Below are 110,636 nucleotides of genomic sequence, written 5' to 3'. Positions count from 1 at the left end.
CAACTCAACCGTGAAGAAGCGGAAGTTGGACAGACGCTGTGGCTAACAACAGACGTCGCCCGTCAGTTTATTTCTATTTTAGAGGCAGGTATTGCAAAAATAGAATCTGGCGACTATCAGGAAAATGAGTATAAACGGCACTAAGCTTATGCCCACTTTTCTCTCTACAGGCACCCACGCGGTGCCTTATTTATTTCTCCCTTGTCTAACCCCGCGTTGTTAATTACTCTGCTAACAAAACATCAGTTTATGAGATGCATATGAGATACGACTTAATCATTATTGGTAGCGGCTCCGTGGGTTCCGCCGCCGGTTATTACGCAACACAGGCAGGTCTGAAGGTCCTGATGATCGATGCCCACCTTCCTCCTCATTCGGAGGGCAGCCATCATGGCGATACCCGTCTCATGCGCCATGCGTATGGAGAAGGCGAGCGCTATGTGCCGCTGGTGCTTCGCGCCCAGACGCTGTGGGATGAACTGGCGACACAGACCGAAGAGCGTATTTTCGAGCGTACCGGCGTCGTCAACCTTGGCCCTGCTCATTCTGATTTTCTCGCCGGCGTCGAGCGCAGCGCAAAAGCCTTTAATCTTGATGTCGAGAAGCTGGACGCAACGGGCATTACCGCGCGCTGGCCTGAAATTACCGTCCCGGACGATTACATCGGCCTCTTTGAAGCCCACTCCGGCGTGCTGCATTGTGAAACGGCAATCAAAACCTGGATCGATCTTGCCGCTAAGGCCGGCTGTGCGCAGCTGTTTAACTGTCCGGTGGAGGCCATCACCCATGACGAGAATGGCGTCACGGTAACGACTCTTGACGGCGACTATTCAGCGTCCCACCTGCTCGTCAGCGCAGGAACCTGGGTCACTCGCCTGCTGCCGGAACTGCCAATCCAGCCGGTGCGCAAGGTCTTCTCCTGGTTCCAGTCGGATGGTCGCTACAGCGCGCAGAATAAATTCCCGGCCTTCACCGGCGAATTGCCGAATGGCGATCAGTTCTACGGTTTCCCTTCCGAGAAAGACGCGCTGAAAATCGGTAAACACAACGGTGGCCAGGCTATCGCCTCTCCTGACGAACGCAAGCCTTTTGGCGCTTTCCCACAGGATGGTTCGGAAGCCTTCTCGTTCCTGCGCACTATTCTTCCGGGCGTCGGTGGCTTGCTGTATGGCGCGGCCTGTACCTACGACAACACGCCGGATGAAGACTTCATCATTGATACCCTGCCAGGGCATGACAACGTCCTGCTGATTACCGGGCTGAGCGGCCACGGCTTTAAATTCGCTTCCGTGCTGGGCGAGATCGCCGCGCAGTTCGCCCAGGGTATCAAACCGCAGTTTGATCTGACGCCCTTCTCGCTCTCGCGTTTTAACGGATAATCCGCACGGGCTCTGGAGGTACCGGGGCCCGTTTTATTCACACTGCATTACGGGGCATTATGCGCAGGATCGTTAGCTTTCTGATGAATAATATTCGCGAGCATTTCATGCTCTATATCTTATTGTGGGCGCTGCTGGCTATTATTGATTTTGTTTACATTGTATTTTATTGAAAACCCTGACTGACAATAATTGACATTAATTTAGCTTTATTGAAACTCTCAATTCCTCTTGCACGAAGACATTGAATTATCTTCGCCCTTTCCTTTCAAAATTGCTGAAATAAATAAAATACAAATCAATAGACAATTATTTCAGTTGCAATGTCACATCTTCCCGTTCATTTTTACTCTTCGGTTAATACGAAAATGGACATTCTGATGCAACTGCGTAACACCTCCCGGCGCTACGGAATAATATCCATAGGTTTGCACTGGATATTTGCTATTGCCGTCTACGGTATGTTTGGCCTTGGACTCTGGATGGTCACGCTCAGCTATTACGACGGCTGGTATCACCAGGCACCGGAGTTACATAAAAGCATTGGCGTTCTCCTGATGCTGGGTCTGGTTTTTCGCGTGATCTGGCGACATATTTCCCCGCCGCCCGCCGCGCCGAAGACCCACGGAAAAATGACCCGCCTGAGTGCCGTTGCCGCGCATATCGCGCTCTATGCGCTGCTCTTCGCCATTCTGATCAGCGGCTACCTTATCTCAACGGCGGACGGTAAGCCGATTAGCGTCTTTGGCCTTTTTGACGTCCCGGCAACGCTCAGCGATGCGGGCGCTCAGGCTGACACCGCCGGGGTCGTTCACCTCTGGCTTGCGTGGAGCGTCGTGATCCTGTCCGTGCTGCACGGGCTTGCCGCCCTCAAACACCATTTTATTGATAAAGACGATACGCTAAAGCGCATGCTTGGCCGCTCGTCAGTTGACTCTGGAGCATAAAATGAAAAAACACCTGCTGGGTATCGCCCTGGGTTCTCTGTTATTCACCGCCGGTTCCGCCGTGGCGGCTGATTATAAAATTGATAAGGAGGGCCAGCACGCTTTCGTCAATTTCCGTATTCAGCACCTGGGATACAGCTGGCTGTACGGTACCTTTAAAGATTTTGACGGCACATTCACCTTTGACGAGAAGAATCCTGCCGCCGATAAGGTCAACGTAACCATTAATACCAACAGCGTGGATACTAATCATGCTGAACGTGATAAACATCTGCGCAGTGGGGAATTCCTCAATGTCGGGAAATACCCGCAGGCGACCTTCACCTCCACGGAAGTGAAAAAAGAGGGTGATAAGCTGAATATTACCGGCAACCTGACGCTTAACGGCGTAACAAAACCGGTCACGCTTGATGCTAAATTACTGGGTCAGGGTGACGATCCGTGGGGGGGTAAACGCGCAGGTTTTGAAGCGGCGGGTAAAATTCACCTGAAAGATTTTAATATCACAACGGATTTAGGCCCGGCGTCTCAGGACGTTGAGCTGATTATTTCCGTTGAAGGCGTACAGCAGAAATCATAATAGATGCGCCCGGCAGGCTTTCGCCGTGCCGGGCGTTATTATCATTCCGGGTCAGGGATACCCAGTTTGGTATTCAGACGGCCGCGTGATTTATTAAAAATCTTGTTGCCGTTTTCACGTCCTGCGCGACGGCGACGCTGCTCTTCTTCCGGCAGGATGCTCTCTTCGCTGCACAGTTCGCTACAGCAGCCGTTAAACTTCTCGGCACAGGCCGGGCACTGAATGAACAGCAGATGACACCCGTCGTTTTTGCAGTTGGTGTGGGTATCGCACGGTGCGCCGCACTGGTGGCACTGGGCGATAACGTCTTCAGAAATACGCTCACCCATACGCTCGTCAAAGACAAAGTTTTTCCCGATAAAGCGTACCGGTAAACCCTGCTCGCGGGCGCGGCGGGCGTACTCGATAATGCCGCCTTCAATATGCCAGACCTTATTAAAGCCGTTGTGCTTCATCCACGCGCTGGCTTTCTCACAGCGGATACCGCCGGTGCAGTACATAACGATCTTTTTATCTTTATGTTCCTGCATCATCTCAACCGCTTTGGGCAGCTGCTCGCGGAAGGTATCGGCCGGGATTTCCATCGCGTTCTCGAAATGCCCCACTTCGTATTCATAGTGGTTACGCATATCAATGAACACGGCATCCGGATCGTCCAGCATCGCATTCACTTCCGCTGCCTTGAGATATTCACCGACATCCGCCGCGTTAAACGCAGGATCGTCGATACCGTCCGCCACGATGCGTTCACGCACCTTCATGCGCAGCACCCAGAAGGATTTCCCGTCATCGTCCAGGGCAATGTTCAGGCGTAAGCCGTCGAGGGCCGGATCGAACTGATAAAGACACTCGCGGAAAGCGCTGACTTTGCTTTCCGGTACGCTAATTTGCGCGTTGATGCCTTCACGGGCAAGGTAGACGCGGCCGAAGACGTTCAGGGCCGTGAACGCCTGATAAAGCGCATCGCGGGTCGCCTGCGGATCGTCGATCGTGAAGTATTTATAGAAAGAGATGGTTGTGCGCGGTTCGGTTTCAGCCAACATACGCGCTTTCAACATCTCATTCGACACGCGGTTGTGTAACACTGGCATGGTGTACAGTCCTGGAATCGTTAGAGAGAATGAAAAATCGGTCGGCATCATATAGCAAACAAAACCAATTTACATCCCCACAATTTACGCTACATTTCACACACCCTGATTAATCAGGCTTAACAATTGCTGTATTCGTGTACGCTTCGAAAGCAGATATTTTGGCTATGTCTCAAAAAATGAGACACTAGCAAAACAGGACGTTTGAACACAGGAAAGACATGACCCAGTTACCAAAATTTACTGCCGCCCTTTTGCATCCCCGCTATTGGTTGACCTGGCTTGGCATCGGCTTTTTATGGCTTCTGGTACAGCTTCCCTACCCTGTTATTTTTCGGTTGGGTAAATTTCTGGGCCGCTTCGCGCAACTGTTTATGAAGCGTCGCGCCAGAATCGCGTACCGCAATCTTGAGCTGTGTTTTCCGCAGATGAGCGAGCCAGAGCGTCACGATATGGTCGCGAATAATTTCGAATCCGTCGGGATGGGGCTCATGGAAACCGGTATGGCGTGGTTCTGGCCGGACAAACGCATGGCCCGCTGGAGCGAGGTGACGGGAACCGGCATGAAGCCTGTGCATACGCTTCAGGCCAACCAGACGGGCGTTTTGCTGATCGGCGTTCATTTCCTGACGCTGGAAATCGGGGCGCGCATGTTCGGCATGCAGGCGCCGGGCATTGGCGTTTATCGTCCTAACGATAACCCTGTCATCGATTTAATCCAGACCAACGGCCGCATGCGCTCCAACAAAAGCATGATCGACCGTAAGGATCTGAAGGGGATGATCCGCGCGCTGAAATCCGGTGAAGTGGTCTGGTATGCCCCCGACCACGACTACGGCCCACAGGCCAGCGTATTTGTCCCCTTCTTCGCCGTTGAAGAGGCCGCCACAACGACCGGTACCTGGATGCTGGCGCGCATGTCCAAAGCCGCCATCGTGCCTTTTGTCCCCCGCCGTAAGCCGGATGGTTCAGGTTACGAGCTGATGATGCTGGAGCCGGAACTCGCGCCACCGCTTGACGATGCGGAAACCACTGCGCGCTGGATGAACAGCGTTGTGGAGAAGTGCATCATGCTGGCGCCCGAGCAGTACATGTGGCTGCACCGCCGTTTTAAAACGCGTCCACAAGGCACGCCGTCCCGCTATTAATCCCCATGCGGTCTTCAGGGCCGCATGCCGTTTTAGCTTTAAAAGCTCCTCGTCATTGCGGCAATCATAACCCAGGCGCATAATTAGCAGGCTTATTACTTTATGCTTCAGGTGCTCTGCACCTCATTATGCGGATAGTTATGTCACCCTCAGATGCCCCCATAAACTGGAAGCGTAACCTCGCGGTTGCGTGGCTTGGCTGTTTTCTTACCGGCGCGGCCTTTAGCCTGGTCATGCCCTTCCTGCCGCTCTACGTCGAACAGCTTGGCGTAACGGGCCACAGCGCGCTCAATATGTGGTCCGGTCTGGTATTCAGCATCACGTTTCTCTTTTCCGCGATGGCCTCGCCCTTCTGGGGCGGCCTTGCCGATCGCAAGGGACGTAAAATCATGCTGCTGCGTTCGGCGCTGGGGATGGCCATTATCATGGCGCTGATGGGCGTGGCGCAGAACGTCTGGCAGTTTCTGATCCTGCGCGCGCTGCTGGGCCTGCTGGGGGGATTTATTCCCAACGCGAATGCCCTAATAGCCACGCAAATCCCCCGCCATAAGAGCGGCTGGGCGCTCGGGACGCTCTCCACCGGCGGCGTGAGCGGTGCTCTGCTGGGACCGCTGGCCGGCGGATTACTGGCGGATAACTACGGCCTGCGGCCGGTCTTCTTTATCACCGCCAGCGTGTTGTTCCTGTGCTTTATCGTCACCCTGCTCTGTATCCGGGAAAACTTCACGCCTGTCGCCAAAAAAGAGATGCTCCACGCCAGAGAGGTGCTGACCTCGCTCAAAAATCCCAGACTGGTGCTGAGCCTGTTCGTGACAACCCTGATTATTCAGGTGGCTACCGGGTCGATTGCCCCTATTCTGACGCTGTACGTTCGCGACCTGGCGGGTAACGTCAGCAATGTTGCGTTCATTAGCGGGCTGATTGCCTCCGTACCCGGCGTGGCGGCGCTGCTGAGCGCCCCGAGACTGGGTAAACTGGGTGACCGCGTTGGTCCCGAGAAAATCCTGATCTGCGCGCTGGTGATCTCCGTCCTGCTGCTTATTCCGATGTCGATGGTGCAAACGCCATGGCAGCTGGGCGTCCTGCGCTTTTTGCTGGGAGCCGCCGACGGCGCATTGCTTCCCGCCGTACAGACCCTGCTGGTCTACAACTCCACGAACCAGATCGCCGGGCGTATTTTCAGCTATAACCAGTCATTTCGCGACATCGGTAACGTCACAGGACCGCTGCTCGGGGCCGGGATCTCCGCCAGCTTCGGTTTTCGCGCCGTCTTTATCGTGACGGCGGGCGTCGTATTGTTCAATGCCATTTATTCATGGTTCAGTTTATCCCGCGCGCTGCGGCCCGTGACGGAATAAGACGAACGCCTGATAGCTTATTTTCGCATTCATACTTGCAGAATCTTATATTCAGCTATTCTTTCCCTGAAACCTTCTGGAAAACAGGGAGACACCAATGACCATGTACGCCACGCTGGAAGAAGCTATTGATGCCGCTCGTGAAGAGTTCCTCGCCGACAACCCCGGCGTTGAAGAAGAAGATGCTGACGTGCAACAGCTTAATATCCAAAAATACGTTCTGCAGGATGGGGATATTATGTGGCAGGCCGAATTCTTTGCCGATGAAGGTGAAGAAGGGGAATGTTTGCCGATATTAAGTGGTGAAGGTGCGCAGGCCGTCTTTGATGGCGATTATGACGAAATCGAACTTCGGCAGGAATGGCTGGAAGAGAACACCCTGCACGAGTGGGATGAGGGTGAGTTTCAGCTCGAGCCGCCGCTGGATACGGAAGAAGGTCAAACCGCAGCCGACGAGTGGGACGAGCGTTAATTTACGCTATTCGTAAGGGCCGTGGCTGGCATCGATCGGCAGCAAAAGCGTGTCGAAAATCAGCGAGAACGGCAGATCGAGCACGGTCAGGTAGCGCCACGCGGAATCACGAAGATCCCATTTCACGCCCGGGTAATACTGATTTCCGTGGCCCTGCCCTGGAATGGTGCGACTGATGATACTGCCGCAGCCGCTGAGCAGGCATGCCACCATAACGACGATGATTATTCTCATCTTTAACCTCTAAAAAAATACCGGCGATTAAGCCGGTATTTTATCTGGCGGGTGGCGCTTCGCTTACCCGCCTTACTTAACTGCTTACTTCGCCTTCAGGGCGAGCGGATTCAGCTTCACGTCCTTATAGTAGTTCACCCACGAAGAGTATTTCTCCGGAGCGGACCACACGCGGTAGTGAAGACGCGCCATTGTCACCGGGTCGCTCAACAGCACCAGACGACGGTCGCGGTTGAGTTTTTCCGGGGTCTCGTTAAGCGCCTGCTCAACGTGACGATCGCGGGCAATCTCCAGCACCTGGCTGGCACGGTGACGCGCGGTCGCCATTGCCGTCGCCAGGGCGTTGAATGACGGGTTAAACACGGCGTGCATGAAGCCGTCATCCAGCGAGCGACTGCGGTTCTGTTCCAGGTAACGATCGGTATCCACCAGCACCTGCGGCGGGGAATACTCTTCCGGGATCAGGAACAGCTTCCAGCGTTTGGTCCGCAGCCCCACCGTTGAACGGCTGGAAATCACGGACACAAACGGCGACAGGATCAGCGAGAAGACAATCGGCGCCAGCCAGAACAGGAAGCGCAGATCCAGCCACGCCATCCCGGCAGCCCACACCAGACCCAGCAGAAGCTGAGAACCGTGGCGCATAAAGGCTTCACCCCACGGCGTGGAGTCGTCGTCACGCTGCGGTGAGTTCCAGACCACTTCCCAGCCCAGGAACGCACTGACCACAAACACGGTGTGGAACAGCATACGTACCGGCGCCAACAGGACGGAGAACAGCACTTCCAGCAGCAGTGAAAGGGTCACGCGGAAGAAACCGCCGTACTCTTTCGAGCCTTTGCACCAGATCAGGATGATGCTGAGCAGCTTAGGCAGGAACAGCAGCACCATGGTGGAGGCAAACAGCGCAATCGCCAGCTCCGGACGCCACTGCGGCCACACCGGGAACAGCTGCCGCGGTTGCAGGAAGTATTGCGGCTCCGTCAGGGCATGGACAACCTGCAGCGCAGTGGAGAGCGCGAGGAACATAAACCACAGCGGTGCAGAGAGATAGGACATCACGCCCGTCAGGAACACCGCGCGGTGAACCGGGTGCATCCCTTTTACCAGGAACAGGCGGAAGTTCATCAGGTTACCGTGACACCAGCGGCGGTCACGCTTGAGCTCGTCCAGCAGGTTCGGCGGCAGCTCTTCGTACGATCCCGGCAGGTCGTAGGCAATCCAGACGCCCCAGCCAGCACGACGCATCAGCGCCGCTTCTACGAAGTCATGCGACAGAATAGAACCGGCAAACGAACCCTCACCCGGCAGCGGCGCCAGCGCACAGTGTTCAATGAACGGCTTCACGCGGATAATGGCGTTATGGCCCCAGTAGTGCGACTCACCCAGCTGCCAGAAGTGCAGACCGGCCGTAAACAGCGGCCCGTAAACACGGGTGGCGAACTGCTGGCAGCGCGCATAAAGGGTGTCCATTCCGGACGCTTTTGGCGAGGACTGAATGATACCGGCGTTAGGGTTGGCTTCCATCAGACGCACCAGACCGCTCAGGCAGTCTCCGCTCATGACGGAGTCAGCATCCAGCACCACCATGTAGCTGTACTGGTTACCCCAGCGACGGCAGAAGTCATCGATGTTGCCGCTTTTACGCTTAACGCGACGGCGGCGGCGGCGGTAGAAGATCTGGCCTTCGCCCTGCACTTCTGCAATCAGCTCCATCCACGCTTTTTGTTCCGCAACGCAGATATCAGGGTTGTAGCTGTCGCTCAGGATGTAAACGTCGAAATGCTCCGCGTTGCCGGTCGCCTTCACGGACTCCCAGGTCGCACGCAGGCCCGCAAATACGCGGTCAACGTCTTCGTTACAGATAGGCATAATCAGCGCGGTACGGTGGTCGGGATTAAGGGGTTCATCCCCGACCGTTGACGCTGAAATGCTGTATTTGTCACGCCCCATCAGCAATTGCAGGAAGCCCATCAGCGCGGTCCAGAAACCGGCCGAGACCCAGCAGAAGAGGACCGCGAACAGCAGGAGAATGCCGCTCTGCAGGATATACGGCAGCAGCTGCATGAAGGAGACCCAGAGATCCTGGCCCATCATGTCCGTTGGGTTGATAAACGCCCAGCCCTGGTAAGGCAGGATAGTTTTCATGTACCAGGTCGCGACGACCGTCTGCGCCAGCGTCAGAAGCAGCAGGATATAGCGACGGATTGTCCCCACGGTACGCCATTTCTGTTCGGACGCCTGCTCTTCTTTCGTCAGGCGCGACAGATAGCGCGGCGTCACATCACGCCCGCGCAGGCGATCCCAGAAGCGACCCACCGGGTTGGTGCGCCATGGATCGGGGAACATAGAGGAACGCGTGGCCTTCGGCATCGCCTGAAGCTGAGCGCGTCCTTCGTCGTCTTTAATCAACTGCCCTTCCGCCAGCGAGTCCGGCCAGGCCTGCTCCAGACGCGCCTTGACTGACCCGAGCGGCGTATCATCATCACGGGAAAACGTATGATGTTCACCATCCAGCGCGGTGTGAACCGCGCGGATGTCGCTCTTTGGCAGTGCCGCTTTTTCGATATCCGTCAGCGGCATGGCATCAATATATTCAGATGTATTATTCATTGGCAGGTAGCTGATAGCTCCAGGTTTCACTCAGCGGCTGATCGTTACTGACCAGCGCAGCACGCATTTCAGTGGTCTGTTTCGGATCTTTCACTTTCACGCGCAGGGTCAGACGCCAGCCTTTGGTTACCGGGTTGTAACGCACGGTATTCTCAACGATTTCACCGTTATCACCGATGCTGGCCTGAGCGACAACGGCGGTGTCCGGTGACAGTTTCTTCATATCCTGGCCTGTGAAGTCCACGACAAACGCCACGGTACCGTCAGGCTGACGAATAAGATTAGACTGCTTCACATCACCCGTTGAGCGGCGAGTCTGCATTACATACGCGTTATCCGGCGCATGCAGCTTATCTTCGTCGCGGCTGAAGGTAATGGTGTACTTGAAGTTCATCTCTTTACCGGCTTCCGGCAGTTGATCCGGCGTCCAGTAAGCGACGATGTTATCGTTGGTTTCGTCGTTGGTTGGAATCTCTACCAGCTCGACCTTGCCTTTACCCCAGTCACCGTTTGGCGTGACCCAGGCGCTTGGACGCTGGTCATAGCGATCGTCCAAATCTTCAAAGCGGGAGAACTGACGACCACGCTGCAGCAGGCCAAAACCTTGCGGGTTTTCCATTGCGAAGCTGCTAACCGCCAGATGTTTCGGGTTATTCAGCGGACGCCAGATCCACTCACCGTTGCCGGCATGAATAGACAGACCGTTGGAGTCATGCAGTTCCGGACGGAAGTTGGTAGCCGGTGACGGCTGGTTCGGCCCAAACAGGAACATACTGGTCAGTGGCGCAACGCCCAGTTTGCCCACTTTATCACGCAGGTAAACCTTGGACTGCACGTCAACTACCGTGTCACGACCCGGCATAATTACAAAGCGATAGGCACCGGTTGCACGCGGGGAATCCAGCAGCGCATAAATGGTCAGACGCTTATCCGTTGGCTTTGGACGTTCAATCCAGAACTCACGGAAACGCGGGAACTCTTCACCTGATGGCAGCGCGGTATCAATGGCCAGACCACGCGCAGAAAGCCCGTACACCTGCCCCGCGCCGATAACGCGGAAATAGCTGGCGCCAAGCATGCTGACGATTTCGTCGTTTTTATCTTTGCTGTTGATCGGGTAAAGCACCTTAAAGCCTGCGAAGCCCAGGTCTTTCACCGTATCTTTGTCGTGTTGCACATTGCCAAAATTGAAGTAATCCGGGCTGTACTTGATCTTACGTACCGCGGTTGCCGTCACTTCATTGATGGCAACAGGCGTGTCGAAGTACATACCCTGATGATAAAATTCAAGCTTGAACGGGGTTTTAATATTGCTCCAGTACGCTTTGTCGTGATTGAACTGGATCTGCTGATAGTCCGCATACTTCATGTCGCGGAAAACGGAGGGCAAGTTACTTTTCGGCGCTTCGTAGCTCTTGCCTGCCATCGATTTTGCCTGTTTTGCGACATCGTCGATGTTAAAGGCCAGTGCCGATGAGGTATACAGTGATAACACCACTGCAGCACCCAACCAACGCATTTTCATCATCTGTGGTTTATGTTTCATAATAAGTAAGCACTTCCCCCTTTGTGTGCTTATATCGATCCGATCCATTTTAATGGAAACTCAGGCAATCCGACAACATTATCACTGCTTTGTTCAGCTGCTGGCTCATGGAATAAGCAAATGAAAGAACCCGCTATTCACTTTGCGTGCTTATCCTGGAGACAGGGTGTCGGTCTTGGTGTAGGGTTGGCTTCGAATGTAACCATTATGAGTCTTAGGGATAAGACGAAAAGTCTGAGAATGCACAACGTTATATGAGCACAACACCAACAGAACGTGAATATTTCCTCGACTCGATCAGGGCCTGGCTGATGCTACTGGGGATCCCCTTTCACATTTCGCTGATTTACTCAAGCCACACCTGGCATGTGAATAGCCAGATGCCCTCCTGGTGGCTGACGCTGTTTAATGACTTTATTCACGCCTTCCGTATGCAGGTGTTCTTCGTCATATCCGGCTATTTTTCTTACATGCTGTTTCTGCGATACCCGCTCAAGCGCTGGTGGAAAGTGCGCGTAGAGCGCGTGGGGATCCCCATGCTGACCGCAATTCCACTGCTGACGCTGCCTCAGTTCATTATGTTGCAATACGTCAAAGGCAAAGCGGAGAACTGGCCGAACCTTACGCTGTATGAAAAGTACAATACGCTGGTCTGGGAGCTGGTGTCTCACCTGTGGTTCCTGCTGGTGCTGGTGGTGCTCACAACGGTGAGCCTGTTGATTTTCAGCCGCCTGCGCCACCGTCTGAGTACAAAAGCCGACACCTTCTTCGCCAACGTTACGATGGGCAAACTGTCTGTGCTCTTCTTGCTGTTGGGGATTGCCTATGCCGCCGTGCGACGGACGCTGCTTATCGTCTATCCGCCGATTTTGAGCGACGGGTTATTTAATTTTGTGGTGATGCAGTCCCTGTTCTACATTCCGTTCTTTTTAATCGGCGCGCTGGCCTTTATTCATCCGAAGCTTAAATCGCTGTTTGTCACCCCGTCACCGTGGTGCGCGCTGGGGGCAAGCCTCGCGTTCGCGGCCTATCTGCTGAATCAGCGCTACGGCAGCGGCGACGCCTGGATGTATGAAACGGAAAGCGTGATCACTATGCTGCTGGGGCTGTGGATGGTGAACGTCGTATTCGCGCTGGGACACCGCTTGCTGAACTTTAAGTCCAGCCGCGTGACCTACTTCGTTAATGCGTCACTGTTTATCTATCTGGTGCATCACCCGTTGACGCTTTTCTTCGGGGCTTACATCACACCGCACATCGCCTCCAACACGCTGGGCTTCTTTACCGGGCTGGTGTTTGTTGTAGGGGTGGCAATCGTACTCTACGAAATCCATCTGCGGATCCCGCTCCTGCGCTTCCTCTTTTCAGGAAAACCACAGGCAAAAGCCTCATAAATCACGCGGCGCATCAGATGCGCCGCGTTTGCATCAGCTCTCCAGCTCTTGTCTGCGCTGAGTCAGAAGCCGCTGATAAAGATGCGTGGTGTCGTCGTCGAAACAGACAAAAATCACCTTCTCTGGCAGCGGTTTTAGCGACAAATAGCGGTAAACCGTTTCAACGGCGATCGTTGCGGCAGCGGCCTTAGGGTAACCATACACGCCGGTGCTGATCGCCGGAAACGCCATCGTTTTATAACCGTTGTCGGCGGCCAGTCGCAGACAGTTCCGGTAAGCCTCTTCCAGAATACTCGCTTCGTGCTGATCACCGCCATGCCAGACCGGCCCTACCGCGTGAATTACCGCTCTCGCAGGCAGATTGCCCGCCAGCGTAATCACCGCGTGACCGGGAGGACATTCGCCCTGCTGTTGCCGCACGGTTTTACAGGCTTCCAGCAGCTGCGGTCCGGCAGCCCGGTGGATAGCCCCGTCCACGCCGCCTCCCCCCATCAGGGAGGGATTGGCCGCATTGACGATAACGTCGACGTGCACTGTCGTAATATCGCCATGAATAATTTCAATTTGCGGTTTCATAAAGCCCCTCTGCAACCCGCCATTTTCTTAAGTGTATCGCAGAGGAGACCGGGAGAAAAAACTATCAGAAAAAATCCTCATCCATCGCAGGGCGGGAGAGCGCGCATTAGCGATACTGGATTTCGACAACCGCGAGCGTTTTTTCAGGATTAAGGTATTTCATATTGAGCGTTGCCACGTTTGAGTCGCTCACTTTCCCGTTAAGCGCCTCTTCATAGCTGACCATACGCGTTTGCATACGGTTATTATCTGGACATGACATGGCAAACTGTTGCTTCTGGGGAGTGACTTCACAGGGGTCGGCGACAATGGCACCGCGAAAATGAATGACACCGCCGTCAACAACCGTGGCCGAATAAGCCGGGATACTCAAAGCAGAAACGACCAGACCCAGACCTGCCATGAGTCGAGCAAAATAGTTGTTCATTATAGGTACTCCTCAATGAAAATCGTCCATGAGGGGTAAACGCGCTTCATTTATTATGACAAACGAAGTTTCACGTTACGGAACATAACGACCTGGTCCCTGATATCAGCATAGCTCAACGGCCCAGACCCGCCACATTCCCAACCTATTGATTTCATGAACGTTTAGAGCGAGCGTTCCGCTGGCGACCACTGTTGTGATAAATGCAGCGATTTACCGTCTGAAACGGTGACAACGATTTTTACCGTGTCTCCCGCATTAATATTTAAACTCAGGCGCATTAAATCAATCGTCTGATTAGCGGGTATAAAAAGTGTGTTTTGCTGCCGGGAAGAACTTTGTCCCCCCTGCCCTTCTCGCACAGAAACAATCTGAACCTGACAATCACACGACTGCGCCAGAGTGACCTGAGGAACAATGGTGGTCATATTTTCCTGCTGTGACGTTTTGAAGGTTATCTGGCTGGAAAGCGCGGCGAGTAGAATTAAGGTATTCATGATGAACTCCCGAAAAAAAACAGGGCTGATGCCCTGTTTTTTTGTAGCACAGATTTCAGTATCAGTACTGATGAGCTGACGCGTGGTTACCAAAACCGATCTGGGTAACGTTAACAGTCGAGTTGGACGCAGTCTGGTCTACGAGTGCACCGTTAAAGCCGCCGGACTGGCTAACGTTCATAACGGATTTTTTACTGTTCCACTGATCAAGTGTCGCACTGTTGCCAAAACCTTTCTGGGTCAGGTTGATTTTACTGTCATCAGAGCCCTGACCAACGTCAGCACCGTTAAAGCCGCCGGTCTGGCTAATATTCAGGACGGAATTTCTGGCGTCTGTCTGCAGGGCAACCGCGGAGTTACCGCCACCGTTCTGATAAATATTCAGAGTTGAATTTGGGCCACTGTTTCCACCATGACCATGTCCATGACCCCATCCGCCCTGATTAATAGAACCCGCCATAGCACTACCAGAAACTACGATTGCTGCAAGTGCTGCCACTTTGATAAATTTCATGGTAAACCCCCATCGGATTGATTAAAGTCGTCGCGAACGCGCTAATGTTGAATAACGTTAATCGCCATTTGCGACTGTTTCTGCACTACAACTGCGGTTTTCTGCGTACCGTACTGCGTAATATTTGCTCTATTACCCGACCCTTTCTGGATAATTTTCGCGCTATTACCGTATCCATCTTGCGTAATACCTGCATCATTCCCGTTACCGCTCTGATCGATCCAGGCTAAATTGTAACTCCCTGATTGATCAACTCTCGCTCTGTTACCCGCCCCATCCTGAGATACAATGGATAAGAGTCTTGAACCGTCCTGGCTAACCTCAGCGTTATTGAAAACGCCCCGTTGACCAATAATGGCTGCCTGATTGAGTGATGAAAGACTTAATTCGTTAACCGCAAAGTTATATTCAGCATTTGCCAAATCTGAATTCGCTGCGGTTACAAATCCAGGCGCACCCAGTAATGTAAACATCATAATTAACGATGTGTTTTTCATGTTGTCACCCTGGACCTGGCTATTTAATCACGCCATAACCCTATAACAATGCTACTTGTTAAAACGACTCGTATTGTGTTAACGCGTCGTTACGGTGAAGAGTATGTCCGCTGAAACATTTTAAATATCTCACCCGCGCGGCTTATTTTTATTTATCGGCTCACCACAAAGTCGTAATTTACATCAAAAATCACTTTAATCAGGTCAGCTTATATTTTTTATTAAGCAGGTCTTGCGATCGGGTTGTACAACGGGATGAAGGCTGTCCAGGCGTCATCCCGCGTTGTTTAAACGTAACGGCTGGAGATCATTTTTCTCAGTGCGTGACACGACGCCTGTTTTCTTAAGCCAGGCAGCAGCCCATTCATGGGCTTAGAAATAATCTGAAACTCATACTTAATTACTGCTGCGTAAAAATAACAAATAATCTCAAAAATCAATCACATAAAAATATTTGTATGATTTTTAAAATCTGTGCACATCTATTTATATGTACAACTTTTTCATGAATTATTACCATTAACAACAAGCAGTTTTCACAAATTAATATTGATTTTTACATTATGTTACACGTTTAACACTTGCTTTAAACTTCGTAAAAGCTAGATTGAAATTAGATGTACGAAATTGGTTTTATATTTACCTCCCTGTGGAGATTATGGTCTGATTCTACACACAGCAGTGCAACATCTGTCAGTACTTCTGGTGTCCTCTAATAAACAGGAGGACAGCTGCCAGGTGCCAAAAAAAGTGGGGTTTCATCATGTATAATGAAGTCCATAGTTTACATGGTCATACATTACTGTTGATCACAAAACCTTCTTTGCAAGCGACAGCGTTATTACAACATTTAAAGCAATCTTTATCACTGAACGGGAAATTGCATAATATTCAACGTTCTTTTGATGATATTGCACCTGGCAGCATCATTCTTTTCGATATGATGGAAGCTGATAAAAAGCTTATCCATTACTGGCAAGATATTTTAAGCAGGAAAAACAATAATATCCGCGTGCTATTGTTGAATACGCCTGATGAATATCCTTTCAGAGATATTGAAAGCTGGCCGCATATCAATGGCGTGTTCTACGTCACGGAAGAAGAAGACCGGGTGGTAGAGGGGCTGCAAGGTATATTGCGCGGAGAGTGTTATTTTTCGCAAAAGCTTGCCAGCTATCTCATCACGCACTCCGGAAATTATCGCTATAACAGTTCAGAGTCCGCACTGCTCACGCACCGTGAGAAAGAGATCCTGAACAAGTTACGCATTGGTGCTTCAAATATTGAAATCGCCCGTTCGTTATTTATCAGCGAAAATACGGTAAAGACGCACCTTTATAATCTTTTCAAGAAGATAGCTGTTAAAAACCGAACTCAGGCTGTTTCGTGGGCAAACGATAACCTCAGGCGTTAATCACATGAAGCGCACGTTGAGTTGGATCGCCGCAGCGAGTTTCCTGCTCGCTGCCGGGAATCTGAAGGCCGTCGAGGTCGAAGTTCCCGGATTGTTAACAGACCACACTGTCTCATCGGTCGGGCACAGTTTTTACCGCGCCTTCAGTGACAAATGGGACAGTACCTACACCGGAAATATAACAATCAACGAGCGGCCAAGTGCACGATGGGGAAGTTGGATAACAATAACGGCTAATCAGTACGTTATTTATCAAACGTTTTTATTCCCGACCAAAATAGACTTCGATAAAAACGTAGCCTTAGCACTGGCACAATCAGAAGACGCTATTAATCGCCTGCAAATAGATAAAGCCCTATTAAGCACCAGCGATTTAGCAAAAGACGAGTTCTAGCGAACCGATATGCGGAGGCTGTCATGCGTATTGCATATGCAGTTGTTTCGATAATGCTGATAACACCCATAAGCTGGGCCGGAAACATGACGTTTCAGTTCCGTAACCCTAACTTTGGCGGTAACCCTAATAACGGCGCGTTCCTGCTGAACGAAGCCCAGGCGCAAAACTCCTATAAGGATCCCAGCTTAAAGGATTTTAGCGTTGATACCCCGTCCGCACTGGACAACTTCACTCAAGCTATTCAGTCGCAGATTTTAGGGGGGTTACTGACCAACATTAATACCGGTAAACCCGGCCGCATGGTGACCAACGACTTTATCGTTGATATCGCCAATACTGACGGACAGCTTCAGTTGAACGTGACCGATCGTAAAACCGGAAGAATCTCCACCATTCAGGTTTCCGGTCTACAAAGTAATTCAACTGACTTTTAAACAATAGCTAAATAAGGACAACGATCATGCAGCGCTTCCTGATATTTGTTGCAGTGTGCTTATTGAGCGGTTGTTTAACTGCTCCACCTAAAGAAGCTGCAAAACCGACATTAATGCCTCGGGCCCAGAGTTATCGTGATTTAACGCATTTACCTTCACCGACGGGGAAAATATTTGTCTCCGTATACAACATTCAGGATGAAACCGGGCAATTCAAACCTTACCCGGCAAGTAACTTCTCCACGGCTGTGCCGCAAAGCGCCACCGCCATGCTGGTTACCGCGCTCAAGGATTCGCACTGGTTTATTCCGCTGGAACGTCAGGGGCTCCAGAACCTGTTGAATGAACGCAAAATCATTCGTGCCGCTCAGGAAAATGGCACCGTCGCGGACAATAACCGCATGCCTCTGCAATCTCTGGCGGCAGCGAACGTGATGATCGAAGGATCGATTATTGGCTACGAAAGTAACGTTAAGTCGGGTGGTGCAGGAGCTCGTTACTTCGGTATCGGTGCGGATACCCAGTACCAGCTTGACCAAATCGCCGTGAACCTGCGTGTGGTTAACGTCAGTACAGGCGAAGTGCTCTCTTCGGTGAACACCAGCAAAACCATTCTGTCTTATGAAGTGCAGGCAGGGGTATTCCGCTTCATCGATTACCAGCGTTTGCTGGAAGGTGAAATTGGCTACACCTCTAACGAGCCGGTCATGATGTGCCTGATGTCAGCCATTGAAACCGGCGTGATCTTCTTAATCAACGACGGTATTGACCGCGGGCTGTGGGATCTGCAAAACAAAGCAGACGTGCAGAACCCGATACTGGTGAAATACCGCGATATGTCAGTCCCTCCGGAATCCTGACAGGAAGCGCATAAAAAGGCGAGATGATTATCTCGCCTTTTTTTATTCGCTCACCGCAGTGATGTTTTGCGCTTTTCCCCGTCGCGACGCCAGCCAAAGACCGCTGTTTTTCATGGCATAGCCAAACAGCAACCCCAGCGCCAGGGAGGGAACCACCAGCTTCCAGTCACCCTGCCCTGCAAAGGTCGCGCACGCCCCCATAAAGGTCCCCGGCACAAATGAAAGCAGCAGATGCTTAGCCTGGATGCACATTAAAAAGGCAACGACACCCGTCATGACATACCCCAGCATCTCCAGATGCGGCGCCAGCGCGCTGCCCTTCATGATCACCAGCGCCCAGATAACACCGCTCATCAGTGTGCAGCCAGAGATAAAGAGCCCTTTGACGCCCCCCTGCGGACAGGCAAAATAGGCGGTGCAGCCGAGGAACCCGGCCCAGCTGAGCAATCCGAGAGACACGGCTACCCATCCCCAGAGTCCGGAGAGAATACCTGTCGTTAGTGCGATACAAAGTAATATATTCATGGCGCGCATCTTAGCAGATGCGCACTATAGAAATGAGATCAGAAGCACATTACGTGCAAGTTGAAATGTTGAGTTGCAGAATTTATGTGATCTAAATCACTCTTCGTTCTCTTCTTCCAGCTCATCCCACATTGCCGCGATAGCGTCGCGGGTCAGCGGAGCCAGCGTTCTCCAGAATGGCGAGGTGGCATGCGCTTCGACTTTACCCAGGAATGTCCCGACCCACGGCAGCAGGTACGTTTCGAACAGGGTTTCGATGGCTTCATTCTCATCATCACCGGCGTTGTCTTCGATCCAGGACGCCGCCAGCAGCAGCGTACCGATATGATCGGCTGGCGTGTCGCTCAGCGGCATACCGCGCGTGGAGAGGAACGCGCGGACTTCCGCTTCCGTTGCGCCTTCCTGCCAGGCTGAACGGTATGGCGAAACGCGGCACTCATCGCCGACGAACAGCGCATTGTAGTCCGTCGCAATCTGCTGCATGTCGCAGCTTTTTTGCAGACGTTCCAGTAAATCATCCTGTTCCAGCGGCCAGTTCTGCGCCAGTTTGCCTTCACGAATTAACGTAAAGAGCGGAACCAACAGCGGGTCTTGCGGCTGGCGATAATAGAGCGTACCCAGCACGCGGCAGAGGATGGAAAACTCGTTCATTTTTATGATTCCATTACACAATTAAAGATCGGCAAATTCGGCTATCGGTTCCATTCCGCGCGACTCGAGGAAATCGAGCATGCGGCGTGGGGTCACGTTCAGGATTTGCGCTTCCGGGAAGTTAACATCATTCAGCACTTTCAGGCACTCGCTGAAATCGCCCAGCGTAAACGCGGTATGAGAGTCTGAGCCCAGCGCCACCATGCCACCTGCGTCACGCACGGCGGCAGCCACTTCGCGACAGTTGGCTTCACTGCCCTTACGCGAGTGCACAAAAGAGGAGTTGTTAATCTCCAGCGCCACGCGGTGCTTCGCTGCCGCCTGCGCGACAGCCTGAATATCAATCGGATACCTCGGGTTACCGGGGTGGCTGATAATGTGCACATTGCCGCTGGCAATGGTGGCAATCATCGCCGCGGTGTTGGTGTCTTTATCCTGAGGCGGGAAAACCGGCTCATGAAAACCGGCGAGGATAAGGTCAAGAGACGTCAGCATCGGGCCGGTGCAGTCGATCTCACCGTCGGTATTTTTGATGTTCGCCTCAATGCCGCGCAGTATCCCAATGCCGTCCACCAGACGTGGCCAGATCCGCATATTCACAAAATGCCAGTAGTGCGGCGCATCCGCCATGTCCGGGCCATGATCGGTGATCGCGAACAGCTTGATGCCTTTAAGCTTCGCCTGGGCGATATAATCATGGAGGTTGCTATACGCGTGGGTGCTGGCGACGGTGTGCATATGCAGGTCAACGGGATACATCTCTCTCTCCTCTGCGGTTTTTCCAAAGGATAGCAGTTATCAGCGGCGAATATTAGCAAAAACCCGGCGAACGCCGGGTTTCTCTCAGTAGCCGCGCTGTCTGTCGACCTGTCCGGTGACCGCGTTACCCTTTTCCATTTCGCTGATGGTATGGGATATATACGCCACCGCTTCTGCCGGACGCGTCACGGCAGCCACGTGCGGGGTCATCGCCACGCGCGGGTGCGCCCACAGCGGGCTTTCCGCGGGCAGCGGCTCACGGCTATAGACATCCAGCATGGCGCCTTTTAGCTTTCCGCTGTCCAGCGCCTTCAGCAGATCGCCTTCCACGACATGGACCCCGCGCGCCAGGTTCATCAGGTAGCTCTGGTCGACGAGCTGATTGAGCAGGGCTTCATTGATGATCCCTACCGTTTCCGCCGTGTTTGGCAGCAGGTTAATAAGCACGCGTGTCCCTTTCAGGAATGCAGGAAGCTCATCCGTTCCGGCAAAACTCTCAACGCCCGGATAATCCTTGCGGCTGCGGCTCCAGCAGCGCAGCGGGAATCCCCACGGGGCAAGCGCTTCGGCCACTTTTGAGCCCAGCACGCCCGCACCGAGTATGCCGATCGTAAAGTCTTCGCGATGGTACTCCGGCAGCGGCTCCCAGTGGGCTCGCTGTTTAAAGGCCTGATAATCATCAAAGCGGCGGAACCAATGCAGTACCTGGCTCACGGCATATTCCTGCATTTGCTGGCCCATTCCGGTATCTTCCAGGCGGAAAAGGGGGATCTCTTCCGGCAGCATTTCAGGGTGTGCCTTCAGTTTGCTCAGAATGGAATCCACGCCGGCTCCCAGGGCAAAAACGGCCTTCAGCTTGCGGCCCTGGAGCATTTCTACCGGAGGATGCCAGACCAGCGCATAGTCAGCATGTTCATTATCGCCACGCTTCCACTCGCGAACGCGTGCGCCGGGTAACGCCGCCGAAAGCGCCTTGATCCAGTATGCCGTATCAAACGTGGGGTGATAGAAAAGTATATCCATAGTCATTCCTGCCTTTTATTGCGCTGATTTATTTTGCTTTTTCACTGGACGGTCAGCATAACAAATTTATAGCGCAACTGTGTTGCTGATAAAAAAGACGCTTTCAGCACATTTAAGAATCATGTTGCCTGAAGTTTGTCTAAACGCGCTAAATTACTGAAAAAGTGAGTTGACGGCAGTTCGGCTTTTCCTTACATTAGCGCCCGTCCCGGCAACAACGGGATGACAATATGGTGAGGTGTCCGAGTGGCTGAAGGAGCACGCCTGGAAAGTGTGTATACGGCAACGTATCGGGGGTTCGAATCCCCCCCTCACCGCCATATTTAAGATGAGAGCTCGTACGAAAGTACGGGCTTTTTTCTTTTATATTCTCCGTAAAGGGGGGGATGAGAACCCCCGGTGCTATATGCAGCTCGGTGCGGCCTGAGCCCCTCACCCTGCCCCTCTCCCCAGGGGAGAGGGAAGTGTTACTCTTCCACCATCCGCGCATACTCTTCGGTCAGAAAATCCACCAGCGTCCTGACGGACGGCAGCAGGCCGCGCCGCGAAGGATAAACCGCGTGAATCACTTCGCGTCGGGGTTCCCACGCATCCAGCACCCGTACCAGTTCCCCCGTCGCCAGCTGGTCCTTGACCATCAAAATCGGCAGCTGCACCACGCCGATGCCTGCCATGGCAGCTTCACGTAGCGCCAGCATGTCGGTGGTGATCAATCGAGGGTGGTAATGGATCTCCGCTTTGGCACCTCCGGGACCGGACAGCTCCCATTTATGAATATGTTTCCCCTCGTTCATGCTTAACCCGGGCCAGGCACATAGTTCAGACGGCATGACGGGTTCTCCCATGCGTTGAATCAACTCCGGACCCGCGACCAGACAATGTCCCCTGTCAGCCAGCACCCTTAATACCAGGTCGCTGTCATCAAACGGACGCGGACGCACGCGGATCGCCACATCAATACCTTCGCCAACAAGATCGACCCGCCGGTTGGTCGCCTCAAGCTGAAGATTGATCCCGGGGTAGCGCGCCATAAATCTGGCCAGCATCGGACCCACGTGGACATGCAACAGAGTTATCGGGCACGTAATCCTGACAACACCGCGCGGTTCAGCCTGCAGTGCCGCCACGGCTTCCTCCGCGGCCTCGGCCTCCACCATCATCGCTTTACAGTGCTGGTAGAAGGTCTGCCCGACCTCGGTCACCGTAAACTGTCGGGTTGTACGGTGGATGAGCCGCACGCCAAGGCGTTCTTCCAGCTGCGCTATCCGGCGGCTTAGCCTGGACTTTGGCAGATCAAGCGCCCTTCCCGCCGCCGCAAAGCCGCCGTAGTCCACCACCTTCACAAACCAGACGAAGTCATTGAGATCCTGCATAAATCCTCATCGTTCCATTTTCAGAACAGTGAATGCCAATTTCACTATCTACCGGAGTATTAACTCTGAATATAAGCTAATTACATCAACAGAACATCAGGAGTTAATCATGAAAAACGTAACAGGCGTTTATACCGCTCCCCGCCAGCACTGGGTTGGCGATGGTTTCCCGGTCCGTTCGATGTTTTCTTACCAAACCCACGGCGAGCCGCTGAGCCCGTTCCTGCTGCTGGACTACGCGGGCCCGTACAGCTTTCCGGCAGATGGGGCGAAACGCGGCGTAGGCCAACACCCTCACCGGGGTTTTGAAACGGTCACCATCGTCTATTCCGGTGAAGTGGAGCATCGCGACTCCACGGGCAAAGGCGGCGTCATTGGCCCCGGCGACGTGCAGTGGATGACGGCAGGTGCAGGCATTTTGCACGAGGAATTCCACTCCAGCGCGTTCTCGCAGAAAGGCGGAGAACTGAAAATGATGCAGCTTTGGGTCAACCTGCCGGCCAAAGACAAGATGGCGGCACCGGGCTACCAGAGCATGACGAAGGATGCGATCCCGGTCGTGACGCTACCGGATAACAGCGGTTCGCTGCGGGTTATTGCCGGTCGCTACGAGGCTGTAACCGGCCCGGCGCACACCTTCTCACCTCTCAACGTCTGGGACATCGCGCTGAACCTGGGAAGCCATCTGACGCTCAATCAGCCCGAAGGCTGGAGCACCGCGCTGGTCGTGCTTGAAGGCAACATTACGGTGAACGGTACAACGCAGGCGGGTGAAGCCCAGCTGGTCGTTTTGAGTCAGGAAGGCGACAAACTGCACCTGGAGGCGAACAGCGATGCCAAAGTGCTGCTGATGGCGGGCGAGCCGCTGAATGAACCCATCGTGGGCTATGGCCCGTTTGTGATGAACAGTAAAAGCGAAATCAACGAAGCCATTCGTGATTTTAATTCCGGCCGCTTCGGCCAGATCTGAAATTAATAAAGGAGAAGATAATGTCTACACCTGCGAATTTTAATGGCGCACGTCCGGTTATTGATGTGAACGATGCGGTGATGTTGCTTATCGATCACCAGAGCGGTCTGTTCCAGACCGTTGGGGATATGCCAATGCCGGAACTGCGCGCCCGTGCGGCTGCGCTGGCAAAAATCGCGACTCTGGCGAAGATCCCTGTGATCACCACCGCGTCCGTCCCGCAGGGACCGAACGGACCGCTTATCCCGGAGATCCACGCCAACGCGCCGCATGCGCAGTATGTTGCCCGTAAAGGCGAGATCAACGCCTGGGATAACCCGGATTTTGTTGCTGCGGTGAAAGCGACCGGGCGCAAGACGCTGATTATCGCGGGCACTATCACCAGCGTCTGCATGGCCTTCCCGTCAATCAGCGCGGTGGCGGACGGCTATAAGGTGTTTGCGGTGATTGATGCCTCCGGCACCTACAGCAAAATTGCGCAGGAGATCACCCTGGCGCGCGTGGTGCAGGCCGGTGTGGTTCCGATGGATACGGCGGCGGTGGCCTCTGAGATCCAGAGAACCTGGAACCGTGAGGACGCAGCCGAGTGGGCTGAGGTGTATACCCACATCTTCCCGGCTTACCAGCTGCTGATCGAAAGCTACGGCAAAGCACAGGAAGTAGTTAAAAACAGCGAAGTGCTCGATTCACAGCGTTAATTACCCGTGCTGCGACAAGAGCTGATTAAGGCTTAACCGAACGAGCACGAATACAGAAAATCTGCTTGACCGTGTTAGCGCAACTCCCTATAGTAGCGCCCCGTTGCCCCCCAAGCGGTCAGGCAGCAAAAAAATATGGTGAGGTGTCCGAGTGGCTGAAGGAGCACGCCTGGAAAGTGTGTATACGGCAACGTATCGGGGGTTCGAATCCCCCCCTCACCGCCATATTTAAAGAAGAGCTCGCATGAAAATGCGGGCTTTTTTTTCGCATGTTGCACGCCTGCGGGGGGATGAGAATCCCCGACCGGGGTTCGACAACTGGTGACAGCCAGTTGGACAGACTGAGAGCGTAGCGAACAGTCTGCCCGCAGGGCGAGCGAAGCGAGTCAATCCCCCCCTCACCGCCATATTTAAAGAAGAGCTCGCATGAAAATGCGGGCTTTTTTTTCGCATGTTGCACGCCTGCGGGGGGATGAGAATCCCCCGGTGCTATATGCAGCCCGGTGCGGCCTGAGCCCCTCACCCTGCCCCTCTCCCCAGGTGAGAGTGGATAAAAAGCACAAAAAACAAAGCCCGGTTTCCCGGGCCTTGAACACAACAGCAAACTCAATAATACGCTTGAAGCGTGCGCTGACAGAGCGCGGAACGCACGCAGTCCTCTTTGGTGAAGCGTACCACCCCAATCATCTCATCTTCCTCAAAACGTGACATGGCGTCGCTCAGCCCGGATTTCACGCCGGATGGCAGGTCACACTGGGTAATATCGCCGTTAACGATAACCGTCACGTTCTCCCCGAGGCGCGTTAAAAACATCTTCATTTGCGCAGCGGTCACGTTCTGAGCCTCGTCAAGAATGACGACCGCATTTTCAAATGTACGTCCGCGCATATAGGCGAACGGCGCGATTTCCACCTTGCCAATCTCTGGTCGCAGGCAGTACTGCATAAAGGATGCACCCAGTCGCTTCACCAGCACGTCATAGACGGGCCTGAAGTACGGAGCAAACTTCTCCGAAATATCTCCGGGGAGGAAGCCGAGATCTTCATCAGCCTGCAGTACAGGACGGGTAACAATAATGCGCTCCACATCCTTATGAATCAGCGCTTCCGCCGCTTTGGCTGCACTGATCCAGGTTTTCCCGCATCCGGCTTCACCGGTTGCAAAGATGAGCTGTTTACTCTCGATAGCATTCAGGTAGTGCGCCTGAGCCTCATTGCGCGCCACAATTGGAGAATTATCACGGCTGTCTCGGGCCATGCCAATTGCTTCTACGCCACTCATCTGCACAAGCGAGGTGACCGATTCTTCTTCACGCTGTTTATGGCTACGTGAATCCCGTCTCAGCACACGTTTTGCTTCGCGACGAGCTTTGATCACTGCTTTTTGTCTTCCCATGGATAGCACCTTGAGTTGTTGGTATTCATCACACGCGCCAGCTTCGGCACGATTATGCGCACGAACATCAGAGGGTTGGCTTCCTTGTAAGCCATTGCTTGCTTTATCGGATAACGATACGGAACAGCTACGCGCACCGTTCTGCACGTCGGTCGAATCAGATTCTTGAGGAAGGGGGGAGAATTTAGTGGTGAGGAAATCGCTGCCGGAGTCTGAGCCTCCGCGCCGGGTGCTGCGGTTGTTATGTTTACCTTGTCCAGTACAGGACGCAACCATTCGCGATCTCCATAGTGATTCAGCATCACTGCCGGGAACTACCGCTGTCTTATCTTAAGTACATCAGGAGTTATCATAAATGCAACATTTATTTTACCTGAATGCAACTTTTAAGACTGTCCCTACAGGTGAAATCAGTCTCATATAGAAATATTACAGAAATATAACAGGAGGATAGTCATATGAAAAAATAATGTCCCCGCGAACGGTTGCGGGGACAATTATCAGGCTTCAATAAGACCTTGAGCGAGGTACGCGTTCCGATCGCGCACGCCCGGCAGGGCAAAGAAATAGCCGCCGCCGATGGGCTTAATGTACTCTTCCAGCGCTTCGCCGTTGAGCCGCTTCTGCACGGTCAGGAAGCCTTTTTCCAGATCGTGCTGATAGCAGACGAACAGCAGGCCCATATCAAGCTGACCGGCGTTGGTCACGCCGAGCGAATAGCTGTAGCCACGACGCATCATCAGGCTGGACTGCGTCTCTTTGGTGCGCGGATTAGCCAGACGAATGTGGCTGTCCAGCGCGATGGTATCGCCATTGGGATCGCTGGCGTAGTCGGGCACGTCATGCTCGTTCTTCATGCCGAGCGGCGCGCCGCTTTGCTTATCGCGACCAAAGATCGTCTGCTGTTCTTTGAGCGGCGTGCGGTCCCAGAACTCCACGTGGAACTGGATAATCCGCACCGCCTGATAGCTGCCGCCCACCGCCCACGCCGGTTCGCCCTGATCCGCCGTCACCCATACCACGTCTTTCATCAACGCCGCATCGCTGCTGTCCGGGTTGGCCGTACCGTCCTTAAAGCCCAGCAGGTTCACCGGGGTCTCTTTCCCTTTACTGCGGGCGGCGTGGTCCGAGATAAAACCTTCCCGCTTCCAGCGCACGCTCAGCAGATCCGGCGTGTGCTTGATGATATCGCGCAGGGCGTGGATCACCGTGTCCTGAGTATTGGCGCAAATCTGCAGGAGCAGGTCGCCATGGCACAGCGCCGCGTCCAGGGAGTCATTCGGGAAACGCGTCATTTTCTGCAGCGCTTTCGGCTTCTGTTTTGCCAGCCCATAGCGCGCATCAAACAGCGACTCACCGAGCGAAACGGTAATGGTCAGGTTATCCGGGGCGATAAACGGCCCCAGAATGCCGGAGTCCATTGGCGGCAGACGCGGGTTCGGCGTATCGGGCGCCGGTCCGCCTGCGGTGAGAAACGCGATGCGCGTCGTCAGCAGGCGGAACAGGCGCTCCAGATCGGCTTTATCGCTGGCCAGCGAATCAAAGGCCACCAGCATCATGGACGCCTGCTGCGGCGTCAGGATGCCCGACTGATGCTCGCCATAAAATGGCTGCGTCTCCATGCGGGCATTGGGTGACAGCGTGCCGGGCGCGCTCTGCGGTTTCGCCGCATGCGCTACCGGACAGCCACCGGCCAGAGCAAGAGCGCCCCCCAGCGCCCCTACTCCTTTTAACAATCGACGACGTGAAGGCTCAACCACATCGTTCTCGTTATGCTTATTCATCGTGCTTAGTCCAGACCCAGTACGCCGCGCAGCAGAGAGAGATCTTCCGCCAGGGCGGTAATCGGGCCTTTCAGCGCGTTACGGTCGGCATCGGTCAGCTTGTCGTAGGTTTCAAACCCGTCTTTGGTACGGTACTTCGCCAGAATGGTGTCGACTTTTTTGAAGTTGGCATCCACTTTGGCCAGCAGTTCGCCGTTCTCTTTCTGCAGCTGTGGACGCAGCAGGTTAACAATTTTCTGCGCGCCGTCGACGTTGGCCTGGAAGTCCCACAGATCGGTATGGCTGTAGCGATCTTCTTCGCCGCTGATTTTGCTCGCGGCCACTTCTTCAATCAGACCAGCCGCGCCGCCCACCACTTTTGACGGCGGGAAGGCCAGCTCGCTGATGCGCTTTTGCAGCTCCAGCACGTCGCCGTTCAGCTGCTCGGCGTATTTCTCCATCCCTTTGGTGGAGTTGTCGCCAAACAGCGCTTTTTCCAGACGGTGGAAACCGGTGAATTTCGGATCGGCGGCTTTCTGCTCGTAATCGTCTTCGCGGGCATCAATGCTGCCATCAAGGTCAGAGAACAGTTCGGCAATCGGCTCGATGCGCTCGTAGTGCTGACGGGTTGGTGCATACAGGGATTTCGCTTTTTCGATATCACCGGCCTTCACCGCATCGGTAAAGGCTTTGGTTGCCGCCGCCAGGTCCGCCGTTTCTTTCGTGACATAGGCTTTATACGCCGTAATCGCGTCGCCCAGGCTCAGCACCGCAGCACCTTTCGCCGCATCGGCCGTCGCTTCACCTTTGACGATCAGCTTCCCTTTAGGGTTGGTCAGCAGGCCGCAGGTCATCTCATACTCGCCCGGCTGCAGGTTGGCGGTCATCTTCTGGCTGAAGCCAGGGGCGATGTTTTCGCGCTCCTCCACCACCAGAACCCCTTTCAGGATCTCCCACTCCAGCGCTTTCTGGCTGTGGTTCTGAATAATAAACTGGGTTTTGCCGCTGTTCACCGTGAGAGTCATCGGCTCACACTGCTTATCATTAACGGTGATTTTAACCTGAGGAACATCCGCGCCCCAGGCGGAGAATGCAGAAGCGAACAGCGCGGCAATGCCTGCGCATAACGCACTACGACGGAACTGAATTGCCATGACTCTTCCCTTTAAAAGTATGTTGTAACTAAAATAAAAATTATGGCGTAACGCGCGACGCCTGCGTGCCGGTACGCGGCGGCATTGCGAACAGCACCAGCGCCGGAACCAGATAGATAAAGTACATCGCCACTTCGCTGACGCTCGGCGTTTCCTGATAGCCGAAGATACCTTCGAGCAGGGTGCCGGTCAGAGAGTGCGTGGAGAGCACGTTGCTGAGGTCGAACGCCACGTCCTGGAAATGGTTCCACAGGCCCGCCTCGTGGAAGGCGCGAATCGCCCCTGCCGCCAGCCCAGCCGCCACCAGCAGAATAAACAGGCTGGTCCACTTGAAGAAGGCGCCCAGGTTCAGGCGAATACCGCCCCAGTAGAGCAGAAAGCCCAGCACAACGGCGGTTGCCAGCCCGAGCATCGCGCCAACCGGCGGCCAGATACCGACATCCTGCTGAAACGCCGCCAGCAGGAAGAAAACGGACTCCAGGCCTTCACGCGCGACGGCAAAAAAGACCATCATGATCAGCGCCCAGCCGTGGTTATTGCCCTTTTGCAGCGCATTATCCACCGCCTGCTCCAGCTGCACCTTCACGTTACGGGAGACTTTACGCATCCAGAACACCATCCAGGTCAGGATCACCACCGCAATCACGGCGACGATCCCTTCGAACAGCTCCTGCTCTTTCTGCGGGAACTCCCCGGTGGTTTCGTTGATGAGGATACCGAGGCCCAGACAGAGTGCCGCGGCAAGAAATACCCCGACCCACATGACGCCAATCCAGCGTCCGCGCTGGGTTCGCTTCAGATAGCTGGCGATGAGGCTCACGATAAGGGCAGCTTCAAGCCCTTCACGTAACATAATGAGAAATGGAACAAACATGCCGACACCTTAAATGTTTATCGCGGTCAACTGATGCAAAGAAAGGTAAATTCTTGTGATAGTGATTATCATTACGGCGAAAAGAAACACAAGCGAAATGTGTGGTGTTTTGATGACGAGTTGTAAACGCCGAGCCTGGTAATAGTTACATACGTTACGTTCAGGTTTATAAGTTATAACGAAAATGCCCATTTACGCTGGTACGGGGCTGTGGCTAAATATCCGCCTCAAACATCTGGTGAAAATTAATTATGTTTAAAATTGTCCATTTCCTGCTGGCGCTGGTCATTATTCTCGCGCTTGCCTGGCTGGTAAGTTTCGACCGCCGAAAAATTCGCATTCGTTATGTTTTACAGCTGATTGTTATTGAAATTGCGCTGGCGTTCTTTTTCCTGCACGCCGAAAGCGGGTTATTCCTGATTAAATATGTTTCCGGCTTCTTTGAGTCGCTGCTGAAATTTGCTTCGGAAGGGACCAATTTCGTCTTTGGCGGAATGGGGGAAAAAGGGCTGGCGTTCATTTTCCTCGGCGTGCTCTGCCCGATTATTTTTATTTCCGCACTGATTGGTATTCTTCAGCACTGGCGGATCCTGCCGATTTTTATTCGGGTCATCGGCACGCTGCTGTCAAAACTGAACGGTATGGGCAAGCTGGAATCCTTTAACGCGGTGAGTTCGCTGATCCTCGGCCAGTCGGAAAACTTCATTGCCTACAAGGGCGTGCTGGGCGATCTCTCCTCTCGTCGTCTCTTCACCATGGCGGCCACGGCCATGTCGACGGTCTCCCTGTCGATTGTCGGCGCCTATATGACCATGCTCGACGCCAAATTTGTCGTCGCGGCGCTGATTCTGAACATGTTCAGCACCTTTATTATTCTCTCCGTCATCAACCCGGCGCGCCCGGAAGCGGAGCCGGATATCAAGCTGGAAAAACTGCATGAATCGCAGAGCTTCTTCGAAATGCTCGGCGAGTATATTCTGGCCGGTTTTAAGGTGGCGATGATTATTCTGGCTATGCTGATCGGCTTTATCGCACTTATTAGCGCCGTTAACGCCCTCTTCTCCAGCGTATTTGGCATGAGCTTCCAGCAGATCCTGGGCTATGTATTTTATCCCCTGGCATGGCTGGTGGGTATTCCGCTGAGTGATGCCTTAAATGCGGGCAGTATTATGGCGACCAAGCTGGTGGCGAATGAATTTGTGGCGATGATTGAGCTGCAAAAAATCGCGCATCAGATGTCCCCGCGCGGGCTGGGCATTTTATCCGTCTTCCTGGTGTCCTTCGCGAACTTCGCGTCCATCGGCATTGTGGCCGGGGCGATTAAGGGCCTTAACGAGCAGCAGGGGAATGTGGTGTCGCGGTTTGGTCTGCGTCTGGTGTACGGCGCGACGCTGGTGAGCCTGCTGTCGGCGAGCTTTGCGGGGTTGGTGCTCTGATGCAATACCGGGTGGCGCTTCGCTTACCCGGCCTACAAAACAACAACGGCGGGATTTCCCGCCGTTTTTATTAGAACTGCACGCACACCGGCTGGTCGACGCGCATCACCGACTCCTGCGCGAAGCGTGATTTATAAATCCCGCGTAACGCTTCGATGTTCTTCTCGCTCTGCGCATCCTTACCGTGGATCAGCATCAGCGCTTTGCTGGGTTCACGCGCCACTTTCCCGTCGTTCCCCAGCCACTGCCCGCGCGCGTCAAACACCGTTAAGCCATCGCGGAAACGCGGCGTCACGTCCTGGTCAACAAACTGCTGCCACTCGTTGCTGGTGATTTGCGCCCCGGCAGGACGATTTAAGCCGAAATAGAGCGTGGTTTGCTGCATCTGGTTATCCGCCTTGCAGGTCTCTACAGCCGCGTGTTGCGATGGCGCCGTGCAGCCAGCGAGCATCAATAGTGCCGCTGCCATTACCCCTGTTTTGATTGTCATGCTTCGCTATCCTCATTGTTATAAGCACAGGGATATCACAGGAAATTACGGATTTTGGCAAGAAAAAAGCCGGGTGCGCTTGCGCTCACCCGGCCTGCATTGTGCTGCGAGAAAAATTATTCTGCCTGGAGCTTAGACGGCGGCGCAGTGTGGTAATGCGCGTCGGCTTCAGCAAAGCGTTTCTGCATGGAGGCAGACGGGGCTTTACCCAGCAGGCTGAACACCACGATGCCGATGCTGCCGAAGATGAAGCCCGGAATGATTTCGTACAGGCCCAGCCACGCGAACTGTTTCCAGACGATAACGGTCAGCGCACCGATAATCATCCCCGCCAGCGCGCCGTTACGGGTCATACGTGACCACATGACGGAGAACAGCACGACCGGACCAAACGCCGCACCGAAGCCCGCCCACGCGTAGCTCACGAGGCCCAGCACGCGGTTTTCCGGGTTGGCCGCCAGCGCGATGGCAATCAGCGCCACCAGCAGCACCATAAAGCGCCCTACCCACACCAGCTCTTTCTGGCTCGCATTTTTACGCAGGAAGGCTTTGTAAAGGTCTTCGGTGATCGCACTGGAGCAAACCAGCAGCTGACAGCTCAGGGTGGACATCACCGCCGCCAGGATTGCGGAGAGCAGAATACCGGCAATCCACGGGTTAAACAGAATTTGCGCCAGCTCGATGAACACGCGCTCGGCGTTCTGGTTGACCGCGCCCGCCTGCGCCGGGTTGTTGTTGAAGTACGCGATGCCGAAGAAGCCGACCGCACACGCCCCTGCCAGACACAGGATCATCCACGTCATGCTGATGCGACGGGCATGAACGATGGTGTGGTGGGAATCCGCCGCCATAAAGCGCGCCAGGATATGCGGCTGACCGAAGTAGCCCAGACCCCAGCCCATCAGCGAGACGATGGCCACGAAGTTCAGCCCTTTCAGCATGTCGACGTTTTCGATGCTCTTCTGCTTGATCACTTCCAGCGATTCGCCAAAGCCGCCAACGGTGAAAATCACAATCACCGGAGTCAGGATCAGGGCGAAGATCATCAGGCTCGCCTGCACGGTGTCGGTCCAGCTTACCGCCAGGAACCCGCCCACGAAGGTATAGAGGATGGTCGCCGCCGCACCGGCCCACAGGGCGGTTTCGTAGCTCATGCCGAAGGTGCTTTCGAACAGACGCGCGCCGGCCACGATGCCGGAGGCGCAGTAGATGGTGAAGAACAGCAGGATAACCACCGCAGAGATAATGCGCAGGATGCGGCTGTTATCTTCAAAACGTCCGGTGAAATAATCCGGCAGCGTCAGGGCGTTGTTGTTGGCCTCGGTATGCACGCGCAGACGGCCTGCCACCAGCTTCCAGTTGATCCATGCGCCCGCGGTCAGACCGATGGCGATCCAGCTTTCAGAGATACCGGAGATGAAAATCGCGCCGGGCAGCCCCATCAGCAGCCAGCCGCTCATGTCGGAGGCGCCCGCAGAGAGTGCGGTCACCATCGGGCCTAAACTGCGTCCGCCCAGAATGTAGTCGTCAAAGTTCTTTGTAGAACGCCACGCCAAAAACCCTATCAGGATCATGCCAAAAATATAAACGAGAAATGTCACCAGCATCGGTGTGCTAATAGCCATTCAAATTCTCCAAAATGTCGAGCGACAACCATCCGGGCTGCCTTGTTATATGATCACCGGAACGAGGTGAATGTATCTTGTGTTTCGGTTGGGCGCGCTATCCTGCCGTATGCGCCTTCCGCTGACAAACGATTTAACACTGCATTTACATCAATTTCATCCCCGGTTTGATACGAGTTTCCTATAGGTTGCACTCGCTCACGCTTTTACGGGTTGCACCTTTGAAAAGTGTTAACTACCGCATAAAACCAGGCTTCCCGCACAAAAGCCAGCGCGTTTTCCCAGCTAACTATTCGTTAACAATCCATTCATTTTCCGGGTTGCAAACCAGGTCACATTTAACACGGTTGCACAAAGTTGCAACATGGTGGATATTTCACGCTATCAACAGAACGCTATTACAGAACAACAGGAGCTTTGGCATGGGTATGACCACCATGGGGGTTAAGCTGGATGACGCAACCCGCGAACGGATTAAGACCGCAGCAACCCGCATTGACCGCACGCCGCACTGGTTAATTAAGCAGGCGATTTTTAACTATCTCGAAAGACTCGAGAGCGATGAGGGCCTGCCGGAGCTGCCTGCCCTGCTGGCCGGCGCGGCGAATGAAAGCGAAGAAGCCCCGGCCGCTGGCGACGAGAATCATCAGCCGTTCCTCGAATTCGCCGAGCAGATCCTGCCGCAGTCCGTCAGCCGTGCCGCCATTACCGGCGCCTACCGCCGTGCCGAAACCGACGCCGTGCCGATGCTGCTGGAGCAGGCTCGCCTGCCGGAAGCCATTGCCGCACAGGCGCACAGCCTGGCGTATCAGTTAGCCGACAAGCTGCGCAACCAGAAAACCGCCACCGGCCGCGCCGGGATGGTTCAGGGTCTGCTGCAGGAGTTTTCCCTCTCCTCTCAGGAAGGCGTGGCGCTGATGTGCCTCGCGGAAGCGCTGCTGCGTATTCCGGATAAAGCCACCCGCGACGCGCTGATCCGCGACAAGATCAGCAACGGCAACTGGCATTCCCACATTGGCCGCAGTCCGTCGCTGTTCGTCAACGCGGCAACCTGGGGCCTGCTGTTTACCGGCAAACTGGTCTCCACCCATAACGAAGCCAACCTCTCCCGCTCCCTGAACCGCATCATCGGCAAGAGCGGCGAGCCGCTGATCCGCAAAGGCGTGGACATGGCGATGCGTCTGATGGGCGAGCAGTTTGTCACCGGGGAAACCATTGCCGAAGCGCTGGCGAACGCCCGCAAGCTGGAAGATAAAGGTTTCCGCTACTCGTACGACATGCTGGGCGAAGCGGCCCTGACCGCCGCCGACGCGCAGGCCTACATGGTTTCTTACCAGCAGGCGATCCACGCCATTGGTAAAGCGTCCAACGGTCGCGGTATTTATGAAGGCCCGGGCATCTCCATTAAGCTCTCCGCCCTGCACCCGCGCTACAGCCGCGCGCAGTACGACCGGGTGATGGAAGAACTCTACCCGCGCCTGAAGTCCCTGACCCTGCTGGCGCGCCAGTATGACATCGGCATTAACATCGACGCCGAAGAGGCCGACCGTCTGGAGATCTCCCTCGATCTGCTGGAAAAACTGTGCTTCGAGCCGGAGCTGGCAGGCTGGAACGGCATTGGCTTCGTTATCCAGGCCTACCAGAAGCGCTGCCCGTTCGTCATTGATTACCTGATTGACCTGGCAAGCCGCAGCCGCCGTCGCCTGATGATCCGTCTGGTGAAAGGCGCCTACTGGGACAGCGAAATCAAACGCGCCCAGATGGAAGGGCTGGAAGGCTATCCGGTCTATACCCGCAAGGTTTACACCGACGTCTCTTACCTCGCCTGTGCGAAAAAGCTGCTCGGCGTGCCGAACCTGATCTATCCGCAGTTCGCTACCCACAACGCCCACACCCTGGCGGCGATCTACAGCCTGGCCGGGCAAAACTACTATCCGGGCCAGTACGAGTTCCAGTGCCTGCACGGTATGGGTGAACCGCTGTACGAGCAGGTCACCGGTAAAGTGGCGGACGGCAAGCTGAACCGCCCATGCCGAATCTATGCTCCGGTGGGAACGCACGAAACCCTGCTGGCGTACCTGGTGCGTCGTCTGCTGGAAAACGGCGCGAACACCTCCTTCGTTAACCGCATCGCCGACACCACGCTGCCGCTGGACGAACTGGTGGCCGACCCGGTGCAGGCCGTTGAGAAGATGGCGGCGCAGGAAGGCCAGGTTGGACTGCCGCATCCGAAGATTGCCCTGCCGCGCGAGCTGTACGGCAAAGGCCGCGTCAACTCGGCGGGTCTGGATCTCGCCAACGAACACCGTCTGGCGTCCCTCTCCTCTGCCCTGCTCAACAGCGCGCTGCAGAAGTGGCAGGCCAAACCGATGCTGGAGCAGCCCGTTGCAGACGGCGAAATGCAGCCGGTGATCAACCCGGCCGAGCCGAAGGATATCGTCGGCTACGCGCGTGAAGCGACCGAAGCGGAAGTGGATCAGGCGCTGGACAGCGCGGTGAACAACGCCCCTATCTGGTTTGCCACGCCGCCGCAGGAGCGCGCCGCGATTCTGGAGCGCGCGGCGGTGCTGATGGAAGATCAGATGCAGTCGCTCATCGGCATTCTGGTGCGCGAGGCGGGTAAAACCTTCAGCAACGCGATTGCCGAAGTGCGCGAGGCCGTCGACTTCCTGCACTACTACGCCGGTCAGGTGCGCGATGATTTCGATAACGAAACCCACCGTCCGCTGGGTCCGGTCGTCTGTATCAGCCCGTGGAACTTCCCGCTGGCGATCTTCACCGGCCAGATTGCCGCCGCGCTGGCCGCAGGCAACAGCGTGCTGGCAAAACCGGCAGAGCAGACCCCGCTGATTGCCGCGCAGGGCATCAACATTCTTCTCGAAGCCGGCGTGCCGGCGGGCGTGGTTCAGCTGCTGCCGGGCCGCGGTGAAACCGTCGGTGCCAAACTGACCTCCGACAACCGCGTGCGCGGCGTGATGTTCACCGGTTCGACCGAAGTAGCGTCTCTGCTGCAGCGCAACATTGCCACCCGTCTGGATGCGCAGGGCCGCCCTACGCCGCTCATCGCGGAAACCGGCGGGATGAACGCCATGATCGTAGACTCCTCTGCCCTTACCGAGCAGGTGGTGGTCGACGTGCTGGCCTCCGCGTTCGACAGCGCCGGTCAGCGCTGCTCCGCCCTGCGCGTGCTGTGCCTGCAGGACGACGTGGCGGACCACACGCTGAAGATGCTGCGCGGCGCGATGGCCGAATGCCGCATGGGCAACCCGGGCCGTCTCACTACCGATATCGGGCCGGTGATCGACACGGAAGCCAAAGCCAACATCGAAAACCACATTCAGACCATGCGCGCGAAAGGCCGTCCGGTGTTCCAGGCGGTCCGCGAGAACAGCGAAGATGCCCGCGAATGGCGGACCGGCACCTTTGTGCCGCCAACGCTGATTGAGCTGGCAAGCTTCGACGAGCTGAAAAAAGAGGTCTTCGGCCCGGTGCTGCACGTGGTGCGCTACAACCGTAACAACCTGAACGAGCTGGTTGAGCAGATCAACGCCTCCGGCTATGGCCTGACGCTCGGCGTGCATACCCGTATCGACGAGACTATCGCGCAGGTGACCGGCAGCGCCAAAGTGGGCAACCTGTACGTTAACCGCAACATGGTTGGCGCGGTCGTGGGCGTGCAGCCGTTCGGCGGCGAAGGCCTTTCCGGCACCGGTCCGAAAGCGGGCGGTCCGCTCTACCTGTACCGTCTGCTGGCGAACCGTCCGGAGAACGCCCTGGGCGTCACCCTGGCACGCCAGGATGCGGACTATCCGGTGGATGCGCAGCTGAAAACCGTGCTGACCCAGCCGCTGGAGGCGCTCATTACATGGGCAGAAAAACGTCCTGAACTGCGTGCCGTCGCGAAGCAGTACGGCGAGCTGGCGCAGGCGGGCACGCAGCGTCTGCTGCCGGGGCCAACCGGCGAGCGCAACACCTGGACGCTGATGCCGCGCGAGCGCGTGCTGTGCGTGGCCGATAACGAGCAGGACGCGCTGGTGCAACTGGCCGCCGCCATGGCAACCGGCTGTGAAGTGCTGTGGCCGGAAGATGCCCTGCATCGCGATCTCGCCAAACAGCTGCCGAAGGCGGTCTCGGCCCGCATTCGCTTCGCGAAAGCCGATAGCCTGCTGACCCAGCCGTTTGATGCGGTGATCTACCACGGTGATTCCGATCAGCTGCGCGAACTGTGCGAGCAGGTTGCGGCCCGCAGCGGCGCCATCGTTTCCGTGCAGGGCTTTGCGCGCGGAGAAACTAACCTGCTGCTGGAGCGTCTGTACGTGGAGCGCTCGCTCAGCGTCAACACCGCGGCGGCAGGCGGTAATGCCAGCCTGATGACAATAGGCTAACGCTGTGCTAATAAGGCTCCGGAGACGGAGCCTTATTTTATTGGGGAGTATATGAAACGATATCTTATCGCCAGTGCGGCACTGCTGCTGAGCGCCAGCGCGCTGGCCGACGAGTGCGACAACGCGACCACCCAGCTTGAACTGAATACCTGTAGCGCGCAGCAGTACCAGGCTGCCGATAAAAAACTCAACCAGACGTATCAGGCCGCCATCAAACGCGCGGCAGCTCCTCAGCGCGACCTGCTGAAAAAAGCGCAGCAGGCGTGGATTACCCTGCGCGATGCGGACTGCGCGTTTATCGGTTCGGGGACGGAAGGCGGGAGCGTCCAGCCAATGGTTGTTAACCAGTGCCTGGCGGAAAAAACCGTGGAGCGCGAAGCGTTTCTGGCCTCGCTGATGCAGTGTGAAGAGGGCGACTTAAGCTGCCCTCTCCCGCCGGGCTGAGGGATCCCCACAAAATAATACCTGCGCGGACGGCCCCCTCCCCCTTGAGGGAGAGGGCTGGGGTGAGGGGGAACTAGCGTAAGCGGATCCCTTCGATAATCATCCGCTGCACGTTTTCCAGGGTGCTGTGGAAAAACGCCTCGTCCTGGAGCGTTTTACCGGTCACCGCCTCAACCTGGGCCGCAAAGTCAGCGTAATGCTGGGTGGAGGCCCAGATCATAAAGATCAGATGATGCGGGTCGACCGGGGCCAGTTTTCCGCTGGCGACCCATCCGGCAATAATGGCCGACTTATCGTCCACCAGCTGCTTTAAATCTCCGGTTAATTCCGCCTGCAGCAGCGGCGCGCCCTGCAGCATCTCAAGACAAAACAGTCGCGACGCCTGTGGGTAATCGCGCGACACCTCCAGCTTCAGGCGAATGTACTCTTTGATCGCCACCAGCGGGGCCAGCTCCGCGCGGAACGCTTTGAGGGGCGCCAGCCAGATATCGAGGATCTGCTGCATCACCGCCACATAGAGCGCCTCTTTCGACGGGTAATAGTAAAGCAGATTGGTTTTGGATACGCCGGACTGCTCAGCCACCTGCTCCAGGCGCGTGCCGTGAATACCAAACTGCGAAAAAGTCTCCAGCGCCGCGCTGAGGATCGCCTGCTTCTTGGCGCTCACCGCCTGCGAACGTTTACCTGGTGTTTTCACTGCGCCTTGTGCCATTCCCGCTCTCCTTATTCTGCGTTGCCCTCAGCATAGCAAAACCCCCGACTCGCCACGACATCCTGCACTCCGATCGCGCATGAATGCCTGTTTTCTGTGCAATGTTTTTGACCAGTTAGTCCACATTTAGCCGCATCAATCTACCAACCTCTGATTAACACATTAATAATACAGCCATTTTCAAAACTGGCACCGCCTTTGCAAAAACACCGATACACCTGCGACGTAATGAAGAGAGGTTCGTGATGAAAATTGGCGTATTTGTACCCATCGGCAACAACGGCTGGCTTATCTCGACCACTGCACCGCAATACATGCCGACCTTTGAGCTCAATAAAGCCATCGTGCAGAAAGCAGAGCATTACCATTTCGACTTTGCGCTTTCGATGATCAAGCTGCGCGGCTTTGGCGGCAAAACCGAATTCTGGGACCACAACCTGGAGTCCTTTACCCTGATGGCCGGGCTGGCCGCGGTCACCTCGCGGATCCAAATCTACGCCACCGCCGCCACGCTCACCCTGCCCCCGGCGATCGTCGCGCGCATGGCCTCCACCATCGACTCCATCTCCGGCGGGCGTTTTGGCGTCAACCTGGTCACCGGCTGGCAAAAACCGGAGTACGAGCAGATGGGGCTCTGGCCGGGTGACGACTACTTCTCGCGTCGCTACGACTACCTGACCGAATACGTGCAGGTGCTGCGCGACCTGTGGGGGACCGGCAAAAGCGATTTCAAGGGCGATTTCTTCACCATGAACGACTGCCGCGTCAGCCCGCAGCCGTCGGTGCCGATGAAGGTGATTTGCGCCGGACAAAGCGACGCGGGGATGGATTTTTCCGCGAAATACGCCGACTTCAACTTCTGCTTCGGTAAAGGCGTGAACACGCCTGCCGCCTTCGCCCCGACCGCCGCGCGCATGAAAGAGGCCGCCGACAAAACCGGGCGCGACGTGGGCTCCTACGTGCTGTTTATGGTCATTGCCGACGAAACCGACGACGCCGCGCGCGCGAAATGGGAGCGCTATAAGGACGGCGCCGACGAGGAGGCCCTGAGCTGGCTCACCGAGCAGAGCCAGAAAGATACCCGCTCCGGGGCAGATACCAACGTTCGCCAGATGGCTGACCCTACCTCCGCCGTCAATATCAACATGGGCACGCTGGTCGGCTCGTACGCCAGCGTCGCCAGAATGCTGGACGAAGTGGCGGCCGTGCCCGGGGCGGAAGGCGTTCTGCTGACCTTCGACGATTTCCTCACCGGCGTGGAGACCTTCGGCGAGCGCATCCAGCCGCTGATGCAGTGCCGCGCCCACATCCCTGCCGTCACGAAGGAGGTAGCGTAATGACGACTCTTAACGCACGCCCGGAAGCTATCACCTTCGCGCCCCAGCAAAGCGCGCTGATCGTGGTGGACATGCAAAACGCCTACGCCAGCCAGGGCGGTTATCTGGATCTGGCTGGGTTCGACGTCTCCGCCACCCGGCCGGTGATCGAGAACATTAAAACCGCCGTCGCCGCCGCGCGCGCCGCAGGCATGCTCATCATCTGGTTCCAGAACGGCTGGGATGACCAGTACGTCGAGGCCGGCGGCCCCGGCTCGCCCAACTTCCACAAGTCGAACGCCCTGAAAACCATGCGTAAACGGCCCGAACTGCAGGGCAAGCTGCTGGCGAAAGGCGGCTGGGACTATCAGCTGGTGGATGAGCTGGTACCGCAGGCGGGCGATATTGTTCTGCCCAAACCGCGCTACAGCGGCTTTTTCAACACCCCGCTCGACAGCCTGCTGCGCAGCCGGGGCATTCGTCATCTGGTGTTCACCGGCATCGCCACCAACGTCTGCGTGGAGTCGACCCTGCGCGACGGCTTTTTCCTCGAGTATTTTGGCGTGGTGCTGGAAGACGCGACCCACCAGGCCGGGCCGGAATTCGCCCAGAAAGCGGCCCTGTTCAACATCGAAACCTTTTTTGGCTGGGTCAGTAACGTCAATGATTTCTGCGACGCCCTGACTCCCCCGCTCGCCCGTATCGCCTGAGGAGACGCCTGATGCCAAAATCCGTGATTATTCCGCCGGGCACCAGCACGCCGATTGCCCCGTTTGTTCCCGGCACCCTCGCCGACGGCGTGGTGTATGTCTCCGGCACGCTGCCGTTTGATAAAGACAACAACGTGGTGTTTATCAACGACCCAAAGGCGCAAACCCGCCACGTGCTGGAGACGATCAAAACCGTGATCGAAACGGCGGGTGGCACGATGGAGGACGTGACCTTCAACAGCATCTTTATCACCGACTGGAAAAACTACGCCGCGATTAACGAGATTTACGCCGAGTTCTTCCCCGGCGATAAACCGGCGCGGTTCTGCATTCAGTGCGGGCTGGTGAAGCCAGAGGCGCTGGTTGAGATCGCCACCGTTGCGCACATCGCGAAGTGAGGCAGGTATGAAACTTTCCGTCTCGCCGCCCCCGTACGAGGGCGCGCCCGTGGTGGTCTTTATTTCCGGTCTCGGCGGCAGCGGCAGCTACTGGCTGCCCCAGCTGGCCGCGCTGGAGCCGGAATATCAGGTGGTGTGCTATGACCAGCGGGGAACGGGCAATAACCCCGCCACCCTGCCGGAAGGGTACAGCCTTGCGCAGATGGCGCACGAGCTGGCCCAGGCGCTGGCTGAAGCCGGGATTGTCCGCTACAGCGTCGTGGGTCACGCGCTGGGGGCGCTGGTCGGCCTGCAGCTGGCCCTCGACAGGCCCGACGCCCTCACCGCGCTGGTGTGCGTCAACGGCTGGTTGACCCTCAACGCCCACACCCGCCGCTGCTTTCAGATCCGCGAGCGCCTGCTGCATTACGGCGGCGCACAGGCGTGGGTCGAGGCGCAGCCGCTGTTTCTCTACCCGGCGGACTGGATGGCCGCCCGCGCGCCCCGTCTGGAGGCCGAAGAAGCGCTGGCGCTGGCCCATTTCCAGGGCAAAACCAACCTGCTGCACAGGCTCAGCGCCCTGAAAAAGGCCGACTTCAGCCGCCATGCCGCGCGCATTCGCTGCCCGGTACAGATCGTCTGTTCTGCCGACGACATGCTGGTGCCCGCTGTTTGTTCGTCTGAACTGCAGGCGGCAATCCCGCACAGCCACAGCGTGGTGATGCGCCAGGGCGGGCATGCCTGCAACGTCACCGAGCCGGATACCTTCAACACCCTGCTGCTGAACGGGCTGGCCAGCCTGCTGCACAGCCCGGAACCCGCTGTATAAGGAGCTTTAATGAGCGAAGCCATTACCCCCGCCGCGCTGGAAACGCTGTTCACCGGCGCGCGCACCCATAACGGCTGGCAGGATATGCCCGTCAGCGACGAAACGCTGCGCGAAATCTACAACCTGATGAAATGGGGGCCCACGTCCGCCAATTGCTCCCCGGCACGGATTGTGTTTGTGCGAAGCGCGGAGGGAAAAGAGAAGCTGCGCCCGGCGCTCTCCAGCGGTAACCTCGAGAAAACGCTCACCGCTCCGGTCACGGCGATTATTGCCTGGGACGGTGAATTCTACGAGCGCCTGCCCGAGCTGTTCCCGCACGGCGATGCAAAGAGCTGGTTCACCACCAGCCCCGCGCATGCGGAAGAGACTGCCTTTCGCAACAGCTCAATGCAGGCCGCTTACCTGATTTTCGCCTGTCGCGCCCTGGGGCTGGACACCGGCCCGATGTCGGGATTTGACCGCCAAAAGGTCGACGAAGCCTTTTTCACCGGCACGACGCTTAAAAGCAATCTGCTGATCAACATAGGCTATGGCGATACCCGCAAACTTTACGGGCGCCTGCCGCGCCTGGACTTTGACGACGCCTGCGGGCTGGCGTAAGGAGCGATGATGACATCACCGGATAAACAAACCTTTCGCGACGCCATGGCCTGCGTTGGCGCGGCGGTCAACATCATCACCACCGACGGCCCGGCGGGGATGGCAGGCTTCACCGCCAGCGCGGTGTGCAGCGTCACGGATTCACCGCCCACCCTGCTGGTGTGCCTGAACCGCGGTGCGTCCGTCTGGCCAACGTTTAGCGAAAACCGCACCCTTTGCGTGAATACGCTGAGCGCCGGACAGGAGCCTTTATCTAACCTGTTTGGCGGTAAAACGCCGATGGCGGAACGCTTTGCCGCCGCCCGCTGGCAGACGGGCGACACGGGCTGTCCGCGTCTGGAAGATGCGCTGGCCTCGTTTGACTGCCGCATCAGCCAGGTGGTGAGCGTCGGCACCCACGACATTCTGTTTTGCGACATTATTTCGATTATTCGCCACCCCGCGCCGCAAGGGCTGGTGTGGTTTGACCGCGGCTACCACGCGCTTATGCGACCCGCCTGTTAACCCGCCTTAAGGAGACAGACCATGTTCGGATTTCCCCACTGGCAGTTGAAATCGACCTCCACAGAAGCAGGCGTGGTCGCGCCGGATGAACGTCTCCCGCTCGGGCAGACGATGGTGATGGGCGTTCAGCACGCGGTCGCCATGTTTGGCGCCACGGTGTTGATGCCGATGCTGATGGGACTCGATCCCAACCTGTCTATTCTGATGTCGGGTATCGGCACGCTGCTGTTCTTTTTCGTCACCGGCGGGCGCGTGCCCAGCTATCTCGGCTCCAGCGCCGCCTTTGTCGGCGTCGTCATCGCCACCACCGGGTTTAACGGCCAGGGGATCAACCCCAACCTGAGCGTGGCCCTCGGCGGCATCATTGCCTGCGGCCTGGTGTACACCCTGATTGGTCTGGTGGTGATGAAAATCGGCACGCGCTGGATCGAGCGAATGATGCCTCCCGTCGTGACGGGCGCCGTGGTAATGGCAATTGGCCTCAACCTCGCGCCAATTGCGGTCAGGAGCGTCTCCGCCTCGCCGTTTGAAAGCTGGATGGCGGTGATCACGGTGCTGTGCATCGGCCTGGTGGCGGTGTTCACGCGGGGCATGATCCAGCGTCTGCTGATCCTGGTTGGGCTGATTGTCGCCTGTCTGGTCTACGCCCTGCTGGCTAATGTTTTCGGTCTGGGCAAGCCGGTTGACTTTACCCTGCTCCATCAGGCCGCCTGGTTCGGCCTGCCGAAGGTGACCTCGCCCACCTTTAACACCCAGGCGATGATGCTTATCGCACCGGTGGCGGTGATCCTGGTGGCGGAGAACTTAGGCCACCTGAAGGCGGTTGCGGGGATGACCGGGCGCAGCATGGATCCGTACATGGGCCGCGCGTTCGTCGGTGACGGGCTGGCGACCATGCTCTCCGGTTCCGTAGGCGGCAGCGGCGTCACCACCTATGCTGAAAACATCGGCGTGATGGCGGTAACCAAGGTCTACTCGACGCTGGTCTTCGTGGCGGCGGCGGTGATGGCGATGCTGCTCGGCTTCTCACCGAAGTTCGGCGCGCTGATCCACACCATTCCGTCCCCGGTTATCGGCGGGGCATCGATTGTGGTGTTTGGGCTGATCGCCGTGGCCGGCGCGCGCATCTGGGTACGGCATCGCGTCGATCTCAGCCAGAACGGCAACCTGATTATGGTGGCGGTCACGCTGGTGCTGGGCGCAGGCGATTTTGCCCTGACGCTGGGCGGGTTTACGATTGGCGGGATTGGCACGGCGACCTTTGGAGCAATTCTGCTTAACGCCCTGCTGAGCCGCCGGATGGCCGCCGCGCCGCAGGGCGCCGTAGTGCATCAGGATTCGTGAAATCACCATGTCGGGTGACGGCCAGGCCTCACCCGACGTGTACATTCCTTCAGAACAACAGGTAGTAAAGCAATCACTCTTGCTCAAACAGCCGTTCGATAGATTTTGTAGGGAAGAACAAAGAATGGCTGTTTTCAGCTGTCAGCGGGATAAAGCCCTGCTTCAGATAAAATCGTTTTGCCCGCTCGTTAAGGGCATCAACAAATATTCCGTGTACCCCCACAGCCTGTGAAGCCAGGTAGACAACGCGCATAGCATGCGCAACGAGCGTTGTTCCCCACTCGTTTCCCTGTAGTGTTTTATCTACAGCCAGACGTCCCAGCGTCACGCTGGGTACGTTGATATAAGGGATTCGGCGCTGCTGAGTCTTAGAAGGAAGCATCGCTCTTTCAAAACAGCTTCCCGATAACGTGTAATAACCCAGGACACGCGGACGATCGCGCTCTTTAAGCAGGTAGGCTCGTAAAATACGCCCATTGTGCTGACGCACCAGATGTTCAGCAAGGAAGGCATTTAGCGAGGGTTCGCCACAATCAAAATCCTCGAAGTCATAATCGGTTCCCTCTGATAACATTTCGATCGTGAGATTCTCCACGGCGCTTCACTCCATGTTTCGAAGCCGTTTTGCTGCTCGTTTCAGGCGTTCATTTGGCTCAGGCGGATTGTCGATGGCATCCATCACCGCAGTCCATGATGCTTCGTTTAATACGAGACGACGATGCTGCTCAATGACCTCTGCAGCACGCTCTGACGCACTGTTCACCATAAACTGGGTGATCGTTTGGTTCGTCATCGCCGCCGCTTCTTCAATCATTGTTTTGTCTTCGTCCGTTAAGCGAAGATCGATACGCTGTTTTTTAAGTGCTGGCATGGTTTACATCACCGTGTACGGTATTTATCCGTACGCATCGTAAATAAGCCTGTCCATTTTTTCAATCTAAACCTTCTTTTGCCGTCAAATCCCTGACCTCAGTCCGACGCTTTCTGAGCTTTAACTCGCTCACCAGCACCCCGGCGACAATAAATGCCGCTCCCACCAGCGCCAGAAGCGGCAAACGCTCACCTGCAATGCGTCCGAAAATCCCCGCCCAGACCGGTTCACCGGTATAAATCACCGTCGCGCGGGTTGGCGATACGCTGCGCTGCGCCCAGTTCATGGTGACCTGAATAATGGCGCTGAAAATACCCAGCCCCAGTGCGACCACCACCAGGCCGGTGGACATCGGCGGCACGGACTCGCCTGCCGGCACCATCGTCGCAAACGCCACCAGCGACGCCGTGGCGAGCTGCACCACCGTTACCCGTTTGACGTCGACCTTGCCTGCCCAGGCGCTAATCAGAATAATTTCCGCCGCAATGGCAATCGCCCCTATCAGGGTGATGATTTCGCCCGGCCCCAGCGCAAGCAGGTTGTTTTCCGGCCCGGCCAGTAAGATCAGGCCGATAAACGCCAGCACGATGCCAATACAGGACATCAGCCCCGGCAGCCGCCCCAGGCACAGCCACTGCAGCAGCGGCACCAGCGGCACATACATGGCGGTGATAAACGCGGATTTACTGCTGGAGATGGTCTGCAATCCCCATGTCTGCAGGCTGTAGCCCATCGCTATCGCCACCCCAATCGCCACGCCGGCCTTAAGTTCTTTGAGCGTCAGACCCCGCAGCGTGTTAAGGGATATCAGTCCCACGGCTATCGCCGCCGTTGCAAAGCGCAGACCAACAAAAAAGAACGGATCGCTAAGGGTCACCGCGTACTGAACGGCCAGAAACGTCCCGCCCCAGAACATGGTGATGAGAATCAGGATGGCTTCCTGCGGTTTAACGGAGAATTTGAAACGTGAGACAGACATGCGGCACTCGCGGTTAAGATCAATTCTCTAGTGTGCGTTGCCTTTGGTTACAGTTCAATGTTGCAGAAATAAAAAAACCGCCGGGAGATCCCGGCGGCAGGGTTCAACCCGGCGTGTTACTTACTGCTGCCGTGGCTGTTTTTCCCCCCTTTCTTGCCAGCTTCAGATGCGCGTTGCGGGTCATTCTTGAAGTTGCCCCCGCTATGCTGGCCACCTTTACGGCCTGCTTCTGATGCTCTTTCACGGTCTTCTGCGAAATTACCTGAACCACCACGATGGTTTGCCATCTCTAACCTCCAGAATGTGAAACATTAGACATCATATTGCATTCAGTAAAAGAGGATTCTTTCACCTCGCAACACAAGGACAGTGCCTTTATCTGTGCCGCGTGAAACTAAGCTTAGTGGAATGCCGCTATCCGGCAAGCCGCAGGTAATATTCTGCAACATGAACTCAGCCTTTCGGGTGAGATGACGCGGCGGCAATTCATAAGCCTTTCTTATCATTTCAAAAATCAGCTGCCAAAAAGTTGTTTCATTTTGCTACAAAGCCTTTTTGTAACCATATTGTTATAAATCAAAGAAATGCCGTTCATTTTTGCAGTCTGGCTGTGATGGCATATCTTTAAAAGAACGCAGCGATCCGCTGTCAGAAAAACCAACGAGGAGTGATGCAAAATGGCAAAAGTTCTGGTGCTCTATTATTCCATGTATGGACACATTGAAACCATGGCTCACGCGGTTGCAGAAGGTGCGAACAGGGTTGATGGCGTTGAGGTTGTGGTGAAACGCGTACCGGAAACCATGCAGGCGGAAGCCTTCCTGAAAGCCGGGGGGAAAACGCAAAACGCCCCGGTCGCCACCCCGCAGGAGCTGGCGGACTATGATGCCATTATCTTCGGCACACCGACCCGCTTCGGCAATATGTCGGGCCAGATGCGCACCTTCCTCGATCAAACCGGCGGACTTTGGGCATCCGGGGCGCTCTACGGCAAACTCGCCAGCGTATTCAGCTCTACCGGCACCGGCGGCGGTCAGGAGCAGACGATTACCTCAACCTGGACTACCCTTGCTCATCACGGGATGGTGATTGTGCCGATTGGCTACGGCGCCCAGGAGCTGTTTGACATTTCCCAGGTGCGTGGCGGTACGCCGTACGGCGCAACCACCATTGCCGGTGGGGATGGCTCACGTCAGCCAAGCAATGAAGAACTGTCTATCGCCCGCTATCAGGGTGAATACGTCGCGGGTCTGGCCAAAAAACTGAACGGCTAACACCCAACAGGAGGACAAGCATGCCAACTCAAGAATCCAAAGCTCACCACGTGGGCGAATGGGCAAGTTTACGCAACACCTCTCCGGAGATTGCCGAAGCTATCTTTGAAGTCGCGAAGTACGATGAAAAGCTGGCCGAGCAGATTTGGGAGGAAGGTAACGATGAGGTGCTGGTGCGCGCCTTCGAAAAAACGGATAAAGACTCGCTCTTCTGGGGCGAGCAAACCATCGAACGTAAAAACGTCTAAGCGTTTCCCCCCGCCGCAGCGGGGGGTTCTCTTTTACTTCGCCGCGTTATTCATCACCGCATTGAATTTATCGACAGGACAGAAGCCGTTCGCATCCACCGGGCAGCCTTTCAGCTCCAGCGTCACGCGCTGCGCGGGCGACTGCAGCGACAGCACGCTGGCGTTACGCAGCTGCTCTGAGCTCTGGTAGACATACTCAATTTTCATCAGCTCCTGGTTGGCATTTTTGTCATGCCAGCGCTGGAAAACAATCTTGCCGCCAATTGGGGTGCGCTCCTGCTGGTCGTGCAGCTGATAGGGTTTGAAATCCAGGGCCGTCAGCAGGGAAGCAATGTTCGAGTCGTGCCCCACCAGCAGGGTGATTTTCGGCGCTTTTGCCTGTTCGGTGACCAGCGTTTTATCAATGTACTTCACCAGCGGCTTCGCCACGTTTTGCGCCACTTCGGTGGAGGTAAACAGCGAGTCCTGATAGCCGTTCTTCAGCTTCGACAACACGCGCCACTGCTGGTCGGTTTTGATTTCGCCCCAGGCCACCTGGTCGGCCGGGAAGCCTTCGTAATACTGCAGCGTGAACGCGTCCACCAGCGAGTTACCCACCTTCAGCGGCCCGGATACGCCAGGCTCTTTTTCATAGTCGGCGCTGAAGGTATCTTTCGCGTCAGCCAGCGAGCAGACCTTTTTCTCTTTGCAGGACGGGGAATCCGCGTAGTTCGTCATCTGCTCAAGCAGCTTATAGCTTTCGCCCAGCTGCATTTTCTGCCGCTCGGACTCCATCGCCTTGAGCGCTTTTTCGCGAAATTCCGGCGAGTTATCGGTAATCACCGGATTAAAGGTCGGATCCATGGTGCCCATTTTTTCCTGATGGTGCACGGGAACGTCGCATCCCGGGAACGCGCCGGTGATGAAGAACTGCGCGGTCGCGACGGTACGCTGCAGGCTGTTGGCGTAAGCATAAACGCTATCCGCCGCTGGGCATTCTCCCGTCTTCACCATCCCCTGCTGCGCCAGCCACTCGCGCATGTAATGGCCCATATAGACTTCCAGCACGCCGCCCTTGGTGGTGAGCTGACCGCCCGGCACCTCCCACTCCGGCCACTGCTTCGGCGTGGACTGCTCCAGCACGCTACCGTTATTGGCGAGCGGCGCGCGCAGGTTATGGCGACTCATGATTAAAACTTGCTCCAGCTGATACCCTTCCGGCGTCTCTTGCGCCTGCACGCCAAACGTTGCTGAAATGGAACCGGCGACTGCCAGCGCGAGTAGTGCTTTTTTCATCCCTAATTCCTCACTCGTTTTAAAATGTCGCGTTCATTGTGACAGATTCGTGACAATTTTCCGGGAAGCATTTCTCAAACTGATGATTAACGTGCTTACGGTGTGCACCAATAAGTTTTATAATAAAACCACACCCCACCGGAGAATTGACCGTGAAACGTACCCGCCTCGAAGAGAGCACCTGCCCCGTCGCCCGTTCGCTGGATATCATCGGCGACTGGTGGTCGCTGCTGATTGTTCGCGACGCGCTGCGCGGAATTAAGCGCTTCGGCGAGTTCCAGAAAAGCCTCGGCATCGCGAAAAACATGCTGACCACGCGGCTAAAACTGCTGGTCGACGAAGGGATCCTCCGGCTTCAACCCGCGTCCGACGGCAGCGCCTGGCAGGAGTACGTCCTGACCGAGAAAGGGCGTGCCCTGCAAACGGTGCTGGTTGCCCTCTCCCAGTGGGGCAATGAATTTTTGTTTGCGGATAACGAATGCGGCACCGTGCTGGTCGATGCTGAACAGCGCAAACCCCTGCGCAAGCTGGCGCTTATCGCCGACGATGGGCGCGAACTGACGCCTGAAGAGATCGTGGCAAAACTCCCCTCCTAAACGTTCCCGACGGCAACAGCACAAAATGCTCGCAAATATGGTTGCATTATAAAACCAAATAGCAGAGAGTTTATTTAGTTTCATCTTGAAACCAAATACCCCACTTTGCCCTGAGGTAACACACGATGACTACGCAAATCACCACCGCCCTGATTACGGGTGCCTCTTCCGGGATTGGTGCCGTTTATGCCGATCGCCTTGCCGCGCGCGGCGCTAACCTGGTACTGGTCGCCCGTCGCGAAGATCGCCTGAAAACCCTTGCCGCCGACCTTCGCGCGCGCTACGGCGTGGCCGTCGATATTCTGGTGGCCGATCTTACCGATGAAGCCGGGATCCGCGCCGTGGAAGAGGCGCTGCGCAGCAATACCGCGATTGATACGCTCATTAACAACGCGGGCACCGCGCAGATGGCGCCGTTCCTCGCGGGCGATGTGGCGCAGCATCAGGCCATTAACACCCTGAACACCACGGCGCTGATGCGTCTGACCTACGCCATCCTGCCGCGCCTGGCGCAGAACAATCGCGGCACGCTGATCAATATCGCGTCCGTGCTGGCCCTGCACGTCCGGGCGGGCAGCGCGCTCTACAGCGCCACCAAGGCGTGGGTGTTGAGCTTTACCCGTGGGTTACAGGAAGAATTTGCCGACAGCAACGTGCGCATTCAGGCCGTGCTGCCCGCCGCCACGGCGACGGAAATCTGGAGCCATTCGGGCGTCACGGTGAACGATCTGCCGGAAGGATCGGTGATGACCACCGACGATATGGTGGATGCGTCGCTGGCGGGTCTGGATCAGGGTGAACCGATCACCATCCCGCCGATGCATGACGCCGGCCTGTGGGATCGCTACGAAGCGGCGCGTCTTGAGCTGTTTAACAGCGCGCGCACCGGCATTCCGGCACCGCGCTACGCAAAACAGTAGCCTAACGCTCAAGCTGGTCGCCGTACTCGCTCATCCAGGCGGCCAGCGGGGAGAGTGCGTCCTGCAGGGTTAACCCCAGCGCGGTAATCTGATACTCCACGCGCGGCGGGATCTCCGGGTAGACCGTCCGCGTCACCAGCCCGCGCTGCTCAAACAGGCGCAGCTGCTTGGTCAATTCTTTCTGAGTGATGGGTGTGGCCGCCCGCAGCAGATCGCCAAAGCGTACGGGCGTGTTGAACACAATCAGACGGTACAAAATGGGGATCGCCCACTTACCGGATATCAGGTTCACAAACTGCGTCATCGGGCAGGTATACGCCTCAGATTTTTTTTCACAGCACACCTCCAGCATTTCTGCCATAGCACACCTCTTGCCTCTTTAGTATCCATTTGGTACCTGGTTTCCTTTCGATACTAACGTTTCTATAGTGCTTTCTCCAGAGACATTTCAGGAGAAGAACATGGGTCGTTTAACAGATAAATATACGCTGATTACCGGCGGTACCAGCGGCATCGGCCTCGCCACCGCGCAGGCGTTTATCGCCGAAGGCGCGCGCGTCGCCGTGACCGGACGCAACCCGGACACCCTCGCCGAAGCAGAACGTATTCTTGGCGATAAGGCCTGGGTGATCCCGACCGATGCGGGAGATATCGCCTCGCAAAAAGCGCTGGCGGAAACCCTCGCCGCCCGCTGGCCACGCCTGGACGCGGTGTTTCTCAACGCCGGTGACGTGACGCACGCGCCGCTGGAAGCCTGGCAGGAGGATGCCTGGGACCGCCTGATGGGCATCAACCTGAAGGGACCGTTCTTTTTAATTCAGGCGCTGCTGCCGCTGCTGAATAACCCGTCGTCGGTGATCCTCTGCGGCTCGGTGAGCGCGCGCATCGGCCTGCCGACCAGCAGCGTGTATGCCGCGAGCAAGGCCGCCCTGCTGTCGCTGGCGCGCACGCTGTCGGCGGAGCTGCTGCCGCGCGGGATCCGCGTCAACGGCCTGAGCCCCGGTCCGGTGGAAACCCCGGCGTTTACGAAGACGGGCTTAAGCGACGAGGCGCTTAACGCGATGATGGCGGAGATCATCAAGCTGGTGCCGCTGGGCAGAATGGGCTCGACGACGGAGCTGGCAAAAGCCGCGCTCTATCTGGCCTCCGACGAGTCGAGCTACACGGTGGGAACGGAGCTGCTGGTCGACGGCGGAATGGGGAGTTTGTAACTCAAAAGGCGCTGATGCCGGTGACGATGCCGACATACAGCGCCGCCCATGCGCAGGCGGAAAGCAGGCTGACGGCGTAGACCTTGACTGCACTCAGCCTGAGCATGCCCGCCGCCAGCGGCACGATGTAGCGCAACACCGCCAGAAAACGCGACGTAAACAGCACGATGACGCCGTTCTTTTGCAGCTGATGCTGTACCCGCAAGAACTTATCGGCATGCTTTGAGGTAAAACGCGTGACCAGCCGGGTGTGCCCCATCAGCTGGCCGATATGGTAGTTCAGCACCGAACCCGCCGTTGCCCCTAGCACCACGGCCAGCCACGCCAGCGCAGGATGCATGCTCGCCTGGCTGACGGTAATGCCCGCCAGCAGCATCACCGAGGCGGGCGGCAGCACGGAGGAGACTAGCACCGTCGATTTACTCAGCGCCATCACAAATAACAGCGCGAAAAGATGTGCCGGATACAGCGCAAAATGATTCAGCAGATTATCAAACCACGCCATTATCCTCTCCTCCGTTGATTATTTAATCCTTCATTAGAAATGAATTAACTTAAATAAACCCTCAACATTTTATTAATAAAAATCGTCTAAACCGTTCTTAAACATTATTTAATTTCCTGAGCGGTAAATTTAAATAAGCGTATTATTCCTCTCGTTTTACAACGATCTCGTTATGGCGAGGCTCCTGTACAAATACACGTTATCGCTCTGGTAGGTTCGAGAGAACCGGCACAGGGTAAAACAGGCACTGTCGAATCAAGGCTTTGTCAGTATAACTTCCCTCGTGGGATACGGTGTACAGTGCTGAACCCAGGACGTGGGGATCTCCTCTTCGACATGCCCTGTCTTGCTCGCCCCTGAGAGATGTTATTATTCAAAGGGAATTCACTATGTCTTACGCTATTCACAACCAGAACCTGGCATTCAATGACAGCGCGATCGCGCAATATATGAATACCGATTTTATTGTCCTCGATATTTCATTATGCGTGGCGCTGGCGCGCGAGCAATTCTTCGAAAAATTAAAAGACGACGATATTCCGTCTCATATTTTTATTGAAGACAATGGCCGCCTGGCGGGCATGATTGCCGTACGTAAATTGCTGCAAACCGCCGATACGGTACAGCCGGTGAAATCGCTGATGATTTCGCAGTTTTTGCAGGTCAAACCGGAGGACGAACGTGCCGACGTTGCCGGACTGCTGGCGCACGGCGGCGCGGACGTGGTGCCCGTGGTCACCCACGGCAAGCTCGTCGGCTGCCTGACCGAGCGCGAAATCGCCCACCTGCTGGAAGATGACGTCACCGAAGACGCCCAGCTTCAGGGGGCGACGCTGCCGCTGGAGAAGCCCTATCTGGACACCAGCCCGTATAGCCTGTGGAAGAAACGCTCCGTCTGGCTGCTGCTGCTGTTTGTCGCGGAGGCCTACACCAGCTCGGTGATCCAGCATTTTGAAGAGGCGCTGGAGTCCGCCATCGCGCTGGCGTTCTTTATTCCGCTGCTGATCGGCACGGGCGGTAACAGCGGGACGCAGATCACCTCCACGCTGGTGCGCGCCATGGCGCTGGGGGAAGTCCGCCTGCGCGACGTTGGCCGCGTGCTGCGTAAAGAGATGACCACCTCGTTGATGATTGCCGCCACGCTCGGTATCGCCGGGTGCATTCGCGCCTGGATGATGGGGATTGGGCTGGAAATTACGCTTATCGTCAGCCTGACGCTGGTGTGCATTACGCTGTGGAGTGCGATTGTGTCGTCGGTCATTCCGATGGTGCTCAAGCGCTGCGGCATTGACCCGGCGGTCGTCTCCGCGCCGTTTATCGCGACGCTTATCGACGGCACCGGGCTGATTATCTACTTCAAGATCGCGCAATATACGCTGGGGCTGGAGTAACGCGGTCCGCCAGTTGGATCACCGCTCGCGAAAACGCCTCAATCGCCAGGGCGACATCTTCAGCCATCACCGATTCCGCCGGATGGTGGCTGACGCCCCCTTTGCAGCGCACAAACAGCATGCCGACCGGCCAGCGTTCCGCGATGGCAATCGCGTCGTGTCCCGCACCGCTGGGCAGCGATAGCGAGCGACTCTGTACCGATGTAACGGCCTCCCCCAGCACCTTTTGCAGGTGGATATCGCACGGCGTGGCGGCAATGCGGTAAAACTCCTCGGCGCTGAAGTCCAGACCGCGGCGCGAGGCGATCGCCTGCGCATGTTCCAGCAGGTCGTTAAGCAACCGATCCAGCGGCGCATCCTGCGGCCCGCGAATATCCAGCGAGAGCTGAACCTCGCCGGGGATCACGTTCACCGCCCCCGGCAGGCAGCGCAGCTCGCCAACCGTCGCCACCAGGTTGCCGCCCTGCTGTCGGGTAGCGTTTTCAATGATAACTATCCACTCGGCGGCGGCGGCCAGGGCGTCCCTGCGGTGGAGCATCGGCACGGTTCCCGCGTGCCCGGCCTCGCCGGTAAAGCGGCAGTTCAGACGACGCGCGCCGTTAATGGCTTCCACCACGCCAAGGGCGAGCGCCTCCTGCTCAAGGCACGGCCCCTGCTCAATATGCAGCTCCAGATAGGCGCTGAAATCCTCCTGACGGCGCGCGGCATGCAGCACGCGGGCAGGATCGAGCCCCATCAGGGTCATCGCCTGCGCCACGCTGATCCCGCTGGAGTCGGCTTTTTCCAGCCAGCCCTGCGGCCAGGTGCCCGTCAGCCCCCGGCTGCCTAACAGCGTAATGCCGAAGCGGGTTCCCTCTTCGTCGCAAAAGCCGACAATCTCGATGGCCTGGGCCAGATGCACCCCCTGCTGGTGCAGGCTGTCCACCACCTCAATGGCGGTGAGCACCCCGAGCATGCCGTCGTAGCGCCCGGCGTTGCGCACGGTATCGAGATGCGAGCCGAGCAGCACCGCCTGCGCCCCTTCCTGCGCGCCCTCATAGCGTCCACAGATGTTGCCCACGCTGTCCTGCCAGACGGTCATTCCCGCCTGGCTCATCCACTGCCCCACCAGCTGGTTGGCCTGCAGATGCTGGGTGGAGAGATAAACCCTCGTCAGCGCATCCGGGGTTTCGCTGATGGCGGCCAGCGCGTCGGCGCGGGCCATCACCCGTTCTGCCGCCGGGCTCATTGCGGCGTCTCGCGGCGATAGTGGTCCCACGCGGCCTGCATGGCGGCACCCTGCGTGGTGGTGAATTTCAGGTAGTTCAGCACCGACTCCAGCGCGCTCAGGGTGGTCATCACGCAGTCTTTGCGCGCGTTGTAGCCCATGGTGCCAATGCGCCACACTTTGCCGTGCAGCGGACCAAACGAGGTGCCGATTTCAATCCCGAAATCCTCCAGCATCAGCTTACGCACCTGGTCGCCGTTGACGCCCTGCGGGATAACCACGCCCAGCACGTTGTTCATCTTGTGCTTCAGGTCGCCGAAGGTCTCCAGCCCCATCGCCTGAATGCCCTTCAGCAGCGCATCGCCGTGCAGCCTGTGGCGCGCAATGCCGTTATCCAGCCCTTCCTGCAGGATCAGACGCGCGCACTCGCGGGCGCCAAATAGCGCGGTGGTGGCTTCGGTATGGTGGTTAAGGCGCTCCGGCCCCCAGTAGTCCATCACCATGCCGAGATCGAAATAGTTGGAGTAGATCATCTCCTCGTCGCCGTCGCGGTGGGCGTCGGTGCGGATGCCCTCCTCAACGCATTTGCGGCGGCGGATCGCCTCCTCCATGCGCGCGCTCAGGGTGATCGGCGAGGTGCCCGACGGGCCGCCGAGGCACTTCTGCATCCCGGCCGAGACGGCGTCCAGCCCCCAGGCGTCGGTCTCCAGCGCGTTGCCGCCGAGCGACGCGGTGGCGTCGGTATAAAACAGCACGTCGTAGCGGCGGCAGATCGCGCCGAGCTCGGCGAGCGGCTGCAGCATGGTGGTGGAGGTGTCGCCCTGCACCGTCAGCAGCAGGCGCGGACGAACACGCTTAATCGCATCCTCCACCTGGTCGGGGGTAAACACCTCGCCCCACGGCACCTCGATGGTATGTACTTCCGCGCGGCAGCGGCGGGCAATTTCGCACAGCAGATGACCAAAGCGGCCAAAGACCGGCACCAGCACCTTATCTCCCGGGCGGATGGCGGAGACCAGAATGGCTTCAATTCCCGCGCGGGAGGTGCCGTCCACCAGCATCGTCCAGCGGTTCTCGGTGCGGAACACCCCGCGATAGAGCGCCATCACCTCGTTCATGTAGTGGGTCATGGCCGGATCGTACTGGCCGATCAGCTGGCTCGACATGGCGCGCAGCACGCGCGGGTCGGCGTTGATCGGGCCCGGCCCCATCAGCAGGCGCTGGGGCGGGTTGATTTGCGGAAAGCGTGCGATATCCATTGTTAAGTCCTTATCAGTTGAGGCCGCGCACGGAGGAGATGAACTGCTTCAGTTCCGTGGTCTGCGGGTTGGCGAACAGCGTTTTGCTGTCGCCCTGCTCCCAGACTTTCCCCTGGTGCATAAACACCACGCGGTCGCCCACTTCGCGGGCAAAATTCATTTCATGGGTAACAAGTATCAGCGTCATCCCCTCGGCCGCCAGCTGCTCCAGCACCTTGAGCACTTCGCCCACCAGCTCCGGGTCGAGCGCGGAGGTGATCTCGTCGCAGAGTAAAACTTTCGGCGACATGGCCAGCGCGCGGGCAATCGCCACGCGCTGCTGCTGGCCGCCGGAGAGATTCGACGGGTAGTAATCCAGACGATCGCCTAAGCCCACTTTCTCCAGCATCTGCTGCGCCAGATCGCGGCATTCGGCGGCGCTTTTCTTCAGCACCCGACGCGGGGCGAGCATCACGTTTTCCAGCGCCGTCATGTGCGGAAACAGGTTGAAGCTCTGAAACACCATCCCGACCGAGCGGCTGATTTCGCGCGCCTGAGAATCCCGGTCGGTAATGGTCATGCCGCCCAGCTTGATGCTGCCGTCCTGATAGCCTTCCAGTCCGTTGATGCAGCGCAGCAACGTGCTTTTGCCCGATCCGCTGCGCCCGATAATGGAGATCACCTGGCCCATGTCGATATCCAGATCGACGCCCTTGAGCACGTGGTTATCGCCGTAGTACTTCTGCACCTGATTAATGGTGATGAGAGGCATTGAATTTCGTCTCCAGATAGCGGCTGTAGCGCGACAGCGGATAACACAGAATAAAGTAGCCGAGCGCCACCAGCGCAAAGACCTTAAACGGCTGATACGTCACGTTGGTCAGCATGGTCCCGGCCTTGGTCAGCTCGATAAAACCGATAATCGACGCCAGCGCGGTGCCTTTAATCACCTGCACGGCAAAGCCGACCGTCGGGGCGATACCGATGCGCAGCGCCTGCGGGGCGACGACGCGAAACAGGGTCTGGCCGAAGGTCAGCCCCAGACAGCGCGACGCTTCCCACTGCCCTTTTGGCAAGGCGCGAATACTGCCAAACCAGATGTCGAGCAGAAACGCGCTGGTGTAGAAGGTGAGCGCCAGCGAGGCGGCGGTCCACGGCGAGACGTCGATGCCGAACAGCGCCACGCCGAAGAAGGCCAGGAACAGCTGCATCAGCAGCGGCGTGCCCTGAAACAGCTCAATATAGCCGCGGATGATGCGCCTGACCGTGCGCCCGCCCGTCAGGCGCAGCAGCAGGAGCGGCAGCGTCACCGCCGCCCCGCCGACAAACGCCACCAGCGACAGCAGCACCGTCCAGCGTCCGGCCAGCAGCAGGTTGCGAATAATGTCCCAGTCGGTAAAGGTGGTCATCATGCCTGCACCCCCAGCCATTTGCGTCCCGCCGCCATCATCAGCTGGCGCAGGGTAATCGACAGCGCTAAGTAAATCCCGGTTGTCACCAGATAAACCTCAAAGCTCAGAAACGTTCTGGACTGGATCAGGTTGGCGGCGAAGGTTAGCTCTTCATACGAGACCTGCGACACCACCGACGAGCCGAGCATCACGATGATGCACTGGCTCACCAGCGCCGGGTAAATGCGCTGCAGCGCGGGCGGCAGCACCACGCGGATAAAGGTCTGCAGGCGGGTCAGCCCCAGCACGCGTCCGGCTTCCCACTGCCCTTTCGGCGTGACCTGAATGCCCGCGCGGATAATCTCGGTGCTGTAGGCGCCCAGGTTCACCACCATGGCCAGCAGCGCCGCTTCCCCCGCCGTCATCTTCAGCCCAAGATTCGGCAGGCCGAAGACGATGAAAAACAGCTGCACCACAAACGGCGTGTTGCGGATGATTTCCACGTACGCGCCCCAGATCCGGCTGAACCAGGTGGTGCGTCCGCTGCGGATCGCCGCCCCGAAAATCCCTATCGCCAGCCCGCCGACGGTCGCCATCACCGTCAGCTGAATAGTGACCCACAGCCCCGCCAGCAGCTCCGGCCAGTGCGGCCAGAGCGCGGAGAAATGAAGTTGCTCAGTCATCGGCTCAGGCGCCAAGGTTGGCCGGCAGCGGGGCCTTCAGCCACTGCTCGGACAGGCCGTTCAGCGTGCCGTCCTTGATGCCCTGCTCAATCAGCGCATCCACCTTTGCCTTCAGGGCCGGTTCGTTTTTCTTCAGGCCAATAAAGCACGGCGAATCTTTCAGCATAAAGCTCGGCACCGGGGCTTTATCCGCGTTCTGGCGCGAAATGGCCGCCACCACCAGGTTGCCGGTTGCCACGTACTGCACCTGTCCGGAGAGGTAGGCGGAGAGCGTGGTGTTGTTATCTTCGTAGCGCTTCACGTCCGCGTCTTTCGGCGCCAGGCCGGTCAGCACCATGTCCTCCACCGCCCCGCGCGTCACGCCGATGGTTTTTCCGCTCAGCGCGGCGGCGTCCTTCAGCTCGGCCCCTTTCGGGCCAAACACGCCGAGGAAGAACGGCGCGTAGGCGCGGCTGAAGTCGATCACCTTCTCGCGCTCCGGGTTTTTACCGAGGCTGGAAATGACCAGATCCACCTTATCGGTTTGCAGGTACGGCACGCGGTTGGCGCTGGTCACCGGCACCAGCTGCAGCTTGAGCTTCATCTGTTTGGCCAGATAGCGCGCCATGTCGATGTCATAGCCCTGCGGCTGCAGATCGGTCCCCACCGAGCCAAACGGCGGGAAGTCCTGCGGAACGGCAATGCGAATGGTGCCGCGCTTCTCGATATCCTGAAGCTGGTCAGCCTTTGCCGGCAGCTGTGTGAAGAGACATGCGGCCCCGGCCAGTGCAATCAACAATTTTTTCATGGTGCTTCCCCGTAACGTTAAAATGAAACAAAAGATTCTTTGAATGTGATTTTGCAACTAATGTGCCAGATAGGGCGAAGCGGAAAATATTCTTGCGAAGCCTGATAAACGCGGACGGGTCGAAAAAACGTATCCTTTCCCGCCTCGTCAGATGCACCATTTTAATGCAAAGCACCAGCCTGATGCCCCATTATCGCTGTTCGAGTTCGTCCAGCTGCTGGTAGAGGGAGGCTATTTCGTGAATGCGCGGACGGCCTTTATCGAGAATTTCATGCAGGAAGGCGTTTGCCAGCAGGTTGATCAGGCTGTTGACCGAGGAGTAGCTGTCATAGGCCGAGACGCTGTCCAGCGGGGCGCAGAGCTGCCAGCTCGCCAGCGGAAACAGGCTGTGCGCCTGCGGCTCGCACATCAGCAGCACCGGAATACCGCCGCTCTGAAGCTGCTGCATCAGCGGGCGGATGATGCGCGGGCGGCGGCGAAAGGCCATCATGACCACCAGATCGTCCGGCGTTAAATCCACCAGCTCCTCGCTCAGGCTCTGCCCCGGCTGCGGCAGGACCAGCACCTGACCGCGCGCCTGCAGCAGCTGCTGGCGCAGGTGCAGCGCCGCCGGATAGGCGTTACGCATGCCGATAATGACGATGCGCCGCGCCTTCACCATGCAGGCCATCGCGTCGGCAAACTGCTGCGCGTCGAGGGCATTGACCCACTGGGTCAGGTTCGCCATCTCCTGCTTATAGTGGCGCGCCAGCAGCGTGTTCCCCTGAACCGCGTCGCGGTTATCGGTGAGCGGCATCCCGCTCTGGCGCAGGGTGCGCAGCTCGTCGCGCATGTCCTTATATTTCTCATAGCCCAGACGCTTAAACAGGCGGCTAACCGTGGCTTTCGACACCCCGCTCAGCTGCGCCAGCTCGGCGCTGTTGTAGCTAATGAGATCGTCAAAATGATCGAAAATAAAGTCCGCCACCCGCTGCTCCTGCGGCGACAGCGACGGGTACTGTGCTTTCAGACGTTCATCCAGTTGTTCCATAGCGCCTCTGTAACTTTTGTTTCATCACATTGTACCTTTTATTATGCGTATTCATTATACGTGCCAGTTTACTGAAACTTTTCTTTCAGAACTGGAACAGCTTTTGCAGCGCCTTGTGACTTTCAGGGTTACGAGGACTCTCTATGCAAAGTAATGTCTCCACGCACGGCATGGCCGTTGCGCCCCACCATCTTGCCAGCCAGAGCGCGCTGGCGGTACTGCGCGAAGGCGGCAGCGCGATAGAGGCGATGGTCGCCGCGGCGGCCACCGTTGCCGTGGTTTATCCGCACATGAACGGGCTGGGCGGCGATGGCTTCTGGCTTATCGTGCCGCCGGAAGGCGAACCTGTCGCCATTGATGCCAGCGGCGCGGCGGGATCGCGCGCAACGCTCGACGCCTACGACGGTCTGGCGCATATCCCCCATCGCGGCCCCCGCGCGGCGCTGACCGTCGCCGGCACGGTGAGCGGCTGGGACGAGGCGCTGAAGGTCTCGCGCGAGTTGACCGGCAAGGCGCTGCCGCTGGCCCGCCTGCTGGCCGACGCCATTGACTATGCGCAAAACGGCACGCCGGTTACGGCCTCTCAGGCCCATGCCACGGCCAGCAAATTCGACGAGCTGAAGGACGTGCCAGGCTTTGCGGAAACCTGGCTGGTGGACGGTAAGCCGCCGCAGGTCGGGAGCCGCTTTTACCAGCCCGCCATGGCCACGACGTTGACGCGCCTGGTGGAAGACGGTCTGGACAGCTTTTACCGCGGCCCGCTGGCGGACGTGCTGGCGCACGGCATGGAGACGCTGGGCCTGCCCGTGACGCTGGCCGATCTTAACGCGCACGCTGCCCGGCGCACCGCGCCGCTGAGGCTGCAGCATCAGCAGGGGGTGATCTTTAACCACACCCCGCCGACGCAGGGGCTGGTCTCGCTGGCGATACTCGGCATCACCGACCGCCTGAACATGGCCGAGGCCGACGACGCCGATACCATTCACCGCATCGTTGAAGCCACCAAGCTGGCCTTTGGCCTGCGCGATGCCCACATTACCGACCCGCGCGAGCTGAAAACCGATATTCAGGGTCTGCTGGATCCCGCCGCCCTGCAGGCGCTTGCCGACAGGGTTGACGACGGCCGCGCCGCGCCGTGGGGCATCGGAAAAGGCCCCGGCGATACGGTGTGGATGGGAGTGATGGATAACAGCGGGCTTGCCGTGTCGTTTATCCAGAGTATCTATCACGAGTTCGGCAGCGGCGTTGTGCTGCCCGACACCGGCATCGTCTGGCAGAACCGGGGCGCATCGTTCAGCCTCGATCCCAATCATCTTCTGGCCCTCGCGCCGGGCAAACAGCCCTTCCATACCCTGAACCCGGCGGCGGCGCGTCTTAAGGACGGGCGCGTGATGGTCTACGGATCGATGGGCGGTGACGGACAGCCGCAAACCCAGGCCGCGCTTTTTACCCGCTACGCAATTCAGGGCGTGCCTTTACAGGAGAGCATTTCCCGCCCGCGCTGGCTGCTGGGGCGCACCTGGGGACAAACCTCGGACACGTTAAAGCTGGAAGGACGCTTTACCGTTGAAACAGTCTCACGGCTTCAGGCACTCGGGCACGAGGTGGAAATGTTCCCTGACTTCAGTGAAGCGATGGGCCACGCGGGCGCGATTGTCCGCCACCCCAACGGGCTGTTCGAAGGGGCATGTGACCCGCGCAGCAACGGCGCGGCCGCCGGATTCTGAGGAGAAAACTATGACGACACAACAACCCGACTGGCAGGCGTATCTTGCGCAAATGGAGTCCGTGCTCGGCGTGACGCTGGACGATGCCCGCCGCGCCGAGCTGCAGGTGCAGTTCAGCCGCATAGCAAACATGGCCGCCCCGCTGATGGCGCTGCCGCTCGATGACCGTCTGGAGATCGCAGGAGTGTACAAAGCATGAGGCTACACGAGATGAGTATCAGCGCGATCCAGCATGCGCTGGGCGCGGGCGAGCTGAGCGCTCGCGAAATTGCCCGCCAGACGCTGGAGGCGATTGCGCGCGTTAACCCGCAGATCGGCGCCTGGACCGCCGTGACGGAAGCGCGCATGCTCGCCGAGGCCGAGAGCATCGACACCCTGCGCCGCGAAAAGCGCCCCCTGCCCCCGCTGGCGGGCGTGCCCTACGCGGTAAAAAACCTGTTCGACGTTGCCGGCCACACCACCCTTGCCGGGGCAGAGCTGTTCAGCCAGCGCCCCGCCGCGGCCGCTGACAGCTTCGCGGTGCGCCAGCTGCGCAGCGCGGGCGGGCTGCTGACCGGGATGGTGAATATGGACGCCTACGCCTACGGCTTCACGACCGAAAACAGCCACTACGGCACGACGCGTAACCCGCACGATCTGGCGCGCATTGCGGGCGGGTCTTCCGGCGGCTCGGCCGCCGCCGTGGCCGCCGGGCTGGTGCACTTTTCGCTCGGCACCGACACCAACGGCTCGATTCGCGTTCCGGCCTCCCTGTGCGGCATCTATGGCCTGAAGCCCACCTTTGGCCGCCTGTCGCGATCCGGCAGCCATCCGTTTGTCGCGAGCCTGGATCATATCGGCCCCTTTGCCCGCCGCGTGTGCGACCTGGCGTCTGTCTACGATGCGTTGCAGGGGCGGGACAGCAGCGACGCTTTTCAGGCAGAGAGCTCGCGCGAGCAGACGCGCCCCCTCCTCGATCGCGGGCTTGACGGCCTGCGCTGCGCGGTGCTCGGCGGCTACTTCACCACCTGGTGCGACGCGGATGCCAGAGACGCCGTGGCGCGGGCGGCGAAGGCGCTCGACGTGCGGGATGAGCTGCAGTTCCCGGACGCCGAACTGGCGCGCTCCGCGGCGTTTATCATCAGCGCCTCCGAAGGGGGAAACCAGTACCTGCCCGCGCTTCGCCGCGAGCCCGAGCGTTTTGAGCCGCACTCCCGGGAACGCCTGCTGGCAGGCGCGATGATCCCCTCCGCCTGGTACATTCAGGCCCAGCGGTTTCGCGCGCACGCCCGACAGGCGTTTAAAATCCTGTTCGCGCAGGCCGACGTGCTGATCGCGCCGGCAACGCCGCGCAGCGCCACGCTCGCGGGTGAGCAGACCATGGAGATTAACGGTCAGCCGCTCCCCATTCGCGCCAGCATGGGGATGCTGACCCAGCCGATTTCATTTCTGGGCCTGCCCGTGACCACCGTTCCGCTGCGCACAGCACAGGGTGCGCCGATTGGCCTGCAGCTGATTGCCGCGCCGTTTAACGAGCAGGCCTGCCTGCGCGCCGCGCGCGTGCTGGAAGAGAGCGGCATCGCCGACGCCCGTCCGGCGGAGGTGGACGCATGATGAATCACGATGACATTAACCTGCCGTGGGTGGTTGCCGAGGTGACCGCCGCGTTTTATCGCTATGAAGACGCGCTGGTGAGCAACAACGTTGCGGTGCTGGACGAGCTGTTCTGGCACGACAAAAACACGGTGCGTCTGGGGGCGGGTGAAAACCTGTACGGGATTGATGAAATCCGCGCCTTTCGGGCGGCGCGCCCCGCCGCCGGGCTGCAGCGGACGTTGCGCCACACCGTCATCACCACCTTCGGCGAGGATTATGCCGTGTGCAGCACCGAGTTTACCCGCGAGGGGACGGAACGCATTGGCCGCCAGCAGCAGACGTGGGTGCGGTTTGCCTACGGATGGCGGATCGTGGCGGCACAGGTGAGTTTGATGTCGTAGTCGTAGGCCGGGTAAGGCGCAGCCGCCACCCGGCTAAACACGGCACACTTACTTCTTAAACGGATGCACATCCCGCCAGTGGTCGGCAATCTGCTGGCGGGTACAGACCCACACCCGCTCGTGCTGCTGCACGTAATCGAGGAACCGCTGCAGCGCGCGAAAACGCCCCGGCCGCCCCAGCAGGCGACAGTGCATGCCGATGGACATCATCTTCGGCGCGCGTTCCCCCTCTTCGTACAGCACGTCAAAACTGTCCTTCAGATACGTATAAAACTGCTCGGCGGTGTTAAACCCCTGCGCGGTGGCGAAGCGCATGTCGTTCGCATCCAGCGTATACGGCACGATCAGGTGCGGTTTACGGGAGCCGTCGCTGCAGGCCACTTCCGTCCAGAAGGGCAGATCGTCGCCGTAGTAGTCGCTGTCATAGTCGAAGCCGCCGTGCTCCACCACCAGCTGGCGGGTGTTGGGGCTGTCGCGCCCGGTGTACCAGCCCGTCGGCGGCTTGCCGAACAGGTCGGTCAACACGTGCACCGCCTTGTGCAGGTGTTCGCGCTCCTGGCTGATATTCATGCTCTGATAGTGGATCCAGCGCCAGCCGTGGCTCACCACGTCATAATCCGCCGCCTTGATTGCCTCGACGATCTCAGGATGACGCGCCAGCGCCATCGCTACGCCAAAGACCGTCAGCGGCAGGCCGCGCTTTTGAAATTCACTGTGGATCCGCCAGAACCCGGCGCGGCTGCCGTATTCGTAGAGGGAGTCCATCGACATGTGTTTATCCGGGTAGCTGGCCGCGCCGATAATGTCCGACAGGAACTGCTCGGATCCGGCATCGCCGTGCAGAACGTGGTTTTCCGCCCCTTCCTCATAATTGAGCACAAACTGCACGGCGATACGCGCCTGATTCGGCCACCGCGCGTGCGGCGGGTTGCCCGCGTAGCCGCGCAGATCCCGCGGGTAATCCTGTTCAAAAAGCCCCATTGCCACCCCCAAAAATTAAAATGGATTCAGTGCCTGAAAATGTCCGCTTAACGCTTTTTTCTCGGGGAACGCCAGATCCCCGTGCTTGCTGGTCGACAGCCCCAGCGCCACCAGCGATTCCACCATCTTCACCGCCGCGCTGACGCCGTCGATGACCGGCACGCGCAGCTCGCGCGTCAGCTCCTGCGCCAGCGTCGCCATGCCGCCGCAGCCCAGCACGATGGCGCCGCAGCCATCCTCTTTCAGCGCCTGTATACAGCGCGCGCGCACCTTCTCCTGCGCCACACCGCTGCCGTCTTCCAGCGCCAGCACCGGGAGATCGATAGCGTGCAGCGCCGCGCACCTGTCCTGAAAGCCATACTCGTGCAGCAGATGGCGGGCAATAATCAGCGTGCGCGGCAGCGTGGTGACCACCGAAAAGCGCGTCGCCACCAGCGTCGCCATATGCATGGCGGCTTCGGCGATACCGACCACCGGCCCCTGCGCCAGCTCGCGCGCCGCCAGCAGGCCCGGATCGCCAAAGCAGGCGATGACGTGACCATCGACGCCCTGCTCTCTGCCGAGCTTAACCTGTTCGAGAACCCCCACGGCGGCGATGGCCTCATCAAAGTGGCCTTCTATAGACGGCACGCCCGCGCTGGGGCAGACCGCGAGGATCTCCGTTCCCGGCGCCGCCACCGCGCGGGCCGCCGCGCCGATGGTTTCCGTCATCGCGAGGCTGGTGTTGGGGTTGATCACTTGTATACAGACAGAGGACATTACGACTCCTTGTGGCCGGCAAACAGCCGGGCAAAATCAGGCAGGCACTCGCCCGCCCGCTCGAAGCAGAGGCTGGCGACGATATGTTCAAAATGGTGCATCAAAGCATCGCTTAGCGGCTGGAGCGCCTTCTGGCGCAGCAGATCCACAAGCTGTTCGTGATCGTTGCAGCGGCACCCCTGACGCCACGGCGCGCCCCAGGTGGCAATCACCAGCGACGAGCGCTGGCTCAGGCCGGTCACCATCTCCGTCAGCACCTGGTTGCCGGAGATGGCCTGCAGCTGAATGTGGAAATTGGCGGAGTGGCGAATTGCCGCCGGGCCGTCGTACGCCTCGCGCGCCTGCTGCTCCTGGCGAATAATGGCCTCCAGCGCGGCAAGGTGCGGCGGCTGGCAGCGGGCCAGCACGTCCGGCAGGTTGGCGACCTCCAGCAGCGCGCGGGTGCGGAAGATATGCTGCGCCTCTTCCACCGTCGGGCTGGCAACGTGTGCACCACGCTTGGGCGTTAAGGTGACCATTTGCACAGCCGCGAGTCGTTGAAGCACCTTGCGGATGCCCGTGCGGCTTACGCCAAAGACCTCGGCCAGCGCCTCCTCCGGCAGTTTGCTCCCCGGCAGCAGCTGATGTTCGACAATCGCGGTCATCAGCGCCTGAAAGATCGATTCGTCTTTGTCATGCAGGTCTGGCGCGGTCTGCAGGGCGTTTATGTTGTTCATTCACCACTCCGTTTTTACTCTTCGTTATCGAATCGTATACATAAAAATAAAATATTGCATACAAGATTTATTATTTTGGCCTGGATCCTGCAACACCGTCTGCACTCCCGCTTAACGGGTTTTCATTCACAGGAGCAGGTTTCATGCCAAACAGTCAAAACGCGCAGCAGGGTACGGCCGCTGATTCCGGTGCGGTTTACAGCCCACGTCTTTGCAATGAGGATCTGGCACCGACGCGTGACCAGAACTGGAGCTGGTACAACATCTTTTCGTTCTGGATGTCGGACGTTCACAGCATGGGGGGTTATGTTGTCGCCGCGAGCTTCTTTACGCTCGGTCTGGCAAGCTGGCAGGTGCTGCTCTGCCTGCTGGTGGGGATTTGCATCGTGCAGCTGTGCGCCAACCTGGTGGCCAAACCGAGCCAGATGGCGGGCGTGCCCTACGCGGTAATCAGCCGTCAGGCGTTTGGCGTGTTCGGGGCCAATATTCCGGCGGTGATCCGCGGGCTGATCGCCTTCGCGTGGTACGGCATTCAGACCTACCTGGCCGCCAACGCCCTGATGCTGGTGGCGCTCAAGTTCTGGCCGTCGCTCTCTTCGCTCACTACCGGCGCATTCCTGGGCCTGTCGCATCTCGGCTGGATCTGCTTTGCCATCATGTGGGTGCTGCAGGCGATGGTCTTCTGGCACGGCATGAGCGCTATCAAGCGCTTTATTGATATCGCCGGTCCGGCGGTCTACGTGGTGATGCTGGCCCTCGCAGGCTGGATTGTATACAAGACCGGTTTTGACGGCATTTCCTTCACTCTCGCCAGCAAATCCCTGAGCGCGGGCGAGCAGACCTGGCAGATGATCACCGCGACCGCGCTGGTGGTGTCTTACTTCTCCGGCCCGCTGCTCAACTTTGGCGACTTCTCCCGCTACGGCAAAAGCATGGGCGAGATCCGCCGCGGCAACCGCTGGGGGCTACCGTTTAACTTCCTGCTGTTCTCCATCGTCACCGTGGTGATTGTCTCCGGCACCCAGTCGCTGTTTGGCCGCATGATCACCGACCCGATCGAAACCGTCAGCCGCGTGGGCAACGATCTGGCCGTAGCGATTGGCCTGCTGACGATGATCACCGCCACCATCGGGATCAACATCGTCGCGAACTTCGTCTCCCCGGCGTTTGATTTCTCTAACTGCTCGCCGCAGAAAATCAGCTTCCGCACCGGGGGAATGATTGCCGCCGTCGGCTCGATCCTGCTCACCCCGTGGAACCTGTTCAACTCGCCGGAGCTTATCCACTACACCCTGGACGTGCTCGGGGCGTTCATCGGCCCGCTGTTCGGCATTCTGATTGCCGACTTCTACCTGATTAAGCGCGGCAAGGTGTCGGTTGACGACCTGTTCGACGACACGCCAAAGGGCAAATACTGGTACCGCAACGGTTTCAACCCGAAAGCCATCGGCGCGCTGATCCCGTCCGTTGCCGTGGGCCTGGTGATTAGCTTCATCCCGGCCCTGCATGAGGTGGCGAACTTCAGCTGGTTTATCGGCGTCTTCCTCGGCGGCGTGACCTACCGCTGGCTGGCGCGGGAAGATCGCGAGACGGCGGGCGCGACGTCGTTCAGCTCCCGCGTGGCGACGCAAAAAGAGTAACTTCCTCCTTCCGGCCGCAGCCTATCTGCGGCCCGTTCATTCTGGCACCGTTCTTGCTGCGCCTTATCACCCCGTTATGTACACAATAAGGCAGGAACCATGATGGATTACCAGACAGCGATCCGCGGCGCATTTTTTGATATTGCCCAGGTCTGCGATAGCGCAGACGCGATTGCCCGGTACGCGCGCTACCTTGAGGACGGGGTGCTGTTTATACAGAACGGAAAAATTCTGGCGCACATGCCGTGGCAGGAGGGCGAGCAGTATCTTGACCCCCACAAGGGCTACACCGACCTGCGCGGTAAGCTACTGCTGCCCGGTTTTGTCGATACCCACGTCCATTATCCGCAAACGGAGATGATCGGTGCCTTTGGCGAGCAGCTGCTGGAGTGGCTGACCACCTACACCTTCCCGGTGGAGAGCCAGTTTGCCGATGAAGCCTACGCGAAAGAGATCGCCGAATTTTTCATTCACCAGCTGGTAAGCAACGGCACCACCACCGCGCTGGTGTTTTGCACGCTGCATCCGGAATCGGTCGAGGCGCTGTTTACCGAAGCCCTGCGCCTCAACATGCGCCTAATCGCCGGAAAGGTGATGATGGACAGACACACGCCGGACTACCTGAGCGAAGACGCGAAGCAGAGCTACCGGCAGACGCGTGCGCTGATCCAGCGCTGGCACCACCGGGGACGGCTGGGCTACGCCATTACCCCGCGCTTTGCCCCGACCTCATCCCCCGAGCTGCTCGCCGCGGTCAGCCTGCTCAGAGAGGAGTTCCCGGATACCTGGATGCAGACCCACCTGAGCGAAAACCCCAACGAAGTGGCCTGGGTGAGCGACCTCTGGCCGGAGCACGAGCGCTATCTGGACGTGTATCACCACTACGGCCTGACCGGCGAGCGCAGCGTGTTCGCCCACGCGATTCACCTTCACCACAGCGAGTGGCAGTGCCTGCATGACACCGGTTCGGCGGTGGCGTTTTGCCCCACCTCTAACCTGTTTCTCGGCAGCGGGCTGTTTCGCCTGCCCGCCTGCTGGCAGCACAAGGTGCGGATGGGCATCGGCACCGACGTCGGCGCGGGTACCACCTTCAGCATGCTGCGCACCCTGGGGGAGGCCTACAAGGTCGGCCAGCTTCAGAGCTACCGCCTGCGCGCCAGCGAGGCGTTTTATCACGCCACGCTGGGCGGCGCGCACGCCCTCAGGCTCGACGATAAGATTGGCAACTTCGCGCCCGGCAAAGAGGCGGATTTCGTGGTAATCGACCCTGACGTGACGCCGCTGCAGCGCCTGCGCAATCGCCGCTGTCAGGATATCTACGAGCAGCTTTTTGTGCTGATGACCCTCGGCGACGAGCGCAACATCAGCGAGACCTGGGTCAACGGCGAGCGGGTGTGGTCAACTTCCCCGGTAGGTTGACCATCCGCCGGGCGCAATCACAAACGGCAGGTGGAAATGCTCGTCTGCCGCTTCTCCCGTCACAAAATCAATTTGCGCGCAGGGGTATAGCGTGTCGCGACCGGTTTCGCTAAACCACGCGCCGATCTCCGCCACCAGCCGATAGCGGCCTGCGGGCAGAGAGGGAACGAACGCGGCGATGCGCCCCTGGACGTTGGTCACGCCCGAGGCCATTATTTCGCCCTCCCGTTCGAGATGGACCGTCACGCCCTGTGCGGGTTTGCCCGTCGAGATATCAAGAATATGGGTGCTGAGTGTGCTCATTCGCTAATAACTCCTTCCAGCCGTAGCAGCGTAATTTCCCGCAGCTGTTCCAGTGCGGCACGGACTTCCTGCGCGTCGCTGTTCTCCAGCCGCGCGTGCAGCGCCTGTAAAATCTCCTCGCCGCTGCGGCCCTTCGCGCGGATCAGAAACACGCGTCCGAAGCGGGCCTCGTAGCGGGCATTGCCCTCACGCAGCGCCCGGGCAAGGGCAGCATCGCCTTCATTCACCGCGCCCTGCTCCTGGCGCGACAGCGCCGCCTCCGCCTGTGAACCTGCGGGCTTTTCTCCGATGCGCGGATGGGCGCTCAGGGCCTGCGCCAGCGCCGCTTCGTCCCAGTTTTGCGTCAGCGCGTTTGCCGTACTGAACAATTCGTCCCGGCTGGCGTAGGGTCGCCAGCGAACCAGCGCATCGGCCCAGCCGGGGAGCGCCACGCAGGGGTGAATCAGCGCTAACGCCTTTTCGTGGGGAAGATGATTGAAGTCGTGCAGTGCGATCATAGCGTCTCCTTTATTGTCTTCCTCCGGGTTATTGCACAAACCACGCCACTCTGAGCGCGGGCGTGAAACAGTCGATTCCGTATAGCTCAACTGGAAATTTTTGATTCAAAAAAAGGCACGTTCACCGTATTTGCGCACCTTAGCAGTGCAAACGTCGCCCTCACAACGCCGTTTTCGCCACTCTGCAGCCTGGTACGCAAATTGCTGAATGTCTTTACACCCTGCAAAAGGAGAGAAGCATGAGAGCAATCGTCATTGGTGCGGGTATTGGCGGCCTGAGCGCCGCCGTCGCGCTGAAGAAAGCGGGCATCGACTGTACCGTGTTTGAAGCCGTCAAAGAGATCCGGCCCGTCGGGGCGGCCATCTCCATCTGGCCTAACGGCGTGAAATGCATGCAGCACCTCGGTATGGGCGACATCATCGAGACCTACGGCGGGCCGATGCGTTTTATGGCCTACAAGGATTACCGGCGCGGCGAGACCCTGACCCGCTTCAGCCTTGCCCCGCTGGTTGAGCGTACCGGCGGGCGCCCCTGCCCCGTCTCGCGCGCTGAGCTTCAGCGCGAAATGCTGGACTTCTGGGGGCGCGACAGGGTGCAGTTCGGCAAGCGCGTCGAACGCGTAAGCGAAGACGGCGCGGGCGTGAGCGTGACCTTCACCGACGGCACCACGGCAGCCGGCGATTTTCTGATTGCCGCCGACGGCAGCCACTCCGCCGTGCGCCCGTACGTGCTGGGCTATACCCCGGAGCGCCGCTACGCCGGGTACGTGAACTGGAACGGGCTGGTGAAGATTGACGAAGAGATCGCCCCGGCGCACCAGTGGACCACCTTCGTTGGCGAAGGCAAACGCGTGTCGCTGATGCCCGTTTCCGGCGGACGTTTCTACTTCTTTTTTGACGTACCGCTGCCCGCGGGCCTGGCGGAGGATCGCACCACCCTGCGCGCCGACCTCACGGGCTACTTCCGCGGCTGGGCGCCGCCGGTGCAGAAGCTTATCGCGGCGCTGGATCCTGAAACGACCAACCGCATTGAAATCCACGACATTGAGCCGTTCGACAGCCTGGTGCGCGGCAACGTCGCGCTGCTCGGCGATGCCGCGCACAGCACCACGCCGGATATCGGCCAGGGCGGCTGTGCGGCGATGGAAGACGCCGTGGTGCTGGGTGAGTGCCTGCGTGAAAACCACAGCATTACGCTGGCGCTGCGCCAGTACGAAGCGCTGCGCTGCGACCGGGTGCGCGACCTGGTGCTGAAGGCGCGTAAACGCTGCGACGTCACCCACGGGAAAGACATGGCGTTGACGCAGGCCTGGTATCAGGAGCTCAAAGAGGAGACCGGTGAGCGCATCATCAACGGTCTGTGCGAGACCATTCAGGGCGGCCCGTTAGGCTGAACGCAAGAGGGACAACGATGAAAAGAGAACCGACTCCACCCGCCCACTGCACGTTTGAGCCAGAGGACTGGCTGCGCCTCGCGAAGTGCTGGCATCCGGTCGCGCGCGCCTGCGACGTCGGCCCGGCGCCGGTTAAGGCGACCCTGCTGGACGAACAGCTGGTGATTTACCGGATTAACGACCAGGTCGTGGTCGCTCGTGACGTCTGCCCGCACCGCGGCGTGCCTCTGACGCTCGGCTTTCACGACGAGCACGGAATTATCTGCCCCTACCACGGCTTACGCTTCGGGGAGGACGGGCGCTGCAACCGTATTCCGTCCAGCCCCGACCAGCCCGTTCCGGCGAAGCTGAACCTGATTAACTACGCCGTGGAAGAGCGCTTCGGCCTGATCTGGACCTGCCTGGCGTTTGACCCGGACAATCCTGTGCCGCTGCCCACCATGCCGCACTGGGATGACGACGGATTTCAGCAGATCAACTGCCCGGCGTTTGAGGTGAACGGCTTTGCCGGTCGTCAGGTAGAGGGGTTTCTGGACGTGGCGCACTTTGCCTGGATCCACACCGATACCTTTGCCGATCCCAGTAATCAGCGGGTCCCCACCTATCAGCCGCAGGAGACGCCGTTCGGTTTTGTTGCCGATTACTGGAGCTCCGTGAGCAACTATCCCGCCAGTTCACCCGTGCAGGCGCCGGAAGGGTTCCAGTGGCTGCGCCATTTTGAAATGCATCTGCCGTTTACCGCCACCCTGACGATTCATTTTCCGGGAGAATCGCGACTGGTCATCATGAACGCCGCGTCGCCCGTGTCATCGCGCGTCACCCGCATGTTCGCCCCTATCGCGCGTAACTTTGACCTGCATATTCCGGTGGAGGATGTGCATGCCTTCAATCTGCGCATTTTTGAAGAGGATCGCCTGATGGTCGAAACCCAGCGCCCGGAAAGTCTGCCGCTGGATCTGACGCTGGAAGCCCATATTCCCGCCGATAAGAGCTCAATTGCCTACCGTCGGGGACTGAAGAAGATGGGCTTTGGCGAATTTTTCCTCGTATGACGGAGGCCGATATGCTGAGCGTAATTGTTGACGGGCTGTGGCGCGAGGGCGACAAAAGCCTCGCCGTCAGGCTGGTGGCTGAAGACGGTAGCGCGCTGCCGGCGTGGCAGCCCGGCGCGTACATTGATGTGCACTTGCCCTGCGGCGCGGTGCGCCAGTATTCCCTGACCGGTGCGTGTGGAGACGAGAGCTATCTTATCTGCGTGGGGCGGGAAACCGCCTCGCGCGGCGGATCGCGCTACGTTCACGAGACGCTGCGACCCGGGCAGAAATTAGCAATCTCTGCCCCGCGCAATCTGTTTCCGCTGCATCAGGCTGAGCGGGTGTTGCTGCTGGCGGCGGGCATTGGCATTACTCCGCTGTATGCGATGGCCCTGCAGCTGAAGGCGGCCGGAACGCCGTTTACGCTGCACTATTACGTCAAACGCCGCGAAAGCGCGGCCTTTGCGCGCGAACTCTCCCGGTTCGGTGAGTGCCACATTCATACCGCCAGCCCGCGCACGGCGCTGGCAGAGCATCTCCCCGCGCCTGAGGCGGGGCTTCACGCCTGGATCTGCGGCCCGGCAGGGTTTATGGAAAAAGTGCGAGACGTGGCGACGGCCAGGGGATGGGATGATGGCCATCTCCACAGCGAGGCGTTTCAGCCCACGGTCCCTGCCGCACGCGGTGACGCGGGCGAGATCTTTACGGTCAAACTCGCCTCCACCGGGGAGCGCTGGCCGGTGCCTGCGGATAAGACCATCGCTCAGGTACTACAGGAAAACGGCGTGGACGTGCCGCTGTCATGCGAAATGGGGATCTGCGGGGCGTGCCTGACGCCGGTGATTGACGGCGTGGTGGATCACCGGGATAGCGTGCAGTCGGAGGCAGAAAAAGGCGGGACGGACCAGCAGGTGGCGCTGTGCTGTTCGCGGAGCCATTCCGGGGAGCTGGTGATTGCCCTGTAAAACGAAAAAACCCTGCGATATTGCTATCGCAGGGTTTCGAATTTGGCGGAAGCGTAGAGATTCGAACTCTAGAACCCTTTCGGGTCGCCGGTTTTCAAGACCGGTGCCTTCAACCGCTCGGCCACGCTTCCAAAGTGAGGCGCACTATAAACATCTATTAGCCCCTTGTAAAGCAGGAATTTTTCTATTTTCACCCGCCGGCGTTTGACTGCGCAAAAATCACCCAGACGCTTGCCGCGCATCGGTCACAGCCCCCTTGTACATACCGTTACACAGCAACGCTCATCCTTTTAAATCGCTCTGGTATAGAATGCCACAAAAATAAACGGTCATTTGTTGTGTAATTGTTATAAATCTGAGTACCCGCAGATTTAGAAATTACTGCCATGCAGTGTTACTGGTTGATGATGAAAATCAAAAATACGCTTTGCTTACATATCCTGATGGCGACCCTGGCCATTTTGTTCCTCTGTGTTCACCCGCTGGTGACGAGCTTCAATCCGCCCCTCACCTTCCAGCCGCTGATTAAATCAATGGCGGGCACGCCGAAAGAACAAGCGGAAAAAATTGCGACTATTTCCCATGCCTTAGAAGGGAATGCTATTTTCTTCATTGGCGCGTCTGAGGTGGCCACCTCAGAAGATGAACATTACGCTGTATATAATTACTTTAATAAGCAATTACACAAACCCGTCGTGGCGTATGGCGATGCGTTCGTCGATGATGAAACGCAATTTTTACTGTTCTCTCGTTTTAAAAATAGCCTTAACGCAAACAGTAAAGTTGTTTTGCTTCTGGCTCCTGACAGCTTTTATTCAAAAGGGCTGCCACCGGCTATCTATGCCGATAATTTCCCCGGCTCTATTTTTAATCCGCTGATGAAGGATCCGCAGGCGCGCCCGCTGCTGGTTAATTATTTAAAGCATATTGATAGTAAAGAAATAAGCCATTTAACCTTCGGCCAAATGCGCGTCTTTGGCTGGCACCCCGATCTGATGTGGGACGAGCTGAGCTTCCAGTTTGCCAACGTCTGCACCCTGATAAAAAACGACTGGCTGGCGCTGCTCAACATCACGCCCCAGACGGTACAGCCCTGGCCGCAGCAGCCAGCCGCCCACATTGCCCCCGACTGGGATAAAGAGCTGGCGAATGCGCGCGAGTTAAATAAAAAACGCCAGCAGAGCGCGGCCACCCTGTGGATGGACAAAACGATTTACGAGGAGGACAGTACGCGGCAGCAGTGGGATGACACGCCGGTCGTGCCTGCGCAAATCGCCGCCTTCAGTAAAACCGTCCAGCTGCTTAAAGAACACCACGTGCAGGTGATTGCTATCGTCGACCCGGTTAACCCCTGGGCGCTTTACAATACCGATACCTTCCGTCCGGTTGATAAACAAATAAAAACCATTCTGGAAAAAAAACAGATCCCTTATTTAGATATGTACGCCATGCCTTATCAGAATGGCTGGAACTGGGATCGTTTGCACCCTTCCGAACTGGCCTGGGTTCCTATGATTCGCTTTATTGCACAGAGTTTTAAATGATGAAAATCGCGATCCGTCTTTTTTTCCTTTATCTCCTGCTGGCGATCACCATCGTCGCGTGGACCTCTGTCGATGACAGCATGAGCATGCAGCTGCATTTTGAATATCAAAAGTTCTGAGGCCGAATGATGTACAGCTCAGGAATGTTTTTTGTTTATTTGTTTTCATCCGCGCTGGCGTTTGCGCTGGTTAATCGCGTATTGCGCCATCGTCTGACCTGGTTATCTGCGCTCTCGGTGTTAACGGCGCTGGGATGGGGATATATATTTCAGGGCGATTATATTGTCCCCGCCGCCGTTTTTTTCAGCTTTTATGTTTTTGCCACGCTTAAAGAGAAGGGATGGTTAAAAACGTGGCAGGCGGTCGTTCTGACATTATTGCCGCTACTGCTGGTGAAATTACATTTAAATAACCACTGGGGCATGATCGGCCTCTCTTTTATGACGTTCCGCGCGCTGGACGTGCTGCTCTATCGCAGTAAAAAAGAAGGTCAGAATTTCCTGCACTATTTCTGTTATCTGTTTATGCCCTTTATTATCCTGGCCGGCCCAATGTACCGCTGGCGGACGTGGATGAGTGACGTCAGCAAGCCCGTATTTGCCCTTAACCGCGAACAGTTTTTAGTCGCGCTGGAGCAAATCATTACCGGCATTGTCCAGAAGTTCCTGTTTGCCATGCTGATTGATTCGCTTGTCGTGCAGCCCTGGAGCCATAAGCCGTTTACGCTGACCGTGGGCGTGGTGATGTCGATTGCCTACAGCACCTACCTGTACTTTGATTTTGCGGGCTACAGCAATATGGCCATCGGCGCGGGCCGCCTGTTTGGGCTCAGCATTCCGGCAAACTTTAACATGCCGCTTCTGGCAAAGAACCCGCAGGATTTCTGGCGCCGCTTCCACATCAGCCTGTCTGAATGGCTGCGCGATGTGGTCTTTATGCCCGTTTATATGAACCTGATGAAATTCAACTTTTTCCGTCAGAACAAAACGCTGGCGCAAAATATCGGTATTTTTTGCACCTTATTCTGCATGGGGGCATGGAATGGCCTGGAACGCCATTACGTCATCAGCGGCGCGCTGTTTGGCGCGATTTCCGTCGCTCACAACATGCTGCTGTGGTCAGCCAAACGCAGCCCGGCATTGCACCGCGGCCTGCAGTATCCGGCCGTTGCGTTTTTAGGGCGAATTCTGACGCTGGGAAGCGCCGCAGGATCCCTTTACATCTTTAGTGGAATGTCACCTCTATGAAAAATCACTCCGATCTTCAGGAACTGCAGGATTTCTTACGTGCGGCATTATGCGATCCCGCCTCCCCGCAGCAGCTGGCCATCAGCGGCAGCGACGAAGCCTTAAGCTGGCTACAGCTTTCCGCTGCCGTGACGGACTGGGCGCAGCGCTATCAGCGCTGCCAGCCTGTTGCCGGTACGCCGGTCGTATTGTACGGTCACCAGCAGGCCGAGTTCGCCGTGGCGATTTATAGCTGCCTGCTGCACAACATTCCGTACATCCCGGTGGACTGCATCTATCCGCAGGAGCGCCTCCGGGAGATCTGCCATCTGGCCAGCGCCCCTTACTATTACGACGTCGCGACCCGGCAGTTCATCGCCACCGGGGAACCGGGCAAGGTACTGGAGGAGCAGGATCTGGCCTACATCATGTTTACTTCAGGCAGCACCGGTAAACCTAAAGGCGTACAGATTGGGCGTGAAAGCGTATGGCACTTCATGAAATGGGTCAGCCAGGACTTTTCACTGCCGGAAAAACCGGTCCTGATGAACCACGCGGTATTCAGCTTTGACCTCTCCCTGATCCCTTTGCTGGCGAATCTGGCGATGGGCGGACACATCGTGCTGAACGCCAAAGAGGACATTCAGAAAGAGAACTGGCTGGAGCGACTGAAAAGCAACGCGGTCTCCGCCTGGGTTTCCACCCCTTCTTTTGCATACCAGCAGCTGCTTTCCCCGCAGTTCAACAGCGAGTATTTGCCCGCGCTCAACGTCTTTATCTTCATTGGCGAAGTGCTCAATAAAGCGCTGGTTAAACAGCTTCGCCGCCGCTTCCCGCAGGCCAAAATCATTAACTCGTATGGCCCTACGGAAGCGACGATTGCGACGACCGTGGTTGAAATCACGGATGCGATCCTGAACAGCGACAGCGCCGTGCTGCCGGTGGGCGTCATGATGCCTGAGAGCAAAATGGAAATTTCCGCCGACGGCGAGCTGATTATCTGGGGTAAAAACGTCATGCGCGGCTATCTCGGCCTGCCGCAGGAGAACGCGGCGAAATTACTCCGTCGGGAAGATGAAGCGTTTCGCGGCTACCGGACCGGCGATCTGGGCTATGAGGCGGGGCTGATCTACTGTCAGGGCCGCAACGACAGCCAGGTCAAACTGAACGGCTACCGTATTGAAATCAACGAGATCGAGAACCGCCTGCTGGCCATGTCCGGCATCAACGAAGCGGTGGTCCTGCCGCTGATGAAATCCTGCGGCAGCGTGCTGCGCATTGCCGCGTTCTGCGTGACGGATATGGCGCCGGACACCATCAAAACATCGCTGTCGAAGGTCGTTCCGCACTATATGGTGCCTTCACAAATTATCGTAAAAGACGCTTTGCCGCTGAATCCTAACGGCAAAATTGACCGCAAGCTGCTGGACGCTTACGCCCGCACAAATTAATGACTCCAGGAAAAATTATGGAACAAGAAATTCTCGCCCTGTTCGAAAAAGTGTTATCCCGCAAGGTGGGCTTTCACGATGAACTGATTGAATCCGACATTCTCGACTCCATCCTGGCGGTCGATATGGTGCTGGAAGTGCAGGACGTTTACGGCTGCATGATCCCGCCAACTGACGTGGCGACGGTGCTAAAAACCCCGGCGGACCTGGCCCGCTATATTGAAGAAAACCGCTAAACGCCCCTGCTGTTAATGCTGCCCTGAAGGCTCAGGAGGATCTCTCCGGAGCCTTCATTCGTTCCCCCTCCCCCTGAACGCTGTCCTGCCCCTTTCACAGGAATGAAACCGACTGCTTTTACTATTTCTCCTACACTTTAGGAGTACTGTCGGTACGGGAAACAGAAAAAAGCCAACTTAATTAAGGCATTAATGATTCGCTGTGCGCTCAGCCGGGGAACGTTTTGCCTTTCACAGAGGAGTCTGCGGTATGGCATTCGTAACAACGAAAGACGGCGTCAATATTTACTACAAAGACTGGGGCCCAAAAGAGGCTCAACCCATCGTTTTCCACCACGGCTGGCCGCTAAGTGCCGATGACTGGGATAACCAGATGCTCTTCTTCCTCGCTGAAGGCTATCGCGTTATCGCTATCGATCGTCGTGGACACGGGCGTTCGGACCAGGTGAGTGAAGGCCACGATATGGATCATTACGCGGCCGACGCGTCGGCCGTGGTTGAAAGCCTGGACCTGCGCAATGCCGTGCACGTCGGTCACTCCACCGGCGGCGGACAGGTCGCCCGCTATGTTGCGCAGTATGGGCAACCGCAGGGGCGCGTCGCCAAAGCGGTGCTCGTCAGCGCCGTCCCGCCGCTGATGGTCAAAACGGACAGTAACCCCGGCGGAACGCCCATCGAGGTTTTCGACGGCTTCCGCAAAGCGCTGGCGGCTAATCGCGCCCAGTTTTACCTCGACGTCGCCAGCGGCCCTTTCTACGGCTTTAATCGGGATGGCGCGGACGTTTCACAGGGCACGATTCAAAACTGGTGGCGTCAGGGGATGATCGGCAGCGCAAAGGCCCACTACGAGGGGATTAAGGCGTTTTCAGAAACCGACCAGACGGAGGATCTAAAAACCATCACGGTTCCCGTTCTGGTGTTGCAGGGCGACGACGATCAGGTCGTGCCGTATAAGAATGCAGCCCTGCTGCAGGACAAGCTGCTGGCGAACAGCGTACTGAAAATTTATCCGGGCTTCCCGCACGGGATGCATACCACGCACGCGGATACCATCAACGCGGACATTCTGGCCTTTATCCGCTCTTAAACGTCGCCTTTATTGCCGGGTGGCGCTGCGCTTACCCGGCCTACATTCCTGCATCCGCAACGATATCCCTGAATTACACCGTTCAATGCATGAACGCCACCCGCGGGTGGCGTTGTTTATTCCGCTTAGCGATTATCCAGCTGGGCGCGAACGTTGTTCAGCCCGGTAGTGTTGATGCGGTAAGGCTGCCCGTTCACGGAACGGATCAGCTTTTTGGTGCGGAGTTTTTTAAAGACGCTAAGCGTGCAGTCGCTCAGCACCAGCCCTTCACGGGTGTAGCACTCAACGGAAGTGACGCGGCCAGAGCTGTCGCGGGCGTGCACAATACGTCCACCTTTAGCGAGAACGTGTAAGGTACGTTGTTCATGACGGGATAAATTCATACTGGAAAACCTGTGTAATCATCATGCGTAAAAACGAGCCCACACCCGCAGGTGCGCGCGTAAGGTTTAAGCGCAGCGATAACCAGTCCGTCCTGAAAAGGGCGGGAAACTGATTATCTGATGAAAACATTCTCCAGCATCAAAGCCTCGGTAAGAGATAGCAATATATTTACGGGATGAATGATAACGCCTGTTTTTTACAGGGAAATAGCAGAGTCTTAAAAGTGTGAGGCGGATCGATCCTAAAAATCGTGTTTAGTCAGTTTTACTGCCAGACTGGGATCCCCTGATGGACACTGACTGGAGCTTTTTTATGCCTGATAACTATACCGTTGTTGAGACCGTCCCCACTGCAGAAGCGTTTTGTCGGCTGCGCGAAATCTCGGGCCTCAGCCCTCGTCCTCTGGAGGCAGCCCGGAAAGCACTGCCTGGCAGCTGTTACGGCATGCATATTCTTTATGAGGGTAAACCAGTGGGTATGGGGCGAATCGTGGGGGACGGTGCGTTGAATTTCGATATTGTCGATGTCGCCGTTGATCCCCTTCATCAGGGGAAAGGGCTTGGCAGAGTCATTATGGAAACGCTTGTAGCCTGGCTGGATACCCATGCCTGTAAAGGGGCCTACGTTTGTTTAATGGCGGATGTGCCTGAGCTTTATGCAAAATTTGGTTTTACGCTCGTTCGCCCGGAAAGCGAAGGAATGGCCAGAATCTGGTGACAGACAAACCCGCGTTAAGGCAAAAGAAAAACCCCAGGTTAACGAGTAACCTGGGGTTTATATCTGGCGGAAGCGCAGAGATTCGAACTCTGGAACCCTTTCGGGTCGCCGGTTTTCAAGACCGGTGCCTTCAACCGCTCGGCCACACTTCCTAAGTGAGGCGAACTATAAACACCTCACCGCGTGCTGTAAAGAGTGGCTGCACTCGTTCGCTGTAAAAATAGTCAAAACGTGTTTAATCGGTTGAACTGACGACACATCGACGATTTTATCAGCACAGGCCTAGTGTTTTTTGATGTACATGTCTTTCGTGAAATAGTACCCCAGCTTATCCGGCGTAAATCCGCCTACCCACGGTTTCACCAGGTGGGTGCGGACGTAGTGATAAACCGGAATAGCCGGCACATCACGCCCCAGCAGATCTTCCGCCTGCTGGTAGAACTTACCCCGCTCTTCCGCTGATTTGGCTTTTGCGGCATCGAGCAGCGCCCGATCGTATTCCGGATTGCTGTACTGGCTGGTGTTTTCGCTGTCGCCCGTGCGGAAGTTGTTCAGGAAGGTCGCCGCATCGTCGTAATCGGCAATCCACGCGTACCGCACCGCGTCAAAGTTGTGGGTGTGCATGGTATCCAGCATGGTTTTCCACTCCTGGTTTTGCAGCTTTGCCTCCACGCCAAGGTTTTTCTTCCACATGGAGCTGGCCGCAATCGCGATGCGCTGGTGCGATTCAGAGGTGTTGTAGAGCAGGTTGAAGCTCAGAGGATGGCTGGCGTTATATCCGGCCTCGTTCAGCAGCTTTTTCGCCTCAGCGATGCGCTTGTCCAGCGGCCAGCTGGCGTAATCCGGGTTCTGTAACTTCACGCCGCCAATATCCGGCTGGCTGATGAGCCACGCCGGGCGCTGCCCCTGCCCTAATACTTTTCCGGCAATGATGTCTTTATCCAGCGCCATGTTCAGCGCCTTACGCACGCGCGCGTCGTTGAACGGCGGCCGGGTGGTATTGAATTCGTAGTAATAGGTCGCCAGCTGAGGTGAAACGTCCAGCTCGCTGCCGAGGGTTTTCTTGAGCTGGGCAAACTGGTTGATCGGCACCGTGTACACGATGTCAATTTCGCCCGCCTTATAGCGGTTCACATCCGAGGCCTCGGACGTGATGGGCAGGTAGGTGACTTTGTTAATCACGGTATGTGCGTTATCCCAGTAGCGCGGGTTGCGCTCTGCCACGATGCGTTCGTTGACCACCCACTGCGACAGCTTATACGCCCCGCTGCTGACGAAATGCTCCGGCTTGGTCCACTTATCCCCGAAGCGGCCAATCAGCACTTTATCCACCGGCACCAGCGACGGGTGCGCCAGCATCGCGAGGAAGGCCGCGTTTGGCTGCGTGAGCGTCACTTCCAGCGTGGTGTCGTTAATCGCTTTTACGCCCAGCGTATCGGGCGCTTTTTTTCCCTGAGCAATATCGGCCGCGTTGACGATATGCATGTTGCCCGGATAGCTGGCATACGGCGAAGCCGTTTTCGGATCGATCAGGCGCTGCCAGCTCCAGACCACATCCTCAGCGGTAATCGCCGTGCCGTCACTCCAGGTGATGCCCGGACGCAAATGGAACGTCCAGACGGTGTTGTCCTTGTTCTCCCATTTTTCCGCCAGTCGGGGCTGGACTTCTCCTGTCGGGGAGACGCTTACCAGCCCTTCGAATAAATCACTGATAATATTGAATTCGACATCGCTTTCGACTTTATGCGGGTCGAGCGAAGCCGGTTCACTGCCGTTGTTTCTGACCAGTTCCTGTTTGTCGGCCAGCGCGGTTCCTGTCGGCACGTTAGCCGCCCAGGCTGCCGTGCTGGCGCACAGGATCCCTGCGGTTAACAAAGAAAGCGTAAAGTGAGTGCGTGTTTGTGGTTTCATTTCCTTCGCCTTATAGTCTGTTTTATGACGATCCGGAAATAACTCTTAGCGTTCGAATGGTAATAACGCAATATTTTTCAGTAACCTATAAGAGCTTGATCTGATAAATTGTCGCAAACCGCTGTTCATACTGGCGAAACGGATTTCTGCAGAAGAAATAACCGCCTCCAGCGCTAACGTGCTGAGTAAAGATGGGTAAAACCACTTTGAGACTGGCGTGCCGTTTCCTATTCTTTCCACTAATTACATCTGTCATAAGAGAGTGACTCATGGATCGTATAATTACTTCTTCACGCGACCGCACATCGCTACTCAGCACCCATAAGGTGCTGCGCAATACCTATTTCATGCTCAGCCTGACGCTGGCTTTCTCAGCGATCACCGCCACCGCCAGCACCGTGCTGATGCTGCCGTCTCCGGGGCTGATCCTGACGCTGGTGGGTATGTATGGTCTGATGTTCCTGACCTACAAAACCGCTGACAAGCCCGTCGGCATTCTGTCCGCGTTTGCCTTCACCGGCTTCCTGGGCTACATCCTGGGGCCGATGCTGAATGCGTATCTGTCTGCCGGTATGGGTGACCTTATCGGCATGGCGCTGGGCGGTACCGCGCTGGTGTTCTTCTGCTGCTCGGCCTACGTGCTGACCACGCGTAAGGACATGTCCTTCCTCGGCGGTATGCTGATGGCGGGTGTTGTGGTAGTGCTGGTGGGCATGGTGGCAAACATCTTCCTGCAGCTGCCTGCCCTGCATCTGGCGATCAGCGCCGTGTTTATTCTGATTTCTTCAGGCGCGATCCTGTTTGAAACCAGCAACATCATTCGCGGCGGCGAGACGAACTATATCCGCGCCACCGTGAGCCTGTATGTGTCGCTGTACAACATCTTCGTCAGCCTGCTGAGCATCCTGGGCTTCGCCAGCCGCGATTAAGCACAACGGATACGAAAAAGGAGAATGCCTGTGGCATTCTCCTTTTTTTATGCCCTACTCACCCCGGCAAATATAGGTGGGATAGCGCCGGTCCTGAATCAGCCACACGGAAGGCGAGAGTTCAGAGATCGTCAGGTAGTAGCGTGCGGTCGGATTGGCGAAGCTACCCCACTGAGCATCAGGCGTATTGTCATTGTGCCGACGCCAGGTTTTGGTGTAGCTCAATACGATGACGTTATCATCGTCCCGCTGCTGCCAGGTAAAATCCACATCCCTGTCAACGATCAAACATTGCCCGCCAGCCCTTGCCGCGCCTTTATAGGTGGTCAACCCGGTACCGTCCCGATGAAAATAGAACTGGGCAACGGTATTGACCTTCACTTCACTGGCTTTTCCCTCATTGCGCGTGAAATTAAATTCAGTGCTGCAGGCCAGCACATCCTTTTTACCCACGCTGCCGGAATAGTAAAAAAATGCCAGCGAACAACCAACCAGTACACCGCCCACGCCAAAAAGAAGTTTTATTTTCATTTTTGTGCCCCGCTTTTATAACGTATGGTTTTACACAGGCTGGTTTTGCTGACCGGACAGGCACCAATAAACACCTCATCTGCAGCGGAAATAGTAAAACGGGCGCTGAAATAATAAATGTCGTACTCCTCCCGTCCGCACGCCACGTTATTAGCCTCCAGCCGCTCCGCTAATTTCGATAGCACCAGCGGTCGTCCGTGATCGTTGATAATCCAGATGCTGCAACGCGCGATTTTTTCCTTAACCGGCTTGAGTTTCGCCGGAATGAAAATCCCCTGCTGTCGGCTGAAGTAGAGGCTCGTCCCCAGCGCAGCGACGATCAATACGGCCACAATCGCCCATTTTTTCATGGAGGCGCGTTGAGGCTTTACTTCTTGCGGTGCGACCGAGGGCTGCGGATCGACGGATGGAATATTCTCCCCGGGCTGAAAAATCACCTCAGCATCAAAGCGAAATCCGTAACGGGGTACGGTCACAATAAATTCGTGCCCCTCTCCCAGAGACTGGAAGCTTTTACGTAATTCGCTTACCGCTTTATTGAGATTATTTCCCGATGGCGTAAAGCCAAATTCCTCCCAAACGCGAGTGATCAATTCCTCCCGACTCAGGTCGTGCCCTTTGTGTTTTATAAATTCCTGCAAAAGCCGCACGGCTGGCGCCGAAAGCGTTAATACAGATTCTGGTTGTCCAACAAGACTTATTGCATGTGCTTCAGGATCGAATAACAACGAATTATTGCATATAAAAAACATCTTTTATTCTCGGCTGTTACCGCATGCTTTTTTAATCCCTGGTACATCGACATGAAAACCGCCTCCTGACCTGCTTATTTTTTCATCAGAAGGAATTTTCTTCCTATCCCTGGCCGCGGTATTTTCGCTTAACTATACAACCTTAAAGACAGAAAAGCAGGATAAAAACCTGTATTTAACGAGTTAATTAATACAAATTTTCACAAACCGCTGTTCTGGTTAAAGTTTCCCTGCCCTGAAGCAATACGAAAGCAGACGGTGTCCTGGTGTTAACGCGCCGCCGATGAACTCAGAGCAGGCAGACTGAATGTGAAACAGAAAAATAGAGTGAACATGACAACCGCCTTTTATGTCGCCGCGCTGTCATTGCCATTTTTCTCAGAAATGGCAATGGCCAATATGAGCGTGTACCCCATGGAACTGAATGTGGACAGGTCCGGTGCGGCGCAAATTAAGGTAGCGTCGAAAACGGATGATATTCAGTTCATTCGGGTGAGGCAAAAGAAAATTCTTAATCCCGGCACGGCCCAGGAAAAAGAGATTGATGTGGCCTCGTGGAAAGAAGGCGGCGTTGTTGTCACGCCCGAAAAATTTGCCCTCGCGGCAGGTGCAATGCGCGTCGTTCGTCTGGTATCGCTTACGCCACCGGAAAAAGAGACCACCTGGCGCGTCTATTTTGAAGGGGTAAAGCAGCCTGACAGCATTATTCCCGGCAAGGCAGAAAGCCCGGCTGCGACGGCGACATTGGGCGTCAATGTGATCTGGGGCGCCCTGATCCACCTCGCCCCGGAAAAAAGTGCGGTTTCACTCTCGATAGACCCTCGCAGGGGCACGTTAAAAAACAACGGTACGCTGCGCGTGCCGCTGAGAGAGATCGGTATTTGTGACGGAGATTCGTCGTGTAAATGGGTTAAAGAAGACGCGACGATTTATCCGGATACCGAACGGAAATTAAAAACGCTCACAAATACACAAGGCCAGAAATATAAATTCCGCTACTTCAACTGGGTGAATAAAACCGCTGAAGAAGCTGATTTACCCGTCGTGCAATAACACGACGTTACCGTAAAGACCCAAAAGGGTTTGTTTAAAGAGCCAGGGTGCTCATTTGTAAATATGGAGATATCAATGCGTAAGTACTTTAAACCTCTGATGATTGTTGCCGCGATGACCACGTCCGTTAGCGCGCTGGCGATCCAAAAAGATATTACCGTCAACGCCAGCGTTGATTCACAGCTGGACATGACCCAGGCCGATAACACGCCGCTGCCGGCAAGCATCGATATGCAGTATCTGCCTGGCCGCGGTCTGGAAAGCTATCGCCTGAATACCAAGGTGTGGTCTAACTCCGCCACCAGCAACGTGAAAGTCCGTCTGGTAAGCGCCGCGAAGCTGGCAAATGCCGACGGTGCTGAGACCATCCCAATGACGGTGAAGCTGGGCGACAAAACCCTCTCTACCGCCGATGTGGAATATACCGGTACCGAACTGTTCCCGGGAAGCATTGAAAACGGTTCAGCGGTACTGCCGCTGACCATTTCTCAGACCACCAAAGGCATTCTGAAAACCGGTCAGTACAGCGGCGTTGTCAGCCTGATGCTGACGCAGGCGACTACCACGGAAGGCGGTGCGTAACACCACAGCACCTAAGGAATAACGTCAGAGGGTGCCCACCCTCTGACGTCAGGATGATGTCGAGGCTCGTTCATGGCGTTTCACAGAAATACTCTCCTCTTTGTTGCTTTGTTACCCGCATCCATCCAACTCGCCTGCGCCGGGATGGCCGTCCCGGCAGGTTTTGAAGATCTGGCGAAAACGCAGCGCCTGTGGACAGAGGTCAACCTCTACGGCGAGTCGCTTGGACTTTTTGAAACGGATATCACGCTTGAAACGGTCAGTTTTGTCGCACCTGAAACCGTGGTTGCGGCCATCAAACGTCGGTTTAACGACGACCCTGCTCTCGTTGGCACCGTGTCTGCCGCGCTGGCCGTTCCGCTTGCCCGTAACGGCAACCTGGCCTGCAGCAGCAACGGCTCCGCAGCGGGCTGCGATTACATTGATACCGACCGCGCGGCCATTATCTATGATGAGAATAACGCCCGTATTAGCCTGTTTTTGGACAAGAAATTTCTGCCTAAAGCCACCGCGGAAAATCAGTGGTATCAGCCCACGCAGGACACCGAAAATGCGCTGATCCATCAGCAGAATATTAATTTTGTTGCCGACAGGGATTATCAGTCAGCCACCGTACAGGGCAATGGCGCGCTGGCGCTCACGCAGGACGGCTATGTTAACCTCGACTGGACCTGGCTGGGACAGCGTTCAAGGCGCCAGCAGCAACAGGAAATCACCGTCAACAACGCCTGGTTCCGCCAGGATATCCTGCGTCAGTACTATGTCCAGCTGGGCGAGATGGATACCCGCGATCTGTTCAGTAATGCCGGCGGGAATATCAACCTCAGCCAGCTGCCGCTGGGCAAAATTCGCGGTCTGCGCACGGGTTCAACACGGGCGTGGATTAATCCGGTTCAGCAGTCAAAGGGAACGCCTGTCACCGTACTGCTTTCCCATGACGCGCGTATCGACGCCCGCCGTGGCAATCAGCTGCTGGCCAGCTTTTACCTGAATGCCGGGGCGCAAACCCTCGACACGCGCTCGTTTCCGGACGGGAGCTACACCGTCACGCTGTCGGTCTATGAAAATAACCGGCTGACGCGTACCGAGCAGGTGCCGTTTACCCGAACCGGCATTACGCCATTTGACCGCGTCGAGTGGTTCCTGCAGGCGGGTGAAACCGACAATAGCGATCGGAACGAAGAACGCAGCGCGGTTGCGCAGGCGGGTGTGCGCCTGCCCGTCACCCCGACCCTGGCGCTGACCAGCGGAGCAACGATAAAGAAAAACCAGCGTTTCCTGGAAAATGCGCTCGACTGGAGCCGGGGCTTCAACGCGGGCCCGATCGACGGCGTGCTGAGTACCCGGTTTAGCTACCTTTACGGCAGCGAAGGCCAGCGCGGCAATATTCAGCAAATCAGCTACAACGACGGTTTTTCGCTGAGCCTCTATCGCAACGCGCTATCAGCGGAAAACTGCAACACCCGAAGCGCGGGGTTTGACGCCGTGAACGGCTGCTATCGCACCCTCTCGGTGATGTTTTCCGTCCCTGTCGGCGCCTGGTATGCGAGCCTCGGATATTCGGATAACCGCAACGAAGGACGGTACGTTTCACGTCGGGAGCTCCCGGACAGCGACGATCGCCACGATGCGGGTTTGCCGTGGGAATCGGTCTATATGACCCGCTCGCGCTCGCGCGCCTGGCAGGGAGGGCTGAGCAATGCCTTTAGCACCCGAGGCCTCAACATTAACAGCAGCATTAACCTGTTCATGCGTCACGATGACGCCCGCGACGGCAGGGACAAAGGCGGCTACCTGAGCGTGAGCCTGTCCATGGCGCATAACCGTCAGGGTGATGCCTCGAGCTATACCTCTATGGGCGCGACCTGGCAGCACCAGCAGCGTGAAAAAAATCAGCTGAGCTACAACGTGGCGCATAACTGGTACGCCGATGCACGCGGCGAAAACGAGTATGGTCTGAGCGCGTCGGGCATTAACAGCGACTCGCTGAATACCTCAGCCTATACGCGCCAGGGCGGGCGATATGGCAACGGCAGTCTGACCGTCAGCGACGCCTGGGATCGACAGGACAGGCGCCATACGCTGAGCAGCAGCGGCAACTACAGCTCAACCCTTGCGCTGTCGCGTTCTGGCCTGTGGCTGGGCCGCTGGAGCGACGGTCGTCCCGCTTCCGCCGTCGCGGTTAACGTTGCCACACCGGAAGATACCCAGGCTCCGAGCGTTGCCGTGTCGCTGGATAACAGCGGGAGCGCAGACATTCCGGGCAATAGCCGCGCCCTCTTCGCAGTGCCGGGCTACCAGCAGACGACGTTGACGATTAACGAATCGCTGGACGTATCCCGGGGGGCCAGCAGTGAGATCACGCAAGGTTCAGGCAGCAGAACGCTGTTTATGGTGCCTGGCAAACTGCTGCGTCGGGATGTGCAAACCACCGCAAGCTACACCTGGCTCGGCCAGTTAACCGACGAGCGTCATTCGCCGTTTATCGGTGGCGTGCCGCTGAACGTTAACGGCTGGAGCGATCTCGGCAACGGCGGATTCAGCGCCCAGAGCGATGCCCTGCTGCATAACCTCTACCTGGTGCGCCAGCAGCAGTTTTATCAGTGCGAACTCAACGTGAAAAGTATGCGCGACGTGGTGCGCTATGTCGGTTCCATTCCTTGCCGGGAGTTAACCTTCTCCGCCCTGCCGGATGCCGTCCAGCAGCAGGCGCAGCTGATGCTCGCCGGACGATCGGTACCTGCCGGTCCAACTGCCATGAACGCCGACAACCTCACTAAAGGGAAATGATGTGATTAAGTGCTTCTTTATATTACTGTTCTTAAGCCTGTGGACAGGCCAGGCGCTGGCGGGCGCCCCTGCGGGACGAAACACCAGCGTTGGGATCAGCTTCGATCGTACGGCATCGCCTGCGCGTTTCGATATCTGGTTTCATGAATCGGGCGGCTATGACCTCGCCGACCCGCAAAAGTGGGGACGTAATACCCTGACCTGTGAGTCCCGAACTGATACCACGAACGGGGCCTGCATGAACTCACCGGTCTGGTTCTCAGCTAACCCGGCCGCGCCCTATGCCATCAATTTACGTTTCACGCATGCCCTCACCAGCAAGACGGTGGATATCAAGGTGTATGGCGATCACTACATGTTTATCAACAATAAAGTCTTTACCTTTGCCAGCTTTGTCACGGGGGGAACGGGCGATCTCAGCGCCTGGAACAGAGAGCCCTATTTCGATTTCTATATTGTGAAAAGCGAACTGGATAAGCTCGCCCTGCCGGGGATCTGGACCGCAACGCTGAAGCAGAACCTGCGTCAATGGGGGAGCGCCGACTGTGGCGGAAACTTCAATGACGTAAACGTCGGATGCCCTGGCTACCTCACCATCGCCAGGTGGCAGGCAAACATTCGCATTGAGGTGGTCGATCCGGGTAATCAGCAGATTTATCTGCCGGCCTTTCCGCACTCAACGCCCGTCGTTAACCTCAACCTGACCAACTTCCCGGGGCGGCCGGGAGGTAGTGAGATCCAGGGTGAAAACTCGCTGGATATGTGCCTTTACGACGGCAAAAACAGTACCAGCACCCGCGCCTATCTTCGCTTTGAGGATGACGGACTCCCCTCAGCGGATCGTGCCGAAGGCGCGTTTTCTATCAGGCGACGCGGCGGTAGCCAGACCGATGCGCGGGATCGTCTCGATTATCGGGTCTCCGTCACCAATCCAATAACAGGCGCAACCGAAGCCGTCGCGAACGGTAAAACCCTGGTCTGGCAAGGCACGAACGATCCGCAGCATCTGCGTCAGGTCGTGCTGCCCGGCGGACGCGAGAGCGTATTGTGCATCCCTGCCCCTATTATCCTGAAAACCCCCGCGTTTGCCGCCAGCAGCAAAAACGCGGGCGACTATACCGGCACGCTGCGCGTTATCTATACGCCCAGCACGTTATAACGAGGTCACCGTGAGTTACGCTATTCTCGACAATAATCGATTTTACGCCGAAGGGTTGCGCTACGCGCTGCTGCGTCGGGGCGTTCAGCCAGAGGTCCAAAGCGACACCGTGCAATGGCAGCCAGCGCTGCTTACCCGCCGCGTGGTTGTCGTACGCTGCCGTTTTTCCGTGGCGGGTACGCATCAGGCATTGATAAACATTTTGCTCAGACTGGAAGCCGCCCGCTGGCAAGGCAGCCTGTATCTGGTCTGCAATGAAAAGGGGTGGGCGCTGGCGACGCATTTACGCAAGCGTTTCAGTACGTTGACCCTTTATATCATCGATGACCGGATCGCCGTCGCTGATGCGGCATATTTGCTGGCAAAAGAGCCTCGCCGCGTCCGAAGTCTTGACTGCTGTCTTACCGGCCTTGAATTCAACGTGCTCGATCTGATGCTTACCGGCTTGCCGGTACGCCACATTGCCATCGTGACGCGTATGTCTGAGAAGCAGGTTTCAACCCATAAATGCAACGCGCTGAAAAAGCTTAATGCCAACAATCTGCTGCAACTGCTCCTGTAGGGCACGGCTTATCCTTCGGCGGCTTTTTTGCTACACTGTCGCCGTTTTTTTCACAGACGACAGAAGATTATGTTCATTTTTGCAGGCCAGGAAATTGAGACCGATAGCGAAGGCTATCTGAAAGATACGACGCTCTGGAGCGAGCCGCTGGCGGAGAAAATTGCGGAAAACGAAGGGATTACCCTCTCCCCCGAACACTGGGAAGTGGTGCGTTTTGTCCGCGAGTTCTATCTTGAATTCAACACCTCTCCGGCGATCCGCATGCTGGTCAAAGCCATGGCCAATAAGTTCGGCGAAGAGAAAGGCAACAGCCGCTATCTGTATCGTCTGTTCCCGAAAGGCCCGGCAAAACAGGCCACCAAAATTGCCGGCCTGCCTAAGCCGGTGAAGTGTATTTAATACCGAATCCCGAAGTTTACGTATTCGCGCCCGGGTTGATGCGGTTCCGTTAACACCTTATCAACCCGTGCGCTGCGCGGCCCGCCCGCTTTCAGCCACGCCACCAGCTTGTCGACCTGCTCCGCTTCGCCGCAGGCGACCACCTCAACGCTGCCGTCGTCCCTATTTCGCGCGTATCCCGTGAGCCCAAGCTCAACCGCTTCGCGCTGGGTGCTGTAGCGGAACCCCACGCCCTGAACAACGCCGTGAACCCAGGCAATGGTGCAGACTTTTGACATTTTTCTTCTCCTTAACGTAGCGTTTTCGGCAAACAGCCATAGTGCTGCCGGAAACGGGCGGTGAAACGAGAGCTGGAAAGATACCCACATTGTAATGCGATTTCGCCAATTGGTAATCGGGTTGACTGGAGCTGTGACAAAGCAACGGCCATCCTCACCTCCTCCACGATCTGGCGAAAACTCTGCGACTCTTCACGTAAGCGTCTGCGCAGCGTCGGCACGCTTAAGGCCAGACGGCTGGCGACATCCTGCGCGGTCCAGGCTCTGGAGGGCGACAGCATAATGAACTGCCGCACCTGCTCGGTCAGGTTACTGTTGCGCTCAACAAGCAGCGGACCCGCCACGCCATCGTGCAGCAGGGCCAGCAAAAGGCCGAAAGCCTGATGCTTTTGTAGCGCCTCCGGTAAATCCTGACGCACGGCGTGCAGCAGATTGTCCCACATAAACGCCAATCCCTCGCTCAGCGGGGCGCAGAGCGAATGCAGCGTCGTGCGCGGCCAGGATTTCAGGTAATGCGCCTTAAACTCGGCGACGATCTCCGGGGATAACATCAGCAAATCCGAGTGAAACAGACCGTTTACAGGCTGATTGATAATCTCCATCGCCGTATTGGCCGGGATAATGATGAGCTCATCCCGTGTCGCCTCCAGGCGGTTATCATCCTGAACTATCACCTTAGTGCCGTGAGTGATATGACAAATAGCCGGAAAAAAGAGCTTAACCTGGTGCAGGCGATGCATTTTGCTGGCAGTCACTTCACCCGCGGTAAGATGGTTATGTCGAAAATGAAACTCCTGCACCCTGCCATCCTTATCTGCTGTAGGTTGCTGTTAACTGAGCCTTTGCCAGAACGTGACTATTGAGCATAAAACCGACCAGCGCGCCGCTGGCATTGTTGTCGACGGGCAGTTTATCCACGTCCAGGGCCCAGACGGTAATCTGATAGCGGTGAGGCTTGTCCCCTTCGGGTGGACATGCGCCGCCGAATCCAGAATAGCCGAAATCATTACGCCCCTGCACAACGCCGGCAGGTAATTTCTCGCCGTTTGGGTTACCGGCATCAGCGGGCAGCGTCATTGTCTTCGCCGGAATATTGGCTACGGTCCAGTGCCACCAGCCGCTTCCGGTAGGCGCATCCGGGTCATATACCGTGACGGCAAAACTTTTCGTACCGGCAGGCGGATTTTTCCATGCCAGCTGTGGAGAGATATTCCCACCGTGGCAGCCAAACCCCTCAAATACCTGCTGTTGCGCCAGTCGCCTTTCGCCGGAAATATCCCGGCTGGTGACGTCGAAAGGCGTTGTTGCTAAAACCTGAAAACTCATCGCCGTCAGAGCGGCTATTGCTATCACACTGCGCTTTTTCATGGGTGCTTCCTCTGCTGTACCGGAAGCCCCACTCTAAACCCAGCTGCAATATCGTAATGTGCCTAAGCGATTTGATTTTGTGCCGAAACGCTCAACGGTATCCGCAGATGATTGCGCCTTGCTGAATGTGGTAATCTACGCGCCATTTCCTGAAATCGACAGAACAGCAAATTATGAGTGTACGTTTAGTGTTAGCCAAAGGGCGCGAGAAATCATTACTGCGCCGTCATCCCTGGGTCTTTTCCGGCGCGGTTGCCCGTATGGAAGGCAAAGCCAGCCTCGGTGAAACCATTGATATCGTTGACCATCAGGGGAAATGGTTAGCGCGAGGCGCCTACTCGCCAGCGTCCCAGATCCGCGCTCGCGTCTGGACGTTTGATAAAGATGAAACCATCGACATCGACTTCTTCGTTCGCCGTCTGCAGCAGGCGCAGCAGTGGCGCGACTGGCTGGCAAAACGCGACGGGCTGGACAGCTACCGCCTGATTGCCGGTGAGTCCGACGGCCTGCCTGGCGTGACCATCGATCGCTTCGGTAACTTCCTGGTGCTGCAGCTCCTGAGCGCCGGAGCGGAATACCAGCGTGCCGCGCTGATCAGCGCGCTGCAAACGCTGTTCCCGGAATGCGCCATTTACGACCGCAGCGATGTGGCGGTGCGCAAAAAAGAAGGCATGGAGCTGACTCAGGGGCCCGTAACGGGCGAACTGCCACCGGCCCTGCTGCCGATTGAAGAGCACGGCATGAAGCTGCTGGTGGATATTCAGGGCGGGCACAAAACGGGTTACTACCTCGACCAGCGCGACAGCCGTCTGGCTACGCGTCAGTACGTCGCCGACAAACGCGTGCTGAACTGCTTCTCCTATACCGGCGGTTTTGCCGTTTCGGCGCTGATGGGCGGCTGTGCTCAGGTGGTGAGCGTGGACACGTCGCAGGAAGCGCTGGACGTGGCAAAACAGAACGTCGAGCTCAACAAGCTGGACTTGTGCAAAGCGGAGTTTGTCCGCGATGACGTGTTCAAGCTGCTGCGTAAATATCGCGATCAGGGCGAGAAGTTCGACGTCATCGTGATGGATCCGCCGAAGTTTGTGGAAAACAAAAGCCAGCTGATGGGCGCGTGCCGCGGGTATAAAGATATCAACATGCTGGCTATCCAGCTGCTGAACCCGGGCGGGGTTCTGCTCACCTTCTCCTGCTCCGGCCTGATGACCACAGATTTATTTCAGAAAATCATCGCCGATGCCGCAATAGATGCTGGTCGTGATGTACAATTTATAGAGCAGTTCCGTCAGGCAGCCGATCACCCCGTGATTGCTACCTACCCGGAAGGACTGTATCTGAAAGGGTTTGCCTGTCGCGTCATGTAACTTGAAAAGAGAAATATTGCCCGCACATAACGTGTAAGTAGTGTTTCCCGGGAGGTGACTATGATTGCCAGCAAATTCGGTATCGGCCAGCAGGTCCGCCACACTTTGCTAGGGTATTTGGGTGTGGTCGTGGATATCGACCCGGAGTATTCCCTTGATGAACCGTCAGCAGACGAGCTGGCGGTGAACGCAGAGCTTCGCGCCGCGCCCTGGTACCATGTGGTAATGGAAGGTGATGATGGACAACCCGTTCACACCTATCTGGCCGAAGCGCAGCTGAGTAGCGAGCTGCAGGAAGAGCATCCGGAGCAACCCACAATGGATGAACTTGCTCAGACTATCCGCAAACAGTTACAGGCTCCGCGCCTGCGGAACTAAGCGTGTAAAAAAAGCCCGATAAACGGGCTTTTTTTTATTACTTCGCCAGCCCCAGACGGGGGATGTCGATCGCCGGACAGCGATCCATGACGACCTTCAACCCCGCATCCCGCGCCAGCACGGCGGCCTGCTCGTTAATCACGCCCAGCTGCATCCACAGCGTTTTCGCCCCTACGGCGATAGCGTCCTGCGCCACTTCCCACGCTGCCTCGGAATTACGGAAGACATCGACCATATCGATTTTTTCCGGCACGTCCGCGAGCGTGGCGTAACCCTGCTGACCCAGCAATGTTTTCCCCGCCACTTTTGGTGAGACCGGGATAACGTGATAGCCCTGATCGAGAAGGTATTTCATCACCCGATAGCTGGGACGATCGGGTTTATCGCTCGCGCCCACCAGCGCAATGGTACGCGTGGATGTCAGAATCTCGGCAATATCGTTCTCTTTCATGGTTTTTCTCCTGGCTTTTTTAAAAGTGTACGCCAAACCGCACATCTCAACCATCCATCCCATACAGATGCATGAGGGCAAAACGGCGAAATATGTCTATATGTTAGTAAACGTGATTATCGAAAAATTTAGATACATTAATGCGGCGACAGGATTTCTGACGGGAGCCTTCTATGAAAACCGGTATTGCCACTGCCCTGATTGCGTTAGTGATGCCGGTCTGCGTTTTTGCTACCACGCTCCGGCTCTCTACCGACATTGATCTTCTTGTACTGGACGGAAAAAAGGTCTCCAGCTCGTTATTGCGCGGTGCAGACAGCATCGAGTTAGATAACGGGCCGCATCAGCTGGTCTTTCGGGTAGAAAAGTCGATCGGTCTGGCTAATCACGAGCAACGGATGTACATCTCCCCGCCTCTGATCGTCAGCTTTAATACCCGGCAAATCAGTCAGGTGAACATCACCCTGCCTCGCCTTGAAACGGAGAAGGAATCTGCGGCCTTCGACGCTTCACCCCGCGTTGAACTGCTGGACGGGAATGCGATGCCGATTCCGGTGAAGCTGGATATTCTGGCGTTAACGACCTCGCCGAAAGGCCCGGATTACGAGGCCGCGACCCAGACCTATAACAAAGCGGGAAAACGCGCATCGCTTCCGCAGTTTGCCACCATGATGGCGGATGACAGTACGCTTTTATCCGGCGTCTCTGAACTGGACGTTATTCCTCCCCAGTCCCAGACCCTGACGGAACAGCGCCTTAAATTCTGGTTCCAGCAGGCCGATCCCGACACGCGGGCCCGGTTTTTACAATGGGCAAAACAACAACCTTCATCATAAGCCACATTTTTTACGCCTTTCTCTTGCAGCGTCAGACGGTTCCCGTCATCGTGTAGTCAGTTAACCTGATGGATATGATTATGGAACTGACAACACGCACGCTGCCTGAGCGCAAACACATTGCTCTTGTGGCGCACGATCACTGTAAACAAATGCTGCTTAACTGGGTTCGCCGCCATCAGCCTTCGCTGGAAAAGCACGCCCTGTCGGCGACCGGCACAACCGGTAACCTGATCCAGCGCGAAACGGGTCTGCAGGTGAATGCCATGCTGAGTGGGCCGATGGGCGGCGATCAGCAGGTCGGCGCGCAGATTTCCGAAGGGAAAATTGATGTGCTGATCTTCTTCTGGGACCCGCTGAACGCGGTTCCGCACGATCCGGATGTTAAAGCGCTGCTGCGCCTGGCGACGGTGTGGAATATTCCGGTGGCGACAAACCTGTCGACGGCGGATTTCATCATCGAATCGCCGCAGTTTAACTCGCCGGTTGATATCCTTATTCCGGACTATCAGCGTTATCTTTCCGACAGACTGAAGTAGCTTTTTTGCCGGGTGGCGGCTATGCCTTACCCGGCTACAAAATCTTGCCTGATATCGTTATGGCTTACGCGCCACCGGCACATCAATACTCTTCAGGATATCGACAAACACGGATGGCTCCTCTTTATTGAACAGCAGCCACACGCGATGCCGCGCGCGGGTGATGGCCACATACAGCAAACGCCGCTCTTCGGCATCCGGGAAGTCTTCCGGCACCGGCAGCAGGGCCTCTTCCATCACCGACTCGCGGGCCGGGGCCGGGAAACCGTCGCTGCCCTCTTTCAGCCCCAGCACAATCACATAGTCAGCCTGCTGCCCTTTGCTGGCGTGAATTGTCATAAATTCAAGCTGCAGTTTCGGCCAGCGGGTGGCGGCTTTTTCCAGCGCTGCGGGCTTAAGGTGATGGTAGCGCGCCAGCACCAGAATACGTTCATCGGGCTTCGCGTAGCCGCTGAGTTTGTCCAGTAGCGGCTCCAGCTGGTCATCCGCCAGCAGGGTGACCGCTTTTTTATCCCCTGGGCGCAGGCTATTGAGCGGCTTGGCCAGCTGATGCGGGTTTTGCTGGATAAAGCGGTTGGCGATCTCACCAATGCGTGAATTGAAGCGGTAGGTGGTGTCCAGATCGCTGCGATCCCCTTCGCCAAAATAGTGGTGGAACGCGGTCGTCAGGGAGAGCTGCGCCCCGCTGAAGCGATAGATGGCCTGCCAGTCGTCACCCACCGCAAACAGCGACGTATGTTTATTTTGCGCCCGTAGCGCCGAGAGCAGCTCAGCACGCTGCGGAGAGATGTCCTGGAACTCATCCACCAGAATGTGTTTCCACGGGCTGACAAAACGTCCCTTCTCAAGAATGATGATGGCCTGATGGATTAAACCTGAGAAATCGACGGCATTTTCCTCTTTCAGCGCGGTTTTCCAGGCTTTCAGCAGCGGAGCCATCAGCTTGACCCGTTTCGAGAACAGATCGCGAATCGCCTCCGGCGCGCTTTCAATCATCTCTGCCTGCGTTCCACCGTGCATTCGCATCAGGCTGACCCAGCGGTCAAGTCGCGAACCCAGCCGACGCGCCAGTTTGTCATCCTGCCAGAAGCTGCCCTCTGGCACCTCCCAGCCGAGCTCCTCCTCCAGCCACTGACGCCACCCTTTCGCCTGCGCATTTTTCTCACTGCACTGCTGGCGCCACGCTTTGATGAACAGCGCCTGACGCGCCTGCGCGTCGTTTTCCAGCTTACTGATGGAAGGCACTTTTTTACTGCCCTGCTGAATAATATGCAGCGCAAGGGCATGGAAGGTTCTGGCCGTGATATCCCGCGTGTGCAGACGTTCCTGGATACGTTCGTCCATCTCCTGAGCAGCCTTGCGGCCAAAGGCCAGAAGCAGTATTTGATCGGCTACCGCTTCTCCGGTCGTCAGCAGCCAGCCGGCACGCGCCACCAGCACCGAGGTTTTACCGCTACCGGCCCCCGCCAGCACCAGCAGCGACTGCTCGCCGTTGACCACCGCGCGCGCCTGGGCCGGATTGAGCGGTGAAGACTCCACCGTACTGAAAAAGTCGGCGTATTGGGTGAGCATAGCGTCCGTCCAGGCCTGGTTATGGGCGAGACGGCTTTTATCCTTATCATTCAGCCAGGCCTGACACTGGCGCCAGGCGTCGCGACAGTTGTCAAACTCGTCGAGACGCGTCACGGAGAGCGGCAGCGCCGAGAGTGCCTGTCGGATCTTTTGCTGCAGCCCGGCGGTCTGCTGACGGGTCAGCCACGCGTGCTGTGCGTTGCTCTGCGCGATATCGTCCAGCACCTGCTGCAGCACCTGGGCGGCAATTACGCTCATATCCTGGCTCCACTGCTGCCAGAGTGCGTTCAGGTGATGATGGAAACGCTGGGTTTCCGACCACTCGGTGCCGTGAAGACGCACGACTTTATCGTCAGGCAGAACGAACTCCAGCTCGCCCCACACCAGCCCGCGCTTACAGTGGATAGCCAGAAGCTGATTAAACGGAATAAGGTATTCGTGGCGTTCCCCGGAGACTTTCACCCCGGCATTAAGGAGAACCACCCTGTCGTAAGGGTGTTGCGCCAGGCGTTTGCCTAACGAGGTTGCTTTCAGTTCCATGTTCCGCCAAATCCACGAAGAGATAATTTACCTGACAGTTTAACTGCCAGTTTTAAGGTGCTCCAGCCTAAAAAAACGTTACAATCATTGGGCGTTAATTTTATCGAAAGGAAGTGAGGGTTTATGCGTACCGTTCTGAATGTGTTGAATTTTGTGCTGGGCGGTTTTGCCACCACCCTTTCCTGGCTTTTCGCCACGCTGGTGAGCATCGTCCTGATTTTCACGCTTCCCCTGACCCGTTCCTGCTGGGAGATCACAAAACTCTCCTTAATCCCCTACGGAAATGAAGCTATCCACGTTGACGAGCTCAATCCGGAGAGCAAAAACGCCCTGATGAATACGGGCGGAACCCTGCTGAACATTCTGTGGCTGATTTTCTTCGGCTGGTGGCTGTGCATCATGCATATTTTTGCCGGTATTGCACAGTGCATCACGATTATTGGTATTCCGGTGGGGATAGCGAACTTTAAGATCGCCGCTATCGCCCTTTGGCCCGTTGGTCGCAGGGTTGTTCCGGTAGAAGTGGCCCAGGCGGCGCGTGAAGCAAACGCGCGTCGTCGTTTTCAGTAAATAAGGACCGGCCGCGTTTATGCTAAGCCCACTGCTTCGCCGTTATACCTGGAACAGCACCTGGCTATACAACGTCAGGATATTTATCGCGCTTTGCGGCACGGTTGCACTGCCCTGGTGGCTGAATGATGTCAAGCTCACCATTCCGCTTACGCTGGGGGTAGTGGCCGGGGCGCTGGCGGACCTGGACGATCGTCTGGCCGGGCGCTTACGTAACCTGGTCATCACGCTCGTCTGCTTTTTCATTGCGTCAGCGTCCGTTGAGCTGCTTTTCCCGTGGCCCTGGCTGTTTGCCCTGGGCCTTACGCTCTCAACCAGCGGGTTTATTTTGCTGGGCGGCCTCGGGCAGCGCTATGCCACCATCGCGTTTGGTGCATTGCTGATCGCTATCTACACCATGCTGGGCGTTTCCCTCTATGACCAGTGGTACCAGCAGCCGGTTCTCCTGCTGCTGGGCGCCATCTGGTATAACCTGCTGACGCTAACCGGTCATCTGATCTTCCCGGTTCGCCCGCTGCAGGATAACCTTGCCCGCAGCTTTGAGCAATTAGCCCACTATCTGGAACTGAAATCCCGGCTGTTCGACCCGGATATCGAGGAAGAAAGCCAGGCTCCGCTCTACGATCTGGCGCTGGCAAATGGCCAGCTGGTCGCCACCCTTAACCAGACAAAAGCCTCTCTGCTTACCCGTCTGCGCGGCGATCGCGGTCAGCGCGGAACGCGAAGGACCTTACACTACTATTTTGCCGCCCAGGACATTCACGAACGTGCCAGCTCCTCGCACGTTCAATACGCGGCCCTGCGCGAGAAGTTCCGCTACAGCGACGTGATGTTCCGCTTCCAGCGCCTGCTGTCCATGCAGTCTCAGGCGTGTCAGCAGCTCTCGCGCTCCATTCTGCTGCGTACGCCCTATCAGCATGACCCCCGCTTTGAACGCGTATTCAGCCATCTTGATGCGGCGCTCGACCGCGTTCAGGCCAGCGGAACGTCACCGGAGCACATCAAAGCGCTGGGCTTTCTGCTGAACAACCTGCGGGCGATTGATGCTCAGCTGGCGACCATTGAGTCCGAACAGGCGATGGCGCTGCCGGGCAGTGAGGTGGAAAATCAGCTTGCTGATGACAGCGTGCACAGCGTTAGCGATATGTGGCTGCGTCTGAGCCGTAACTTTACGCCGGAGTCGGCACTCTTTCGCCACGCGGTAAGAATGTCGCTGGTGCTGTGCGTGGGGTATGCCTTTATCCAGATAACCGGGCTGCACCACGGCTACTGGATCCTGCTGACCAGCCTGTTCGTCTGCCAGCCGAACTATAACGCCACCCGACACCGTCTTGCGCTGCGTATTATCGGCACGCTGGTCGGCGTCGCGATTGGCCTTCCGGTACTCTATTTCGTGCCCTCCGTTGAAGGTCAACTGATCCTGATTGTGATCACCGGCGTGTTGTTCTTCGCGTTTCGCAACGTGCAGTATGCTCACGCCACCATGTTCATTACGCTGCTGGTGCTGCTCTGCTTTAACCTGCTGGGTGAAGGGTTCGAAGTCGCCCTGCCCCGCGTGATCGATACCCTGATTGGCTGTGCGATTGCCTGGGCTGCGGTCAGCTTTATCTGGCCGGACTGGCGTTTCCGCAATTTGCTGCGCGTGGTAGACAGGGCAATGAACGCCAACTGTCGATACCTTGACGCAATCCTGGAGCAGTACCACCAGGGGCGCGATAACCGCCTGGCTTACCGGATAGCCCGTCGCGACGCGCACAACAGTGACGCAGAACTGGCCTCCGTTGTCTCTAACATGTCAACGGAGCCTCGCGCCACGGCAGAGATTCGTGAGACTGCGTTCCGCCTGCTCTGTCTGAACCATACGTTCACCAGCTATATTTCGACGCTGGGTGCCCACCGTGAGAAACTCACCAACCCGGGCATTCTCAACCTGCTCGATGATGCCGTCTGTTACGTTGATGACGCACTTCATCACCGACCGGCCGATGAGCCGCGCGTTCAACAGGCCCTGGATGAACTGGCTCAACGCATTGCGCATCTTGACCCTGGAAACGACAGCAAAGCGCCGCTGGTTCTTCAGCAAATAGGCCTGCTTATCGCTCTGCTGCCTGAAATTTGCCGGCTGCAACAGCAAATCGCTACCTGGAGGAGTGATTCTCCTGTGGCTCAGGCAGCGCATTAAACCACTCCGTCAGCTCCCGGCGAATGCCTGCCGGGAGTGCCGCCTCATGCAGCCCCTCGATAGCCCCTTCCAGCGCGAAGAGAACCTTAATACCGAGCGCTTTGTTTTTTGCCCGCATCTTCAGCCAGCTCGCTCTGGCACCCAGTGCCCGCAGCGTTTCCTCATTGGTGATGCCAGCTTCAAAGAGCAAGACTTCAAGCTGAAAGGTCAGGTTTGGCAGATCCTTGAGTCGGTTTCGTTGATGGCGCTGATAGCGCTCTTTTCTTGCCGCACTGAGCGCAAACGAGGAGAGCTGAAGCAGCCGCTCCCTGTCGTGCCATAATCCGTCATCCACACGATAATAGTTGAGCAGCACCGGGCGGCCTCGCTTCATCAACGTCAAAAAAGAGGAGGCATTTTTTACACAGTATTTCGCACTCTCTTCACAGGCGCGAAGATAAAGCTCTCCGTCTGACACCATGGCAAAAACCGCATCATCCACCGCCAGGGTATAGCCTCCAAACAGCGCGCGATGATGAATCTCGCCCAACGGGGAGAGGTATTCCTGGGATTTATAAATCCGTTCATAAGATATCTTTTTCATGATATTTCCCTTCAAAATCATAAAGTAACAACGAAATTTCTTACTAGCGGATCCGTTAGCAGGAAAATAGGCAACTTATTGCCGATGAGCAAGATGATTTTTCGAGGGACATCAACATTGAATGAATTTTGCGAGTCGCTTTCCGAAAATGAGGTTGATCTTTATGCATACAGGGGTTACTGTATATCCATACAGTAACTACAGGGCTGGAATGAATATGCACACTTCAGGCTATGCAAATCGCTCAACCTCTCTCTCTTCTACCGCAGGCAATGTCGCGCAGAATTCCGTCGAGCGTGTTTCCACGGGGCTTATCAGTGAAGTGGTTTATCGTGAAGACCAGCCCCTGTTGACGCAACTTCTGTTGTTGCCGTTATTGCAACAGCTTGGTCAGCAATCGCGCTGGCAGCTTTGGCTCACGCCCCAGCAAAAACTGAGCCGTGAGTGGGTTCAGTCCGCAGGCCTGCCGCTTACTAAGGTCATGCAAATTAATCAGCTCCCGCCGTGCGATACCGTTGAGTCGATGATCCGCGCGTTACGCACCGGAAATTACAGCGTGGTGATTGGATGGTTACCGGAAGAATTGACGGAAGAGGAACATTTCCGTCTGACTGAAGCAGCCGAAGAAGGGAATGCGATCGGGTTCATTATGCGTCCGGTTCGATCGGATTCTTACCGCAGAGGACAACTTTCTGGGCTAAAAATTCACTCCAATTTGTATCATTGAGTGAAATTAAGATTTTTCCTGGAATTTTTTTTGACCACAAGATGGCATTAAAGTTCCCGGCCTGAAAATTGCGGCAAGGCTTGTCTGGTGCGGTTCTCCTTAATTTTATTGCACAAAATTCGTTCGAAAAATGTTAAATAATCGGTATACGGAACTTTTTTTTTCATATGCCTGACGGACTTCACACTTGTAAGTTTTCAGCTACGTTGTAGACTTTACATCGCCAGGGGTGCTCGGCCTAAGCCGAAGATATCGGTAGATTTATATTTGACCACGCCCCCCGGTGAAGGATTTAACCGTGATTCTCTCCTGAGACTTTCATGGCGAATTTTGGATGATAACGAGGCGCAAAAAATGAAAAAGACAGCTATCGCGATTGCAGTGGCACTGGCTGGCTTCGCTACCGTAGCGCAGGCCGCTCCGAAAGATAATACCTGGTATGCAGGTGGTAAACTGGGCTGGTCTCAGTTCCACGACACCGGCTGGTACAACAGCAGCCTGAACAATGATGGCCCAACTCACGAGAGCCAGCTTGGTGCAGGTGCGTTCGGTGGCTATCAGGTTAACCCGTATGTTGGTTTTGAAATGGGTTACGACTGGTTAGGTCGTATGCCATACAAAGGCGACACCATCAACGGCGCTTTCAAAGCACAGGGCGTTCAGCTGACCGCTAAACTGGGCTACCCAATCACTGACGATCTGGACGTGTACACCCGTCTGGGCGGCATGGTATGGCGCGCAGATTCCAGCAACAACATCTCTGGTGACAACCATGACACCGGTGTTTCCCCAGTATTCGCTGGTGGCGTTGAGTGGGCTATGACCCGTGACATCGCTACCCGTCTGGAATACCAGTGGGTTAACAACATCGGCGACGGCAACACCGTTGGTGTTCGTCCAGACAACGGCATGCTGAGCGTAGGTGTTTCCTACCGTTTCGGCCAGCAGGAAGAAGCAGCTCCAGTTGTTGCTCCAGCGCCGGCTCCAGCTCCAGAAGTACAGACCAAGCACTTCACTCTGAAGTCTGACGTTCTGTTCAACTTCAACAAAGCGACTCTGAAACCAGAAGGCCAGCAGGCACTGGATCAGCTGTACACCCAGCTGAGCAACCTGGATCCTAAAGACGGTTCCGTAGTGGTTCTGGGCTTCACCGACCGTATCGGTTCTGACGCTTACAACCAGAAACTGTCTGAGAAACGTGCTCAGTCTGTTGTTGATTACCTGATCTCTAAAGGTATCCCAGCTAACAAGATCTCCCCACGTGGTATGGGCGAATCTAACCCAGTTACTGGCAACACCTGTGACAACGTGAAAGCTCGCGCTGCACTGATCGACTGCCTGGCTCCAGATCGTCGCGTAGAGATCGAAGTTAAAGGCATCAAAGACGTTGTAACTCAGCCAGCGGCATAAGTTATCGTCTTATAAAAAAACCCCGCCATGCGGGGTTTTTTATTGTCTGAAGAAAAGAAAAATCTATTTTTTACCCAACAGAGCCTGAAGGTCGTTCTTCAGCGTCGACATCTGGTTGGCGTACTTCTCTTTATGTTCGGCATCCTCAATCAGCTGCACGATGGTTTCCGACAGCGTTTTGCCCCGTCGTTGTGCCAGCCCAGCCAGGCGTTGCCAGACAACGAACTCCAGGTCGATTGATTTTTTGCGAGTGTGCTGATGCTCAGCATTAAAATGCCGTTTGCGTCGCGCGCGGATAGTTTGCTTCATCCGGTTTAACAACGCGGGATTGATGTGTTTCTCGATCCAGCCGTTAACCTGTACCGGTTCATTTTCGAGGGTCAGCAAAATATCCACGGCTTCTTGCGCAGCGCTGGCTTCGACGTAGCAGGTGATCAGCTCCCCTTCACGGTGCTTTTTGACCAGGTACTTCCATTTCCAGCCGCTTTCGAGATTTTCCAGTTGTTGATATTTCATTGCGATCTCAGTGTTACCACGTAACTCTGTTCAGAATATCAGTTTTTTAGCAATCTGCTGAAAAGAAATCATATCCTGTGAGTGAATGCAGCCAATCGCCCTGTCGAAATCCCCAATCCTGCTTGGGTACAGCCCCCCGCTTACGGTATACTCCACGCTTTTACATCTGACTAAAAAACATCAACTTTGACCATTACGAAACTTGCATGGCGTGACCTTGTTCCGGATACCGAAAGTTACCAGGAACTGTTTGCACAGCCCGAACTCGCAAAAGAACACGAATTCATCCTTAGCGATACGCAGCCTCGTTTGCATTATGCGCTGGAGCAGGTGTTAAGCCCATGGGCAACAGCGCCCTTCATGCTGCTCAAGGCCCCGGAAGAAGCGGAATACCTGACGCTGCTCGGTGATGCCGTGCGCCAGCTGAAGCCGGAAGCGAACGCAGTTTTTGGCGGCCAGTATCGTATTGCGGGACATGATGTCACTTTCGAACCAACGGCGCAGACCGATGGCCGTTTTGCCGTTAAAGGCGAAGTGATTACCGCTAACTGGGTCGAGGCGGAACAACTCTTTGGTTGTCTGCGCCAGTTTAACGGCGAACTTTCGCTGCAGCCGGGGCTGGTTCATCGCGCAAATGGCGGTGTTCTCATCATCTCACTGCGTACCCTGCTCTCGCAGCCGCTGCTGTGGATGCGTCTGAAAACTATCGTCAACCAGCAGCGTTTCGACTGGGTCGGCTACGACGAGTCTCGTCCTCTGCCTGTCTCTGTTCCGTCTATGCCGCTGTCGCTGACCGTCGTGCTGACAGGCGACCGCGAATCGCTGGCGGATTTCCAGGAAATGGAGCCAGAACTCGCTGAGCAGGCGGTGTATAGCGAATACGAAGACAACATCCAGATTGCTGACGCCGACGATATGGCGGAGTGGTGCCAGTGGGTGATGGCCGTTGCTGAGCGTTTTGCGCTGCCAACCCCTGCGGCTGACGCGTGGCCGGGCTTAATCCGCGAAGCGGTACGTTACACCGGAGACCAAGAAACGCTGCCGCTTTGCCCGCTCTGGATCGGCAAACAGCTGCGTGAAGTGGGTGTGATTAGCGGTAACGGGACGTTCACCGGAGAACAGCTCACTCAGATGCTGGCTCAGCGTGAGTGGCGAGAAGGCTATCTTGCCGACCGTATGCAGGATGAAATTCTGCTGGAACAAATTCTGGTGGAAACCGAAGGCGAACGCGTCGGGCAAATCAACGCCCTGTCGGTGATTGAATTTCCTGGCCATCCGCGCGCATTCGGGGAACCGTCCCGTATCAGCTGCGTTGTGCACATTGGCGATGGCGAGTTCACCGATATTGAACGAAAAGCCGAGCTGGGCGGCAACATTCACGCGAAAGGCATGATGATCATGCAGGCGTTTTTGATGTCAGAGCTGCAGCTTGAGCAACAGATCCCCTTCTCCGCCTCGCTGACGTTTGAGCAGTCCTACAGCGAAGTGGATGGCGATAGCGCCTCTATGGCCGAGCTGTGCGCCTTAATCAGCGCCCTGGCGGAAGTGCCCATCAATCAGAACATCGCGATCACCGGTTCGGTGGACCAGTTCGGTCGTGCCCAGCCAGTGGGAGGCCTCAACGAGAAAATTGAAGGCTTCTTCTCTATCTGTCAGCAGCGCGGTTTAAACGGCAAACAGGGGGTGATTATTCCTGCTCCCAACGCACGCCATTTGAGCCTCAGTCAGGATATTCTGGATGCGGTTGAGCAAGAGCAATTCGCCATCTGGGCCATCGAAGGGATTGAGGATGCGCTACCCTTACTGACAAATCTGGTTTGGGATGGCGAAGGGCAAACTACCCTGATGCAGACTATCCAGGAGCGCATAGCTCAGGCGACACAGCAGGATGCTCGTCATCGTTATCCATGGCCGTTACGCTGGCTGGGCTGGTTTAGTTCGAACTGATCGGACTTGTTCAGCGTACACGTGTTAGCTATCCTGCGTCCTTCACTAAAATAAGGCTTACTGAGAACATGGTAGATAAACGCGAATCCTATACAAAAGAAGATCTTCTTGCCTCTGGTCGCGGTGAACTGTTTGGCGCTAAAGGCCCACAGTTACCGGCCCCGAACATGCTGATGATGGACCGTGTCGTGAAAATGACCGAAACCGGCGGCAACTTCGATAAGGGTTACGTAGAAGCAGAACTCGATATCAACCCGGACCTGTGGTTCTTCGGTTGCCACTTTATTGGCGATCCGGTAATGCCTGGCTGTCTGGGCCTGGATGCCATGTGGCAGCTGGTTGGCTTCTATCTGGGCTGGCTGGGCGGCGAAGGTAAAGGTCGCGCGCTGGGCGTGGGCGAAGTAAAATTCACTGGCCAGGTTCTGCCTACAGCGAAGAAAGTGACCTATCGTATTCACTTCAAGCGCATCGTAAACCGCCGCCTGATTATGGGCCTGGCAGATGGCGAAGTGCTGGTCGACGGTCGTCTGATCTATAGCGCAAGCGACCTGAAAGTTGGCCTGTTCCAGGACACATCAGCTTTCTGATCGTGCTTTTCGCACCTCCAGAAAGGCGAAACCTCCGCATTGCGGAGGTTTCTTTTTTGAAAGAGACGTTATCAGGCTATGAGTGCCCTGTCGCCGATGGCTTCTCGCCAGCCTCCAAGCCATTGTGACCTTTGATTTATCGTCTGATAAGGACACATTTCTTTAGAACGTCCAGCGATGCCGGCCTGATAACCACGTTGATGAGCCCGTTCCAGGCGATCTCGTTTCTGTCTCTTCATGCCTCGTTTCCCTCATTCTTTTGTCTGGTGGAAAGAAAACAGTGTCTGCACTCAATGCACAGACACAGATAACGAATACCCCGAATTAGTCGCATCGTCAATGTTCAAAATTCATACGGGTGTCATATTTGTGAGCTAGCCGGAAGTTCATTTGTACAAAAATTGTGACGTGGCACAAGTAACAATCTGAAGTGAAAACGAAAAAAAACCGCAATCAGCGACAGTCCAACTGCGGTTTTTGATGATGAATTTTACTTATGGCAGACGGGAAATTTCTCTCGCGATGCTGGCCGACTCCTGTGCCCAACCCTGAGCCAGGACTTTTACCATTTCGTCATAGCCATCTTTCTGCTGCTTCAGCTCCAGATGGAAAGGACGCTTAATCAGCTGCCCCTGATGGTTCAGCAACCACTCCCCGCTGATCACCACCGCACCGTCATAACGGCCGTGGAAGCCCGTTACCGTGACGTTAAGCGTATCCTGGTCGTTACCCAGCGGCTGCGACGCGACAACCCAGCCCGGAAGCTGGCTGCCCAGATTGGCCACCAGCGTGTTGCGCAGCTGCTGATCCAGCGGGCTGGCCCACAGGTTGTTCGTCGCAATCACGTATTTAACGTCGCTGGTCTGATAGACCACGCCGTTTCCTGCCAGATAATCCGGCACGGCAACCTGCTCAACCCACAACTGGCGGTTTCCCTGGCTGGCCGTGCTTTGTCCACCGCTGTGGGTAGACACAGGCAGCTGATAGTAGCTTTTATTATCTACCCCTGAACTGCACGCCGTTAACAGCAGAGCGCCAACCATCAATAGCCACTTTTTCATTCTTTTGCCCTCTTCGGCTCAGGATCCTTTTTATCTTTCGCTTCGAACACCAGCGCATTGCTCTTCTCGTTGAGCGTTTTCAGCACCGGCTGCAGTTCACGCAAGACCTGATCAAGACGCTGCATATCTGCCACCATCTTGTTGTACGCCGCTGAACCCGGCTGGAAGCCCTGCATACTGCGGTTCAGCTCACGCAGCGTTTTCTGCATATCCTGCGGCAGCTGCTGCATGCTCTGGCTCGCAGTGATCTTGTTGATGTTATCCAGCGTGGTTTGCAGGCGACGCATCGTTGCCTGGCTTTCGCTCAGCGAGTTCGTCGCCGCTTCAATCATCGGATTCAGTGGCAGATTGTTGATCTTATCCAGCGTTTCCATCAGACGCTGCTGGATCTGAGCCAGACCGCTGCTCACCGTTGGGATGATCTTGTAGCCACCAAATTCACGAATACCGGTAATCGGCGGTGCTTTCGGGTAGAAGTCCATATCCACATACAGCGCACCGGTCACCAGATTACCCGTCTTCAAGGAACCTCGCAGACCACGGTCCATCAGTTGACTGATATGGGTGGCAATATCCTGATTCTCGCCAATCTGGTTAAGCAGACGTTCCGGCTCGATGCGGATCAGTACCGGAATGCGGTAATCATCGTCAAGCATCTGGCTCAGGCCCGGAACAAAGAACGGAACTTGCCCAACTGTACCAAGACGAATACCACGGAACTCAACGGGCGCGCCCGGCTGCAGGCCGCGGACGGAATCTTTGAAGAACATCAGGAAGTCGATGTGATCGGTATAAAGCGCGTCCTGAATGCTTCGCTGATCGTCAAAGAGTCTGAACGCCGTTTTCTCGGCAACCGGCTGCCCCAGATCCTGCCCTTCCGGCACATCAAAGCTCACCCCGCCGCCAAACAGCGTGGTTAAGGAACCCATTTCTACGCGCATCCCCGCCGACGTAAGATCGACCGCGATCCCGCTGTCCTTCCAGAAGCGAACGTTGCTGGTCACCAGACGATCGTTTGGCGCATTGATGAACAGCTGATAGCTGATGGTACGCTTTTGCGCATCGAAGGTGCTGGTTTCAACGGAACCGACGCGGTAGCCGCGGAACAGTACTGGATCACCCGCCGTAAGCTGGCCCGCTTTTTTGCTGTCGAGGATCACGCGGATACCCTTGGCATCAGGCGGCGCAAGCGGCGGTGAGTCGAGAAGCTGATATTGCCCAGGCTGGCTGCCCTTCGTGCCGGGCTGCAGTTCAATGTAGGCTCCAGAGAGCAGCGTCCCTAAGCCGCTGATCCCTTCGCGCCCCACCTGCGGTTTAACCACCCAGAAAACGGAATCGCCGTGCAGCAGTTTTTCCATGCCGGCATTAAGGCGCGCCTTAATCTCCACATGGGTTAAATCGTCGGTCAGGGTTGCGCTTTCGACCACGCCCACGTCCACGCTACGGCTTTTGATGGTCGTTTTACCGCCCTCAATCCCCTCGGCATTGGTGGTTATCAGCGTGACTTCCGGTCCCTGATGGCTGTAATGATAAAACAGGATCCATGCACCGATCAGCGCGGTCACGATGGGGAAAATCCACACCGGCGACCAGTTTTTGACCTTCTGCACTTTCGCCTCTCCACTCTTATTTTCCATGCTCTTACTCTTCCTCATGGCTTGATTCAGGCTCACGATCCCACGATAAACGAGGGTCGAAGGTCATGGCCGCAAACATGGTCATAATCACGACCAGTGCAAACATTAAAGCCCCCATCGCGGGATAAATACTCATCAAACCGCCCATCCGCACCAGTGCAGAGAGAACGGCGATGACAAACACGTCAATCATTGACCAGCGTCCGACAAACTCGACCACTTCATAAATCAGGTGCATGCGTTCGCTGTCGCGTTTTCCATGACCCTTCGCATCCCAACAGAGCCAGGCGATGGCGATCATTTTTAAGGTTGGCACCATAATACTGGCGATAAAGATCACGCCGGCGACAGGATAGGAACCTTCGCCCCACAGCAGGATCACGCCGGCGAGGATCGTCGAGGGCATTTTATCGCCGAGCAAATCGGTGATCATGATCGGTAGAATATTGGCTGGCAGATACAACATGATGGAGGTGACCAGCAGGGCCATCGTCCACTGAAGGCTATTTTTACGGCGTACGTGACCTTTCGTTTCGCAGCGCGGACAAACGTCGAGATCGGCGGGCAGCACGGCGGTACAGCACGGACAGGAACGCAGCCCCTGACGAATGCCGGGCACGCCGACTTTTACCGTCTGCGCAAGCGTCGGTGCCGGGGCGATATCATCCCACGCCCAGCGTCTGTCCACGCACTGGAAAGCACGCAGCTGCAGGACACAGTACAGGCACCACGGAATAAAGCTGCTGCCGATCCCCACGTCGCCGTACGCCATGAGCTTCACGAAACTGACCAGAATGCCCGCCAGAAAGATCTCGGCCATGCCCCAGCTTTTAAGCTGAAAAAGGATACGCGCCAGCCGGATTTTCAATGATGAGGGCATCCTGACGCGGTTGACCAGCAAAAGGATAACGACCAGGCAAAAAGCCGGGACTATCTGGACAAACAGGAGAAAAAAGGTGCCGAGGCTGGCGTAATCTTCCGAGAACATCACGCCCGGGATTTCAAGCAGATCGACCTGGCTGGTTATCCCTCCCACCTTCATATAGATGAAGGGGAAGAGATTGGAGAGCAGCAGCATGAACAATGCTGCCAGAGCGTAAGCAGTGGGACGCTGCCGCGGCGCGTCCCACTCGGTTGTCAACGTTGCGCCGCAACGTGGACACAGGGCTTTATGTCCGTGACCAAGCTCTGGCAACGCCACGAGCATATCGCATTGCGAGCATAAAATATGCCTGTCGGCATGGTGCTGGTCACACATATGTTATCCCTGTCTATGCGCCGTTTTTCAGAGACTCAAGGTACTCCCAGCGCTCAAATGCTTCTTCCAGGGCTTTTTCAGCCGCGGACAGTTCAGCCAGTACTTTCTGAGTATAGTCATGCGATTGGGTAAAGAATGACGCATCAGCGACCTGTTTTTGCAGATCC

General features: G+C 56.7%; 119 protein-coding genes, 4 tRNA genes, 1 other RNA gene, 1 pseudogene and 1 riboswitch (2 of these 126 only partly in view). Of the genes and pseudogenes, 67 read left to right on the top strand and 58 right to left on the bottom strand.

The window, feature by feature from the left end:
- The 5 genes from bssS to USF70_RS03860 all read left to right on the top strand — a co-directional run.
- On the top strand, positions 1-144 hold the 3' portion of the coding sequence (gene bssS / locus USF70_RS03880; protein WP_008500827.1) for a biofilm formation regulator BssS. Its footprint begins 111 nt before the window's first position; 144 of the gene's 255 nt are visible here — the last part of the coding sequence; its start codon lies beyond the left edge, outside the window; it ends in the stop codon at positions 142-144.
- A gap of 116 nt (positions 145-260) precedes the next feature.
- Positions 261-1,379, top strand: coding sequence for an N-methyl-L-tryptophan oxidase (gene solA / locus USF70_RS03875; RefSeq protein WP_047061566.1), 1,119 nt, complete (start codon positions 261-263; stop codon positions 1,377-1,379).
- Between the two features lie 59 nt (positions 1,380-1,438).
- Positions 1,439-1,552 (top strand): YceO family protein, encoded by a 114-nt coding sequence (locus USF70_RS03870; RefSeq protein WP_032638658.1) that lies wholly within the window; start codon positions 1,439-1,441, stop codon positions 1,550-1,552.
- 207 nt (positions 1,553-1,759) lie between these two features.
- Positions 1,760-2,326: a cytochrome b gene (locus USF70_RS03865; RefSeq protein ID WP_033145194.1), complete on the top strand. Its 567-nt coding sequence runs from the start codon at positions 1,760-1,762 to the stop codon at positions 2,324-2,326.
- A 1-nt stretch (position 2,327) separates the two neighbouring features.
- On the top strand, positions 2,328-2,906 hold the full coding sequence (locus tag USF70_RS03860; protein WP_033145193.1) for a YceI family protein: 579 nt from the start codon (positions 2,328-2,330) through the stop codon (positions 2,904-2,906).
- Positions 2,907-2,947: 41 nt separating this feature from the next.
- Here the strand turns inward: USF70_RS03860 and USF70_RS03855 are convergent, their stop codons facing one another.
- On the bottom strand, positions 2,948-3,997 hold the full coding sequence (locus USF70_RS03855) for a rhodanese-related sulfurtransferase (protein WP_033145192.1): 1,050 nt from the start codon (positions 3,995-3,997) through the stop codon (positions 2,948-2,950).
- A gap of 221 nt (positions 3,998-4,218) precedes the next feature.
- On the opposite strand from USF70_RS03855, the gene USF70_RS03850 reads away from it, so the two are divergent.
- From USF70_RS03850 to USF70_RS03840, 3 genes are all read left to right on the top strand, one after another.
- Positions 4,219-5,145, top strand: a complete 927-nt coding sequence (locus USF70_RS03850) for a Kdo(2)-lipid IV(A) acyltransferase (RefSeq protein WP_320735289.1) — start codon at positions 4,219-4,221, stop codon at positions 5,143-5,145.
- Positions 5,146-5,285: 140 nt separating this feature from the next.
- Positions 5,286-6,503, top strand: a complete 1,218-nt coding sequence (mdtG, locus tag USF70_RS03845) for a multidrug efflux MFS transporter MdtG (protein WP_320735288.1) — start codon at positions 5,286-5,288, stop codon at positions 6,501-6,503.
- Between the two features lie 97 nt (positions 6,504-6,600).
- A complete protein-coding gene (locus tag USF70_RS03840; RefSeq protein WP_023311118.1) occupies positions 6,601-6,975 on the top strand; it encodes a MysB family protein in 375 nt (124 codons plus the stop codon).
- A gap of 6 nt (positions 6,976-6,981) precedes the next feature.
- On the opposite strand, the gene USF70_RS03835 is transcribed toward USF70_RS03840, so the two are convergent.
- From USF70_RS03835 to mdoG, 3 genes are all read right to left on the bottom strand, one after another.
- On the bottom strand, positions 6,982-7,209 hold the full coding sequence (locus USF70_RS03835; RefSeq protein WP_033145189.1) for a YceK/YidQ family lipoprotein: 228 nt from the start codon (positions 7,207-7,209) through the stop codon (positions 6,982-6,984).
- Positions 7,210-7,293: 84 nt separating this feature from the next.
- A complete protein-coding gene (mdoH, locus tag USF70_RS03830; RefSeq protein ID WP_069302630.1) occupies positions 7,294-9,822 on the bottom strand; it encodes a glucans biosynthesis glucosyltransferase MdoH in 2,529 nt (842 codons plus the stop codon).
- On the bottom strand, positions 9,815-11,368 hold the full coding sequence (gene mdoG / locus USF70_RS03825; RefSeq protein ID WP_213729448.1) for a glucan biosynthesis protein G: 1,554 nt from the start codon (positions 11,366-11,368) through the stop codon (positions 9,815-9,817). The genes mdoH and mdoG overlap by 8 nt, the downstream gene beginning before the upstream one ends.
- Before the next feature lie 254 nt (positions 11,369-11,622).
- Between mdoG and mdoC the strand changes: the two genes are divergently transcribed.
- Complete coding sequence (gene mdoC, locus USF70_RS03820) at positions 11,623-12,762, top strand: glucans biosynthesis protein MdoC (protein WP_039261736.1); 1,140 nt, start codon at positions 11,623-11,625, stop codon at positions 12,760-12,762.
- 33 nt (positions 12,763-12,795) lie between these two features.
- Here the strand turns inward: mdoC and ymdB are convergent, their stop codons facing one another.
- From ymdB to csgB, 5 genes are all read right to left on the bottom strand, one after another.
- Positions 12,796-13,338 (bottom strand): O-acetyl-ADP-ribose deacetylase, encoded by a 543-nt coding sequence (gene ymdB, locus USF70_RS03815; protein WP_023311113.1) that lies wholly within the window; start codon positions 13,336-13,338, stop codon positions 12,796-12,798.
- A 106-nt stretch (positions 13,339-13,444) separates the two neighbouring features.
- Positions 13,445-13,765 carry a type 1 fimbrial protein gene (locus USF70_RS03810; RefSeq protein WP_033145186.1) on the bottom strand — a complete coding sequence of 107 codons (321 nt, stop codon included), beginning with the start codon at positions 13,763-13,765 and terminating at the stop codon, positions 13,445-13,447.
- A 164-nt stretch (positions 13,766-13,929) separates the two neighbouring features.
- The gene (gene csgC / locus USF70_RS03805) at positions 13,930-14,262 is read right to left on the bottom strand and encodes a curli assembly chaperone CsgC (RefSeq protein ID WP_033145185.1); all 333 of its coding nucleotides are present in this window, start codon (positions 14,260-14,262) and stop codon (positions 13,930-13,932) included.
- Between the two features lie 61 nt (positions 14,263-14,323).
- Positions 14,324-14,776, bottom strand: coding sequence for a curli major subunit CsgA (gene csgA / locus USF70_RS03800; RefSeq protein ID WP_033145184.1), 453 nt, complete (start codon positions 14,774-14,776; stop codon positions 14,324-14,326).
- Between the two features lie 41 nt (positions 14,777-14,817).
- Entirely contained in the window at positions 14,818-15,273 is a 456-nt protein-coding gene (gene csgB / locus USF70_RS03795) for a curli minor subunit CsgB (protein ID WP_033145183.1), read from the bottom strand.
- Positions 15,274-16,036: 763 nt separating this feature from the next.
- Between csgB and csgD the strand changes: the two genes are divergently transcribed.
- Genes csgD through csgG form a run of 4 tightly spaced genes read left to right on the top strand, consistent with a single transcriptional unit; the run spans position 16,037 to position 18,378 of the window.
- The gene (csgD, locus tag USF70_RS03790) at positions 16,037-16,687 is read left to right on the top strand and encodes a biofilm master transcriptional regulator CsgD (protein ID WP_021240790.1); all 651 of its coding nucleotides are present in this window, start codon (positions 16,037-16,039) and stop codon (positions 16,685-16,687) included.
- 4 nt (positions 16,688-16,691) lie between these two features.
- A complete protein-coding gene (gene csgE / locus USF70_RS03785; protein WP_033145182.1) occupies positions 16,692-17,081 on the top strand; it encodes a curli production assembly/transport protein CsgE in 390 nt (129 codons plus the stop codon).
- A gap of 23 nt (positions 17,082-17,104) precedes the next feature.
- On the top strand, positions 17,105-17,518 hold the full coding sequence (gene csgF / locus USF70_RS03780) for a curli production assembly/transport protein CsgF (protein ID WP_008500846.1): 414 nt from the start codon (positions 17,105-17,107) through the stop codon (positions 17,516-17,518).
- Between the two features lie 26 nt (positions 17,519-17,544).
- Positions 17,545-18,378: a curli production assembly/transport protein CsgG gene (gene csgG / locus USF70_RS03775; protein ID WP_025755858.1), complete on the top strand. Its 834-nt coding sequence runs from the start codon at positions 17,545-17,547 to the stop codon at positions 18,376-18,378.
- A 42-nt stretch (positions 18,379-18,420) separates the two neighbouring features.
- On the opposite strand, the gene USF70_RS03770 is transcribed toward csgG, so the two are convergent.
- The 4 genes from USF70_RS03770 to ghrA all read right to left on the bottom strand — a co-directional run bounded on the left by USF70_RS03770 (position 18,421) and on the right by ghrA (position 21,336).
- The gene (locus tag USF70_RS03770) at positions 18,421-18,903 is read right to left on the bottom strand and encodes a DUF1097 domain-containing protein (RefSeq protein WP_074399111.1); all 483 of its coding nucleotides are present in this window, start codon (positions 18,901-18,903) and stop codon (positions 18,421-18,423) included.
- 96 nt (positions 18,904-18,999) lie between these two features.
- Positions 19,000-19,554, bottom strand: a complete 555-nt coding sequence (locus USF70_RS03765; RefSeq protein ID WP_029740002.1) for a molecular chaperone — start codon at positions 19,552-19,554, stop codon at positions 19,000-19,002.
- A gap of 21 nt (positions 19,555-19,575) precedes the next feature.
- Positions 19,576-20,313 (bottom strand): phosphatase, encoded by a 738-nt coding sequence (locus USF70_RS03760; protein WP_033145179.1) that lies wholly within the window; start codon positions 20,311-20,313, stop codon positions 19,576-19,578.
- Positions 20,314-20,397: 84 nt separating this feature from the next.
- Complete coding sequence (gene ghrA / locus USF70_RS03755; RefSeq protein ID WP_064672266.1) at positions 20,398-21,336, bottom strand: glyoxylate/hydroxypyruvate reductase GhrA; 939 nt, start codon at positions 21,334-21,336, stop codon at positions 20,398-20,400.
- A gap of 232 nt (positions 21,337-21,568) precedes the next feature.
- On the opposite strand from ghrA, the gene USF70_RS03750 reads away from it, so the two are divergent.
- Positions 21,569-21,656: transfer RNA gene (locus tag USF70_RS03750), tRNA-Ser, on the top strand.
- Between the two features lie 147 nt (positions 21,657-21,803).
- Here USF70_RS03750 and USF70_RS03745 read toward each other — a convergent pair.
- Positions 21,804-22,709, bottom strand: a complete 906-nt coding sequence (locus USF70_RS03745) for a LysR family transcriptional regulator (RefSeq protein WP_320735287.1) — start codon at positions 22,707-22,709, stop codon at positions 21,804-21,806.
- 109 nt (positions 22,710-22,818) lie between these two features.
- Between USF70_RS03745 and USF70_RS03740 the strand changes: the two genes are divergently transcribed.
- The 4 genes from USF70_RS03740 to USF70_RS03725 all read left to right on the top strand — a co-directional run bounded on the left by USF70_RS03740 (position 22,819) and on the right by USF70_RS03725 (position 24,784).
- Entirely contained in the window at positions 22,819-23,679 is an 861-nt protein-coding gene (locus USF70_RS03740; protein ID WP_320735286.1) for a pirin family protein, read from the top strand.
- Positions 23,680-23,699: 20 nt separating this feature from the next.
- A complete protein-coding gene (locus USF70_RS03735; protein WP_320735285.1) occupies positions 23,700-24,377 on the top strand; it encodes an isochorismatase family protein in 678 nt (225 codons plus the stop codon).
- A 137-nt stretch (positions 24,378-24,514) separates the two neighbouring features.
- Positions 24,515-24,602 (top strand) — tRNA-Ser (locus USF70_RS03730).
- Positions 24,603-24,646: 44 nt separating this feature from the next.
- Positions 24,647-24,784, top strand: a non-coding RNA gene (locus USF70_RS03725) — RtT sRNA.
- 199 nt (positions 24,785-24,983) lie between these two features.
- Here the strand turns inward: USF70_RS03725 and phoH are convergent.
- The 4 genes from phoH to efeU all read right to left on the bottom strand — a co-directional run bounded on the left by phoH (position 24,984) and on the right by efeU (position 29,563).
- Positions 24,984-25,772, bottom strand: a complete 789-nt coding sequence (gene phoH, locus USF70_RS03720; RefSeq protein WP_024908976.1) for a phosphate starvation-inducible protein PhoH — start codon at positions 25,770-25,772, stop codon at positions 24,984-24,986.
- 500 nt (positions 25,773-26,272) lie between these two features.
- Positions 26,273-27,556, bottom strand: coding sequence for an iron uptake transporter deferrochelatase/peroxidase subunit (gene efeB, locus USF70_RS03715; protein WP_033145174.1), 1,284 nt, complete (start codon positions 27,554-27,556; stop codon positions 26,273-26,275).
- Between the two features lie 5 nt (positions 27,557-27,561).
- Positions 27,562-28,689 (bottom strand): iron uptake system protein EfeO, encoded by a 1,128-nt coding sequence (gene efeO, locus USF70_RS03710; protein ID WP_320735284.1) that lies wholly within the window; start codon positions 28,687-28,689, stop codon positions 27,562-27,564.
- Positions 28,690-28,729: 40 nt separating this feature from the next.
- Positions 28,730-29,563: an iron uptake transporter permease EfeU gene (gene efeU / locus USF70_RS03705; protein ID WP_033145172.1), complete on the bottom strand. Its 834-nt coding sequence runs from the start codon at positions 29,561-29,563 to the stop codon at positions 28,730-28,732.
- Between the two features lie 251 nt (positions 29,564-29,814).
- Between efeU and USF70_RS03700 the strand changes: the two genes are divergently transcribed.
- A complete protein-coding gene (locus USF70_RS03700; RefSeq protein WP_029740188.1) occupies positions 29,815-30,999 on the top strand; it encodes a NupC/NupG family nucleoside CNT transporter in 1,185 nt (394 codons plus the stop codon).
- Positions 31,000-31,069: 70 nt separating this feature from the next.
- On the opposite strand, the gene USF70_RS03695 is transcribed toward USF70_RS03700, so the two are convergent.
- Together USF70_RS03695 and putP are read right to left on the bottom strand one after the other, a co-directional pair.
- Positions 31,070-31,489, bottom strand: a complete 420-nt coding sequence (locus USF70_RS03695) for a DUF3574 domain-containing protein (RefSeq protein ID WP_028019107.1) — start codon at positions 31,487-31,489, stop codon at positions 31,070-31,072.
- A gap of 116 nt (positions 31,490-31,605) precedes the next feature.
- Positions 31,606-33,114, bottom strand: a complete 1,509-nt coding sequence (gene putP, locus USF70_RS03690; protein WP_033145171.1) for a sodium/proline symporter PutP — start codon at positions 33,112-33,114, stop codon at positions 31,606-31,608.
- Between the two features lie 422 nt (positions 33,115-33,536).
- On the opposite strand from putP, the gene putA reads away from it, so the two are divergent.
- Both putA and USF70_RS03680 read left to right on the top strand, forming a co-directional pair.
- Entirely contained in the window at positions 33,537-37,499 is a 3,963-nt protein-coding gene (putA, locus tag USF70_RS03685; protein ID WP_240608053.1) for a trifunctional transcriptional regulator/proline dehydrogenase/L-glutamate gamma-semialdehyde dehydrogenase, read from the top strand.
- A gap of 51 nt (positions 37,500-37,550) precedes the next feature.
- On the top strand, positions 37,551-37,943 hold the full coding sequence (locus USF70_RS03680) for a lysozyme inhibitor LprI family protein (RefSeq protein WP_320735283.1): 393 nt from the start codon (positions 37,551-37,553) through the stop codon (positions 37,941-37,943).
- A 73-nt stretch (positions 37,944-38,016) separates the two neighbouring features.
- Here USF70_RS03680 and rutR read toward each other — a convergent pair whose 3' ends face one another.
- Positions 38,017-38,655: an HTH-type transcriptional regulator RutR gene (rutR, locus tag USF70_RS03675; RefSeq protein ID WP_032658081.1), complete on the bottom strand. Its 639-nt coding sequence runs from the start codon at positions 38,653-38,655 to the stop codon at positions 38,017-38,019.
- A 245-nt stretch (positions 38,656-38,900) separates the two neighbouring features.
- Between rutR and rutA the strand changes: the two genes are divergently transcribed.
- Genes rutA through rutG form a run of 7 tightly spaced genes read left to right on the top strand, consistent with a single transcriptional unit; the run spans position 38,901 to position 44,335 of the window.
- The gene (gene rutA / locus USF70_RS03670; protein ID WP_320735282.1) at positions 38,901-39,992 is read left to right on the top strand and encodes a pyrimidine utilization protein A; all 1,092 of its coding nucleotides are present in this window, start codon (positions 38,901-38,903) and stop codon (positions 39,990-39,992) included.
- Positions 39,992-40,681: a pyrimidine utilization protein B gene (gene rutB, locus USF70_RS03665; protein ID WP_033145167.1), complete on the top strand. Its 690-nt coding sequence runs from the start codon at positions 39,992-39,994 to the stop codon at positions 40,679-40,681. The genes rutA and rutB overlap by 1 nt, the downstream gene beginning before the upstream one ends.
- An 11-nt stretch (positions 40,682-40,692) precedes the next feature.
- On the top strand, positions 40,693-41,079 hold the full coding sequence (rutC, locus tag USF70_RS03660) for a pyrimidine utilization protein C (RefSeq protein WP_010429508.1): 387 nt from the start codon (positions 40,693-40,695) through the stop codon (positions 41,077-41,079).
- A gap of 7 nt (positions 41,080-41,086) precedes the next feature.
- Positions 41,087-41,887 carry a pyrimidine utilization protein D gene (rutD, locus tag USF70_RS03655; RefSeq protein WP_320735281.1) on the top strand — a complete coding sequence of 267 codons (801 nt, stop codon included), beginning with the start codon at positions 41,087-41,089 and terminating at the stop codon, positions 41,885-41,887.
- A gap of 9 nt (positions 41,888-41,896) precedes the next feature.
- Entirely contained in the window at positions 41,897-42,487 is a 591-nt protein-coding gene (locus tag USF70_RS03650) for a malonic semialdehyde reductase (protein ID WP_033145164.1), read from the top strand.
- Between the two features lie 9 nt (positions 42,488-42,496).
- Complete coding sequence (rutF, locus tag USF70_RS03645) at positions 42,497-42,991, top strand: NADH-dependent FMN reductase RutF (RefSeq protein ID WP_032658088.1); 495 nt, start codon at positions 42,497-42,499, stop codon at positions 42,989-42,991.
- Positions 42,992-43,012: 21 nt separating this feature from the next.
- Positions 43,013-44,335: a pyrimidine utilization transport protein G gene (rutG, locus tag USF70_RS03640; protein ID WP_320735280.1), complete on the top strand. Its 1,323-nt coding sequence runs from the start codon at positions 43,013-43,015 to the stop codon at positions 44,333-44,335.
- Between the two features lie 73 nt (positions 44,336-44,408).
- Here the strand turns inward: rutG and USF70_RS03635 are convergent, their stop codons facing one another.
- From USF70_RS03635 to USF70_RS03620, 4 genes are all read right to left on the bottom strand, one after another.
- The gene (locus tag USF70_RS03635; RefSeq protein ID WP_172421424.1) at positions 44,409-44,909 is read right to left on the bottom strand and encodes a GNAT family N-acetyltransferase; all 501 of its coding nucleotides are present in this window, start codon (positions 44,907-44,909) and stop codon (positions 44,409-44,411) included.
- 27 nt (positions 44,910-44,936) lie between these two features.
- The gene (locus USF70_RS03630) at positions 44,937-45,206 is read right to left on the bottom strand and encodes a DUF1778 domain-containing protein (protein ID WP_023311079.1); all 270 of its coding nucleotides are present in this window, start codon (positions 45,204-45,206) and stop codon (positions 44,937-44,939) included.
- Between the two features lie 61 nt (positions 45,207-45,267).
- Positions 45,268-46,185, bottom strand: coding sequence for a DMT family transporter (locus USF70_RS03625; RefSeq protein ID WP_211437834.1), 918 nt, complete (start codon positions 46,183-46,185; stop codon positions 45,268-45,270).
- Between the two features lie 116 nt (positions 46,186-46,301).
- Positions 46,302-46,472, bottom strand: a complete 171-nt coding sequence (locus USF70_RS03620; protein WP_023311077.1) for a general stress protein — start codon at positions 46,470-46,472, stop codon at positions 46,302-46,304.
- 390 nt (positions 46,473-46,862) lie between these two features.
- On the opposite strand from USF70_RS03620, the gene wrbA reads away from it, so the two are divergent.
- Positions 46,863-47,459 carry an NAD(P)H:quinone oxidoreductase gene (wrbA, locus tag USF70_RS03615; protein WP_023311076.1) on the top strand — a complete coding sequence of 199 codons (597 nt, stop codon included), beginning with the start codon at positions 46,863-46,865 and terminating at the stop codon, positions 47,457-47,459.
- A 20-nt stretch (positions 47,460-47,479) separates the two neighbouring features.
- Entirely contained in the window at positions 47,480-47,707 is a 228-nt protein-coding gene (locus USF70_RS03610; protein WP_008499832.1) for a YccJ family protein, read from the top strand.
- Between the two features lie 33 nt (positions 47,708-47,740).
- Here USF70_RS03610 and agp read toward each other — a convergent pair whose 3' ends face one another.
- A complete protein-coding gene (gene agp / locus USF70_RS03605) occupies positions 47,741-48,982 on the bottom strand; it encodes a bifunctional glucose-1-phosphatase/inositol phosphatase (protein WP_033145159.1) in 1,242 nt (413 codons plus the stop codon).
- Positions 48,983-49,134: 152 nt separating this feature from the next.
- Here agp and USF70_RS03600 point away from each other — a divergent pair, with 152 nt between their 5' ends.
- Together USF70_RS03600 and USF70_RS03595 are read left to right on the top strand one after the other, a co-directional pair.
- The gene (locus USF70_RS03600) at positions 49,135-49,578 is read left to right on the top strand and encodes a winged helix-turn-helix transcriptional regulator (protein ID WP_202760829.1); all 444 of its coding nucleotides are present in this window, start codon (positions 49,135-49,137) and stop codon (positions 49,576-49,578) included.
- A 125-nt stretch (positions 49,579-49,703) separates the two neighbouring features.
- Positions 49,704-50,498 (top strand): SDR family NAD(P)-dependent oxidoreductase, encoded by a 795-nt coding sequence (locus tag USF70_RS03595; RefSeq protein WP_224978722.1) that lies wholly within the window; start codon positions 49,704-49,706, stop codon positions 50,496-50,498.
- Between the two features lies 1 nt (position 50,499).
- Here USF70_RS03595 and USF70_RS03590 read toward each other — a convergent pair whose 3' ends face one another.
- Positions 50,500-50,859 (bottom strand): winged helix-turn-helix transcriptional regulator, encoded by a 360-nt coding sequence (locus USF70_RS03590; protein ID WP_047061537.1) that lies wholly within the window; start codon positions 50,857-50,859, stop codon positions 50,500-50,502.
- Positions 50,860-50,959: 100 nt separating this feature from the next.
- Here USF70_RS03590 and USF70_RS03585 point away from each other — a divergent pair, with 100 nt between their 5' ends.
- Positions 50,960-51,709, top strand: coding sequence for an SDR family oxidoreductase (locus USF70_RS03585; protein ID WP_029741836.1), 750 nt, complete (start codon positions 50,960-50,962; stop codon positions 51,707-51,709).
- 1 nt (position 51,710) lies between these two features.
- On the opposite strand, the gene USF70_RS03580 is transcribed toward USF70_RS03585, so the two are convergent.
- Positions 51,711-52,214 (bottom strand): DedA family protein, encoded by a 504-nt coding sequence (locus USF70_RS03580; protein ID WP_320735279.1) that lies wholly within the window; start codon positions 52,212-52,214, stop codon positions 51,711-51,713.
- Between the two features lie 159 nt (positions 52,215-52,373).
- Positions 52,374-52,543: riboswitch (M-box (ykoK) riboswitch) on the top strand.
- A gap of 60 nt (positions 52,544-52,603) precedes the next feature.
- Here USF70_RS03580 and USF70_RS03575 point away from each other — a divergent pair.
- Positions 52,604-53,605, top strand: a complete 1,002-nt coding sequence (locus tag USF70_RS03575; RefSeq protein ID WP_029741838.1) for a magnesium transporter — start codon at positions 52,604-52,606, stop codon at positions 53,603-53,605.
- Here the strand turns inward: USF70_RS03575 and hpxK are convergent.
- The 7 genes from hpxK to hpxU form a co-directional block, all read right to left on the bottom strand.
- Positions 53,571-54,833 (bottom strand): allantoate amidohydrolase, encoded by a 1,263-nt coding sequence (gene hpxK, locus USF70_RS03570; protein WP_320735278.1) that lies wholly within the window; start codon positions 54,831-54,833, stop codon positions 53,571-53,573. The two genes, USF70_RS03575 and hpxK, sit on opposite strands and share 35 nt — an antisense overlap.
- On the bottom strand, positions 54,830-56,071 hold the full coding sequence (locus USF70_RS03565) for a pyridoxal-phosphate-dependent aminotransferase family protein (RefSeq protein WP_232938300.1): 1,242 nt from the start codon (positions 56,069-56,071) through the stop codon (positions 54,830-54,832). Before USF70_RS03565 ends, hpxK begins: the two co-directional genes overlap by 4 nt.
- A 13-nt stretch (positions 56,072-56,084) precedes the next feature.
- Positions 56,085-56,822, bottom strand: a complete 738-nt coding sequence (locus tag USF70_RS03560) for an amino acid ABC transporter ATP-binding protein (protein ID WP_217072755.1) — start codon at positions 56,820-56,822, stop codon at positions 56,085-56,087.
- The gene (locus tag USF70_RS03555) at positions 56,803-57,459 is read right to left on the bottom strand and encodes an amino acid ABC transporter permease (protein WP_071884868.1); all 657 of its coding nucleotides are present in this window, start codon (positions 57,457-57,459) and stop codon (positions 56,803-56,805) included. Before USF70_RS03555 ends, USF70_RS03560 begins: the two co-directional genes overlap by 20 nt.
- Positions 57,459-58,124 (bottom strand): amino acid ABC transporter permease, encoded by a 666-nt coding sequence (locus USF70_RS03550; RefSeq protein ID WP_087822307.1) that lies wholly within the window; start codon positions 58,122-58,124, stop codon positions 57,459-57,461. Before USF70_RS03550 ends, USF70_RS03555 begins: the two co-directional genes overlap by 1 nt.
- 4 nt (positions 58,125-58,128) lie before the next feature.
- Positions 58,129-58,911 (bottom strand): transporter substrate-binding domain-containing protein, encoded by a 783-nt coding sequence (locus USF70_RS03545; protein WP_023311064.1) that lies wholly within the window; start codon positions 58,909-58,911, stop codon positions 58,129-58,131.
- A 190-nt stretch (positions 58,912-59,101) separates the two neighbouring features.
- A complete protein-coding gene (gene hpxU, locus USF70_RS03540) occupies positions 59,102-59,941 on the bottom strand; it encodes a MurR/RpiR family transcriptional regulator HpxU (protein ID WP_318591884.1) in 840 nt (279 codons plus the stop codon).
- Between the two features lie 143 nt (positions 59,942-60,084).
- Between hpxU and hpxW the strand changes: the two genes are divergently transcribed.
- The 4 genes from hpxW to hpxZ are packed head-to-tail and all read left to right on the top strand — an operon-like array spanning position 60,085 to position 63,644.
- Complete coding sequence (hpxW, locus tag USF70_RS03535; protein WP_320735277.1) at positions 60,085-61,668, top strand: oxamate amidohydrolase; 1,584 nt, start codon at positions 60,085-60,087, stop codon at positions 61,666-61,668.
- 10 nt (positions 61,669-61,678) lie between these two features.
- A complete protein-coding gene (hpxX, locus tag USF70_RS03530) occupies positions 61,679-61,867 on the top strand; it encodes an oxalurate catabolism protein HpxX (protein WP_033145148.1) in 189 nt (62 codons plus the stop codon).
- Positions 61,864-63,261, top strand: coding sequence for an AtzE family amidohydrolase (locus tag USF70_RS03525; protein WP_320735276.1), 1,398 nt, complete (start codon positions 61,864-61,866; stop codon positions 63,259-63,261). The genes hpxX and USF70_RS03525 overlap by 4 nt, the downstream gene beginning before the upstream one ends.
- Complete coding sequence (hpxZ, locus tag USF70_RS03520; protein WP_045354537.1) at positions 63,258-63,644, top strand: oxalurate catabolism protein HpxZ; 387 nt, start codon at positions 63,258-63,260, stop codon at positions 63,642-63,644. Before USF70_RS03525 ends, hpxZ begins: the two co-directional genes overlap by 4 nt.
- Positions 63,645-63,692: 48 nt before the next feature.
- Here hpxZ and puuE read toward each other — a convergent pair whose 3' ends face one another.
- The 3 genes and pseudogenes from puuE to USF70_RS03505 form a co-directional block, all read right to left on the bottom strand.
- The gene (gene puuE, locus USF70_RS03515; protein WP_223998190.1) at positions 63,693-64,592 is read right to left on the bottom strand and encodes an allantoinase PuuE; all 900 of its coding nucleotides are present in this window, start codon (positions 64,590-64,592) and stop codon (positions 63,693-63,695) included.
- A pseudogene (hpxA, locus tag USF70_RS03510) lies at positions 64,510-65,384 on the bottom strand (allantoin racemase). The gene puuE and the pseudogene hpxA overlap by 83 nt, the downstream one beginning before the upstream one ends.
- On the bottom strand, positions 65,384-66,100 hold the full coding sequence (locus USF70_RS03505) for a GntR family transcriptional regulator (protein ID WP_320735275.1): 717 nt from the start codon (positions 66,098-66,100) through the stop codon (positions 65,384-65,386). The pseudogene hpxA and the gene USF70_RS03505 overlap by 1 nt, the downstream one beginning before the upstream one ends.
- A 143-nt stretch (positions 66,101-66,243) precedes the next feature.
- Here USF70_RS03505 and USF70_RS03500 point away from each other — a divergent pair, with 143 nt between their 5' ends.
- Both USF70_RS03500 and guaD read left to right on the top strand, forming a co-directional pair.
- Positions 66,244-67,740, top strand: a complete 1,497-nt coding sequence (locus USF70_RS03500; protein ID WP_029741848.1) for an NCS1 family nucleobase:cation symporter-1 — start codon at positions 66,244-66,246, stop codon at positions 67,738-67,740.
- A gap of 102 nt (positions 67,741-67,842) precedes the next feature.
- Positions 67,843-69,159: a guanine deaminase gene (guaD, locus tag USF70_RS03495; RefSeq protein WP_047061527.1), complete on the top strand. Its 1,317-nt coding sequence runs from the start codon at positions 67,843-67,845 to the stop codon at positions 69,157-69,159.
- On the opposite strand, the gene uraH is transcribed toward guaD, so the two are convergent.
- Both uraH and uraD read right to left on the bottom strand, forming a co-directional pair.
- The gene (gene uraH, locus USF70_RS03490) at positions 69,139-69,462 is read right to left on the bottom strand and encodes a hydroxyisourate hydrolase (protein ID WP_033145142.1); all 324 of its coding nucleotides are present in this window, start codon (positions 69,460-69,462) and stop codon (positions 69,139-69,141) included. The two genes, guaD and uraH, sit on opposite strands and share 21 nt — an antisense overlap.
- Positions 69,459-69,959, bottom strand: a complete 501-nt coding sequence (gene uraD / locus USF70_RS03485) for a 2-oxo-4-hydroxy-4-carboxy-5-ureidoimidazoline decarboxylase (protein WP_196354630.1) — start codon at positions 69,957-69,959, stop codon at positions 69,459-69,461. The genes uraH and uraD overlap by 4 nt, the downstream gene beginning before the upstream one ends.
- Before the next feature lie 239 nt (positions 69,960-70,198).
- Here uraD and hpxO point away from each other — a divergent pair, with 239 nt between their 5' ends.
- From hpxO to USF70_RS03470, 3 genes are read left to right on the top strand one after another with little or no spacing between them, the layout of a single operon-like run.
- Positions 70,199-71,353, top strand: a complete 1,155-nt coding sequence (gene hpxO / locus USF70_RS03480) for an FAD-dependent urate hydroxylase HpxO (protein WP_064672246.1) — start codon at positions 70,199-70,201, stop codon at positions 71,351-71,353.
- 17 nt (positions 71,354-71,370) lie between these two features.
- Positions 71,371-72,405: a molybdenum cofactor-independent xanthine hydroxylase subunit HpxD gene (gene hpxD / locus USF70_RS03475; protein WP_182383285.1), complete on the top strand. Its 1,035-nt coding sequence runs from the start codon at positions 71,371-71,373 to the stop codon at positions 72,403-72,405.
- Positions 72,406-72,416: 11 nt separating this feature from the next.
- Positions 72,417-73,352 (top strand): PDR/VanB family oxidoreductase, encoded by a 936-nt coding sequence (locus USF70_RS03470; RefSeq protein ID WP_320735274.1) that lies wholly within the window; start codon positions 72,417-72,419, stop codon positions 73,350-73,352.
- A gap of 43 nt (positions 73,353-73,395) precedes the next feature.
- Here the strand turns inward: USF70_RS03470 and USF70_RS03465 are convergent.
- Positions 73,396-73,483 (bottom strand) — tRNA-Ser (locus tag USF70_RS03465).
- Positions 73,484-73,759: 276 nt separating this feature from the next.
- Between USF70_RS03465 and USF70_RS03460 the strand changes: the two genes are divergently transcribed.
- The 6 genes from USF70_RS03460 (at position 73,760) to USF70_RS03435 (ending at position 78,896) form a co-directional block, all read left to right on the top strand.
- The gene (locus USF70_RS03460) at positions 73,760-74,896 is read left to right on the top strand and encodes a D-alanyl-lipoteichoic acid biosynthesis protein DltD (protein WP_048975193.1); all 1,137 of its coding nucleotides are present in this window, start codon (positions 73,760-73,762) and stop codon (positions 74,894-74,896) included.
- Positions 74,893-75,015, top strand: coding sequence for a hypothetical protein (locus USF70_RS03455; protein ID WP_023335174.1), 123 nt, complete (start codon positions 74,893-74,895; stop codon positions 75,013-75,015). Before USF70_RS03460 ends, USF70_RS03455 begins: the two co-directional genes overlap by 4 nt.
- Before the next feature lie 9 nt (positions 75,016-75,024).
- Entirely contained in the window at positions 75,025-76,143 is a 1,119-nt protein-coding gene (locus USF70_RS03450; RefSeq protein WP_048975195.1) for an MBOAT family O-acyltransferase, read from the top strand.
- Positions 76,140-77,573 carry an AMP-binding protein gene (locus USF70_RS03445; protein ID WP_047061520.1) on the top strand — a complete coding sequence of 478 codons (1,434 nt, stop codon included), beginning with the start codon at positions 76,140-76,142 and terminating at the stop codon, positions 77,571-77,573. The genes USF70_RS03450 and USF70_RS03445 overlap by 4 nt, the downstream gene beginning before the upstream one ends.
- A gap of 17 nt (positions 77,574-77,590) precedes the next feature.
- Complete coding sequence (locus USF70_RS03440; RefSeq protein WP_008499867.1) at positions 77,591-77,809, top strand: acyl carrier protein; 219 nt, start codon at positions 77,591-77,593, stop codon at positions 77,807-77,809.
- Between the two features lie 250 nt (positions 77,810-78,059).
- On the top strand, positions 78,060-78,896 hold the full coding sequence (locus tag USF70_RS03435) for an alpha/beta fold hydrolase (protein WP_032658141.1): 837 nt from the start codon (positions 78,060-78,062) through the stop codon (positions 78,894-78,896).
- A 125-nt stretch (positions 78,897-79,021) separates the two neighbouring features.
- Here USF70_RS03435 and USF70_RS03430 read toward each other — a convergent pair whose 3' ends face one another.
- Complete coding sequence (locus USF70_RS03430; protein ID WP_320735273.1) at positions 79,022-79,279, bottom strand: YjhX family toxin; 258 nt, start codon at positions 79,277-79,279, stop codon at positions 79,022-79,024.
- Between the two features lie 313 nt (positions 79,280-79,592).
- Here USF70_RS03430 and USF70_RS03425 point away from each other — a divergent pair, with 313 nt between their 5' ends.
- Positions 79,593-79,997, top strand: a complete 405-nt coding sequence (locus USF70_RS03425; RefSeq protein ID WP_232938345.1) for a GNAT family N-acetyltransferase — start codon at positions 79,593-79,595, stop codon at positions 79,995-79,997.
- Between the two features lie 64 nt (positions 79,998-80,061).
- Here the strand turns inward: USF70_RS03425 and USF70_RS03420 are convergent.
- Both USF70_RS03420 and USF70_RS03415 read right to left on the bottom strand, forming a co-directional pair.
- Positions 80,062-80,149, bottom strand: a tRNA-Ser gene (locus USF70_RS03420).
- A gap of 130 nt (positions 80,150-80,279) precedes the next feature.
- A complete protein-coding gene (locus tag USF70_RS03415) occupies positions 80,280-81,908 on the bottom strand; it encodes an ABC transporter substrate-binding protein (protein ID WP_087822293.1) in 1,629 nt (542 codons plus the stop codon).
- A gap of 269 nt (positions 81,909-82,177) precedes the next feature.
- On the opposite strand from USF70_RS03415, the gene yccA reads away from it, so the two are divergent.
- Positions 82,178-82,837 (top strand): FtsH protease modulator YccA, encoded by a 660-nt coding sequence (yccA, locus tag USF70_RS03410; protein WP_023335168.1) that lies wholly within the window; start codon positions 82,178-82,180, stop codon positions 82,835-82,837.
- 54 nt (positions 82,838-82,891) lie between these two features.
- Here yccA and USF70_RS03405 read toward each other — a convergent pair whose 3' ends face one another.
- Both USF70_RS03405 and USF70_RS03400 read right to left on the bottom strand, forming a co-directional pair.
- Positions 82,892-83,368 (bottom strand): hypothetical protein, encoded by a 477-nt coding sequence (locus tag USF70_RS03405; protein WP_033145135.1) that lies wholly within the window; start codon positions 83,366-83,368, stop codon positions 82,892-82,894.
- The gene (locus tag USF70_RS03400; RefSeq protein ID WP_033145134.1) at positions 83,365-84,120 is read right to left on the bottom strand and encodes a winged helix-turn-helix domain-containing protein; all 756 of its coding nucleotides are present in this window, start codon (positions 84,118-84,120) and stop codon (positions 83,365-83,367) included. The genes USF70_RS03405 and USF70_RS03400 overlap by 4 nt, the downstream gene beginning before the upstream one ends.
- 309 nt (positions 84,121-84,429) lie before the next feature.
- Here USF70_RS03400 and USF70_RS03395 point away from each other — a divergent pair, with 309 nt between their 5' ends.
- From USF70_RS03395 to tusE, 6 genes are all read left to right on the top strand, one after another.
- Positions 84,430-85,173 (top strand): fimbrial protein, encoded by a 744-nt coding sequence (locus tag USF70_RS03395; protein ID WP_232938311.1) that lies wholly within the window; start codon positions 84,430-84,432, stop codon positions 85,171-85,173.
- Positions 85,174-85,248: 75 nt separating this feature from the next.
- A complete protein-coding gene (locus tag USF70_RS03390) occupies positions 85,249-85,755 on the top strand; it encodes a CS1 type fimbrial major subunit (protein WP_021240847.1) in 507 nt (168 codons plus the stop codon).
- Positions 85,756-85,827: 72 nt separating this feature from the next.
- Positions 85,828-88,545 carry a TcfC E-set like domain-containing protein gene (locus tag USF70_RS03385; protein WP_320735272.1) on the top strand — a complete coding sequence of 906 codons (2,718 nt, stop codon included), beginning with the start codon at positions 85,828-85,830 and terminating at the stop codon, positions 88,543-88,545.
- A gap of 1 nt (position 88,546) precedes the next feature.
- Positions 88,547-89,704 (top strand): CfaE/CblD family pilus tip adhesin, encoded by a 1,158-nt coding sequence (locus tag USF70_RS03380; protein WP_221702532.1) that lies wholly within the window; start codon positions 88,547-88,549, stop codon positions 89,702-89,704.
- Between the two features lie 10 nt (positions 89,705-89,714).
- Complete coding sequence (locus tag USF70_RS03375; RefSeq protein ID WP_047061513.1) at positions 89,715-90,266, top strand: LuxR C-terminal-related transcriptional regulator; 552 nt, start codon at positions 89,715-89,717, stop codon at positions 90,264-90,266.
- Positions 90,267-90,335: 69 nt separating this feature from the next.
- Positions 90,336-90,665, top strand: coding sequence for a sulfurtransferase TusE (gene tusE / locus USF70_RS03370; protein ID WP_008499913.1), 330 nt, complete (start codon positions 90,336-90,338; stop codon positions 90,663-90,665).
- Here the strand turns inward: tusE and yccX are convergent.
- From yccX to USF70_RS03355, 3 genes are read right to left on the bottom strand one after another with little or no spacing between them, the layout of a single operon-like run.
- Entirely contained in the window at positions 90,662-90,943 is a 282-nt protein-coding gene (yccX, locus tag USF70_RS03365; protein ID WP_033145129.1) for an acylphosphatase, read from the bottom strand. The genes tusE and yccX overlap by 4 nt on opposite strands.
- Positions 90,944-90,954: 11 nt before the next feature.
- Positions 90,955-91,743, bottom strand: coding sequence for an AraC family transcriptional regulator (locus tag USF70_RS03360; protein ID WP_033145128.1), 789 nt, complete (start codon positions 91,741-91,743; stop codon positions 90,955-90,957).
- A 10-nt stretch (positions 91,744-91,753) separates the two neighbouring features.
- On the bottom strand, positions 91,754-92,311 hold the full coding sequence (locus tag USF70_RS03355; RefSeq protein WP_033145127.1) for a kinase inhibitor: 558 nt from the start codon (positions 92,309-92,311) through the stop codon (positions 91,754-91,756).
- Between the two features lie 173 nt (positions 92,312-92,484).
- On the opposite strand from USF70_RS03355, the gene rlmI reads away from it, so the two are divergent.
- Both rlmI and hspQ read left to right on the top strand, forming a co-directional pair.
- Positions 92,485-93,675 (top strand): 23S rRNA (cytosine(1962)-C(5))-methyltransferase RlmI, encoded by a 1,191-nt coding sequence (gene rlmI / locus USF70_RS03350; protein ID WP_320735271.1) that lies wholly within the window; start codon positions 92,485-92,487, stop codon positions 93,673-93,675.
- A 60-nt stretch (positions 93,676-93,735) separates the two neighbouring features.
- Positions 93,736-94,053, top strand: coding sequence for a heat shock protein HspQ (gene hspQ, locus USF70_RS03345; RefSeq protein ID WP_008499919.1), 318 nt, complete (start codon positions 93,736-93,738; stop codon positions 94,051-94,053).
- 37 nt (positions 94,054-94,090) lie between these two features.
- Here the strand turns inward: hspQ and USF70_RS03340 are convergent, their stop codons facing one another.
- Positions 94,091-94,504: a CoA-binding protein gene (locus USF70_RS03340; protein ID WP_028012609.1), complete on the bottom strand. Its 414-nt coding sequence runs from the start codon at positions 94,502-94,504 to the stop codon at positions 94,091-94,093.
- Between the two features lie 173 nt (positions 94,505-94,677).
- Between USF70_RS03340 and csgI the strand changes: the two genes are divergently transcribed.
- Together csgI and mgsA are read left to right on the top strand one after the other, a co-directional pair.
- Complete coding sequence (gene csgI / locus USF70_RS03335; protein ID WP_033145125.1) at positions 94,678-95,340, top strand: curli synthesis inhibitor; 663 nt, start codon at positions 94,678-94,680, stop codon at positions 95,338-95,340.
- An 80-nt stretch (positions 95,341-95,420) separates the two neighbouring features.
- Positions 95,421-95,879 (top strand): methylglyoxal synthase, encoded by a 459-nt coding sequence (gene mgsA / locus USF70_RS03330; RefSeq protein ID WP_033145124.1) that lies wholly within the window; start codon positions 95,421-95,423, stop codon positions 95,877-95,879.
- Between the two features lie 57 nt (positions 95,880-95,936).
- Here mgsA and helD read toward each other — a convergent pair whose 3' ends face one another.
- A complete protein-coding gene (helD, locus tag USF70_RS03325; RefSeq protein WP_320735270.1) occupies positions 95,937-97,991 on the bottom strand; it encodes a DNA helicase IV in 2,055 nt (684 codons plus the stop codon).
- 123 nt (positions 97,992-98,114) lie between these two features.
- Here helD and USF70_RS03320 point away from each other — a divergent pair, with 123 nt between their 5' ends.
- Complete coding sequence (locus tag USF70_RS03320; protein WP_023311032.1) at positions 98,115-98,561, top strand: YccF domain-containing protein; 447 nt, start codon at positions 98,115-98,117, stop codon at positions 98,559-98,561.
- A 19-nt stretch (positions 98,562-98,580) separates the two neighbouring features.
- Positions 98,581-100,743: a YccS family putative transporter gene (gene yccS / locus USF70_RS03315; RefSeq protein ID WP_320735269.1), complete on the top strand. Its 2,163-nt coding sequence runs from the start codon at positions 98,581-98,583 to the stop codon at positions 100,741-100,743.
- Here the strand turns inward: yccS and USF70_RS03310 are convergent.
- Positions 100,700-101,326: a TfoX/Sxy family DNA transformation protein gene (locus USF70_RS03310; RefSeq protein ID WP_320735268.1), complete on the bottom strand. Its 627-nt coding sequence runs from the start codon at positions 101,324-101,326 to the stop codon at positions 100,700-100,702. The two genes, yccS and USF70_RS03310, sit on opposite strands and share 44 nt — an antisense overlap.
- A 217-nt stretch (positions 101,327-101,543) precedes the next feature.
- Between USF70_RS03310 and sulA the strand changes: the two genes are divergently transcribed.
- Positions 101,544-102,053, top strand: a complete 510-nt coding sequence (gene sulA / locus USF70_RS03305) for an SOS-induced cell division inhibitor SulA (RefSeq protein ID WP_033145120.1) — start codon at positions 101,544-101,546, stop codon at positions 102,051-102,053.
- Positions 102,054-102,407: 354 nt separating this feature from the next.
- Positions 102,408-103,463 (top strand): porin OmpA, encoded by a 1,056-nt coding sequence (gene ompA / locus USF70_RS03300; protein WP_023311028.1) that lies wholly within the window; start codon positions 102,408-102,410, stop codon positions 103,461-103,463.
- 63 nt (positions 103,464-103,526) lie between these two features.
- Here the strand turns inward: ompA and matP are convergent, their stop codons facing one another.
- On the bottom strand, positions 103,527-103,979 hold the full coding sequence (matP, locus tag USF70_RS03295; protein ID WP_032658161.1) for a macrodomain Ter protein MatP: 453 nt from the start codon (positions 103,977-103,979) through the stop codon (positions 103,527-103,529).
- A 186-nt stretch (positions 103,980-104,165) separates the two neighbouring features.
- Here matP and USF70_RS03290 point away from each other — a divergent pair, with 186 nt between their 5' ends.
- Both USF70_RS03290 and fabA read left to right on the top strand, forming a co-directional pair.
- Positions 104,166-105,926 carry an AAA family ATPase gene (locus USF70_RS03290; RefSeq protein ID WP_182383273.1) on the top strand — a complete coding sequence of 587 codons (1,761 nt, stop codon included), beginning with the start codon at positions 104,166-104,168 and terminating at the stop codon, positions 105,924-105,926.
- Positions 105,927-105,994: 68 nt separating this feature from the next.
- On the top strand, positions 105,995-106,513 hold the full coding sequence (gene fabA, locus USF70_RS03285) for a 3-hydroxyacyl-[acyl-carrier-protein] dehydratase FabA (RefSeq protein WP_008499931.1): 519 nt from the start codon (positions 105,995-105,997) through the stop codon (positions 106,511-106,513).
- Between the two features lie 71 nt (positions 106,514-106,584).
- On the opposite strand, the gene rmf is transcribed toward fabA, so the two are convergent.
- The 5 genes from rmf to USF70_RS03260 all read right to left on the bottom strand — a co-directional run.
- Entirely contained in the window at positions 106,585-106,752 is a 168-nt protein-coding gene (gene rmf / locus USF70_RS03280) for a ribosome modulation factor (RefSeq protein ID WP_013097261.1), read from the bottom strand.
- A 255-nt stretch (positions 106,753-107,007) separates the two neighbouring features.
- Positions 107,008-107,574 (bottom strand): membrane integrity-associated transporter subunit PqiC, encoded by a 567-nt coding sequence (gene pqiC / locus USF70_RS03275; protein WP_033145118.1) that lies wholly within the window; start codon positions 107,572-107,574, stop codon positions 107,008-107,010.
- Positions 107,571-109,211, bottom strand: a complete 1,641-nt coding sequence (pqiB, locus tag USF70_RS03270) for an intermembrane transport protein PqiB (protein ID WP_033145117.1) — start codon at positions 109,209-109,211, stop codon at positions 107,571-107,573. Before pqiB ends, pqiC begins: the two co-directional genes overlap by 4 nt.
- Positions 109,212-109,215: 4 nt before the next feature.
- Positions 109,216-110,469, bottom strand: coding sequence for a membrane integrity-associated transporter subunit PqiA (gene pqiA / locus USF70_RS03265; RefSeq protein ID WP_023311024.1), 1,254 nt, complete (start codon positions 110,467-110,469; stop codon positions 109,216-109,218).
- Between the two features lie 13 nt (positions 110,470-110,482).
- A protein-coding gene (locus tag USF70_RS03260; RefSeq protein WP_033145115.1) for an ABC transporter ATP-binding protein crosses the window boundary here: on the bottom strand, positions 110,483-110,636 show its 3' end. 1,754 nt of this gene lie beyond the right edge of the window; 154 of the gene's 1,908 nt are visible here — the last part of the coding sequence; its start codon lies off the right edge, out of view; its stop codon occupies positions 110,483-110,485.

The sequence above is a fragment of the Enterobacter sp. 237C8 genome, assembly GCF_034106865.1.
Taxonomy (GTDB): domain Bacteria; phylum Pseudomonadota; class Gammaproteobacteria; order Enterobacterales; family Enterobacteriaceae; genus Enterobacter; species Enterobacter asburiae_B.
The sequence above is the reverse complement of the archived record's forward strand: the minus strand, read 5'-3'. Positions and strand labels throughout refer to the sequence as shown.

Bases quoted from the DNA above. Each gene is read 5' to 3' on its own strand.
- solA (WP_047061566.1), top strand. From the start codon at position 261: ATGAGATACGACTTAATCATTATTGGTAGCGGCTCCGTGGGTTCCGCC.
- USF70_RS03870 (WP_032638658.1), top strand. From the start codon at position 1,439: ATGCGCAGGATCGTTAGCTTTCTGATGAATAATATTCGCGAGCATTTC.
- USF70_RS03865 (WP_033145194.1), top strand. From the start codon at position 1,760: ATGCAACTGCGTAACACCTCCCGGCGCTACGGAATAATATCCATAGGT.
- USF70_RS03860 (WP_033145193.1), top strand. From the start codon at position 2,328: ATGAAAAAACACCTGCTGGGTATCGCCCTGGGTTCTCTGTTATTCACC.
- USF70_RS03855 (WP_033145192.1), bottom strand. From the start codon at position 3,997: ATGCCAGTGTTACACAACCGCGTGTCGAATGAGATGTTGAAAGCGCGT.
- USF70_RS03850 (WP_320735289.1), top strand. From the start codon at position 4,219: ATGACCCAGTTACCAAAATTTACTGCCGCCCTTTTGCATCCCCGCTAT.
- mdtG (WP_320735288.1), top strand. From the start codon at position 5,286: ATGTCACCCTCAGATGCCCCCATAAACTGGAAGCGTAACCTCGCGGTT.
- USF70_RS03840 (WP_023311118.1), top strand. From the start codon at position 6,601: ATGACCATGTACGCCACGCTGGAAGAAGCTATTGATGCCGCTCGTGAA.
- USF70_RS03835 (WP_033145189.1), bottom strand. From the start codon at position 7,209: ATGAGAATAATCATCGTCGTTATGGTGGCATGCCTGCTCAGCGGCTGC.
- mdoH (WP_069302630.1), bottom strand. From the start codon at position 9,822: ATGAATAATACATCTGAATATATTGATGCCATGCCGCTGACGGATATC.
- mdoG (WP_213729448.1), bottom strand. From the start codon at position 11,368: ATGAAACATAAACCACAGATGATGAAAATGCGTTGGTTGGGTGCTGCA.
- mdoC (WP_039261736.1), top strand. From the start codon at position 11,623: ATGAGCACAACACCAACAGAACGTGAATATTTCCTCGACTCGATCAGG.
- ymdB (WP_023311113.1), bottom strand. From the start codon at position 13,338: ATGAAACCGCAAATTGAAATTATTCATGGCGATATTACGACAGTGCAC.
- USF70_RS03810 (WP_033145186.1), bottom strand. From the start codon at position 13,765: ATGAACAACTATTTTGCTCGACTCATGGCAGGTCTGGGTCTGGTCGTT.
- csgC (WP_033145185.1), bottom strand. From the start codon at position 14,262: ATGAATACCTTAATTCTACTCGCCGCGCTTTCCAGCCAGATAACCTTC.
- csgA (WP_033145184.1), bottom strand. From the start codon at position 14,776: ATGAAATTTATCAAAGTGGCAGCACTTGCAGCAATCGTAGTTTCTGGT.
- csgB (WP_033145183.1), bottom strand. From the start codon at position 15,273: ATGAAAAACACATCGTTAATTATGATGTTTACATTACTGGGTGCGCCT.
- csgD (WP_021240790.1), top strand. From the start codon at position 16,037: ATGTATAATGAAGTCCATAGTTTACATGGTCATACATTACTGTTGATC.
- csgE (WP_033145182.1), top strand. From the start codon at position 16,692: ATGAAGCGCACGTTGAGTTGGATCGCCGCAGCGAGTTTCCTGCTCGCT.
- csgF (WP_008500846.1), top strand. From the start codon at position 17,105: ATGCGTATTGCATATGCAGTTGTTTCGATAATGCTGATAACACCCATA.
- csgG (WP_025755858.1), top strand. From the start codon at position 17,545: ATGCAGCGCTTCCTGATATTTGTTGCAGTGTGCTTATTGAGCGGTTGT.
- USF70_RS03770 (WP_074399111.1), bottom strand. From the start codon at position 18,903: ATGAATATATTACTTTGTATCGCACTAACGACAGGTATTCTCTCCGGA.
- USF70_RS03765 (WP_029740002.1), bottom strand. From the start codon at position 19,554: ATGAACGAGTTTTCCATCCTCTGCCGCGTGCTGGGTACGCTCTATTAT.
- USF70_RS03760 (WP_033145179.1), bottom strand. From the start codon at position 20,313: ATGTATCCCGTTGACCTGCATATGCACACCGTCGCCAGCACCCACGCG.
- ghrA (WP_064672266.1), bottom strand. From the start codon at position 21,336: ATGGATATACTTTTCTATCACCCCACGTTTGATACGGCATACTGGATC.
- USF70_RS03745 (WP_320735287.1), bottom strand. From the start codon at position 22,709: ATGCAGGATCTCAATGACTTCGTCTGGTTTGTGAAGGTGGTGGACTAC.
- USF70_RS03740 (WP_320735286.1), top strand. From the start codon at position 22,819: ATGAAAAACGTAACAGGCGTTTATACCGCTCCCCGCCAGCACTGGGTT.
- USF70_RS03735 (WP_320735285.1), top strand. From the start codon at position 23,700: ATGTCTACACCTGCGAATTTTAATGGCGCACGTCCGGTTATTGATGTG.
- phoH (WP_024908976.1), bottom strand. From the start codon at position 25,772: ATGGGAAGACAAAAAGCAGTGATCAAAGCTCGTCGCGAAGCAAAACGT.
- efeB (WP_033145174.1), bottom strand. From the start codon at position 27,556: ATGAATAAGCATAACGAGAACGATGTGGTTGAGCCTTCACGTCGTCGA.
- efeO (WP_320735284.1), bottom strand. From the start codon at position 28,689: ATGGCAATTCAGTTCCGTCGTAGTGCGTTATGCGCAGGCATTGCCGCG.
- efeU (WP_033145172.1), bottom strand. From the start codon at position 29,563: ATGTTTGTTCCATTTCTCATTATGTTACGTGAAGGGCTTGAAGCTGCC.
- USF70_RS03700 (WP_029740188.1), top strand. From the start codon at position 29,815: ATGTTTAAAATTGTCCATTTCCTGCTGGCGCTGGTCATTATTCTCGCG.
- USF70_RS03695 (WP_028019107.1), bottom strand. From the start codon at position 31,489: ATGACAATCAAAACAGGGGTAATGGCAGCGGCACTATTGATGCTCGCT.
- putP (WP_033145171.1), bottom strand. From the start codon at position 33,114: ATGGCTATTAGCACACCGATGCTGGTGACATTTCTCGTTTATATTTTT.
- putA (WP_240608053.1), top strand. From the start codon at position 33,537: ATGGGTATGACCACCATGGGGGTTAAGCTGGATGACGCAACCCGCGAA.
- USF70_RS03680 (WP_320735283.1), top strand. From the start codon at position 37,551: ATGAAACGATATCTTATCGCCAGTGCGGCACTGCTGCTGAGCGCCAGC.
- rutR (WP_032658081.1), bottom strand. From the start codon at position 38,655: ATGGCACAAGGCGCAGTGAAAACACCAGGTAAACGTTCGCAGGCGGTG.
- rutA (WP_320735282.1), top strand. From the start codon at position 38,901: ATGAAAATTGGCGTATTTGTACCCATCGGCAACAACGGCTGGCTTATC.
- rutB (WP_033145167.1), top strand. From the start codon at position 39,992: ATGACGACTCTTAACGCACGCCCGGAAGCTATCACCTTCGCGCCCCAG.
- rutC (WP_010429508.1), top strand. From the start codon at position 40,693: ATGCCAAAATCCGTGATTATTCCGCCGGGCACCAGCACGCCGATTGCC.
- rutD (WP_320735281.1), top strand. From the start codon at position 41,087: ATGAAACTTTCCGTCTCGCCGCCCCCGTACGAGGGCGCGCCCGTGGTG.
- USF70_RS03650 (WP_033145164.1), top strand. From the start codon at position 41,897: ATGAGCGAAGCCATTACCCCCGCCGCGCTGGAAACGCTGTTCACCGGC.
- rutF (WP_032658088.1), top strand. From the start codon at position 42,497: ATGACATCACCGGATAAACAAACCTTTCGCGACGCCATGGCCTGCGTT.
- rutG (WP_320735280.1), top strand. From the start codon at position 43,013: ATGTTCGGATTTCCCCACTGGCAGTTGAAATCGACCTCCACAGAAGCA.
- USF70_RS03635 (WP_172421424.1), bottom strand. From the start codon at position 44,909: ATGTTATCAGAGGGAACCGATTATGACTTCGAGGATTTTGATTGTGGC.
- USF70_RS03630 (WP_023311079.1), bottom strand. From the start codon at position 45,206: ATGCCAGCACTTAAAAAACAGCGTATCGATCTTCGCTTAACGGACGAA.
- USF70_RS03625 (WP_211437834.1), bottom strand. From the start codon at position 46,185: ATGTCTGTCTCACGTTTCAAATTCTCCGTTAAACCGCAGGAAGCCATC.
- USF70_RS03620 (WP_023311077.1), bottom strand. From the start codon at position 46,472: ATGGCAAACCATCGTGGTGGTTCAGGTAATTTCGCAGAAGACCGTGAA.
- wrbA (WP_023311076.1), top strand. From the start codon at position 46,863: ATGGCAAAAGTTCTGGTGCTCTATTATTCCATGTATGGACACATTGAA.
- USF70_RS03610 (WP_008499832.1), top strand. From the start codon at position 47,480: ATGCCAACTCAAGAATCCAAAGCTCACCACGTGGGCGAATGGGCAAGT.
- agp (WP_033145159.1), bottom strand. From the start codon at position 48,982: ATGAAAAAAGCACTACTCGCGCTGGCAGTCGCCGGTTCCATTTCAGCA.
- USF70_RS03595 (WP_224978722.1), top strand. From the start codon at position 49,704: ATGACTACGCAAATCACCACCGCCCTGATTACGGGTGCCTCTTCCGGG.
- USF70_RS03590 (WP_047061537.1), bottom strand. From the start codon at position 50,859: ATGGCAGAAATGCTGGAGGTGTGCTGTGAAAAAAAATCTGAGGCGTAT.
- USF70_RS03585 (WP_029741836.1), top strand. From the start codon at position 50,960: ATGGGTCGTTTAACAGATAAATATACGCTGATTACCGGCGGTACCAGC.
- USF70_RS03580 (WP_320735279.1), bottom strand. From the start codon at position 52,214: ATGGCGTGGTTTGATAATCTGCTGAATCATTTTGCGCTGTATCCGGCA.
- USF70_RS03575 (WP_029741838.1), top strand. From the start codon at position 52,604: ATGTCTTACGCTATTCACAACCAGAACCTGGCATTCAATGACAGCGCG.
- hpxK (WP_320735278.1), bottom strand. From the start codon at position 54,833: ATGAGCCCGGCGGCAGAACGGGTGATGGCCCGCGCCGACGCGCTGGCC.
- USF70_RS03565 (WP_232938300.1), bottom strand. From the start codon at position 56,071: ATGGATATCGCACGCTTTCCGCAAATCAACCCGCCCCAGCGCCTGCTG.
- USF70_RS03560 (WP_217072755.1), bottom strand. From the start codon at position 56,822: ATGCCTCTCATCACCATTAATCAGGTGCAGAAGTACTACGGCGATAAC.
- USF70_RS03555 (WP_071884868.1), bottom strand. From the start codon at position 57,459: ATGACCACCTTTACCGACTGGGACATTATTCGCAACCTGCTGCTGGCC.
- USF70_RS03550 (WP_087822307.1), bottom strand. From the start codon at position 58,124: ATGACTGAGCAACTTCATTTCTCCGCGCTCTGGCCGCACTGGCCGGAG.
- USF70_RS03545 (WP_023311064.1), bottom strand. From the start codon at position 58,911: ATGAAAAAATTGTTGATTGCACTGGCCGGGGCCGCATGTCTCTTCACA.
- hpxU (WP_318591884.1), bottom strand. From the start codon at position 59,941: ATGGAACAACTGGATGAACGTCTGAAAGCACAGTACCCGTCGCTGTCG.
- hpxW (WP_320735277.1), top strand. From the start codon at position 60,085: ATGCAAAGTAATGTCTCCACGCACGGCATGGCCGTTGCGCCCCACCAT.
- hpxX (WP_033145148.1), top strand. From the start codon at position 61,679: ATGACGACACAACAACCCGACTGGCAGGCGTATCTTGCGCAAATGGAG.
- USF70_RS03525 (WP_320735276.1), top strand. From the start codon at position 61,864: ATGAGGCTACACGAGATGAGTATCAGCGCGATCCAGCATGCGCTGGGC.
- hpxZ (WP_045354537.1), top strand. From the start codon at position 63,258: ATGATGAATCACGATGACATTAACCTGCCGTGGGTGGTTGCCGAGGTG.
- USF70_RS03505 (WP_320735275.1), bottom strand. From the start codon at position 66,100: ATGAACAACATAAACGCCCTGCAGACCGCGCCAGACCTGCATGACAAA.
- USF70_RS03500 (WP_029741848.1), top strand. From the start codon at position 66,244: ATGCCAAACAGTCAAAACGCGCAGCAGGGTACGGCCGCTGATTCCGGT.
- guaD (WP_047061527.1), top strand. From the start codon at position 67,843: ATGGATTACCAGACAGCGATCCGCGGCGCATTTTTTGATATTGCCCAG.
- uraH (WP_033145142.1), bottom strand. From the start codon at position 69,462: ATGAGCACACTCAGCACCCATATTCTTGATATCTCGACGGGCAAACCC.
- uraD (WP_196354630.1), bottom strand. From the start codon at position 69,959: ATGATCGCACTGCACGACTTCAATCATCTTCCCCACGAAAAGGCGTTA.
- hpxO (WP_064672246.1), top strand. From the start codon at position 70,199: ATGAGAGCAATCGTCATTGGTGCGGGTATTGGCGGCCTGAGCGCCGCC.
- hpxD (WP_182383285.1), top strand. From the start codon at position 71,371: ATGAAAAGAGAACCGACTCCACCCGCCCACTGCACGTTTGAGCCAGAG.
- USF70_RS03470 (WP_320735274.1), top strand. From the start codon at position 72,417: ATGCTGAGCGTAATTGTTGACGGGCTGTGGCGCGAGGGCGACAAAAGC.
- USF70_RS03460 (WP_048975193.1), top strand. From the start codon at position 73,760: ATGAAAATCAAAAATACGCTTTGCTTACATATCCTGATGGCGACCCTG.
- USF70_RS03455 (WP_023335174.1), top strand. From the start codon at position 74,893: ATGATGAAAATCGCGATCCGTCTTTTTTTCCTTTATCTCCTGCTGGCG.
- USF70_RS03450 (WP_048975195.1), top strand. From the start codon at position 75,025: ATGTACAGCTCAGGAATGTTTTTTGTTTATTTGTTTTCATCCGCGCTG.
- USF70_RS03445 (WP_047061520.1), top strand. From the start codon at position 76,140: ATGAAAAATCACTCCGATCTTCAGGAACTGCAGGATTTCTTACGTGCG.
- USF70_RS03440 (WP_008499867.1), top strand. From the start codon at position 77,591: ATGGAACAAGAAATTCTCGCCCTGTTCGAAAAAGTGTTATCCCGCAAG.
- USF70_RS03435 (WP_032658141.1), top strand. From the start codon at position 78,060: ATGGCATTCGTAACAACGAAAGACGGCGTCAATATTTACTACAAAGAC.
- USF70_RS03430 (WP_320735273.1), bottom strand. From the start codon at position 79,279: ATGAATTTATCCCGTCATGAACAACGTACCTTACACGTTCTCGCTAAA.
- USF70_RS03425 (WP_232938345.1), top strand. From the start codon at position 79,593: ATGCCTGATAACTATACCGTTGTTGAGACCGTCCCCACTGCAGAAGCG.
- USF70_RS03415 (WP_087822293.1), bottom strand. From the start codon at position 81,908: ATGAAACCACAAACACGCACTCACTTTACGCTTTCTTTGTTAACCGCA.
- yccA (WP_023335168.1), top strand. From the start codon at position 82,178: ATGGATCGTATAATTACTTCTTCACGCGACCGCACATCGCTACTCAGC.
- USF70_RS03405 (WP_033145135.1), bottom strand. From the start codon at position 83,368: ATGAAAATAAAACTTCTTTTTGGCGTGGGCGGTGTACTGGTTGGTTGT.
- USF70_RS03400 (WP_033145134.1), bottom strand. From the start codon at position 84,120: ATGTTTTTTATATGCAATAATTCGTTGTTATTCGATCCTGAAGCACAT.
- USF70_RS03390 (WP_021240847.1), top strand. From the start codon at position 85,249: ATGCGTAAGTACTTTAAACCTCTGATGATTGTTGCCGCGATGACCACG.
- USF70_RS03385 (WP_320735272.1), top strand. From the start codon at position 85,828: ATGGCGTTTCACAGAAATACTCTCCTCTTTGTTGCTTTGTTACCCGCA.
- tusE (WP_008499913.1), top strand. From the start codon at position 90,336: ATGTTCATTTTTGCAGGCCAGGAAATTGAGACCGATAGCGAAGGCTAT.
- yccX (WP_033145129.1), bottom strand. From the start codon at position 90,943: ATGTCAAAAGTCTGCACCATTGCCTGGGTTCACGGCGTTGTTCAGGGC.
- USF70_RS03355 (WP_033145127.1), bottom strand. From the start codon at position 92,311: ATGAAAAAGCGCAGTGTGATAGCAATAGCCGCTCTGACGGCGATGAGT.
- rlmI (WP_320735271.1), top strand. From the start codon at position 92,485: ATGAGTGTACGTTTAGTGTTAGCCAAAGGGCGCGAGAAATCATTACTG.
- hspQ (WP_008499919.1), top strand. From the start codon at position 93,736: ATGATTGCCAGCAAATTCGGTATCGGCCAGCAGGTCCGCCACACTTTG.
- USF70_RS03340 (WP_028012609.1), bottom strand. From the start codon at position 94,504: ATGAAAGAGAACGATATTGCCGAGATTCTGACATCCACGCGTACCATT.
- csgI (WP_033145125.1), top strand. From the start codon at position 94,678: ATGAAAACCGGTATTGCCACTGCCCTGATTGCGTTAGTGATGCCGGTC.
- mgsA (WP_033145124.1), top strand. From the start codon at position 95,421: ATGGAACTGACAACACGCACGCTGCCTGAGCGCAAACACATTGCTCTT.
- helD (WP_320735270.1), bottom strand. From the start codon at position 97,991: ATGGAACTGAAAGCAACCTCGTTAGGCAAACGCCTGGCGCAACACCCT.
- USF70_RS03320 (WP_023311032.1), top strand. From the start codon at position 98,115: ATGCGTACCGTTCTGAATGTGTTGAATTTTGTGCTGGGCGGTTTTGCC.
- yccS (WP_320735269.1), top strand. From the start codon at position 98,581: ATGCTAAGCCCACTGCTTCGCCGTTATACCTGGAACAGCACCTGGCTA.
- USF70_RS03310 (WP_320735268.1), bottom strand. From the start codon at position 101,326: ATGAAAAAGATATCTTATGAACGGATTTATAAATCCCAGGAATACCTC.
- sulA (WP_033145120.1), top strand. From the start codon at position 101,544: ATGCACACTTCAGGCTATGCAAATCGCTCAACCTCTCTCTCTTCTACC.
- ompA (WP_023311028.1), top strand. From the start codon at position 102,408: ATGAAAAAGACAGCTATCGCGATTGCAGTGGCACTGGCTGGCTTCGCT.
- matP (WP_032658161.1), bottom strand. From the start codon at position 103,979: ATGAAATATCAACAACTGGAAAATCTCGAAAGCGGCTGGAAATGGAAG.
- fabA (WP_008499931.1), top strand. From the start codon at position 105,995: ATGGTAGATAAACGCGAATCCTATACAAAAGAAGATCTTCTTGCCTCT.
- rmf (WP_013097261.1), bottom strand. From the start codon at position 106,752: ATGAAGAGACAGAAACGAGATCGCCTGGAACGGGCTCATCAACGTGGT.
- pqiC (WP_033145118.1), bottom strand. From the start codon at position 107,574: ATGAAAAAGTGGCTATTGATGGTTGGCGCTCTGCTGTTAACGGCGTGC.
- pqiB (WP_033145117.1), bottom strand. From the start codon at position 109,211: ATGGAAAATAAGAGTGGAGAGGCGAAAGTGCAGAAGGTCAAAAACTGG.
- pqiA (WP_023311024.1), bottom strand. From the start codon at position 110,469: ATGTGTGACCAGCACCATGCCGACAGGCATATTTTATGCTCGCAATGC.